The following is an 89,907-nucleotide window of genomic DNA, read 5'->3' as shown; positions in this document are numbered from 1 at the left end:
TGCCGGGCGCCAGATCGCTGCCGTCCTTGTTGGTGTCCAGCGCGTTTTCGAACACCTTGGCCGCTGCGTCACTGGTGACCTTGAGCCCGCTGTCGGTCAGGTTGAAGGTGACCGTGGTGGTGCTTTGGTCGCCATCGGCATCGCGGATGGTGTAGGTAAAGGTGTCGGTCGCTGTCGCGCCCGTCACCAGGTTCGGGGTGCTTTTGTACACCGCCGTGCCGTCAGCTGACAGGGTCAAGGTGCCGTACAGGCCGCTGATTACGGTGCTGCTGTTGGTCGGTACGCTCTGTAATGGGTTGCCCGTGGTTTGCACGCCCACCACTGCACCGCCTGCAGCCCCGCCGTCGGCGCCCAACACGTCGTTGGTCAGCACGTTGAGGGTGATGGTGTCGCCTTCCACGCCGCTGCGCACGTCCGCCGTGGCGGTGGGGACGTCGTCGACGATATTCACATCCACCGAACCGCTGATGGTGCTGCCATCAACATCAGTAGCAATCACCTCAAAATGCTCGGTCAGGCTGTTAGCGCCATTACCGTTCGGGTGCTGCTCCGCACCATTGAGGGTATAGCTGTAAGTGACGGTGCCAGTCGCAGGATCGTAACTGTTGATTGTCAGTGTGTTGCCCAGCGGTGTGGTAGAAGCCAGTGGGCTGGTAATGCCCACGCCGCCGACAACCACACTCACCCCATTGACCGTTAACGTTTGCAAACCATCCAGTGAAGTGACGGTAAAGGTACCCGTCTGCGTCAACGGCCCCCCTCTGCTCTCAGCTCCCGCGGGGCTACCATTGGGCAGGTTGTACTCATACAGAGTTAGCTCACCACCCGACACATCTAAACCTTTCAGAACCACAGGGTCGTTGTTGTTGTGAATATTCAACACCAGATTCGCAGTGCTGGTGTCGCCGTCCGAATCGGTCAGCGTATAAGTAAAGGTTTCAGTGCCATTACCCCCGCCTTTAAGGGCAAGGAAGTCTGGATCGCTCGGGTTCAGCGTGTAGGTGTAAGTGCCATCAGTGGCCAGAACCAGAGTGCCGTAAGTGCCGGAGAAGCTTCCCGCCGTAATGGGACCTGTGGCGATACGATCCGCGCCTTGCGTATCGTTAGTCAGCACATTGCCAGTCAGGTGCAGGTTGCTTTCAGACGCAACCCCATCGTTGCTGTCATTGACAGCGGTCGGCACGTCGTCACGCACAGTGGCCGTAATGGTGCTCGTTCCCGTGCTGCCGTTGGTGTCTGTGGCGATGATGCTGAACTGCTCACCCAGCACGTTCGTACCATTACCCGGCGCATGGACATCGTTGCCATTGAGGGTGTAGCTGTAACTTACGACACCAGTGGCTGAGTTGTACCCGGTAATCGTCAGTGTATTGCCCAAACCCGTGGTAATGGACTGACCAACACCACTAACCACGCCACCACTGATAACGGTGATGCCACCCACCGACAAGCTTTGCAAACCGTCGGGAGCGTTAACAGTGAAGGTATTACTTTGGGTCAACGCCGCCGCATTGGGAGCAGACCCCTGTGACAAATTGGCTTCATTGACAGCCTGCAAATTGCCATTGATGCCAGCAACGATGTCCACATTGTTGTCGTTGTTATGAACGTTGAGCACTAGGTTTGCAGTGCTGCTGTCACCATCTGAATCGGTGAGTGTGTAGGCAAAGGTTTCAGTGCCATTGCCTCCGCCTTTAAGGGCAATAAAGTCAGGGTCACTGGTGTTGAGTGTGTAGGTGTAAGTACCGTCAGCCGCCAGCACCAATGTGCCGTAAGTACCGGTAAACGTGCCCGCGGTAATCGGCCCCGTTGCGACCCGATCAGCACCTTGTGTGTCATTGGTCAGCACGCTGCCAGTTAAGGTCAGCAAGGTTTCAGAAGCTGTGGCTGAGTTAGAGTCATTAACCGCCGTAGGAACGTCGTCCACAACATTGACGTCCAGCGTATTGGTTGCGGTGCTGCCATCGGTATCGGTGGCAATAACCGAAAAATGTTCGCTCAGGCTGTTGGCGCCCTGCCCGGCAGGGTGCGCATCATTGCCGCTGAGGGTGTAGCTGTAACTCACAACGCCTGTAGCCGGGTTAAACCCGGTAATGGTGAGGGTATTGCCCAAGCCTGTCGTGATTGATTGGGGGAATCCACTCGCCGTCCCGCCGCTGACCACTGCAATGCCCCCGACGTTCAAGTTCAACAGGCCATCGGGTGCAGACACGCTGAACGTACCGCTCTGGGTCAGCGCACCAGGGTTGCTGGCCGAGCCTTGGGCCAGATTGGCCTCATTGACGGTTAATTCACCCCCCTCAACAGATAACCCCGCCAGGCTGACAGGGTTATCTGGGGGCACGATGACCGGCGTGTCGGTGTCGCCATCGTCGACCAAGCCGAGAACGCGCTCCTCGACAAATTCAGGAACACCATTGAAGCCTGCGGTCGGAAAACCAATCACAGGATCAACCGCACCTCCCACCTCGCTCAGCATTACAAACGTGTGCCCACCGCCAATGCCGCCACCCGGTGCGCCGGTTGCTGCTGGGCCTGCAGCGGTGGCTTCAGCTGTTTGAGTCGGGTCATCGCCCGCCGCGATTGCGGCTTGAAGTTTTTCGACGTCGGTAAGCTGCGCTTCACTCGGCGTGACCGATTCAGGGGTCTGAACATGAGGTGCCTGATTGTGGCTCAGTAAGTTCGGCGACAAGCTCATGCTGCTGTCGCGACCCATGGTCAACTCGTTGCCATCTTGCAGCTGAACGGCAACGGCACCGGCCGCACCGGTTTCCAGCTGCTCACCGGCAAACACACGATCACCTTCGACCAACGCGCGTCGCGAACCATCGCTGGCCACCGCGAAAACCTGACCGATCACTTTGCTGACGACGCCGATCAAACTAGCCATGTGTATCCCCTTTGCTGCCGACCACTGTCGGCACCTGTTTTCACGGGAAACATGCAAGTGTGAAGAGTCGCAACACGTCTTGAGTCATCGCAGTTTGAAAACAACAAGTGCTGAAAAACTGAACACAATCAATCGTGTCCGGTATCACACAGCACGTCTTCATAAGGGCGACAACACAGCAATCAAATCGCCATCAAGTCAACAAATTGACGATTTCACCACTCAAACGTTCTGTCCTCTGCGCGTGACTCTCACATGTTTCGCGAAATTAAAATTGAACTTCCATGAGCCCGTAAACACGCTGCATAACGCGAAAAACGAGCTTTACAGAACGAACAATGTCCCGAATTTCAAAGAACACATAAGTTTTTTTTGGACTAACTGTTATGAGAAATTCTTCTTAGCTCGGCCTTAGGATGTTCTTAGCTCTGTGTTACAAGCCTGAAACGGTTTCATCTAAAAAGCGGATCGTCATTTTATTGACGACAAAAAAATAAGCACTATCGAGACAGGGAGAAGTACCTCATGCGCGTTTTCAATCCTCTTAGCAGCGCACTTTTGCTAGCTATGGCTTGCAGCCAAGCTCAGGCAATGTCTATCACTGAGGCGATCCAAAGCACTATCGATACCCATCCAGAACTGCAAGCCACTGAAAACAATCGCCTGTCTGCCAATGAGGATGTGAAAGTTGCAAAAGGGGGGTACTACCCAAGCGTTGATCTGAATGCCAGTTATGGCCGGGGTTACAGCGACAACCCCAACACCCGGGGACTGGGCAATCACAACACCGAAACCCTGAACTACACCCAGTCAGAGCTGCGCCTGCGGCAGATGCTGTTTGATGGTTTCAACACCGCCAACGAAGTGGGCCGCACCCAAGCGGTAGTCAACTCGCGCGCGTATTACGTGCAAGGCACCGCTGAAAGTTTGGCATTGCGCACCATCGAGGTTTACCTCGAAGTGCTCAAGCGTCGCGAACTCCTGACGCTGGCCAAAAACAACTTGCAAGCGCACATGCGGGTGAACGATCAAATCGGCATGCGCAGCCAGCGCGGCATTGGCAGCATCGCCGACCAGGATCAGTCCGTGGCCCGTCGCGCCTTGGCCGAGAACAACTTCCAAACCGCTGAAGTCGATTTAGCTGATGCCGAGTCGAATTTTTTTAGTGTTGTGGGCCGCATGCCCGACCAATTGGAAGCGCCTCCCTCGATCAAAGGCGAGCTGCCCGGCGCTTTCAGCGAAGCTCAGCAAAGCATGCTCGTCAACAACCCGTACCTCAAATCAGCGCAGGCCGATGTGCATGCGGCAGAGAAGCAATACGAAGTTGCCAAGTCGCCCTTCTACCCTCGTTTTGATGGCGAACTGGCCGTCGGCGCCAACAACGACGTGCAAGGCCAAGTCGGCCACGACAACGAATGGCGGGCGGGCGTGGTGATGAATTACAACCTGTTCAAGGGCGGCAGCGACAAAGCTCGCCTGCAATCAGACGCGCACAAAATCAACCAAGCCATGGACATTCGCAACAATGCGCTGCGCATGCTCAACGAAAACCTGAATCTGGCCTGGCACGCGATGAACAATGCGCGCATACAAACCCCGACGGCTCGTCAATACGCCGAAACCTCGGCCAAGGTACGTGTGGCTTATCAGGACCAATTCGGGCTCGGCCAACGCACCCTGCTGGACTTGCTGGACAGTGAAAACGAGCTGTACAACGCCAATCGCCGCTACACCGAAGTACGCTACACCGAAGAGTTTTCGATGTACCGCGTGCTGGCCAACATGGGGGAATTACTGCGCAAGGAAAAAGTCGTCATGCCTGCTGAGGCAATCGCCCAGACCGAAATCAAAAGTGATGCCCGCTTGCCGGAAATGAAATAAGCGCCTGGAGTAAGCCTCTTGACCACCTTGCAAGATGTTGGGCAAGGCGTTGATCCACGCCTGAGCTTTGATGACCCGCTGTTAGATGGCTTGTTGATCCTTTGTAACTTGCATGGTTGTACGGTCAGTCGATCCAGCCTGACCGCGGGGCTGCCGCTGCCAGACCAGCGCCTGAGCCTTGACCTGATGACCCGAGCAGCCGCTCGCGCAGGGTTACAGGCCCGGGTGCTGCGCCGTGAGTTGAGTGCAATTTCTGGACTCAACTTGCCTGTGCTGTTGCTGCTCAAAGACGGTCGATGCGCTGTGCTCAGGCGCTGGAACGAAGACGGCAAGGCGTTGATTTTGCCGAGCGAAGCCGAAGGCGGCGAGCAGTGGGTCACGCGTGAAGAACTCGAACAGGACTACAGCGGTCAAGCCTTGTTTGCGCGCCCACGCCATGAACTCGAAGACCTGCGTGCGCCGTTAGTGCCACGCGTAAATGCCTGGTTTCGCGACACGCTGAAACTGTCACGTTGGCTCTATAGCGACGCCATTCTGGCCAGCTTTTTAATCAACCTGCTGGGCTTGATGGTGCCGCTGTTCGTGATGCAAACCTACGACCGCGTGGTGCCCAATCAGGCCACCGCAACCTTGTGGGTGCTGGCGATCGGGCTGATGATTGGCACCGGCTTTGAAATGGTTTTACGACTGGTTCGTGCTCACTTGCTGGACCAAGCCGGTAAACGCACGGACTTAATCCTGTCGGCCACGCTGTTTGAACGCATCACCGGAATGTCGATAAAAGCTCGCCCCGCCACCATTGGCGGTTTTGCCCAAAGCATTCATGACTTTCAAGGGCTGCGCGAGTTTTTGACAGCCGTCACCCTCACCAGCTTGATCGACCTGCCGTTTGCCGTGCTGATGCTGGTGGTGATTGGTCTGCTGGGCGGCTGGCTGGTATTGATCCCGTTAATCGCCTTCCCGGTGACCATCATTTTTGCGCTGATGATTCAAGTGCGCCTGCGTGACACCGTGCAAAAAAGTCTGGCGTTGGGAGCAGAGCGTCAGGCCTTGTTGATCGAGACCTTGAGCGGCCTTGAAACCCTCAAAGCGTGCAGCGCAGAAAGTGAGCGCCAGCACAAATGGGAGAGCACCCACGGCGCCCTCACCCGGCTGGACAGCCATGCGCGCGATCTCTCGGCGCTGGTCACCAACGGCACACTGTTTATTCAGCAGTTGTGTGGCATGGCGACTATTGTCGCGGGGGTTTACAGCATCATTGCGGGCAACCTCAGTGTGGGCGCCCTGGTGGCCACGTACATGCTCGGTGGCCGGGTACTTGCTCCGCTGGGGCAAATTGCGGGGTTGATTACGCGTTACCAGCAAGCCCAACTGACCATGCGCAGCACCGATTCACTGATGGGCCTGCCCCAAGAGCGTGACGCCAAACAGCGGCCACTGGAACGCACTCAACTGAGCGGCGCCATTGAGGCCAGCCGAGTAACGTTCCGCTATCCGGGGCAGATAAACCCGGCATTGGCGGACATCAGTTTCAACATCAAGCCGGGTGAGCGAATCGGCATTATTGGCCGCAGTGGCTCAGGGAAAAGCACCTTAGGGCGGTTAGTGATGGGGTTTTTCACCCCCGATGAAGGCCAGATCCTGCTTGACGGCCTGGACCTGCGGCAACTGGATGTCGCCGACCTGCGCCAGCAAGTTGGCTACGTCGCCCACGACTTGCCGCTATTGGCCGGTAGCCTGCGCGACAACCTGACCTTGGGCGCACGCTACATCAGTGACGCTCGCATGCTCGAAGTGGCCGAGTTAACTGGCGTCAGTGAGCTCGCCCGGCAACACCCCCAAGGCTTTGATCGCCCCGTGGGTGAGCGCGGACAATTGTTGTCCGGTGGGCAGCGCCAAGCGGTGCTGTTGGCCCGCGCCCTGCTGCTCAACCCGCCCATCATGATGCTCGACGAACCCACCAGCGCGATGGACAACGCCAGCGAAGACGCCCTGCGTCAGCGCTTGCAAACGTGGATGGCAGGCAAAACCTTACTGCTGGTTACCCACCGTACGGCGATGCTCAGCCTGGTTGATCGCCTGATCGTGCTGGACAACGGTCGAATTGTGGCCGACGGCCCAAAAGAAGCGGTCATCGATGCCTTGCGCAAGGGCCGTGTTGGCTCTGCCGCCGTTTAGGAGAGATTTATGTCAGCACGCTCCGGCCTGCGCAGTTATTTCAAAAGCTTCAAAAAAACCGGCGAAAGCGACTACATGCCTGAGGTGGCCGGGGCTTCAAGTGAAGATTCACCACGCCGTTCACGCCTGACCGTCTGGATAGCCGCAGCACTGATTATTACCGCGCTGCTGTGGGCCAAGTTCGCGGTACTGGATGAAGTCACGGTGGGCGATGGCAAGGCGATTCCATCGAGCAAAGTGCAAGTCATCCAAAACCTTGAGGGCGGCATTGTCACTGAAATTTTGGTTCGCGAAGGGCAAATGGTGAACAAGGGCGACACCCTACTGCGCCTGGATGACACGCGTTTTTTATCCAACCGCGGCGAAAGCGAAGCGGACCGCTACACCCTTACGGCACAAGTTGAACGTCTCTCGGCAGAAGCTGAAGGTAGGCCGTTTGAGTTGTCGCCCGAGGTGATCGCCAAAGCCCCACAAGTGGCCGAAGACGAGAAGTCACTTTACCTGCAACGCCAACGCAGGCTTAGCAGCGAACAACGCACGCTGAGTGAGCAACTGCGGCAAAAAACTCAGGAGCTTGCAGAGTTCCGCTCCAAACAGGAGCAGTTTCGCAGCAGTTTAGGGTTGCTCAACCAAGAGATGAACATGTCGGCACCGCTGGTGGGTACGGGCGCGGTTTCGCCCGTTGAAATCCTGCGTCTTAAACGCAGCGCCGTGGAGATTCGCGGCTCACTGGACTCCACCACTTTGGCCATTCCCCGCGCTGAAGCGGCCATGAACGAGATCAAAAGCAAAATTGATGAATCGGTGCAGACCTTTCGTTCCGAGGCCGCAAAAGACCTCAACCAAAAACGCACCGAGTTGTCGAAAATCACCGCCACCCGCATTGCCATCGACGACCGCGTGAAACGCACCACCGTGCAATCGCCGGTGCGTGGCATCGTCAAACTGCTGAAGGTCAATACCATTGGCGGCGTGGTGCAGCCTGGCAGCGATATGGTGGAAATCGTGCCACTCGAAGACAACTTGCTGATCGAAGCCAAAGTTCGTCCGCAGGACGTTGCGTTTTTACATCCGGGTCAAAAGGCGATGGTTAAATTCAGCGCTTACGACTACACGATCTACGGCGGGCTCAGCGCCAAGTTGGAGCTGATTGGGGCTGACACTATCACCGATGACAAGGGCAACAGTTTTTACTTGATTCAGGTGCGCACCGATAAAAACCATTTGGGCGGCGATCATAAACCCTTGCTGATCATCCCCGGCATGACAGCTGCCGTGGACATCATTACCGGGCAAAAAAGCGTGCTGGATTACTTGCTCAAGCCGGTACTCAAAGCCAGAACCGAATCCCTGCGCGAAAGGTAAGGAGTCAACGCTACACGGGGCAGGCCTGATTCAGTTCAGGTACGACCTATCGATCACCATGATTACGTTGATAGGTCTGTGCCCCCATTGCAGTAATCTGCCCTTCAATCAGCGCCTCAAACGGACGCAGCAGCGGGGCAAATGACATCGGCGCCTCAAGGATATCCAACGCGTGCACGATGGCTTCCAACGTCGACAATGCGCCAGGCTCCGGCGCTTTTCGCAGCCGGTAACGCGACACCGAACCACCTGGCAAAGTGACACGCGGCAACTGCGCCAACAAGGGATTGAGGTGCAGCAGCTTGCGTGCCTTGCGCCATGTCCCATCGGGCACCACTAACAGCAGCGGCAGGTTTTCACCGGATGGTTCGTGGGCTTGAATCAACTGCGCGTCGTCCCCCATAAACAAAAGCCGCGCCTGATACCCTGGTGGATTGAGCAAAGTGGCCAAATCGTCAAAAACTTCGCCGACCCGCAGCTCAGCGTTCATCAAACCCAGTGCCGCCAGCCGCGCGGTGTTCAAGGCATGATTGACTTCACTGGGGTGCTGTAACAGCAAGACCCGGGTGCGGCTGTCCAGTTGTGGGATCAATGCACACAAGCAGTGCGTTTGCGGGCGCAAGCAACGAGGGCATTGGGCTCGGGACATAGGAATGAAATCTCGTTGAGGTTGGTTCACTGGGATCGGGCAGACGGGCAGACGGGCAGACGGGCAGACGGGCAGACGGGCAGCAGGCTAGCACCCTTGATCTGGGCAAGCACTGGCAGGTTTGGGCTTTATACAGCGGGCACGACTATGCAGGTCGTACCCGTTATTTGCGCACAACCGCTTGGCACCCTCACTGCCAAGGGACGTTGCATCGTCATGATCTGCGCGCAGCGCAATCGTTACCTTAGCGGCGACGTTGCGGGCGGCGACGAGGCTCATCAACTGGAATCGGCACAGGTTGCAGCGGAGGCTCTATCAGCCCCAAAGCAACACCGAGGTCGTGCAGCCAAGTTTGCAGTTTGTCTTTCATATTTCCCCCTTGGGGTAACACCGCGACATAAATTCTGTAGTCGCTTCGTACAGATGATAGTCCCAACTCCTACGCAATGCTTGCCTGAAATCAATGAACTTTAGGCTAACTTCGCAAGAATCAACATCACGTCAACGCCCAACGCGGTGCAAACGGCTTACTGTGCTGTGAGCGAGCGGCGCGAGCCATTACTGGCAGCGCACAGTCGTCATGTTAATACCCCCACAGCTTGCGCAAACTGCGACGCACCCACTGCTCGGCACTGACAAAAGTGATGCCGAACAACACAAAAACCGCGCCGACTACAAAGTTGAAACTCAAGGGCTCGTTAAGCACTATCACGCCGAAGGTCACACCGAACATCGGCGTCATAAACGAAAATACGGCTAAATTGGATGCCAAATAGCGCTTGAGCATCCAGAACCACACCAAATAGCTGAAAAACGACACCACCAACCCTTGGAACAGCACACTGGCCACTGCAACGCTGGTCAGCCTGACATGAGTGATTTGCCCACTGACGACGGCAATCAACAACAAGCCCACAAAGCCGACGATCAGTTGGTAGAACAAGGTCAGCGTGACGGGCGCCTCAGACAAACGTGAGCCGCGCACCACCACAGTGGTCGCCCCCCAAGCCATGCCTGCGAGAATCCCAAAGGCATCCCCCAGCAACATGTTGCGGTCCATGTCTGCAAACGAAACCCCGCCCGCAAAGGCGAAGGCGATGCCCACAAACGCGAGAAAAATTCCCAGCCACTGCAAGGGGCGCAAACGCTCGCTGGGCAACAGCCAGTTAACGCCCAGCGCTGTAAAAATGGGAGCGGTGTAGAGAAACACCGACATGTGCGCCGCACTGGTGAGCTGTAAACCTTCGGCGATGAAGAAAAACTCCAGCGCAAACAGTCCGCCAGCCAACAACCCACCCCGCCACGTACTGCTGACTTGATCCCAACCGCCCTTCCAACAAATCAACAGCCCCACCAAAAGAGCGGCTATACCGGAACGTCCCGCTGCCTGCATGACGGGCGCGATGTCTACGGCAGCGGTTTTGATCACCACTTGCTGTACACCCCAAATCAGGCATAGCCCCAGCATGACTTGCAGTGCAAAAGCATCCGTTGCCTGGCGCGTAACACTCATATCTACACCTGAGAAAAATCAAGGACTGCGCAGTCATCGACGCATCAGTCAGGTAAGCATTAAGCCGCGAGCTTGCGCGCCGTCCAATAGCCCGACAACGAGGCCAGGCAGGTCAGTAACGCGCCCCACGCCATGTCCATCAATGCCAATTGGGCCGACCAGCCTTGCAGCGTGGTCCAGTTGATCAGGTCGTAAGTGCCATAGGCGACCAGCCCGAAGAACGCGCCACTGGCCGCAGCTCGGCGCGCACTGCCACGAGCCAGTGCAGGCAGCACCACAAAAAACACCATGCCCGACACATACAACAGGTAAAAGCTGATCGCTGCCCCCCATGTGGGTTGCGCACGCATCAACGAGCCCAGTAACTCTCTGTAGGTAGAGTTCATGAGCACGCCTAACCAAAGGCCATCAAGCAACAGAAAAGCCAGTAACGCACCGATATACGCCCACCCTACTTTTCTCATGCCGATCGCCCTCTTGGCCGTTGGATCAGATCAATTCAATGCGGTCTGCGTGGATCGCAATCTTGCCTTCTTTGTACAGCGCGCCAATTGCCTTTTTGAAGTTACCCTTGCTGACACCAAACAGGCTGCTGATCAGCTCCGGGGCACTTTTGTCGCTGACCGGCAATACGCCATTGTTGTCGCGCAATTTGCTGAGAATTTTCGAGTTCAGGCTGCTGGCTGCTTCTTGACCAACAGGTTGTAGGCTCAGGCTGATTTTGCCGTCCGCGCGCACTTCTTTGATGAAGCCTTTTTCTTGCTTGCCCGGGCGCAGGAACTTGAACACTTCGTTCTTGTGAATCAGCCCCCAGTGCTTGTTATTGATCACAGCCTTGAAGCCCATATCGGTAGCTTCGGCCACCAACAGATCGACTTCCTGCCCAACCTGATAGTTGGCCGGCGTCTTGTCCAGATAACGGTCAAGGCGCGCAGTGGCTGTGATGCGACGGGTGTGCTTGTCCAGATAGACATGAACCACAACGTATTCACCAGCGGTCATCTGGCGTTTTTCTTCGGAATACGGAAGCAGCAAATCTTTTGGCAGCCCCCAATCGAGGAATACGCCGATGCTATTAACTTCAACCACTTTAAGACTGGCAAACTCACCGACCTGAACTTTTGGTTTTTCAGTGGTGGCAATTAATTTGTCCGCACTGTCCAAATAAACAAATACGTTGAGCCAGTCTTCATCTTCACTGGGAATATCTTTTGGAATATAACGATTGGGCAACAGGATTTCACCGTCTGCCCCGCCATCTAAATACAAACCAAAGTTAGTGTGTTTAACCACTTGCAAACTGTTGTAGCGACCGATTAAAGCCATGTCCAATACCCTCATTACGTGGGCGGCATTCTACCCGAGTTTAGGTGTACGAATCGGAGCGGCGCAGCCCTGCTTTCAAAATTTGTGCGAAAGGCCTGATTTATCAGGATTTTCTTCCCAAGGACGGGCACCATTCGTCAGCTCATGGTGCGCCCGGCACTGACCTAATGGCTAAAAATCCTATTACCAACGGCTCCCTGTTGTGAGTTAAAACAGCCAGTTAGGTGATTATCACGCGACAAAATATATACATTCATTCACCCGCCATTTTATTTTAGGAAGATATTTAACAAGCAATTGTCAAGTATTTCAGTTACTATCGCTGGCCAAGTTATTTTCTACAGGTCAATAGCCGCCATGCGTGTAAAAGCATCCGCCAGCAAAGCCAAGCCAGCTCCCGCTGTTGAAACCAGTGATTCAATCAATGCACAAATTGCTGCATTCTTGAAATCTGGTGGCGAGATCCAACAAATTGACAAAGGCGTGAGCGGCCAAACGTTCGGCCCGTCCAAGCAAATCACGCTGGGCAAAAAGTAATACCCCTCGCGTCATCTGGTCCTCATGCGCTTTGCCATTCAAAGCGCTAGGACTCTCGCTACAACCCCATTGTTCCCGACACAAGCCCTACCATACGACGACTGATCAATCGACGAACGGCACCCTGTCGCCGATATTCCTACGTATGCTCTAAAGCCTCTAGATCAAGCCTTCCAGCCTCATGGCTCAGGATGCTGTCATAGGGAGTGAACAATGCTCACACGAGCGTTACTGCTGGCCGGCACCTTGCTGGGCAGCTCAATTGTAAATGCACAGGTGTTCTCTCGAGAACTGGGCGATTTCGACCTGAAGCTGGCAACCCAGCCAAGTCGCAGCATGGCCCAGGGCTTGGTCAAACCTACCAGCGCGGGCTCAACTTTTCATGGTGGCCTGGATTTAAGTCACGACAGCGGTTGGTACGCAGGGCAATGGGCACCGACGATGGGCCTCAAGCCTGGCAGCAACCTCGAAGTGGACTCCTACTTGGGCTACAAGCACCCTTTCGACCAAACCCTAAGCTATGAACTGGGAATGATCCATTACAGCTACCCCAAACTCAGCCCGCTCGACAGTCAGCAGTTTTACGCTGGGCTAACCATTTTGGGCACGCGCTTTGGCGCCGCATTCAGCAACGATCCCAAGCGACAAGACAGCACATTATTTGCTGATCTGGGCATGAACCAGCCATTAGGGATTGGCGTAAGCATGAAATACACCACCCACCAACTGAGTACACCCGTCACTCTTTCCAATGGCGCAAGCGTGGGCGCGTTCAATGACTGGTCGGTAAAATTCTCCCGCCCGTGGATGGGCATCGACCTCAACCTGATCTACAGCGACTCCAGCCTCAGTGGCGATGACTGTTCGGCCTACTCCGGGCAAAACAGTCAATGCGATGGCTTGGTGACGCTTAAAGCTGAACGCGCTTTTTACTGATACGCCACAGCGTCAGGCAATTTGCGGCCTGGCTGCCAAGGCGTCAAAGGTTATTGGATCTAGCGCGTCCACTTGCTTATCCAACTCGAACAACGGGTGGTCATTGCCCGGAATGCTGCTGTCAATCATGCTCAGCAAGCTGGCACCACGCGCGGTAAGGATGAAATTCTCCCCATTACCGCCCTCTTCTTCGGGTCGAGGCTCGATAAATCCTCGCTTGAGCAGTAAGGCTTCGTACTCTTCGGCAAGGGTTTTCAACTTATCAACATCTCCGACCGGCTGCCCTGCATCAGCCATCGCTTTCGCTACCTCTTCAGCATAAACCCGCGGTTTGAAAGGCTCGCCCGCGCCATTTTGAACTTCGTGGAGCAATCGTTCGATCAATACCCAGTTGTAAGTAACCATCAGCTTGACGCTCCCAACAATGTTGATGAAATGAGCTACACCAGTAGTGACCCATCACCAAGGAAGACGTTCAGCCAGAAATGTTTCTTCGCGGCGGTCAGCAGGCTTTGAATGCCGATTTTCGGGCACAAAAAAACCGGCGCGAGCCGGCTTTTTGTGGGTCACACCAGCGCTTTACTCAGCAGCCGGGGCTTCTGGCTTGCGGCGCTTGAGCGGCGCCATACCATCCTTGCTGACCAGTGACAGAGCATCGGTCTTTGGGCGGTTAGCAATTTTGCGCTTGGTCGGAGCCTTGGCGCCTGTCTTCTTCTTGACGCCCTTGGCGTCAGTCTTTTTCTTCTTCACACCAACGGCTTTACCCGACGCCTTGACGTTTTTCGGCCCGCCGTAGGTGCCTTTAACTTCCTTGATGGTGCGGCGCTCGAAGCTTTGCTTCAAGTAGCGCTCAACGCTGGACATCAGGTTCCAGTCGCCGTGGCAGATCAGCGAGATTGCCAGTCCATCATTGCCAGCGCGACCCGTACGACCAATACGGTGTACGTATTCGTCGCCGCTGCGTGGCATGTCGAAGTTGATCACCAAATCCAGACCTTCAACGTCCAGACCACGGGCCGCCACATCAGTTGCAACCAGAATTTTCACACCGCCCTGCTTCAAACGGTCGATTGCCAGCTTGCGGTCCTTCTGGTCTTTCTCACCGTGCAAGACAAACGCCTTGTACTCCTGAGCCACCAAGCGGCCGTAGATACGGTCTGCCATAGCGCGGGTATTGGTGAAAATAATCGCCTTTTGATAAGTCTCGTTAGCCAGCAACCAGTTAACGATTTGTTCTTTATGCTGGTTATGGTCAGCGGTGATGATTTGCTGACGGGTAGTGGCATTCAGCTGGCTGACTTGGTTGAGCTGCAAGTGCTCGGCATTGTTCAAAACCTTGCCGATCATCTCGCGCAGACCCGAACCACCGGTAGTTGCCGAGAACAACATGGTCTGCTGGCGATTTGGACACTCGTCTACCAGACGCTGGACGTCCTCAGAGAAGCCCATGTCGAGCATGCGGTCAGCTTCGTCGAGCACCAGCACTTCAACTTCTTTGAGGTCGAGGTTGCCAGCGTTCAGTTGCTCCAGCAAACGGCCTGGGGTGCCGATCAAGATGTCAGGCACCTTGCGCAGCATCGCGGCTTGAACCTTAAAGTCTTCACCGCCAGTGATCAGGCCGGACTTGATGAACGTAAACTGCGAAAAACGCTCAACTTCTTTGAGCGTTTGCTGTGCCAGCTCACGGGTCGGCAGCAAGATCAGCGCTTTGATGCTCACGCGGATTTTTGCCGGGCCAATCAGACGGTTCAGAATTGGCAGTACGAAAGCGGCGGTTTTACCACTCCCGGTTTGAGCTGTAACCCGCAGGTCACGCCCTTCGAGCGCGAGCGGGATGGCCGCTGCTTGCACAGGCGTAGGCTCGACAAATTTAAGCTCGGCCACAGCTTTAAGCAGGCGTTCGTGCAGGGCGAAATCGGAAAACACGGGTGCTACCTCGAAGAAATGCAAAAATTCAGCGCCATAGGGTAACGGTTTCGAGCGCTCAGGCCGAGTTTCTTTGCATGAACGGCGTGAAACAAATGCTTTTTTAGGGTCTTTAGTCCAACTAAGGCCCCTAAAGCGCTCTTAAATGCTCTAATCCCAGAGCCATTTATCACTGGGGTAACGTTTTAGCTTATGGATATTCAACACATCTGGGTCCAAATCCAGACGCTTTGGGCCAATCTGGATCAGCATCCTTGGGTCTCAGCTTTACTCGGGCTAATTGTGCTCGTTGCTATTGCCCTGTTGGCCGGACACGTTGCGCGCATTGCCATTTTACGCGTAACCAAAATGCTGGGCCGCCAACCCGCACTGCACTGGATCAATGACCTGCGCGAACACAAAGTGTTTCACCGCCTGGCGCAAATGACCCCCTCTTTGATTGTGCAGTTCGGGCGCAACCTGGTGCCCGACATGAGCGACAACGGTCGCCACTTTCTGGGCAACCTGGCGCTGGCCATCACCATCTTCTTCCTGACGCGGGTGATTAGCTCGCTGCTCGATGCCCTGCTCGATATTTATTCGCGCACTAATTACGCCAAAACCCGACCTATCAAAGGCTACATCCAGCTGACCAAAATGCTGCTGTATGTATTTGCTGCGATTATCATCGTCGCCACTTTGATCGACCGCTCGCCCATGCTGTTGTTGTCGGGCTTGGGCGCGATGTCAGCAGTCATTTTGCTGGTCTACAAAGACACGCTCCTGTCATTCGTCGCCAGCGTGCAGTTGACCAGCAATGACTTGCTGCGCGTCGGCGACTGGATCGAAATGCCGCAAGTGGGCGCCGACGGCGACGTCATCGATATCACGCTGCACACCGTCAAGGTGCAGAACTTCGATAAAACGATCGTATCGATCCCGACCTGGCGTTTGATGTCCGAATCGTTCAAGAACTGGCGCGGTATGCAGCAGTCTGGCGGGCGCCGAATCAAGCGCAGCCTGTTTATTGATACCGGTGGCATTGGTTTTTTAACCGATGCTCAGGAGCAGCGCTTAGAGAAAATACGCCTGCTAACCGACTACATGACTCGTAAACAGGCTGAACTCAAGAGCTGGAACGAGGCTCAAGGCAATGTGGCTGCATTGGCCGCCAACCGACGTCGCATGACCAATATCGGCACGTTCAGGGCTTATGCGCTGGCTTACCTGAAAAGCCACGCCGAAATCCAGCCCAACATGACCTGCATGGTTCGCCAATTGCAAACCACTGCCCAGGGCGTTCCGCTGGAAGTGTATTGCTTTACTCGCACAACCGTGTGGGACGAGTACGAGCAAATTCAGGGCGACATTTTTGACTATCTGTTATCCGTGTTGCCGGAATTCGGTTTGAGCGTGTACCAACAACCGAGCGGCAATGACTTGCGTGACGGGTTGTCGACCAAGCTCAATGACCCGCTGCTGATCCCACAAGGTGTGGGCAACGAAGACTAACGGTGCTTACGGTTCAGGTCCTTGTCTGAGCACTCGCTCGCAAGGACCTGAAATCTATTAGGGCTAAACGCGCTTAAACTGCGTATCGCCCGTCAACTTGAACAGCAAATCAACCCCTTGTGGCCAAAGGCCAAGGTCGCTTTCGCCGTTGATATGGCCTGCGTTCTGCAACCAGACCAACTCACTGCCCCAGGCTGCACTGAACGCCTGTGCCCGTTCAACGCTGACATAAGGGTCATCAGTGCTGGCCACAGTGATCGCTTCAAAAGGCAAATGCCCCAGCGGCATGGGTGTAAAGCCAGTCGTGCCCGGCGGGTAGGTGTGCGCTTCAGTATCACTGGGGGCCACCAACAGGGCACCGCGAACACGTTTGGCAACATCAGGATATTGCTGCGCCCAACGAGCGATCAACGTGCAAGCCAGACTATGCCCCACCAGTACCACTGGGCGTTGGCTGTCCATCACCTTTTTATGTAATCGCTGCACCCAATCCTCACAGGCTGGCGTTTCCCAGTCCTGCTGCTTGACGCGATGCAGCCCGCTGTAGCGCTGCTCCCATTGCGATTGCCAATGTTCAGGCCCTGAATTGAACAAGCCCGGCAAGATCAACACCCTGACTGTCATCCCTGCTCTCCCTTAAGGGTTAGATAGCGTGCCAAAGACGTTAGTCCCTCACAGCCCTGCGGTCTAGGCGACTGATCCAGACGGCGAGCAAAATCACCAATGCCCCAAAGAACAAACGCCCTAGTGGCTCATGCTGGTTCCAGATCAATAGATTGAGCAACAAGCCGACCGGTACGTGCAGATTGTTCATCACCGCCAAAGTGCCACCACTGACCAGACACGCACCTTTGTTCCACCAGTACATCCCCAACGCCGTCGAGACCAGGCCAAGAAACAACAGCACACCCCATTGCAAAGGTGCATCAGGCAAAAAGTGCGCTTTGCCAAACATCAAAAAGGCGGGCAACACCACCGCCAACGCGCCGAGGTAAAAGAAGCCAAAACGCCGGTAATGTGGCAACTCACTGGGATAGCGCGCAACCAAGTGCTTGTACAACACCTGACCCGCTGCGTAAGTAAAGTTGGCCAATTGCAGCAACAGGAAGCCCTTAAAAAAGTCCGGGCTGATGCTGTCGAAGCGAATCACCCCAGCGCCTGTCACCGCCACCAGCGCCGCTACCAACGCCCACGGATTGAACCGTCGGTTAATCGCGTCTTCGATCAAGGTCACGTGTAATGGGGTCAATATCGTGAACAACAGCACTTCGGGCACGGTCAGCACCCGGAAGCTCAAGTACAGGCACACGTAAGTGATACCAAACTGCAACGCCCCAATGAGCAACATGCCGCGCATGAACCCGGGCTCCACTTGGCGCCAGCGCGTCAACGGAATAAACACCAGCCCTGCCAGCAAAACCCGCACCAGCACAGCAAAGTAACTGTCGACGTGCCCTGCCAGATACTCGCCAATGAGGCTGAAGGAAAACGCCTGAATCAGCGTCACAAATAACAAATAGCCCATGAATCACTCGCCCAAAAAATCGTGGTCGCTTACCCGGCATCGGTGCCGAACAGTTCAATTGAATGGGCGCGACCTTAGCGGGTTTCTATCAAAGTGCGCCATTAACCTGTGAAACGCGGGCAAAAAAAACCCGATTCAACATAAAGGTTGATCGGGCAGGAGCACTCAGGAGCAAAGTACAAAGGGAGGTTCGATGCGCGAACCGCATGCTTGAAGGAGCAATGAACCGATTAAGCCATCAATCGATTATCTGTTGATTAACAGCTCATGCCAGTTCAGATAACTGTGCCTTGGCTTGGTTCAAACCTTTTTCTTGGAAGTCACCTCCCAGATTCATACCCTCGGCATGAATAAAGGTGACCTCGTGAATTCCAATAAAAGCCATTACCTGACGCAGGTAAGGTTCTTGATGGTCGGCCGCACTGCCCGCGTAAATCCCGCCGCGCGCCGTCAACACGTAGGCTTTCTTACCCACCAGCAACCCTTGTGGGCCGTTTTCGGTGTATTTGAAGGTCACACCTGCGCGCAATACATGGTCAAGCCAAGCCTTGAGCGTGCTTGGAATGGCAAAGTTGTACATCGGCGCCGCCATCACCAGCACGTCAGCAGCCAACAGTTCATCGGTCAATTCATTAGAGCGCCGCAAGGAGGCCTGCTCATCAATGCTGCGCTGGGCCTCGGGCTTCATCCAGCCACCCAGCAGGTTGGCATCCAGATGCGGCACCGGATTAAGTGCCAAATCACGAACAGTGATCGTGTCGGCAGGATGCGCGTCATGCCATTGCTTGATGAATTGCTGTGTCAACTGACGGGAAAATGAGTCTTGCTGACGGGCGCTGCTTTCAATGATCAGAACGTGCGACATGCTGTGTAGGCTCCATCTTTCAATGCTGTAAGTTTATGACGAGAAGATTAGAGGCCATTTCATCGATAAAAAAGCGCAAATTCCTGCTACAACCTATCTATAAAGCTGTTTATTTATTGGCCCGAGAATGCGAGGATTCGCCCAGTGGCTTACTGTCAACTCCCGCTCATGGGCTCGCAATAACGTTCATTTAAGAGCGCCAAAAAGAGCGAGCTTGCTCGCCGAAGGTCTCAAGGCCATCGCGATCATTGAGCAAACACACGCTATCGTTGACGTTGTTCACAGCAGCACGTTTTGCTTGCGTGAACAGCGTTACGCCGGCACCCGGGTTTCATTAAAAACAGCAGCGATATGCCGCCCCTTTACCCTCAGAGGAATTCATCGTGAAAGCGCCCCGCGTGACCCTTGATCAATGGCGCACCTTGCAAGCCGTGGTCGACCAGGGTGGTTTCGCCCAGGCCGCCGAAGTGCTCCATCGCTCGCAATCGTCTGTCAGTTACACCGTGGCCCGCATGCAGGATCAGTTGGGCGTGCCCTTGCTGCGCATCGACGGGCGCAAAGCCGTTCTGACCGAAGCCGGCGGCGTGTTGTTGCGGCGCTCGCGACAACTGGTCAAACAGGCCAGTCAACTTGAAGATCTCGCCCATCACATGGAGCAAGGCTGGGAGGCCGAAGTGCGGCTGGTGGTCGATGCCGCTTACCCCAATGCTCGGCTGGTACGGGCGTTGACGGCCTTCATGCCGCAAAGCCGCGGTTGCCGCGTGCGCTTGCGCGAAGAGGTGTTGTCTGGCGTCGAAGAAGTCTTGCTCGAAGGCGTGGCGGATCTGGCCATTAGCAGCTTCAATATCCCGGGCTACTTGGGCACAGAACTGAGCGCGGTAGAGTTTGTGGCCGTGGCTCATCCCGATCACCCGTTGCACCGACTACAACGCGAACTGCACTTTCAGGACCTTGAAAGCCAGCTGCAAGTGGTGATTCGTGATTCAGGGCGCCAGCAGCCACGGGATATGGGCTGGCTCGGCGCTGAGCAGCGCTGGACCGTCGGCAGCTTGGCCACTGCCGCAGCATTTGTGGGCAGCGGCTTGGGTTTTGCCTGGCTGCCACGCCACATGATTGAGCGCGAGTTAAAAGAAGGTGTGCTCAAACCACTGCCTTTGCATCAAGGCGGCGATCGTCACCCGTTGTTTTACCTGTACTCCAACAAAGACAAGCCCTTAGGCCCGGCCACACAAATTTTGGTCGAACTGCTACGCACCTTTGATACCGCACCACTGGATGCCCCGTTTGCAGCACCCTTGCAGGCCTGACAGGCGCTGCGCATTTATGACAACGGTGGGCAGGAACATCGTTCACGAATATCCTGTCCTACGTTCGCGACACAACCCTATGTGCCGCCTTTCATCCGTGATTATCTCTTCTCAGGATTTTTGACCCATGCTGAAAAAAATTGCTCTGGCCGCTGGTGCCCTGTTCTTTGCTGCCAACGTGATGGCGGCCCAAACGGCGCCCGCAAAAGCACCCCATGTGATGCTGGACACCAGCTTTGGCAAGATCGAAATCGAACTGGACCCGGTCAAGGCCCCGATCAGTAGCAAAAACTTTCTGGAATATGTCGACAGCGGCTTTTACAACAACACCATCTTCCATCGTGTGATTCCAGGCTTCATGGTGCAAGGCGGGGGTTTTACTGCACAGATGTCGCAAAAAAATACCCGTGACCCGATCAAAAACGAAGCCAGCAACGGCCTGCACAATGTGCGTGGCACCTTGTCGATGGCTCGCACCTCCAACCCGAACTCAGCAACCAGCCAGTTCTTCATCAACGTGGCTGACAACGCGTTTCTCGACCCGGGCCGCGATGCCGGTTATGCCGTCTTCGCCAAGGTGGTAAATGGCATGGACGTGGTTGATCAAATCGTCAACTCGCAAACCACCACTAAACAGGGCATGCAAAATGTGCCGATTGATCCAGTGATGATCAAGTCCGCCAAACGCGTGGACTAATCTGCTGCATCAAGCAAGGAGCGGTGACCGGCCAAGGTCGGTCACACCACTAAAGGAGAGCCCGCATAGCGGGCGTCAGTGCCCATGCTTTTTCGTCGTTTTGAACAACTGATCGATATTTTCCGCGAGGCGCCAACCCAGGCTCCTCCCAGCACAGTCTGGGCTTTTTACCTCTATTACTTGCGTCAGGTCTGGCCTATCTTTGCCGCCTTGCTGGTGGTGGGTTTGGTGGCGGCCTTGATTGAAGTCTCACTGTTCAGCTACCTGAGCACGCTGATCGACTTGGCCCAAGGCACACCCAACACTGAGTTTTTTAAAATCCACAGCGCCGAGCTGATTTGGATGGCCGTGGTCGCGCTGATCATACGGCCGGTGTTCTTCGGCTTGCATGACCTGCTGGTGCACCAAACCCTAAGCCCGAGCATGACCAGCATGATTCGCTGGCAAAACCATAGCTATGTGCTCAAACAAAGCCTCAACTTCTTCCAGAACGACTTCGCCGGGCGTATTGCTCAACGCATCATGCAAACCGGCAACTCCTTGCGTGATTCAGCCGTACAAGCGGTCGATGCGCTCTGGCATGTGCTGATCTACGCCATCAGTTCGCTGGTGCTGTTTGCCCAAGCTGATTGGCGGTTGATGATTCCACTGCTCACCTGGATCGTCTGTTACATCGGTGCGTTGTATTACTTTGTGCCACGGGTCAAGGCGCGCTCAGTTGTGTCTTCCGATGCCCGCTCAAAACTGATGGGCCGTATTGTCGACGGCTATACCAACATCACCACCCTCAAACTGTTTGCTCACACCAACTTTGAACAACAGTACGCCCGCGAAGCCATCGTCGAGCAAACCGAAAAAACCCAATTGGCCAGCCGTGTTGTCACCAGCATGGACGTGACCATCACCAGCATGGACGGCCTGCTGATCGTCAGCACCAGCGGCCTGGCCTTATGGCTATGGAGCCAATCGCTGATCAGCGTGGGCGCCATCGCGCTGGCCACAGGCTTGGTGATTCGTATCGTCAACATGTCCGGCTGGATCATGTGGGTGGTCAACGGTATTTTCGAAAACATCGGCATGGTGCAAGACGGCTTGCAAACCATCGCCCAGCCGGTCGCTGTTAACGATCGCGCCAACGCGCCACGCCTTAAGGTCGAGCGCGGCGAAGTACGCTTTGAGCACGTGGATTTCCACTACGGCAAACACAGCGGGATCATCAGCGACCTCAATTTACATATCAAACCCGGTGAAAAAATCGGCTTGATTGGCCCATCGGGCGCAGGAAAATCGACGCTGGTGAACTTGCTGTTGCGCCTTTATGACCTTCAAGGCGGGAGAATTCTGATCGACGGTCAGAATATTGCCGAAGTCACGCAAGAAAGCCTGCGCGAGCAGATCGGCATGATCACCCAAGACACGTCATTGCTGCATCGCTCAATTCGCGACAACTTGCTGTATGGCAAGCCCGATGCAACCGATGACGAGCTTTGGGAAGCAGTCCGCAAGGCTCGCGCCGATGAGTTCATCCCACACTTGTCTGACGCTCAAGGCCGTACCGGGTTTGACGCCCACGTGGGTGAGCGTGGGGTCAAGTTGTCGGGAGGCCAGCGCCAGCGCATCGCCATTGCCCGAGTGCTACTCAAAAATGCACCCATTTTGATCATGGACGAAGCCACTTCGGCGCTGGACTCCGAGGTCGAAGCGGCCATTCAAGAAAGCCTTGAAACCTTGATGCAAGGCAAAACCGTGATCGCCATTGCCCACCGCCTCTCCACTATCGCCCGCATGGACCGCTTGGTTGTGCTCGAAAAAGGCCAGATAGCTGAAAGCGGTACTCATAGCGAACTGCTCGCACACCAAGGTTTGTATGCGCGTCTCTGGCACCATCAAACGGGTGGTTTTGTTGGCATCGACTGATCCAAAAAACCCCCTCCTGTAAAGCGCCTGAAACACATCGCCAGCCCCCGTTTTTAAAGGGCTCTGGCGTTTTTATACCTTCTGGAAAATCCTCGATCGCCTGCTGTAATGAAGTAAGGATTCGGATGAATTCTGTGGTCAATTGCAGGATGCACAACCGCGTGACTTGATCGATGGATTTATCTATCCAGGACCTTTAAATGAACTTGCTCAAACGTTCAGCAACTGAATTGGTAGGTACTTTTTGGCTGGTGCTTGGCGGATGTGGCAGCGCTGTATTGGCTGCCGCTTTCCCACATGTCGGCATTGGGCTGCTGGGGGTGGCGCTGGCCTTTGGCCTGACCGTGTTGACCATGGCTTTTGCAATCGGACATATCTCTGGCTGTCATCTCAACCCCGCTGTGTCTTTCGGACTGTGGGTGGGTGGCCGGTTCCCCGCCAAAGAGTTGCCCGCCTACATCGTGGCCCAAGTGCTGGGAGGCATCGCGGCGGCGGCTCTGCTGTATTTCATTGCCAGTGGTAAACCCGGCTTTGATCTGGCCGCAAGCGGGCTGGCGGCCAACGGCTATGGCGACCACTCACCCGGGGGGTACTCAATGATCTCGGGGCTGGTATGTGAAGTGGTGATGAGCGCCATGTTTATTCTGATCATTATGGGAGCCACCGATAAACGCGCCCCACCAGGTTTGGCGCCGATTGCTATTGGCCTGGCACTGACGTTGATCCATCTGATATCGATCCCGGTCACCAACACCTCAGTCAACCCGGCGCGCAGCACGGGCCCGGCGGTGATCGTGGGCAGTTGGGCCATTGAACAGCTTTGGATGTTCTGGCTCGCACCACTGGTGGGGGCGGCCATTGGTGCGCTGACCTATCGCTGGCTGGGTAAAGAGCCGAGTTGAGCCGCGATCTGGCGAGGATCAGGCCTGCCGATAAGGCAGCGCCGACCTCGCCTCTTCGGCATAGGCCAAAACGCCCACACGCTCGCGCTCTAAAAAATCGCTGACAGCGGCTTTTAATCCTTGATGACGCAAGTAGTGCCAAGAGCGCGTAATCACCGGCGCAAATCCCCGTATCAGCTTGTGCTCCCCTTGCGCGCCCGCGTCAAAACGCTGAACCCCGTGAGCAATGGCGTAATCCATACCTTGATACAAACACGTCTCGAAATGCAAACGGTCGTACTCGGCCAAACAGCCCCAGTAACGACCATACAAACTGTCGCCAGTCATCAGACTAAACGCCATAGCCACCGGAGTAGAGCCCTGCTTGGCCAACACCACGCGAATCGACTCAGGCATTCGTTGTGCCAGCACGCTGAAAAATGCACGGGTCAGGTAAGGGGTTCGCTGACGCACCGTGTAGGTGTTGGCATAGCACGCATAAACAAAGTCCCATTGCGCCTCACTGACCTGCTGACCTTCGAGCCACTCAAACTCAATACCTTGCCCCGCCACTTGCTCGCGCTCTTTGCGCATCTGCTTACGCTTGCGCGAACTGAGTGAATCGATAAAGTCCTGAAAATCGCGGTAGTTGCGGTTCTGCCAATGAAACTGACAACCAATACGTTGCAACCAACCGGGCTGTGCCGCCAAAGCACTATCGGCCAGGCCATCGGTAAAGTTGATGTGCGCACTGGACAGCCCTTGCTCCTCTAAATAGCCGGGCAATGCGGCCAGCAGCTCAAGGCCATCTTCAGCACGAGCCGCCAATAAACGCGGGCCAACCACCGGGCTAAAAGGCACGGCTGTCAGCAACTTGGGGTAATACTCAACTGCGGCCCGCTCGCAGGCATTCGCCCACTCGTGGTCGAACACATACTCGCCGTAAGAGTGCCACTTTCGATAGCTGGGCAATGCCGCCAGCAACTGACCGTTCTCGTAATGCAATAAATGCTCGGGCTGCCAGCCTGAATGCGTGCCCAGACTGCCGCTGTCTTCCAGTGCGCTGAGGAAAGCATGACGCAAGAAGGGTTGCGCTTCGGGCACCAGCGCATCCCATTGCTGAGCAGAGATGGCGGACAGGCTGTCCAGTCGTTGTAACGGCATCGAAAGTCCCCGAAGTACGGCGTAGAGCGGGCGATGGTATCACCCGCCTTCCACAGAGGCACTGTGCCCCGCTTTGAAGGCGCTTACTCGCGAACGTTTCGCCCACGGGCGAGCCTTGCGCATCCCCCCCTGACAGGTCGACTTAAGAGGCCGCTCGGTGATCGGGCTCACTGTCACAGACTTGCTATCACTCTGCCACTTTTCTGTCATATCCAACCGCGATACTGGCGCCGCTTCTTAGAAGACAAGGTTATGAGTGGCTTGTATGCCAACACGCAACGACACACTCAAACCGCCTTATTAGCGAGCCCATAAGGGCCGATTTTTCCTGGGGTGGCTAGGGCCATCTCACCACTGGGAGATTCATATGCGTCTTGTATCTACACGGGTTGCAGCGGGACTGTGTGGCGGGCTTGTTTTGGCCATGAGTGTTCCAGCCAGCGCTGGCGTCGATTCAAAACTGCTTGAAATGCTCAAAGCCAACGGTTCCATTTCCCCGTCTCAATACGCCGAATTGCAAACCGAGCTGACCAGCGAGAAGCAGGCCCAGCAGGAAGCCGCAGCCAATCAGGTGAAAAAATCCGACCTGAGCGCTTTCGAACAGAAAGTCGCGTGGGCAGCCAAAACCGAGTTCAAGGGTGACGTGCGGGTTCGCCACGAAAACATCAAGATCGACGGTGAATCCAGCGGCAACGGCAAGAACAAAGATCGTCAGCGTATTCGAGCCCGCTTGGGCGCGTACAGCGTGATCAACCCACAAGTTGACACGGGTATTCGTATCGCGACAGGCGGTGGCGATGATGCTCGTTCCACCAACCAAGACCTGAACAACTACTTCGACAAGAAGCAAATTTGGCTGGATCAGGCGTACATCGACTTCCACCCCAAGGCCATTCCTAACCTTCACTTGATCGGCGGCAAAATGCCTCAGCCGTGGGTAAGCATGGGTGATGTGATCTGGGATAGCGATATCAACCCGGAAGGTCTGGCTACCACCTACAAGCACGCACTGGGCAACACGGGCGCTGAGATTTTCGGTAGCGCGGGTTATTACACCCTTAAGGACAACGTTGACGGCGAAGGCGTGCAATTTCGCCACGACCTGCGTCTGTATGCAGGCCAGCTGGGTACACGTTTCGCACCGACCGACAGCCTGAAAGTCACCTTGGGCGGCAGTGTTTATAGCTACGACAACGACAAGGACAGCACCTGCGCCGGCTCAACCAGCACCCCATGCGCCTTGTCGATTAACGGCAACAACACAGATGAGTTCCGTCTGTACGAAGGCTTTGGTCAGATCGACATCGCCAACCTGCCTGTTCCACTGTCGCTTTACGGCCAGTACGTGGTTAACCAGGCAACAGACAGCGATGAAGACACCGCTTGGCTGGTGGGTTTCAAGAGCAAACTGGACGCTTTCAGCCTGGACTACAACTACCGCGATATTCAACGTAACGCCGTGGTGGGTGCCTTCACAGACTCCGACTTTGCCAACGGCACTACCGGTTCACGCGGCCACAAGTTCAAAGTGGGTTACGAAATCGACAAAAACTTTGGTGTCGGCGTGACGTACTTCCTGACCAAAGCAGACTACGCAACCTCCTGGCAGAAAGATGCCAACGCCAACACGCTGCAACTGGATCTAGAAGCCAAGTTCTAAACGCAACACGCTGGGTGTTAGCGTCGTCGATCCCCCCACATCCGCCGACGACGCTAACATTCACGCCGCCTTCTCTCGCTTTGCCCCTGTGAAGCTCTTTCAACGCAGCCCCACCCACTCTGGTTAGCAATTAGCGCTTGCGCACAATCACGCTGCCAATCGAGTAACCCGCACCAAACGAACTGAGAATCGCCAACGAACCGCTGGCCAGATCATCCTGATACTTATGAAATGCAATCACCGAACCCGCCGAGCTGGTGTTGGCATAAGTGTCGAGAATCACCGGCGCTTCTTCGACCGAAGCCTCGCGCCCCAGCAAACGTTTGACGATCAGGTGGTTCATGCTCAAGTTAGCCTGGTGTAGCCAGAAACGTTTTACGTGCGCTACATCCAACTGGTTTTCTTCCAAATGCTGACCGATCAGTTCCGCCACCATCGGGCATACATCACGGAACACCTTACGGCCTTCCTGCACAAAAAGTTTGTCCGGGCTGTTAGACGGCTCGTCTGAAGCGCTGTTCAGGAAGCCAAAGTTGTTGCGGATGTTGTTCGAGAACGTGGTCAGCAATTTGGTGCTAACGATATCGAACTGATGCTTGGAGGTGGCCAAATCAGCACGCTCAACAATCACCGCCGTAGCCGCATCGCCGAAAATAAAGTGGCTGTCACGGTCACGGAAGTTCAAGTGGCCCGTGCAAACTTCAGGGCTAATCAGCAACACAGCGCGGGCCTGACCCAATTGGACGCTGTTGCTGGCGGTCTGAATGCCGAACGTTGCTGAAGAACAGGCCACGTTCATGTCAAAACCAAACCCCTGAATGCCCAGCGCATGTTGCACTTCGATGGCAATTGCAGGGTACGGGCGTTGCAGGTTGGAGCATGCGACGATCACGCCGTCGATATCGGCAGCGGTTTTACCTGCACGCTCCAATGCCTGTTTGGCAGCGCCGACAGCCATTTCGCAGAGCACTGACATCTCATCGTTGGAGCGCGCAGCCAGATGTGGACGCATGCGTTGTGGGTCAAGAATGCCTTCTTTGTCCATCACAAAGCGGCTCTTGATACCTGAAGCTTTTTCAATGAACGCAGCGCTGGACTCAGCCAGAGGCTGGATTTCGCCCGCTTCGATGGCGCCAGCATTGGCTGCGTTGAACTGTTGCACGTAGGTATTGAAGGACTGCACCAGCTCTTCGTTTGAGATGCTGTTGGCCGGGGTGTACAGGCCGGTGCCGCTGATGACGACGTTATGCACGGTCGTTCCTCTATTCTGTTCAGGCAGAAAGTACTGGCACCTTCGTGCCAAATCATAAAGAGGCTGATCCCTAATCGTTGAAGGAAAAGCCTCGGATCAAATTCGTATCAGGTATTTATAGCGGCGAAGTTTGCCATAAACGCTAGCATTTGGCGTTACTTGCACACCAAGCTTGCCCGCTACCAGAAACCACGTGTGAGGGGCCGCCAAACAGGTGTTTAAAGCTTGGCTGGGCTGCGCGGGGTTTTGCCTTTGGTTTGCAATAAATGAGAGAACACCGCATGCAGGTCATCCGAGGCGCTTTCTTCATCCAGGTTGAGCTTGCTGTCAATGTGATCCATGTGGTGCATCATCAGGCTCACCGCCAAGTCGAGGTTGCGGGCCTCAATGGCATCAATCAACTGCATGTGCTCATCGTAGGAACAATGAGAGCGGTTGCCACTTTCGTATTGAGCGATGATCAATGAGGTTTGCGACACAAGGCTGCGCTGGAAGCTAATCAGGGGCGCATTCTTCGCAGCCTCGGCCAGCTTTAAGTGAAACTCACCCGAGAGGCGAATACCCGCACCACGATCGCCACGGGAAAAACTGTCGCGCTCATCTTCAACCATCTTGCGCAACTGGGCCAAATCGTCAGCCGTCGCATGGCTGACGGCCAGCTCCGTGATAGCCTTTTCAACCAGACGTCTGGCGAGAAACACCTGGCGCGCTTCTTCTACGCTAGGGCTTGCGACGACGGCACCACGGTTAGGGCGCAACAACACAACCCCTTCATGAGCCAAACGCGACAAGGCACGACGAATGATCGTGCGGCTAACCCCAAAAATCTCACCCAGTGCTTCCTCGCTCAACTTGGTGCCCGGCGCCAGACGCTGCTCGAGGATAGCCTCAAAAATATGCGCGTAAACGATATCGTCCTGGGTGCCACTACGGCCGGCCTTGCCAGCGCGGGAGGTTTTTTTGAGGGGCTGCAACTGTTCGTTCATGGGCACTCGAATGGGAAACGTCGGCGAAATAGGCGCTACGTTAAGACGTAAACGGGCGGCGCCGGCAATGAATTAATGCAAAAAACAGCGCGCATTGTACACAAGCCGAAGTTCCAGCACGACTGTATGGCTGTTTGCACGGGTGTCTGTATAGCAATGAATTGTAACTTTTGCGTTTAGGCTTAGCTGGCCTTTACTCAATAACAAGGAATACCGCTTCATGACCGACGCCACCTATCCGCGCCTGCGCCCATTGGCTGACACCTCACCTTCAGCCGTAGTCGCAGGGTTTATCGCGATGATGACCGGCTACACCAGCTCACTGGTACTGATGTTTCAGGCGGGCCAGGCAGCCGGTTTAACCAGCGGGCAAATCTCATCATGGATTTGGGCACTGTCCATTGGCATGGCCGTGTGCAGCATTGGCTTGTCTTTGCGTTATCGCACACCCATCACCATTGCCTGGTCGACTCCTGGTGCTGCACTACTGATCACCAGCCTGGGCGGCGTTAGCTATGGCGAAGCCATTGGCGCATATATCACCTGCGCAGTGCTGGTGATTATTTGCGGCATGACGGGCAGCTTCGAGCGCTTGGTCAAACGGATTCCCGCATCGCTGGCAGCCGCATTGCTGGCTGGGATTTTGTTTAAAATCGGCAGCGAAATTTTCGTCGCTGCCCAGCATCGCACGGGGCTGGTGCTGGCGATGTTCTTCACGTACTTGATCATCAAACGCCTGTCCCCCCGCTACGCCGTGTTGGCTGCCCTGTTAATTGGCACGCTGATCTCAGGCTTGCTAGGGTTGCTGGACTTCAGCGGGTTTAGCCTTGAAGTCGCCGTTCCGGTGTGGACCACACCCTCGTTTTCACTGGCGGCCACTATCAGCATCGGGATTCCGCTGTTCGTAGTCGCCATGACTTCACAGAACATGCCCGGCATCGCCGTCCTGCGGGCTGATGGTTACAACGTTCCCGCATCGCCGCTGATCACCACCACAGGGGTAGCTTCACTGTTGCTGGCGCCATTTGGCTCACACGGGATCAACCTGGCCGCCATCAGTGCCGCTATTTGCACAGGCCCGCACGCCCACGAAGACCCGAAAAAACGCTACACGGCTGCCATGTGGTGCGGGATTTTCTATGGCATCGCCGGGGTTTTCGGGGCAACCCTCGCGGCCCTGTTCGCCGCCCTGCCCAAAGAGCTGGTGCTATCAATTGCAGCTCTAGCGTTATTTGGCTCAATCATTAACGGCCTGAGCATCGCCATGAGCGAACCCAAAGAGCGTGAAGCCGCACTGGTGACGTTTATGGTCACCGCATCAGGCTTGACGCTGTTCTCGGTAGGGTCAGCATTTTGGGGCATTGTCGCAGGCGTGTTAACGCTGATGATCCTGAACTGGAAGGCCCGATAACGTGCACACAACCTGCTGAACCGGAGGGGCGTGTAAAAGGTATTAAATCGCCAGCGCCCCACCGTCCACGGCCAACGCATGACCTGTGGTAAAGGCCGCACCGTCCGAGCACAAATAAAGAACGGCACTGGCCACCTCTTCAACGGTGCCGATACGTCCTACTGGATGAACTGCTGCTGCGTACTCGGCTTTACGCGGGTCAGCCTCATAAGCGCGGCGGAACATATCAGTGTCGATGACCGCCGGGCACACCGCGTTCACCCGAATCCCCTTCTTCGCATACTCAATGGCCGCCGACTTGGTCAGGCCAATGACCGCATGTTTGGACGCCGAGTAAATGCTCATCTTCGGCGCCGCGCCCAACCCGGCCACGGACGCCGTGTTAACGATCGCCCCACCGCCCTGAGCCAGCATCAATGGCAACTGATATTTCATGCACAGCCACACACCCTTTACGTTCACCCCCATGATTGCGTCGAACTCATCCTGCGTGCCGTCAGCCAAACGCCCGTGCTCAATCTCAATGCCCGCGTTGTTAAAGGCATAATCGAGGCGCCCGTAGTGGTTGATTGTTTGCGCCATCAAACCTTCAACCTCGGCCTCAAGCGTTACATTGCATCGCACAAACACTGCGATTCCGCCGGCGGCTTTGATGCGCTCAACCGTGGCCTCGCCACCTGCAACATCCAAGTCAGCCACCACTACGTTCAACCCTTCGGCTGCAAACGCCAATGCAGTGGCTCGCCCGATGCCTGCCCCGGCACCCGTGACCACCGCCACCTGACCAGAAAACTTCATGCTCATTATTTTTGTCCTCAATAGGTAAACGTTACGCCGTGTAAACACGAACAGGCCCGCTTCCTATTTAGCGAAGTGATAAAGGGCCGCCTACCACAATCACTTCAACTGATAAAAAACCATTCGCGAACGCACATTCACTTGCTGCGCATGCCAAGAAGGTCTATCAACAGCCTTTGTATTTTTGAAGAGTGCCTAACGATGACCGCCGAGACCAATCGCCAGTTTCTGCTCGCCAAACGCCTCGTCGGCGCGGCAACCCGCGACACCTTCACCTACCAACACACCCCTGTCGCACACCCACAAGACGGCCAAATCGTGGTCAAAAATGAATACCTGTCGCTTGACCCGGCCATGCGCGGCTGGATGAACGAAGGGAAGTCCTACATCCCGCCAGTCGGCCTGGGCGAAGTCATGCGTGCTTTAGGTGTGGGCAAAGTCATCGCCTCAAAACACCCAAAATTTGCAGTGGGCGATTACGTCAACGGCGCCTTGGGCGTACAGGATTACTTCGTGGGTGAGCCGCGAGGCTTTTATAAAGTAGATCCCACACTTGCCCCCTTGCCGGTGTACTTGTCGGCGCTGGGCATGACCGGCATGACCGCCTACTTCGCGCTGCTGGAAGTAGGCGCGCCAAAAGCAGGCGATACCGTGGTGATCTCTGGGGCGGCCGGGGCAGTGGGCAGCATTGCCGGGCAGATTGCCAAACTCAAGGGCTGCCGGGTAGTCGGTATCGCAGGGGGCAAACAAAAATGTCAGTTCTTGATCGACGAACTCGGGTTTGATGGCGCAATTGACTACAAACACGAGGATGTCATCGCAGGCCTGAAACGCGAGTGCCCTAAAGGCGTCGACGTGTATTTCGACAATGTGGGCGGCGATATTCTGGACGCGGTACTGAGCCGTCTGAACTTCAAGGCTCGAGTCATCATTTGCGGGGCCATCAGCCAATACAACAACAAGGAAGCCGTAAAAGGCCCGGCCAACTACCTGTCACTGTTGGTTAATCGCGCAAAAATGGAAGGCTTTGTCGTGATGGACTATGCCGACCGCTATGCCGTAGCGGGGCAAGAAATGGCGGGATGGCTGGCCAAAGGCCAACTGAAAAGCAAAGAGGATATTGTCGACGGGCTAGAAACGTTCCCAGAAACACTGATGACACTCTTCAGCGGGGAAAACTTCGGAAAGCTGATTCTGAAGGTGTAAGGGCTACTCAAACCCTTGCAGGCGCCGCGAAAGGCAACGACTGCAAGGGCTTGTGCTTTAAGCCAGCTCAGCCACTACCGCCGCCAGCGCTTTAGCCGGGTCAGCGGCCTGGCTGATAGGACGGCCAATTACCAAGTAATCAGAGCCCGCATCCAGAGCCTGACGTGGCGTCAGAATACGGCGCTGATCATCCAAAGCACTGCCCGCAGGACGAATCCCCGGAGTGACCAGTTGCAGCGACGGGTGCGCTGTCTTCAGGGCTTGCGCTTCGAGAGCGGAACACACTAAACCATCCATGCCAGCCTTCTGGGCCAAGGCTGCCAGACGCAGCACTTGCTCTTGGGGCTCAATGTCCAGACCGATCCCGGCAAGGTCTTCGCGCTCCATACTGGTCAGCACGGTGACGCCAATCAGCAGCGGCTGAGGCCCAGTGCGCTTGTCGAGCACTTCACGGCACGCAGCCATCATGCGCATCCCGCCCGAACAGTGAACATTGACCATCCACACACCCATTTCAGCGGCGGCTTTAACAGCCATCGCAGTGGTGTTGGGAATGTCATGGAATTTAAGGTCCAAAAACACCTCAAACCCTTTGTCACGCAAGGTGCCGACAATTTCCGAAGCACAGCTGGTAAACAACTCTTTGCCCACCTTGACGCGGCACAGCTTTGGGTCCAACTGATCAGCCAATTTCAATGCGGCGTCACGCGTTGGGAAATCCAGGGCGACGATGATAGGAGTCTGGCAGTCGGACATTAGCGGGTTCTCAGGCTGGTCGAAATCGGCGCGCATTGTAGCGGAAGCAGGCGCCCATCGGCACCCGATGATCGTATTTTCACAACTTTTAGTCATCACACAGGTTATAGAACAGCACAGCGCAAGAAGCGGCCTACAATTGAACCACTGATACACCCAACGACTCAGATCGATAAGCGGCACACAGCACTGCGCAAAATTCTTGCCCAGTGGATTGCCCATCAAGGAGAACGCTATGCCCTGGTATGCCTGGTTAATTCTGATTGTCGCCATTGGCGCAATCGTTGGCGGCTTGATGACCCTGCGCGACACGGCGAACAAAGTCGAGCTGACCGATGAACAGCGTAAGCGCGTGGCAGAACGCAACGCAGAAATGGACGCAAAAGAATCTAAAGACCTTTAAACGCGTTCATAGCTAAATGCCTACACGCCGTCGAATAAAAACGGCACTGCGTACACATACAGTGCGGAGCTATGATGGCAGATTGCATATAACGAGATATCTGCCATGCGATACTCACACGGCCACAAGGCTAAAACGCACCAACGCATCATCGAAGAAGCCTCTGTGCGCTTTCGTCGAGATGGCATTGGTGCTACAGGCCTGCAACCGCTCATGAAGTCACTTGGCCTGACACATGGCGGCTTTTACGCCCACTTCGCTTCAAAAGATGAACTGGTCGAAAAAGCACTGCAACATGCCGCCAACGAAGTTGAAGGCCGTTGTGCGGAGCTGTTTAACCGCCCGCAGCCTTTAACAGCATTCATCGACACCTACCTCTCCGAATGGCACCTCCAATCCCCTCACGAAGGCTGCCCACTGCCGACCATGTCATTGGAAATGGCTCAGCAAGGCAAGTGCAGTACAACCACTGACACTGTAATCAATGCAAGGCTCAAGCAGATTCAAGAAACCCTGCAAGGCCCTGACGCGCAAGACCAAAGCATCGTGATATTTGCCACCTTAGTGGGTGCGTTGGTTCTGTCCCGAGGTGCTGAGAGCGGCGAGTTCAAGAACAAAATTCTGGACGTTACGCGTGAGGCGTTGAAAGGGGCGAGCCTCTCCCCTGCAATGACATAAGCCCGTAAATATCAACAGTCCTTAGAACAAGCTTTTATAGCCAATACGAATAAGCACTAAATATAAAAATATTTGTAAAAAGCAAACGGCGAAACTTATGACTTCGCCGTTTACGACACATCAGCGTTATTTCGATGCGAACTCAGCCACCCATGCCGCAACAGCGGCCTCAGGATAGCCTCTATGGAAATGCCGTCTCCAAGGATATGCACTTTCACCAGAGCCATCTTTTAGTTTAATTGCGCGGGTATCACATATGTACTTCGCGGGGCTTCCTGCAACAACCGTATCAGGAGCAACCGTTTTACTGACAGAACTGTGAGCTCCGACCAGAGCCCCCGCTTTCACTGTGACACCCGGCAAAATGATCGACATTGTCGCAATCGCGACAAAATCTTCGATCGTTACACCCATCATCACATCGCTGGGTGGATGAGGATCATTGGTGAGTACAACATAAGGAAAGATCCACACATAGCTGCCAATTTTAGAGTGCTGCCCGATATGAACATTGCTATGAAACTTAACATAGTCACCGATTTCGCAATGACCTTGAATATCGCTCAAGGTTCCTACTTGCAATGCTTCACCAGCTTTTGTTTTCTCTCTGACAGTGACGCGATGGCCTGTTGACAGGCGATCTCCAAACACAGAGCCCTCATAGAAAACACTATGTGAGCGAATAAGTGCTGACTTACCAATAATTAATGCAAGGCCACCCGACAAGGCCGAAGGCACACCGATCTCACAGTGAGAGCCAATTACCGTATCATCACCAATTACCACATTCCCATGAATAATCGTATATGGGCCGACACTGACATTACTGCCAATGACTGCATTAACATCAATTAGTGCTGTTGGATGGATCATGCAACACCCTCTTCTAATATTTTTACTACAAAGCCCAGCACCCGATAAACAATCACATTACTTAAACAGTAATGCAGCCAGGTTCGAACAGCTTAATACTTATAAAAACCCTGGCCCGTTTTACGACCCAAATGATTCGCCCGAACCATTTTCCTCAACAACGCATGCGCCCTATATTTAGGGTCGCCCGTTTCATTGTGAAGTGTTTCCATAATTGAAAGATTGACATCATTGCCAATTAAATCAGCAAGTGCCAGAGGGCCTATCGGGTGATTAGCACCAAAGCGCATAGCCTTATCAATTTCATCAGCGGTGGCTACGCCTTCAGCAAGAATACCAATTGCCTCATTAATCATCGGTATTAGCATTCTGTTGACAATAAAGCCAGGCGCTTCATTAACAAGAACAGGTTCCTTGCCCAGTAATTTAGCGAAACCCATTACCCAGTCCAATGTCTCTTTCGATGTTGCAAGACCGGCAATAACTTCCGCCAATTTCATAACCGGCGCGGGATTGAAAAAATGCAGACCTATGACATTGGAGGGGAAAGGGCACAATGCTCCGAGCTGGGTTATGGAGAGCGAAGAAGTGTTGGAAGCTAAAATCATATCTTCGCTAGCAAACTCTGCCACCTGTTTAAAGAGGGCCAGTTTAGCTTCCATATTCTCAGCAATGGCTTCAATAACAAGTTTGGATCCGACAATAGCACTATAACTATCAGACACCTTTACTTTGTTAGAATACTCAGCGGCTTGACACTCACTAAGGCGATTTTTTTTGACCTGTCTATTCCACTGTTCTTGCAACAAACCAAGAGCGTTGTCGGCAGTTGCTATGTTTCTACCGACCCATAGGACAGAATCGACCTGATCGGATTGAGCCATAATCTGGACAATTCCTTTACCCATGACCCCAGTTCCAATAACTGTTACCGAGTACAAATGTCGAGGCGTATCCATTTTGTGCATCTCGCTTCAGTGCAAAAAAAGATCCATCATAACGAATCATGAATGTATCGGGATAGATACTTTAAAGAGAATTTTAGAATCTATGTTATTTCAACCGTCTTTAACTGTCTGGCACGGTCGAAAACACAGGAATATACAGGCGCCCAAAAACCAATAGACGGCTCCCCAGGGTCTGTACGAGATGATTTCCAGCGAAGGTTAGACAAGGCAAGAACAGGTGAGCAACGACTGAGGTCGCGCACGACTTTACGTGTTGTAAATGAGCATCCTGAGCCTTTTTTCAACGCCATCTAACCGAGCGCAGATAGATTTCGTACAGAGCCCAACAGATAACTTCAGCCACTTTTGAGCTCGCGCCCTAAGTAAAAGGCCAGTCAATGACTGGCCTTAAACGCTCTACCACTCGTATTAGTTAACAGCGACCTTGTCACGATTCTTCTCGAAAATGGCCTTGCCAATGCCTTTCACTTCCAGCAGCTCATCCGTCGACGTAAATTCACCATTCGCCTCACGGTACGCCACAATCGCCCGAGCTTTAGCTGCACCCACTCCTGATAGCTCACGCTGAAGCGTCGCCTCATCAGCTGTGTTGAGGTTAATCGTCATTGCAGGCGCTTGAGGTGAGGCTTGAGCCTCAACGGCCACTGCAACAGGCTGCGCGGCCGTAGAGCTCGCATGAACCAAGCCCGAAACACTGACTAACAAAGCCATGACTAACGAAGAAACATAGGCAATCCGCATAAGTGACACTCCAATACATCGTTAAGTGGAAACAGCTTTCCTGAGCTGTACTCCAACCGTAGGCGATGTATGGAAAGTGTCAAAAATCAGTCAGTTACAGAGTGTGTAGTCACATTAACTCGGAACGTTGCTGCTGGTAAATCCAGTCAACAATTTCGCCATCGGGTGCATACCCACTGACCGTATCACGCAATAACTGCCGAACCCGCGCATAGTCATCGTGCTCAACGGCTTCAAGTAATGTAGAGAGACGGCTTTTAAGCTCTTCCCACGACAACATGTCTTCGTTGGCGCTCATGATCATCGGATGCTGAGTGGCAACTACGTTGTCACCGATCAGTAACTCTTCGTAAAGCTTCTCGCCAGGGCGAAGACCGGTAAATTCGATCTCGATATCACCATGCAGGTTTTTGTCCGAGCGCACACTAAGGCCAGAAAGGTGAATCATCTTCTCAGCCAATTCAACGATGCGCACAGGCTCGCCCATATCCAGAACAAAAACGTCGCCGCCCTGCCCCATGGAACCTGCCTGAATCACCAATTGCGCAGCCTCGGGGATAGTCATGAAATAGCGCGTGATCTTAGGGTGGGTGACTGTGAGCGGCCCACCGGCTTTAATTTGCTTGTGGAAGAGCGGAATGACCGACCCCGAGGAGCCCAGTACATTGCCAAAACGAACCATGGTGAAGCGCGTTTTATTAACCCGCGATACATTGGCTTTGTCGCCAAACAACACTGGCGCTTGCTCACGACTGAGTGCTTGCAGCGTCATCTCAGCCAAGCGCTTGGTACTGCCCATCACATTGGTGGGGCGTACTGCCTTGTCGGTGGAGATCAGTACAAAATTCTCCACGCCTGCTTGCAGAGCAGCTTGGGCCGTATTCAGCGTGCCTATCACGTTATTGAGCACACCTTCGGCGATGTTGTGCTCAACCATCGGCACGTGCTTATACGCAGCGGCGTGATACACCGTATCGACATTCCAGGTTTTCATGACATCCAGCAGCTTCTGCTGATTGCGCACCGAACCCAAAATAGGCAACACCTTGACCGAAAGAGACTCTCGATTAACCCGCTGTTCAAGCTCAGAAAGAATGCTGTAGAGGTTGAACTCACTGTGTTCAAACAGCAGCAAAGTCGTTGGTCGCAATGCCAAAATTTGCCGACAAAGCTCGGAACCAATCGACCCGCCCGCCCCTGTTACCAGCACCGACTGGCCTTTAATGCAATGCTCCAACAAATCGCCCTGTGCGGGCACAGCATCGCGACCTAGCAAGTCAGCGATGTCCACTTCCTGAATGTCATCAACCTTAACCCTGCCGCTGGCCAAATCCATAAACCCTGGAACGCTGCGAACATGGAGCGGAAAGCCTTCGAGCAACCCCAAAATTTCGCGGCGTCGCCCACGAGATGAAGACGGAATGGCAAGCAAAAGCTCTTGAGCGCCTGTGCGGTCGATCATCTGTTGGATGTGTTCAGGCTTGAATACCTGCAAGCCGGAAATCACACGGTCTGCGATGCCTTCATCATCATCGATAAAAGCCACAGGGCGCATCATTCTACCCATGCGAAGTGCAGCCACTAACTGATTACCTGCTGCACCCGCACCGTAAATGGCGACTCGTGATAAGCCATCGTCACGACTGGTGAACGGCACATGTTGGGCCGCCGCAAACCAATCACCTAAAAAGTACTGACGCATGGCGAGACGCAAGCCACCCAGCATGATCAGACTCAACCACCAATAGTTGAAGATAATCGAACGCGGAACAACGCTACTGTGGCCACTTGACCAATACACAACCACAGCCAAAATCAACGCTGAAAGGCTGACAGCTTTAATGATGGCAACCAGTGCATCGTTGCCGAAGTAACGCATCACTGCTCGATACATACCGAAACGGATGAACAAAGGGATGGCTATGACCGGGGCGCAGATGAACAACCACGAATGCAGCTTGACTGGGTTGATCATATCGTCGATGCCCAAACGCACCACAAACGCGAGCCACAAGGCCAACCAGACCAATACAACGTCTGTTGTCACTTGAAGAAATCGCTTTTGTCGACGCGACAGGTTTAGCAAATGCGCACGAATTCTATCCATAACCCCTTTGAACACCTTTAACACTCCAGACACGACCAGCAGTTTACAGCGCTATGCAATCAAACAGCATTGCAAAGTTAAATCGGACTCAATGAAGCCTCTGCAATCACCTCGGCGATCACCTTGCAGGTCAGATCAATTTCTTGTGCGGTCAGCGTGGGATGGACCAAAAACATCATGCTGGTCTCGCCCAGTTCTTGGGCGTTGGCCAGCCTCTGCGCCGGGCGCCAGCCTGTACCGTCAAACGCTTTTTCCAGATAGACCTCAGAGCAAGAACCTGAGAATGCAGGCACACCACGTGCGGCTATTTCACCCAGAATTCGATCACGAGACCACTCAGCCTTCAAACACTCTGGACGCACAAACACATAGCATTTATAGGCAGCATGTACATCGCCAGCAGGTAGCACTGGAACACGCAAGGCTGGTAATTGCTGAGCTGTATTCCAGATTCTAGTGGCATTGTTCAAGCGGCTCTCATGCCATTGCGGCATACGGCGCAACTGAATACGACCAATAACAGCCTGCACTTCTAACATGCGCCAGTTGGTGCCAAAACTTTCATGCAACCAGCGGAAACCTGGAGCATGTTCACGCTCGTAAACAGCTTCCCAGCTTTTACCATGATCCTTATAAGCCCACATATCAGCCCAAAGCTGACGATCATTAGTGGTAACCATGCCACCTTCACCGCCAGTTGTCATGATCTTGTCCTGACAAAAAGACCAAGCACCGATATGACCGATGGAACCGACCGGGCGGCCTTTGTAATAGGCTCCGTGGGCCTGCGCACAATCCTCGATGACTTTGAGGCCATGCTCATTGGCCAGCGCCATGATCGGGTCCATATCGCATGGCCAACCTGCCAAATGCACACAGACGAGCGCTTTGGTCCGGGGCGTAAGCACAGCGCGAATGGTCTCAGCCGTGCAGTTCTGAGAGTCCAGATCAACATCCGCGAACACAGGCACCGCACCTGCGTTCACAATGCTGGAAACAGAGGCAAGAAAAGTGCGCGACGTAACAATGACTTCATCACCGGCACCAATGCCGAGTGCTTTTAACGCGAGGTCCAGTGCAACCGTGCCATTGGCCAGTGCCACCGCATACTCTGTACCCGACCAGGCAGCGAATTCTTTTTCGAAAGTGCGTGTTTCTTGCCCCGTCCAGTAGTTGACCTTGTTGGACAGAATTACAGCACGGGCAGCATCGGCTTCTTCTTCGGTGAAGGAAGGCCAAGGGGAGAAATTAGTATTAAGCATAAAAAATACTCAAAAATAACGAAAAGAATAAAAGTTACGAACGGGAATATACCTTTGCAGGGTTCCCCAACACCATCGAATCCTGCTCGACATTCCTAATTACCACGGCCCCTGCACCTACCATTGCATTGGCACCAATACATATTAATTGTCGAACTGATACGCCAATACCAACCCAGGCTAGAGCCTCAACCTTAACGCCTCCGGCTAATCTTGCACCGGGGCTGATATGCACGCCTTCACCGATCACACAATCATGATCAACACTGCACGAAGTATTAAGTATTACACCCATACCGATGGACGCATTGGCATTCACAACAGACCCGGCCATAACAACAACACCGCTATTGATATGTGCGTATTGGCTGATACTTGTAAACGGGTGTATAAGGCTTGGCACATGAGCACCTAACGACAATAGCTGATTCAACTTATCCAAACGAACCCTGTTATTGCCGATAGCCACGAAGACGCCATCAAACTCATGGAGCTTTTCCAAAAGATGTGCCGTGTCGCCTACTACCTGCCACCCATTACAGATTTTCAATGTTGGCCAGGCATCATCAAAAAAAGATATCGAGTTCCATCCGCAACATTCTGCCGTATCAGCAACTACTTTCCCATGCCCACTGGCGCCAAGAATAGCGAGCCTGTTCATTACTTCTGCCCCGTAAACTTACTCATAGTCGCTTCTCCGTCAGCACTGATGCCTTCTTTTACGACGACTTTCTTCAACGTAAGAAATATTATTTTTATATCCAGAATCATGGTTCTATTGTCTACATACCACGTATCGAGTTTGAATTTATCTTCCCAACTCAATGAGTTCCTACCATTTATCTGGGCCCAGCCCGTGATACCTGGACGGACATCGTGACGCCGGTACTGCTCGGGTGTATACAGCGGTAAATACTCCATGAGCAAAGGCCGCGGCCCTACCAAACTCATTTCACCTTTAAGCACGTTCCATAATTCAGGAAGCTCGTCCAAGCTACTTGAGCGTAAAAAGCTTCCAAAAGAAGTCATTCTTTCGCTATCCGGTAGCGGTCGCCCCTCATCATCCTTGGCATCGCGCATAGTCCGAAACTTGACCATCTCGAACGGCTTGCCATTCAAACCGGGTCTTATTTGTTTAAACAACACTGGGCTGCCCAGTTTTTTACGTATTTTCCAAGCTAGAAAAGCCATAACAGGTGACAGAATTATCAAACCCAAAGATGCTGCAACAACATCAAACGTCCGCTTGAGCATTATAGATACCAATGATTAGAAGATAATAGCCGGCGCAGATCAATGATCTGTAGGCCCAACACCCATCTCTTGCAACATGAAAGCATTCACTTTGTGAACGTCATATTTATATTCAGCAAGTTCACGCGATGCTTTACCCATCTGAATAATTTGGTCTGGGTTTTCGATAAATGAAACCATTGCCCGGGCAATTTCAGCAGCGTTTTTTACAGGCACTAAGAAGCCATTCACCCCCTCAATCACAGTTTCACGGCAACCTGGGGCATCAGTTGTAATGACCGGCCTTCCCATAGCCATTGCTTCAAGCACAGTGCGTGGCGTCCCCTCGCGGTAAGAAGGCAGAACATAAACACTGCATGCAGTTATTGCGGGGCGTACATCCATCAAGCGCCCTAGGTAGTGCACTGCCCCCTCACTTATCCAAGTGTCCAACTCGGTTTGAGTGATTGCATCAGGATTATCGTCGATCCAGCCCACAAGGCTGAATATAACTTCAGGATATAGGGCCCGCACCTGGCGGGCTGCTTGCACATACTCTCGAACCCCTTTATCTCCGAGAAGTCGTGCAATTAGTAAAAACTCAATATGTTGAGGAAAGGGTTCTACTTGAAACTGAGAGACATCCACCCCCGAACCATTAACCGTGACTGAAGGTGTTGTAGGACCAAGCAGTCCCAAATCTTTGAACAATGTTTGATCATCGGGGTTTTGAAAAAAAACTTTACTAGCACCACGCAAAGCCAGCCTGTAAAGCCCTTGGACCAAAGAGCGAATAAACTTGCGCTTGTTGTTGCCTTCCTCTTGTCCTTGAAAGGCATAACCCAAGCCGGTGATAAGAGCATATCTATGGGGCACACGCGCCATACGAGCCGCAAGCAAGCCATAAATAACAGGTTTTACTGTGTAGCTGAGAAAAAATTGAGGACGAACACGAAGCAAAAGTTGCCAAATATTCAGCAGTGCAACGAGGTCCAATAAAGGATTCATACCAACACGACTTAGCTTAAGGTCATGTACCTTTAACCCCATCGCCTCCAAACGCAATCGCATAGGATTGTCTATAGGAAGCCCAGGTGCGGCAACATGTACATCTAAACCTTTTTCTTTTAACGCTACTAAAAGCGGACCTCTAAAATTTATGAGTGAATCTGCATAGCTTGCGATTAAAAGAAAACGATTAGCATCACTGATCACATACCCACCCTAAGCTTCACATAAGTCGAAACGGAAAAACTAAAAAAGCACCAAAAAACTAGTTACATAACTGCTCGTAGAGGCGCTTAAATTTTGATTTTGTTACATCCATTGTGAACTCATCAATAATACGTTGCTTTGACTTAGCCCCCAATTCCACTCTTTTATCTTGGCCAATATCAACCAAACTAATTACCCCTTCAGAAAGTTGATTTGGATTTCCAGAAGGGACTACACACCCTGTCGTACCAATGAGAAATGAAGCATCACCTACGTCAGTCGTTACGCAAGGCAGCCCCATTGACATCGCCTCACCTAAAACATTAGGAAATCCTTCCGTCACAGAGTGCAAACAGAAAATATCCATAGCTTTAAGGCAAGCGGGAATATCAGCGCGCTCCCCTAAAAGAATAAATCGCTCTGAAAAACCGGTGTCCGCAAGCAAACTCATTAACACGCTATTGTCATTAGTTAGCTCACGACCCACTAGTAAAAATTTAACATTTTTATATCGTGAAGCAACAATTCCTGCTGCTTTAACGAAGTTAGGGTGATCCTTAACAACATTGAATCTTCCCACAGACCCAATCAATATTTCCTGATCAGTGATACCGTTTTCTAAACGAATAGACAGGCGTTCTTCTGCAGTAGCATTCAAGGCGGTCAAGTCAAAGCCATTAGATATCACTAGCATTTTATTTTCATCATAACCAACATCAACATGCGCCTTGCGCGATGCCTCAGCCGCACACACTATAACACTCGGTATAAAAAATGATAAACGAGCGCAGACACCCCTAATAAATGCGGTACTTTTATTGCCACCAGCCTTAACATCAGTTGTGCGAACACCCCATATAATATTTTTTACTCCTGCACAACGTGCAGCAAGTCCGCCAAGTAAATCCGCATGATACATCCACGTCTGCACGATATCAGGACGATGTAACCTTAAGAGTCGAACCAACTTAAAGAGAACAATCGGCGCTGTTACAATCGAAGACAAATTAAGTGCAACTACCTCAACCCCTTTTGACTGGAGCAGCACGCCAATTTTCCCGATACTAGTAAGGGAAATAACAATATGCTTATCATCTTGGGTATTTAGTGATTCACACAGTCGCTGAAGCATTAATTCAGCGCCACCGATATTTAAACCGACTATAACGTGAGCCACCAACATTATTCTTGAACCTCTAGCCAAGCCTGGAACATCAAAATACTCCAAAGCTTAGTCGAATAATCATCCGCTCCCGATAAATGTCTTTTCCAGGTTTCACGGATAGGTGAAACATTGAAATAGCCATCCTTAATTATTCTCTCCTCAGAGAGAAGTGTTTCGGCCCACTCGCGTAGAGGCCCTCTCAGCCATTCGCCCAAGGGAATAGAAAACCCTTTTTTAGGGCGTTCAATCATCTCCTGAGGCACATGACGATATAATACTTGGCGCAGAATCCACTTCCCCTTCCCTTCACGAATTTTCATAGCTTGAGGTATACGCCAAGCCAGCTCTACTACTCGGTGATCGAGGAAAGGAACGCGTGTTTCAAGGCTATTAGCCATTGATGCGCGGTCGACCTTAACTAAGATATCGTCGACCATATAGCACTGAGCATCCATCGCCATCATCCAACTCTGAAAATCTACAGACTCGGGCCAGCTATGTAAGGACGTCAATAATGTAACCGGCTCCTTAGCGCCAATAACGACACTTTCGGGAGAGTACCAATGGCTTTGCAAACGATGGTAAAAATCTTCTCTGCCTTTTGCAGGCAAGACATTTAACAACTTTTTAACTTTGGCAGGTAATGGAATAGACTTTGATGCAGCAGCAGCAAATTGCCTAACAGAAAGAGGCACTCTATTAAGCTGCCCCCACATCTTAGGAGCAAACTTATATTGGTTGTAACCACCGAATAACTCATCACCGGCATCACCACTTAGCGCCACTGTTACATGCTGCCTAGCCAGTTGACTGACTAAGTAAGTTGGAATCTGTGAACTGTCTGCGAAGGGTTCGCAATAAGTATGTGGCAGCTTAGGGATAACACTTAAAGCATCATTAGCGCCAACATAAATCTCAGTATGGTCTGTACCCAAGTGCTTGGACACTGCTAACGCATGCTCAGCCTCGTTAAAACCAGCCGCGTCGAAGCCAATAGTGAAAGTTTTGACAGGTATAGCACTTTGATTTTGCATCAATGCTACAACTGTACTGCTATCCACGCCACCGCTTAGAAAAGCACCTAAAGGAACATCAGAGAGCATCTGATCACCAATGCTTTTTACCATTTGGCTTTCCAAGATAGATGCAACTTCAACTTCGGAGCCTGGTAATTGATTACTGAGCCCTTCTTCGACTACTTTGTTAAGGTGCCAATAAGCAATTGGTTTAACATCACTGCGCACATCACCAAGAGCGACTTGCACATAATGACCAGGCAACAATTTCTCTACGCCTGAATAAATGCTATGAGGTGCAGGAATGTAGTTATAGCGTAGCAGCAATGCAAGAGCATCTCTGTCTATACCTGCATTGAATGCAGGATGGGCTTTTAATGCTTTAAGCTCTGAACCAAAAATTAAAACTCCATTTTGCCACCCCCAATAGAGTGGCTTTTCTCCCATCCTATCGCGTGCAAGGGTGAGCACTTGTTCTTGACGATCCCAAACGGCTATTGCAAACATACCAACTAAAAGCTTTAGTGTTTTGCTCACCCCCCAATAAGATAAAGAGTACAAGAGTGTTTCAGTGTCAGAATGTCCGTTCCAAATGTGTTTAAGACCATCGCCCTCTAACTTGGATCGTAACTCTAGATGATTGTAAATTTCACCATTAAAAACTAAAACGTACCTTTGTGATTCACACTGCATTGGCTGATGGCCGGCCTCAGACAGCTCAACGATTGCTAGCCGCCTATGGCAAAGACCAACATTTCCTGCTTCATCCAACCAAACTCCTACCCCATCTGGGCCTCTGTGTTGTATTCGAGCAGCCATCGCCTGCAGAACATCAGAAGGAGTCTCCGATAACCGATGAAGCGCAACAAATCCACCAAATCCACACATTGAGCTGTTTCCAAATATTATATTTTTTCAAACATAGGATGTGTCTCTTTACTTGCTTTCAAGCAAAACAAAAGGACAAAGTACTCAAATGAAAAAAATGTCCATGTCGACACCATTCCCATGGAGCAAAAAATCAATAGGAAAACCAATAAGGAAAATCGGTCAGAACGCGATAAATGCGAAGTCAGAATACTGTTGCAGATATATATAATAAAGCAAAAAAACAGTACAGAACCCACAAGCCCAAACTGAAAAAACACAGAAAGGAACTTATTGTGTATACGACCGATACCTTCCTCCGCATCCGCCCCTATCCCAAGACCAAAAAGAACTTGCCAGACAGAGACAATCTTAGTAGATACTACCTCCAGAATGTAAACTCTGCTTTCGAGCGAATTAGCATTATTCATCCTGTAGCTTAAAAAATCCAAAACCCATACTAAAAAAATAAAAGAAAAAGAAGCACCAAAAAACATATAAAACAATTTCTTTATATTATTTCTACCAAGTAAAAACCTCAATATAAATAGAGCGGACATCAAGAAAACCGTTTTGGAAAATGTTAGCATAGCGGTCAAAACGCATATCAATGCTATTACTCTCTTCCCCCACATAAGCGCCAACCAGAATGCCATAACAGAGAATGCCGCCAACGTATTAGGATTATATAATAGTCCTGTACTTCGAATAAAATCGTAACCGGGCAAAGGAGATGACTTATAAATTGCAAAATTAAAAATCTCTACATGAGGATAAATATTTTGCAACACCGCAACAATGAAATTAGGAACGACTCCCATCATCCAGTAATACATGGATCTTTTTATATCAAAAAAACCAGAATCCAAGAGCCACCAGCAACTTAATAGAACCATCAAAAACGTTATCCATTGCAAAAGTTGGAGCGTTTCGAAAGGCTGAGCCGAAAATATGCAAGTTAAAATAGTTGAAATAAAAACAAGCAACATATAAAAAAATGATTGGATGCCAACTTTTAGGCGACCGGACAATAGAAGGAAGCATGCTGCGCTTAAGATATAAACATCGAATATTGAAAAAAAGAACCCAGTGAGTGCTGGCATAGCTGCAAACACAAAAAAGAACTCTTTAGGCAAAATAGATCCATTAACGCCTTTCAAGAAACTTCCCCTTCCATATCAATTTCCGCCTCAGCTCCTGTGATTTGAAATATACCCACGGAACGATAGCTTTTATATCATCCGATCTCAGACAACTATTATTCACAGACGATAATATCAGTGATAGATTTCGAGACATAGAATGATATGCAGCAACATGATTATAACAACGATCAGCTATATCGGAATACCCTGCGGACAGATCATCCAGAACCTGACTCAAGCTAACACCTTCAGTTAAACGCAAACTATTTATAGAGGCATCTAGATCTAATCCTAAACAGCCAGGTTCTACTTCATGCAACCATTTATATTTATAATTCTTTGGAAAACTATTATTCGAAACATCAGCCAGCAGAGTCGGGCACCTAAATCGTGCAAATTCTAGCGCTGATGTTCCCATAGCGAAACCGAAATCACTTTCTTCAAGGATGATTTTTTCTAGCGCTTCAGAACTCAAATTCTCATACAAGCATATTAGCATTCCAGTATCTGACAGCTTACAACCTAATTCTTTTTCTAATATATCTACCCCCATAGAAATATTAGAAAAAACTATATTTAAAATAATCTTCTCTGACAAACCTTCACTTAACACATCTTTAATGAATTTCACTAATGGTCGAATTTTCCAAGCTTCACTTCGGCCAACATAGGTAACCCTCATCTTATTTGATTTTTCGTAAATTTTTGTCTGTGCAGACGGAATATCGATTGCTATTGGAATTACAGGTATAGAATCAAATGTAGTCCCAGGGAAGCGGGCTCTCAACATTCTCAAACTAACTGGCTCCATTACAGCAATACCATTTAAAAAAATACCTGAGTTGATATAACGAGCTGAACTCAATATATCTAACCATTTAAAAGAGCGGCCTTTCGGTCTAAGAAAATTCGCCCAAAACAATGGATACACATCATAAAAAAACAGCCGTGGGTTATTCTCAAAAATAAAGGGGTACGTGTAAATGTCATTATTAAACCCAAAAACCACGTCTTGGGATAAGATACGAGAACTCCAATCTTTGCACTCCAAGTCAACAAAATCAAAATCAACTGCTGATTGGTCCAACAAGCTTTTTAACAAACCACTCTTAAAGTCAATAATCTTTACGCTTTCCCCGCGCTCGACTAGACCACATATAAATCTGTACGCCAACATTAAAGCGCCACTTCTAACTCCATTCAGAACCGGAAATGCAAAACATATCGAACCTTGAACTTTATTCATACTAAGCCTTTAACTAAGAGTCTTGCAATAAAAACTTTAACCCAGGCTATCTCGCCATTCGCCTAGAATAAAAATATAAACATATCAGGATACAAAAATCATACACAACATAATTCAAAGCATGCGCCATAGAGGCACCTTCAACACCATACTTGCTGAATAATATGGTGTATCCATAAAACGATGTCGCACCTATAATTTCAAATATAATATATGTTTTCCACCACGCTTTAGCTATCAATATATAGCCCAACACCCACGCAATTGTTCTAAAAAAGTCGCCTACCAACTGCCAGGCAAAAAGCTCTCGCATGGGTGTAAAGTCTTTGGTGAAAAGTAATTGAATAATAACATCCCGGAACAAATAGATACCCATGCACGATATCGCTACGAATGGCAATATAACTTTAAATCCTGCAACAACTTCTGACCTAACATCACTCAGCTTCTCTAAACTTGCTATTTTTGGAAGCAAATACAAACTTAATGTTGTACTGATAAACAGCAAGTATGCAGAGCTCAACCGCCACATGGCCTCCCAATACCCCGCGGCATCCCAGCCAAAACTGGCTCCCAATTTGTCGCGTATTAGAATATGACAAATAGGCACGCAGATTGCCGAGCATATGGCCATCGCTGCAAATTTTAATAAATTTTTAAATACTGTCGCGTCAAACGCGCCAAAGAAAAATGACCATCTGAACCATGGAGTTTTGGCACAAATGAAAACTGTAGCTAAACAAGCAGCTGACTGATATAAGGAGAGTGAAATTAAAGCCCCATACAGACCAAACTCTATGGCCAACCACCCTGTAAGTATCAGCGCTCCCAAACTACCGACTATATTAGCAACTATGTAACGTGCTACTTCCTTTTTTCCATTAAGAACAGCCAAGAAAAAAGTATTAGCTGTAAAAAAAATCAAACTCACAGAAAGCCAGATAAAAACACTTGCTAAATCATAACCTTTCAAAAACACAAGCGCTAAATTTTTATGGAATAAAAAAACCAGAATAGCAGCGCTTATAGTGCCTATGGCAATTACTGTACCTGCGGTTTTCCAAAGTACATGTTGCTTTTTTTCATCCCCCTCATACTCAGCAGTATATTTAGTTATTCCTGAATTTATTGCGCCACTCGCAAATGTTGTAATCATCTGCACAGCATTTTGGAACTGTCCAAGTGCCGCGTATCCTGCAGGACCTACATAGACAGCGAGAATTTTGTTTATCCCTAAAAGGGTAAGCATCTTTATTGCTACTGCGATAGCATTCAGCAAACTTGTTTTTATTAAAGTCATTCTAATTATCGTTCTGCCGCGAAGTTATTGCAGGCGACAACTACCAATCTAGCTTCATCTAAGGACATCATAGGGCTTATAGGTAAACTTAGAACTTGTTCATGCAACTCCTCGGTCAACGGATAAGACCTAGCATTCCACTCCTGGTAAGCTTTTTGTTTGTGTGGCGGAATCGGATAATGAATAAGGGTTTGAATTCCCGACACGGCGAGATGTTTCTGTAACTCATCTCTGAACTTAGTTCTCACTACAAAAAGGTGCCAAACATGTGTTGCGCTATCATATTCTAGGGCTGATGCATTTAATGGTAACGTTAATAATGGATTATTTATGCCTTCTAGATAAAGCTTTGCAATTCTTGCTCTACATTCCGTTTGCTCATCCAAATATTTAAGTTTTATACCCAGAATAGCGGCCTGCATTTCATCAAGACGGCTATTTACACCAGTGAAAATGTTTTTATATTTTTCGTGAGAACCATAGTTCCTTAATGCACGCAGCGTATCATTCAGCTCATCATCATTTGTTGTGATTGCACCGCCATCACCCAATGCTCCAAGATTTTTGCCTGGGTAAAAACTAAACCCTGATGCATCTCCCCACGCACCGGCCTTTCGACCATTAATGGATGCGCCATGAGATTGGGCTGAGTCCTCAAGTATCAGCAGTCCGTGACGTTTAGCCAATGACTCGATTGCTGGCATATCACATATCTGACCATACAAATGCACAGGCAGTATGACACGGGTTCTTTTAGTCACTAACGCCTCTGCATTTACAGGGCATAAGTTAAATGTATGTTCGTCTGGCTCCACAAGAACTGGTACAAGCCCATTTTCAGTAATCGCGAGAATACTTGCTATATAGGTATTAGCAGGAACGAGTACCTCATCACCTTCTCGTAGCTTACCTAACTCCTTCCACGCCCGAAGAGTAAGCGTCAGCGCATCAAGACCATTCGCTACACCAATACAATGTTTAACGCCACAATAACTAGCAAACTCACCTTCAAACTTAACAAGCTCTTTACCTAAAATATACCAACCTGAATCAATAACCCGCGCGCACGCTTCGATCAATTCACTTCTTAATGTTGCATTTATAGACTTTAGATCCAAAAAATTAATCATTCTGGGCATACCAAATATATTTTAAATAGATATGAAATTGGAGTTTGTACGAATTTTTTCGAGCGAAGGTTAGGCGCGGCGAACACAGGCTAGAAAGCGAATTCTACTTGTTGTAGATGAGCCATCTGAGCCTATTTTTAACGCCGTAACCGACTGCAGATACATTACGTACAGGGTTTAGGCATCACGTAGATGTTTTACCCTGTGACGCCATATTAATTTCGGTTCTAAATCTGCAAACTCAACAATAAAACGCTACGCACAAAATCAAATAAAAAAACAACCGAACTATAATACTCTTATCACAAATCATTAATTTACATATTGCTTGATTTGGGGCATTTAAAACACTCTAATCACTTATAACTTCTAGCAAGAAATTTGAATAGTCACGGATATAGTCAGCCTCATCATAATAATCACTTGCCATTACCAGCAAAACGCAGTCCGCGCTAAAGTGATGCATTTCGTGCCAAACCATACGGTCAATTTTTATAGCCTTCAATGGAGAGTCGAGCCACACCTCCTCTTTGGCTTGTCCATCATCTAAAATCATTAAACATTTACCAGACACACACACGGCAACTTGCTCAAGTTTCTTGTGGGCATGAAAGCCACGTGAGACGCCCTCAGTCGTGTTTGTTAAATAGTACACTCGCTTAATATCGAACGGCACATTGCGTGTGCTTTCACAAACAAGCAACTGACCTCGTGCATCACCCAGAGGTTTAATATTTAAAAATTCTACAAGGCTCACAGCTCCGCCCCCTGAACTAACGACAACAGATATTGCCCATAACTATTTTTACTCAATGACTGGCCAATACTCTGTAGCGATGCAGCATCCAACCAGCCATTATTAAAAGCAATTTCTTCAAGGCAGGCAATTTTATAGCCTTGCCTTTTTTCAATGGTTTCGACAAAAAGCCCTGCCTCAAGCAGACTTTCGTGAGTGCCCGTATCCAACCACGCAAAACCACGGCCCAACACTTCAACATTCAAGTCGCCACGTTCAAGATAGGCGCTGTTGATGCACGAAATCTCTAGTTCGCCTCGCTCTGAAGGTTTGACATTTTTTGCAATTTCTATGACTTCGTTGTCATAGAAGTACAGGCCTGTTACCGCGAAGTGAGACTTTGGTTTTTTCGGTTTTTCTTCTATGGATATGGCGCGCTTATGCTGATCGAACTCCACCACACCAAAACGCTCAGGATCTTTTACCTGATAACCGAAAACAGTTGCACCTTTGGCGCGCGATGCAGCAGCACGTAGCATCGGGCTAAAACCTTGACCATAAAAAATATTGTCCCCCAGTACTAAACATACCGAGTCCTTGCCAATAAATTCTTCGCCAATAATAAACGCTTGGGCCAGGCCATCTGGACTCGGTTGTACCGCGTACTGAAGATTTATACCAAATTCGCTACCATCACCTAACAACCGCTTAAAACCTGCAATATCATCAGGTGTGCTGATCAGCAAAATGTCGCGAATACCCGCCAGCATTAATACTGACAACGGGTAGTAAACCATTGGCTTATCGTAGATGGGCAGAAGTTGCTTGGACACCCCCTTGGTAATGGGATAGAGGCGTGTGCCCGAACCGCCAGCAAGAATAATCCCTTTCATTGATTATTTACCTGCTTCAATGCGTGCACGTACCAAGGCATTGCTTTAGCAATACCTTGTTCAATATTGAACTCTGGGGCGTATCCTAATAGCGTTTGGATTTTGCTTATATCGGCTTGCGAGTGCCGAACATCACCCGCACGAAACTCGCGATACACCGGGGCTTTAGCATAGTCGATACCATTGACCTTCAGCTCATTTTGCAGGGCTGCGTATAACTGATTGAGGTCTGTACGCCCACTGACCGCCACGTTATATACCTGATTTCTGGCGGCTGCATCTGTGGTGGTTGCGGCCAATAAATTCGCTTGAACCGTATTCTCAATGAAGCAGAAATCCCGGCTGGTCTCACCGTCACCATTGATATAAACATCTTCATTGTTAAACATGCCAGCAATCCACTTTGGGATCACCGCTGCATATGCGCCATCTGGGTCCTGACGTTTACCAAACACATTAAAGTAACGTAGGCCGATAGTATTCAGACCATAGCACTTGAAAAATACGTCGGCATATAACTCATTCACGTACTTGGTGACGGCATACGGGGACAGGGGCTTACCTATCACGTCTTCAACTTTAGGCAAGCCAGGGTGGTCACCATAGGTTGAACTGCTTGCCGCGTAAGTGAAGCTTGTGACTTTGGCGTCACGTGCCGCCACGAGCATATTGAGGAAGCCGTCAATATTTGTGCTGTTAGTCGTGATCGGATCATTCAGCGAGCGCGGCACGGACCCCAATGCAGCCTGATGAAGTACATAATCTACGCCCTGACAAGCTGATTGGCAGTCATCCAGTACGCGTATATCACCCTTGATCAGCTTGAAGCTAGCCCATTGGGCTGGGCTGACTTGTTGCTGGACTTCATTCAAGTTGGACTGATGGCCCGTCGAGAAGTCATCCAGGCCCACCACTGTCTGATCAAGCTTTAACAGGGTTTCCAGCAGATTTGAGCCAATAAAACCCGCAACACCCGTTACCAGCCACACTTTAGGTTGGTTCAATAGCGATTTTTTCAGTGTCTCGTAACCAGTCATACATACCTGCTTATTCAGTAAGGGTTATCAACCAATAACTTAATCTATCCATCGATTAGGCTTTATAGGCGAATGTCAGACTCTTCACTGCTTAGCAGGTATTTGAGGTCATACAGAATGTGTTCTGACTTGCCGTATTGACGGATATGAGCCGCCCCCATATTGCGGAACTGATCATGTGCCACTGCCAGCACAATTGCGTCATAGGCATTGATGGCCGGCTCGGAGACAGGAGTGATGCCGTATTCATGCTGCGCTTCACTGCTGCTCACCCACGGGTCATAGACATCTACGGCTATGTTGTATTCAGCCAGTTCGCGCACGATGTCTACGATGCGAGTGTTACGCAGGTCTGGGCAGTTTTCCTTGAAGGTCAGGCCCATGATAAGAACCCGCGCACCGTCAACATGAATGCGCTGTTTAAGCATCGCCTTCACCAATTGCGATACCACGTAGGCCCCCATACCGTCATTCAAGCGGCGACCCGCCAGAATAATTTCTGGGTGATAACCAATCGACTGTGCTTTGTGCGTTAAGTAGTACGGATCTACACCAATGCAATGCCCTCCTACCAAACCTGGACGGAACGGTAGAAAGTTCCATTTGGTGCCTGCTGCTTGCAGCACAGCTTCGGTATCAATGCCCATCTTGTTGAAAATGATCGCTAACTCATTAATCAACGCGATATTAAGGTCGCGCTGAGTGTTCTCGATCACTTTAGCGGCTTCTGCAACTTTGATACTGCTGGCTTTGTGCGTACCAGCTGTAATGATCTGGTTATACAGTGCATCAACTAAATCAGCGATTTCAGGTGTGGAACCCGATGTGACTTTTTTGATGGTTGTGACTCGGTGCTCTTTGTCGCCCGGGTTAATACGCTCTGGGCTATAGCCTGCAAAGAAGTCAACATTGAATGTGAGCCCAGATACGCGCTCAAGTACTGGCACACAATCTTCTTCAGTGGCACCGGGATAAACCGTAGATTCGTAAATTACGATATCGCCTTTTTTCAGCACTTTACCGATGCTCTCGGAGGCTTTGATTAAAGGCGTCAAGTCGGGTTGATTGTATTCATCTATCGGCGTCGGAACAGTCACGATAAAAGTATTGCATGCCGCTAATTCACTCAGATCTGCACTGTAGCTCAAGTGGGCTGATTGCTTCAGCTCTTCATCGCTTACTTCAAGCGTGGAATCGTGACCGGATCGCAGGGCATTAATACGGGGTTGGTTGATATCAAAGCCGACCACCGATCTATGTTTACCAAACTCAACAGCCAGCGGTAAACCTACGTAACCCAGGCCAATAATCGCTAGGTTAAGATCTTTAAGTTGAAGCATGATTGGACGCCTACGTAATTTGGTGAGTTGAGCTATTAATTGAATTCGTGGCAAAAGAGTTTGAACACGCTACCGCCCCAGGATTTATCGTCGATTTCCTGAGAACGGGGTTCATTATCATTGCCCAGGCGATTGCCTGAGTACTGCTTAGCGATTGACGATACTGGCCAATGGCAAATTTATCTGTTGTTGACGGTTCATCAGGTTAATCAGCAAGATCACGCGCTCTTCGCCATCCATTGTCATGAATATGGAATCTATGCCTGCAAAACCCCCATCCAGAATGGTGACTTTATCACCGGGGTTGAACGTGGGAATGACGTATGACACAGCCCGGGCCTGTAGTTGAGCAACCAGTTCATGGGTAACAGACAAGGGCCGGCCGCCAAACGCAACAATACGCGCCACACCGCGAGTTGAGCGCAAGGGCGCCCAATTCGCGCCCTCTGGCATATGTATGAACAAATAACTTGGGAAAAGGGACTCTTGAACATATTGAAGCTGGCCGCGCACAATGCGCTCGCGACGACACGTTGGGCGTGAGCACTCATAGCCTTGGCGCATGAGGTTTTCCTCGGCACGCTCGTCCTGTCGGGGCTTACATTGCACCAAATACCAGTCACCTTGCGCCGAAACCACGGGCGCGCGCTGTATTGGTGAGCGGGTTATGTCCATAAATAGTTCATTAGAGCCTCTTCCCTGGTTTGCCATCGTGCTGTGCATGACTAATGACAAGCCGCTTGGTTCTTATCGTCACTGTGAACCTAAATCACAGGTGTAAACATCAGGCAGGGATTTGCAAATCCACAGTCCGGCCCTGAGCTTGGTACAGTTTGTTCAACGCTCGGGCCAATGCCTTTTTTGCAGGCATTTCGCCATGCACTAAACGTACTTGTTTCGGCCACTGCTCCATGCCTGTTACAAAACGGAGCAGATCCCGCTGGTCAGCGTGCGCAGAATAGCCGCTTAGCGTCAGGATGCCTGCGCGAATAATACAGCGCTCACCTTCCAATTCAACAAATCCACCCTCAGGGCCATACTTCTGTATTTGCGCTCCAGGAGTGCCGCTCGCTTGGTAGCCTATAAACAGCACATTATGCCTCGGGTCTGACAACATGGCTTTTAGGTAATTCACTATACGACCACTGGCGCACATTCCACTGGCAGCAATAACGATCGCTGGTCGACCAGAATGGGCCAAGTAGTTAACGGTCTGTATGTGTTTGGCGTGACTGTCAATGGTGATCAGTTGGTTAAAATCCAGCGGGTTACGTCCAGCCTCAAGACGCTGTTGCGCTGGCAAGTCCCAATAATCTTCCAGCGTTTGGTACACGCTTGTTAATCGACTGGCCAAGGGGGAATCTACAATCACCGGTAATTGCGGCCAATGGACAGGAAGGGATTTATCCTCACTGTCTATACCGGTCGTAATACCCATTAACCCTTTGCGATGGAGTATGGCTTCTAGCTCATAGAGCAACTCTTGAGTTCGACCAATGCTGAATGCAGGAATCAACAACGTACCGTGATCAACCAAGGCTTTATCAATCGCTTGTTCCAGGAGCACTTGACGCATCTGTCGATCTTCATGCGTGCGATCACCGTAAGTACTTTCTAGCACCAGCACATCAGCACGCTCAGGAGATTTAGGTGATGGTAAAAAGGCCGTTTGAGGAGCGCCCAAGTCACCTGAGAAAACGATACGACGGTTTACATTCATTTGCGGATAGTTGAGGTCACACTCAACATAAGCAGAGCCCAGTATGTGCCCTGCCCTTTGTAAACGTAGGCGGCCATGAAGCGTTGGCGTTTGCGCAACAGTAAACCAATGATCAAAGGGCAGCGCGATGAGTTGCTGCTTCAACCTCTTAACGAAGCGCTCAACGAGCTTGGGCTCCCGACTGAACTCAAGCTTGAAAGCATCTTCGAGCACTAATGGCAGGAGCTTGGCCGAAGGCTCACTGCACAGAATAGGCCCTTGAAAGCCCGCTGCGAGCAAATAAGGGATACGCCCCACATGATCCGCATGCACGTGGGTGACAACGAGTGCTTTGATACCGTCCAGAGGAAAGTTGATCTGCGAAGGCGTGACATCTCGCAGGCCCTGCTCTGAGTAGTCTGCCCCCTGAAACAAGCCACAGTCGATTAACAGGCTGGCGTCGGCATCCATCTGCAGTTGATGACACGAACCCGTGACGCCGCTAACGGCGCCATGATGAATAATGTGCGGATAAGGCATAGCTTGCTCTCGGTACAACTCCATGAAGAGGCAATTAGCCCATAAAACGGGGTAAGGAATCACCCTACCCTAGGCCCGATCAGTGCCGATCGTTTTTCAAAACTTTTCCGTTGTTGACAGGGTTCGTCAATGTAGCCGAGAGCGAGGGCGAAATTACCTGCTGGAGTTGCTGGCGACGTATTTCACCAAAATGTCTAACCAAGGCAATTAATACGCCCAGTAGACCGCCAAGAATCAGCCCCAATACCACGATCAACGCTTTTTTTGGCTTGATTGGGCTTAAAGGCTCCAGCGCTTTGCGGTCGATGGAAACCAGTTTCATGCTACTGATATCGAGGTTATTCAAATTTTCTAAACGCACGATTTCTGCGCGTAACGGCTGCACGCCACTCAAGAACAAATGTTCATTTTGGCGCTGCTTAAGCACTTCTACTTCACGGTTGATTTTCAACAATTGCAGTTCACGAGCAATTTGAGCAATTCTTCGTTCTGTGAAGTCATCCGATTTACGTTGCTGCAAGGCTTTACGCTCAGCTTCAAGCGCCTCAACCCCCATGAAATAGAGCGGGATTTGCTGATTATTGATTTCAGTGCGCATCACACTGGCGTCGCCAGCTCGGCCTGTCTCACCTAATGCAGACGGCGTGGTGGGCTTTTGAATGCCCAAGCTTCTGGCAATGCTGATGGCTTCGCTCAGTTGCTCCATACGATTGGTACGACCTGCCTTGAGTTGTTCGCGTAGCGCCTTGAGCTCATCTTGCAGAAGAGCACGCTTCAGAAAGTCGCCCTCTTGAAGCACAGCGATACGTGACTCTTTATCAGACTCATAACTGGAGCGGGCAGCATCAATTTGTCCTTGGAGCTCAACCAGACGATTGTTGACGATCACTTTCATATCAGCAGCAATTTGCTCACGCTCAGCATTAACCGCGTAATCGACAAATCCATTAAGAATTTGTACACCATCAACATCTTGGGGGTAGTTGAGTTCAAGACCGATGAAAGCACTCAGAGCGTCAGCTTTTTTCGGGTCTGGTAGCACCAGCTTCAGAGAGTCGCGATTGAAGGCTTCAAAGCTCTGCTCCAGCGTGCGTCCTGGCCGTTTGAACTGGCTAAATAGCTCTTGGTTCTCACGAAAGAAACCCAACCGGGTGTCATAAGACTCAAGGGATGCGCCTACTTTTAACAAGGCCTCACTGGGTGGCAGCGTGTACACACCCGACCGGTTAAGCGCATCAAGTTCGTTGATTGCAGCAGGCCGTAGCACACTGCTCACCTGGTATTCAGGGGTAACCCAATAGGCGTAACCCATTGCTGCCAGTCCGCACACGGCAGCAGCAGCAATGATAATTTTTTTTTGCTTCCAGATTGCGTGAAACAAGGCGAACAAATCGATCTCGTCGGACGATGCGCCATTGGGGAGACGGTGAACACTACTCAAAACAAGGCCTGCCTTCAAAAAGAAACTGCGGGCTCGTCATGCAGAAATTTTCTTATGTGCTTATTATTGTTTATTAGTTTCCACTAGGTATCGGCATCACTGCACACCTGGTGGAGCACAAAAATAGCTGGCAATCGAGAACAACGCGCATTTTGCCAGCATTACAAAACAATACAAGCCTTGACACCGACCAAGAATTTTCCCGCAACGACAACCCGTATTCAAAATCCAACGGCTATCTTTTGATAAGTAATTGTCAGGGCTTTAGCAGGCTGCGCTTCAATCTAGCCGCTCTACGCTCATAAGCAATAAAGCCAATAACTGGGCCAATTGCCATCCCCACCAGCAGTGCCCCTAAAAAGAATAAGGATGCCGGCAACTCAGGCGAATGCCAGCCAAGAAAAACCAGTGAAGTAGGCTGTTTGTTCTCCAGAACAAACAGCACTATCGCCAAGATGACTATCAGAGCACATACAACCAGCACTGCGCGCTTAAAGGCTCGCATCAACACACCCCGCACCTTTAGGATTCAACGCCTTCTTCCTCATCTTCATTAACTCGATCCCGAAGCTCCTTGCCCGGCTTGAAGTGAGGAACAAATTTGCCGTCAAGACTGACGGACTGACCCGTTTTTGGGTTGCGTCCCACACGCGGTGCACGGTAGTGCAATGAGAAGCTGCCAAAGCCACGGATCTCGATTCGATCCCCTGTCGCTAGGCATTGAGACATTTGCTCAAGCATGGTCTTGATGGCCAGCTCTACATCCTTGGATGAAAGCAGCCCTTGATGGGTGACAATTCGTTCGATCAACTCCGACTTCGTCATATTTTTCCCTTCTTTTTCAAGCAGCTAGATCAGCGCTTCAAAGGTTTTAGCATGATCGAATGATTTTGAACAGCCCAGTAATTGACTTCCACCTTCACGCTGCGCAACAAGCGAAAGCTTCAAGCCTCCCCTATAGGCTAACCCTGTAGGCATACCGCTTTGAAGGCGAAGACAAGGCTGCACCCATCAGGCCTAAAAACACGAATTACGGGCACAAAAAAGGGCGACCTAAGTCGCCCTTTTTTTATGGTCAATCAGAACTTAGTTCTGTTTTTCCATTTGTGCACGCAGCAGGTCGCCCAAAGTGGTCGGACCAGCAGCAATGTCAGAGGTAGCTGGCTTGTCGCGCAGGCTCTGGATTGCTTCTTTCTCTTCAGCATCATCTTTCGACTTGATGGAGAGTTGGATTACGCGGCTTTTGCGATCAACGCTGATGATCTTGGCTTCTACTTCTTCGCCTTCTTTCAGAACGTTACGTGCATCTTCGATGCGGTCACGGCTGATTTCGGAGGCTTTCAGAGTTGCTTCGATATCGTTGGCCAGAGTGATGATGGCGCCTTTAGCGTCAACTTCTTTCACGATGCCCTTAACGATTGCGCCTTTGTCGTTCTCTTGTACGTACTCGGAGAACGGATCGCTTTCCAGCTGCTTGATACCCAGGGAGATGCGCTCACGCTCTGGATCAACAGACAGGATAACGGTGTCAAGCTCGTCGCCCTTCTTGAAACGACGTACGGCTTCTTCGCCCACTTCGTTCCAGGAGATGTCGGACAGGTGAACCAGGCCGTCGATGCCGCCGTCCAGACCAATGAAGATACCGAAATCGGTGATCGACTTGATGGTGCCGGAGATTTTATCGCCCTTGTTGAACTGGCCAGAGAAATCTTCCCACGGGTTAGATTTGCACTGCTTGATGCCCAGGGAGATACGACGACGCTCTTCGTCGATGTCCAGAACCATAACTTCCACTTCGTCGCCGACTTGTACGACTTTCGAAGGGTGGATGTTCTTGTTGGTCCAGTCCATTTCCGAAACGTGTACCAGACCTTCAACGCCTTCTTCCAGCTCAGCGAAGCAGCCGTAGTCGGTCAGGTTGGTTACACGAGCGGTAACGCGAGTGCTTTCTGGGTAACGGGCTTTGATAGCAACCCATGGATCTTCGCCCAGTTGCTTGAGGCCCAGGGAAACACGATTGCGTTCGCGATCGTACTTCAGAACCTTGACATCGATCTCGTCGCCAACGTTGACGATTTCGGAAGGATGCTTGATACGCTTCCAAGCCATGTCGGTAATGTGCAGCAGGCCATCGACGCCACCCAGATCGACGAATGCGCCGTAATCGGTGAGGTTTTTGACGATACCTTTGACTTGCTGGCCTTCTTGCAGGGATTCCAGCAGAGCTTCACGCTCAGCCGAGTTCTCTGCTTCAAGAACGCTGCGACGCGAAACAACAACGTTGTTGCGCTTCTGGTCAAGTTTGATGACCTTGAATTCCAGCTCTTTGCCTTCCAGGTGCGTGGTGTCGCGCACTGGACGAACGTCAACCAGAGAACCTGGCAGGAACGCACGGATGCCGTTAACGTCGACAGTGAAGCCGCCTTTAACCTTACCGTTGATAACGCCCTTAACCACTTCTTCTGCTGCGAAGGCTGCTTCCAGAACAATCCAGCATTCAGCGCGCTTGGCTTTTTCACGGGACAGCTTGGTTTCGCCAAAGCCGTCTTCGACCGCGTCCAGCGCAACGTGAACTTCATCACCAATGTTGATGTTCAGTTCGCCAGCGTCGTTGTGGAACTGCTCCAGCGGGATGAGGCCTTCAGACTTCAAACCAGCGTGAACGGTTACCCAACCAGCTTGGTAATCGATATCAACGATGATAGCGGTGATGATCGAGCCAGCCTGAAGATTCAGGGTTTTTAGGCTTTCTTCAAAGAGTTCTGCAAAGCTTTCGCTCATTTTAATTCCTGTTGAATAAGGGCGAAGGAATACGCCCATCTGCCACATTCCAGACAATGTGGGTTACGTTCATATAAAAGAAGGCATGCAGGACTATTTCTGGTCTCCTGCACGCTTTCTTGGTCATCCAGTGATATCGCGAAGTGCGATTTCACTCATGATGCGTTGTAGCACCTGCTCAATGGATAGCTCCGTGGAGTCCAGCTGTATGGCATCAGCCGCCGGTTTGAGCGGGGCTATTGCACGCTGCGTGTCACGCTCATCGCGGGCACGTATCTCATCTAACAGACGCGGGAGACTAACATCATCCCCCTTGGCCTTCAACTGCAAGTAGCGGCGGCGGGCCCGCTCCTCGGCACTGGCAGTCAAAAACACCTTCAATGGAGCGTCCGGAAAAACAACAGTCCCCATGTCGCGCCCATCGGCAACCAGGCCTGGAAATTCTTGGAATGCACGCTGACGCTGCAGCAAAGCCTCACGCACAGCGGGTAGCGCCGCAACCTTGGAGGCACCGGCAGCAACATCCTCACCCCGAATGGCGTGCGTTACATCATCACCTTCCAGAATAATGCGTGCAGGATTACCTTCCGTCGCCCCGACGAACTGCACATCAAGATGCGCAGCCAACGTGCTCAGCAAGGCTTCGTTATCCAAGGCGACGCCATGATTGCCAGCAGCAAATGCCAACAAACGGTACAAGGCGCCGGAGTCGAGCAAGTTCCAACCCAAGCTCTTGGCCAACTGCCCCGCCACAGTGCCCTTACCCGAACCGCTTGGGCCATCAATGGTGATGACGGGCGCCGACAGAATCACGACTGCGCCTCTTGCGCCACACGAATGCCCACTTGCTTGCACAGGGCAAGGAAGTTCGGAAACGAGGTCGCCACGTTGGCGCAATCATGAATACGGATCGGCGCAGTCGCCCGCAACGATGCGATGCTGAATGCCATTGAGATACGGTGATCGCCATGACCATGCACTTCACCACCACCGATTGAGCCGCCATCAATAATGATGCCGTCGGGTGTTGGCTCGCATTTGACACCCAAGCTCAATAAGCCATCTGCCATGACCTGAATCCGGTCGGACTCTTTGACTCGCAGCTCTTCAGCACCCCGCAAGACAGTGCGACCTTCGGCAACTGCCGCAGCCACAAATAACACTGGGAACTCATCAATCGCCAATGGCACCAGCGCTTCAGGGATTTCAATACCCTTAAGCTTGGCGGCACGAACGTGCAAATCTGCCACAGGCTCGCCACCCACTTCACGCTCGTTTTCAAGGGTAATGTCCGCCCCCATTAGGCGCAGGATATCGATAACACCCGTGCGAGTCGGGTTAATCCCGACGTGTTCAAGCACCAGATCCGAACCTTCAGCAATCGAGGCCGCCACCAGGAAGAACGCTGAGGAGGAGATATCGCCCGGCACTTCAATGTGCGTTGCAGTGAGCTTGTGACCCGATTCAACGGACGCAGTAGGCCCCGCCACGGTCACCGGGTAGCCAAAACCTCGCAGCATGCGCTCGGTATGATCGCGTGTCGGCGCAGGCTCTGTGACCGAAGTTTTACCCTCGGCATACAACCCCGCCAGCAACAAGCAGGATTTGACCTGAGCGCTGGCCATCGGCAGGGTGTAATCCATGCCCTTGAGTGCATGACCGCCGCGAATAGTCATCGGCGGACGACCCTCAGCAGCCGTTTCGATCACTGCGCCCATTTCACGTAAAGGATTGGCGACACGATTCATCGGTCGTTTGGTCAGCGAGGCATCGCCGGTCAGCGTGGTATCAAAGCTTTGTGCCGCCAGTAAACCTGACAACAGGCGCATCGACGTGCCCGAGTTACCCAAATAGATGGGGCCTGGCGGCGCTTTCAATCCATGCAAACCAACGCCATGAATGGTGACGCGCCCTTGATTTGGGCCCTCAATCACCACACCCATGTCACGAAACGCTTGCAGGGTCGCCAGGGCATCTTCGCCCTCAAGAAAACCTTCAACCTCGGTCGTGCCTTCAGCCAAAGAGCCAAGCATGATCGAACGGTGAGAAATGGACTTGTCACCCGGTACACGGATCCGGCCAGTTACTTGACCACCAGGTTCAGCCAGGAAAATCAGATCATTTGATGTCATAGGGTCCACATATGCCCGGCGGGCCAGGATTTTGCCAAAATGCTCGCGAGCAACCCGGGCGCGCGTGAACACGCCCAACAATTGGTGCCCATCCCCCGCATCAACCGCGTCGCGCAAGGCGTCGAGGTCGCTGCGAAATGTATCCAGTGTGCGCAACACTGCTTCGCGATTAGCGAGAAAAATGTCGTGCCACATTACCGGGTCGCTTCCGGCGATTCTTGTGAAATCGCGAAAACCACCCGCTGCGTAACGAAAGATATCAAGGTTCTCATTGCGCTTGGCAAGAGAGTCCACCAGACCAAACGCCAATAAATGTGGCAAATGACTGGTCGCCGCCAAAACCTCATCATGACGCTCGACCTGCATATGCTCAACGTCCGCCCCAAGGGCGCGCCACAGCACATCAACCAAAGCCAGCGCATCAGGATCGGTTTCAGGCACTGGCGTCAAAATGACTTTGTGCCGCTCAAACAGGCTTGAGTTAGACGCCTCAACGCCACTTTGCTCAGAACCCGCAATTGGATGTCCCGGTACAAAACGCGACGGCATGCCTCCAAAGGCCTGAGCGGCAGCACGCACCACATTGCCCTTGGCACTGCCAACATCGGTTAACACCGCATGCCCAATATTCATGCCGGCCAGCAAACCGAGCATTTTTTCCATCGCCAAAATGGGTACGGCCAACTGAATGACATCCGCACCCACACAGGCTGTCGCCAGATCAGCCTCACAGCGATCAACCACGCCCAACTCAACGGCGCGAGCGCGCGAGGCAGCATCCAGATCAACGCCTACGACTTCACGGCACAGCCCGCTTTCACGCACGCCCTTGGCGAACGAGCCACCGATCAAGCCCAATCCAACAACGACCAGGCGGCCCACAATAGGTTTTACAGATTGCACCGACATGACATCAACCACGAACAAGAACCTTGGCCAGCGCCTCAAGCAACCGGGAATTTTCAGCCGCTAGGCCGACCGTGATGCGCAAATGGTTCGGCATGCCGTAGTTGGCAACCGGACGCACAATCACGCCTTCGCGCAACAAGCCTTCATAAATGGGGGCTGCAACCTGCCCAAGATCAACCGCTATAAAGTTGCCTTTGGACGGTATCCAACCCAACCCCAACTCGGCAAACCCGCACTCCAACTGCTGCATACCTGCCGTATTCAGCTCGCGACTTTGCGTCAAGTAGGCCTCATCCTGAAACGCAGCACACGCTGCCGCCAAGGCAAGGCTATTGACATTGAAAGGCTGGCGAACACGATTCAACACGTCTGCAACGACTGCCGTGGACAAACCATAGCCCACGCGCAAGGCTGCCAAACCGTATGCCTTGGAGAAGGTTCGCGATACCAACAAATTGGGATAAGCCGCCAGAAAGTCCAAACCATCGGGCAACTCACTGCCTTCGGCGTATTCGATGTAGGCCTCATCGAGCACAACCAGCACACGTTCAGGCACGTCCTGCAAGAACTCGTTCAGCGCATCAACACCAAACCAGGTCCCTGTCGGGTTATTCGGATTGGCAATAAAGATCACACGGGTGTTGCTGTCTATGGCTTGCAGCATGGCAGGCAGGTCATGCCCCCAGTCTTTGGCTGGCACCACACGCGCCTGCGCACCAACCGCCTGAGTGACAATTGGATACACCGCAAAGGCATGCTCACTGAAGACCGCATTCAAGCCCGGCGCCAGATAAGCACGCGCCACCAGCTCCAGAATATCGTTAGAGCCATTACCCAGCGTTACTTGATCCAACTGCACCCCACATCGCTCAGCCAGCAAGCTTTTGAGTGCATAGCCATTACCATCGGGATAACGCGTCAGCTCAGCCAGTTCTGCCTTGATGGCCGCCAAAACCTTCGGGCTTGCGCCCAATGGATTTTCGTTACTGGCCAATTTGACGATCGTAGCCGGATCGATATTCAACTCTCGCGCCAGTTCGTCCACTGGCTTACCAGGGACGTAAGGCGAAAGCTTTTGCACGCCCGGCTGCGCCAGGGCGAGGAAATCACCACTCATTTAATACCGCCTCAGAGAACCGCTTTCGGGTAAGAGCCCAGCACTTTAAGTGCGACGGCTTCCTGACTGATCTGCTCAAGCACGCTTTTAACCAGCGGATCGCGGTGATGCCCGGCAAAATCAATGAAGAACACGTAGGTCCACTTGCCACTGCGCGATGGACGCGTTTCGATTCGCGTCAGATCGATCCCATTTTCATGGAATGGCACCAACAATTCATGCAGCGCCCCCGGACGGTTGCTCATCGACACAATAATCGAGGTTTTGTCATCGCCGGTCGGCGGCACTTCCTGATTACCGATCATCAAAAAGCGCGTCGAGTTATCTGGACGGTCTTCGATTTTTTCAGCCAGACGGGTCAAGCCGTAAAGGCCAGCCGCCATGTCGCCAGCAATGGCTGCGGAGTTCCACTCACCCTTGACCCGCTTGGCGGCCTCAGCATTGCTCGACACAGCAATGCGTTCAACATTTGGATAGTGAGCGTCCAGCCATTTGCGGCATTGAGCCAGCGACTGCGCATGGGAGTAAATGCGGCTGATGCTGTCGGTTTTAGTGTTTTCACCCACCAACAGATGGTGGTGAATACGCAACTCGACTTCGCCACAGATGACCATGTCGTGCTCAAGAAAGCTGTCCAGCGTATGGTTCACAGCGCCTTCGGTGGAGTTTTCGACCGGCACCACACCAAAGTTCACCGCGCCCGCAGCCACTTCACGGAACACTTCATCAATCGCCGCCATCGGCTTGCTGATAACGGCGTGACCAAAGTGTTTCATCGCTGCCGCTTGAGTAAAGGTGCCTTCAGGGCCCAAGTAAGCCACTTTCAGCGGCTGCTCCAGCGCCAGACAAGAAGACATGATTTCGCGGAACAAGCGCGCCATCTCTTCATTGCCCAACGGCCCCTTGTTGCGCTCCATCACGCGCTTGAGCACCTGAGCTTCACGCTCAGGGCGATAAAACACCGGCACCTCGCCCTCAGCCAGCGAAGCCATTTTCACGCGCGCCACTTCTTGTGCGCAGCGGGCACGCTCACTGATCAGTTCCAGAACCTTCTCATCCAGACTGTCGATACGCACGCGCAACGCTTTGAGTTCTTGCTCGGACATCAACCGTGCTCCTTCTCGAACTCAGCCATGTAAGCCACCAACGCATTGACTGCATGAATGTCCACAGCGTTATAGATGGAAGCTCGCATGCCGCCCACCGAGCGGTGCCCTTTGAGGTTCAACAGGCCACGCGCTTCAGCGCCTACCAAAAATGGCTTATCGAGACGATCGTCAGCCAAGCGGAACGGCACGTTCATCCAGGAGCGGTCAGATTTGTTGATCGGGTTGCTGTACAGGCCGCTGGCATCAATGAAGTCGTACAAGGTACGTTTTTTGACTTCGTTAAGCTTGCCGATCGCCTCAACACCGCCCTGCTCTTTGAGCCACTCAAACACCAGACCAGACAAGTACCAGGCCAGCGTTGGTGGCGTGTTGTACATCGAACCGTTGTCGGCCGCGACCTTGTAATCGAGCATGGTCGGGCAGATCGAGCGAGCGCGCCCCAGCAAGTCTTCACGAATGATGTTGACCACAATGCCACTTGGTCCGATGTTTTTCTGCGCGCCAGCGTAAATCATGCCGAAACGCGAAACATCCACAGGACGCGACAGAATGTCTGAAGACATGTCGGCAATCAGCGGAACATCATCCGTTTGCGGTATCCAGTCGAACTCCAGACCACCGATGGTTTCGTTGGGCGCGTAGTGAACATAAGCCGCGTCTTTTGACAGGTTCCACTCGTTTTGGCCGGGAATCGCAAAGTAATCGTAAGGCTTGGCCGTTGCTGCCACATTGACGCTGCCGAAACGCGAAGCTTCTTCGATGGCTTTTTGCGACCAGATGCCGGTATCGATGTAATCGGCCTTGCCGTTTTCAGGCAGCAAATTCAGCGGGATCTGAGCAAATTGCTGGCTTGCGCCACCCTGCAGAAACAGGACTTTGTAGTTCGAGGGAATAGACAGCAGATCACGTAGATCCTGCTCAGCCTTGGTCGCAATGGACACGAACTCATCACTACGATGGCTCATTTCCATAACCGAGAGGCCCTTGCCATGCCAGTCGAGCAACTCTGACTGGGCACGCAACAGGACAGCTTCAGGAAGCGCAGCAGGACCTGCGCAGAAGTTATAGGCTCGTTTGCTCACATCCACTCTCGCTCTGATTTGGTGGGTCACGCAATAAATCAACAATCAGCACCTTGCTCACAGTACATGCGCAGTTGCTTGCGCCTACAAGGTGTCGATACTTTCATACGGGACAAACAACAAGGGGGCGAATTCTCATCCGCCCCCTGTGTGGTCCGCTTATTCCTGCGGTTGCTCTTCGTCAGCGCCAGCGTCTAGTGGTTGCTCGTCGTCGGCATCTGCGATGACCTGACCGTCGAGTTCAACATCACCTTCGCCTTCACCCTCAAGCTCTTCACCTTCAACTTCCGAAGGCTCCTGAACCCGTTCAAGCCCAACCAGCGTTTCATCGCTGGCCAACTTGATCAAGGTGACACCCTGAGTGTTACGCCCCAGGCTCGACACTTCGTCAACGCGGGTACGCACCAGAGTGCCCTGATCCGAAATCAGCATGATTTCTTCACCATCCTGCACCTGAACGGCACCGACCAGACGGCCGTTACGCTCGTTGCTAACCATGGCAATAACGCCCTGACCGCCACGTTTGTATTCAGGGAACTCGCTGATTGCGGTGCGCTTGCCATAACCACGCGCCGAAGCGGTGAGGATCTGGCTGCCTTCTTCAGGAATCAGCATCGAAATCAGCTTCTGACCTTCTGGCAGACGCATGCCACGCACACCGCGAGCCGTACGGCCCATTGCACGCACGTCAGACTCTTTAAAGCGTGTCACCTTGCCGCCATCGGAGAAGAGCATGACTTCACGCTCGCCATCGGTGATGGCCGCACTGATCAGCACGTCACCTTCGTCCAGCTCAAGAGCGATCAAACCGACGCTACGCTGACGGCTGAAGGACTCCAGAGGGGTCTTCTTCACGGTGCCGTTGGCGGTCGCCATGAAGATGAAGTGACCTTCGGTGTATTCCTCGACCGGCAACATGGTGGTGATGTACTCACCCTCACCCAGCGGCAACAGGTTTACCAGCGGACGACCACGGGCAGCGCGGGAGGCTTCCGGGATTTCGTAGGTTTTGAGCCAGTACACCTTGCCTTTGCTGGAGAACAGCAACAGCGTGGTGTGACTGTTAGCAACCAACAGGTGAGCGATGTAGTCCTCATCCTTGACGCCAGTAGCCGACTTGCCTTTACCGCCACGGCGTTGTGCCTGATACGCAGCCAGAGGCTGGGTCTTGGCATAACCACCGTGGGAAATGGTCACAACGCGCTCTTCTTCCGGGATCATGTCGCCCAGCGTCAGGTCGAGACGATGATCCAGAATCTCAGTACGACGCACGTCGCCATATTCGGCACGAATGACTTCCAGTTCTTCGCGGATCACTTCCATCAGGCGCACTGCGCTGTTGAGGATGCGGATCAGCTCACCGATCTGGTTGAGGATTTCTTGGTATTCGGCCAGCAGTTTTTCGTGCTCAAGACCGGTCAAACGGTGCAAGCGCAACTCAAGAATGGCCTGGGCCTGCTCTGGCGACAGGAAGTATTTACCTTCGCGCAGACCGTATTGCGGGTCGAGGTTGTCCGGGCGGCACGAGTCAGCGCCAGCACGCTCAACCATTGCCACTACCGCGCTGGACTCCCAAGGCGTGCTAATCAGCGCTTCCTTGGCTTCAGACGGGGTTGGCGAGGCTTTAATCAGGGCGATGACCGGATCAATGTTGGACAAGGCAACGGCCTGACCTTCAAGGATATGGCCCCGTTCACGGGCTTTACGCAGCTCGAAAACAGTACGGCGCGTAACCACTTCTCGGCGGTGACGCACGAAGGCTTCAAGCAGATCCTTAAGGTTCAGGATGCGCGGGCGGCCATCAATCAACGCAACGATGTTGATACCGAACACTGCTTGCAACTGAGTCTGTGCGTACAGGTTATTGAGAATAACCTCCGGCACTTCACCCCTGCGCAGCTCGATGACAACGCGCATACCGTCTTTGTCGGACTCGTCACGCAGTTCGGTAATGCCTTCGAGCTTCTTCTCTTTAACCAGCTCGGCGATCTTCTCGATCAAACGCGCCTTGTTCAACTGGTAAGGAAGTTCGGTGATCACGATCTGCTGACGACCACCGACCTTGTCGATGTCTTCAATGATCGAGCGGGCACGCATGTAAATACGGCCACGGCCCGTGCGATAGGCTTCGATGATGCCTGCACGACCGTTGATGATCGCCGCTGTCGGGAAGTCCGGGCCAGGGATGAACTGCATGAGTTCATCAATGCTCAGCTCAGGGTTATCGATCAGCGCCAGGCAGCCGTCAATGACCTCACCGAGGTTGTGCGGGGGAATATTGGTGGCCATGCCCACAGCGATACCGCTGGAGCCGTTGACCAACAAGTTGGGAATGCGTGTCGGCATGACGGCCGGGATCATTTCAGTGCCGTCGTAGTTCGGCACCCAGTCCACGGTTTCTTTGTGCAAGTCGGCCAGCAGCTCGTGGGCCAACTTGGTCATGCGCACTTCGGTGTATCGCATGGCCGCAGCGTTGTCGCCGTCGACCGAACCGAAGTTACCCTGACCGTCTACCAGCAGGTAACGCAAGGAGAATGGCTGAGCCATTCGAACGATAGTGTCGTAAACAGCGGTATCACCATGCGGGTGATACTTACCGATTACGTCACCGACCACACGGGCAGATTTCTTGTACGGCTTGTTCCAGTCGTTGTTCAGTTCGCTCATCGCAAACAGCACACGCCGGTGCACGGGCTTCAAGCCATCGCGTGCATCAGGCAGTGCCCGCCCGACAATTACGCTCATTGCGTAGTCGAGATAGGACTGTTTCAGCTCGTCTTCGATATTGACCGGGAGGATTTCTTTGGCCAGTTCGCCCATGAGAAGCCTGATTCCTTTTTCGGGTGAAACTTCGCCACATCCATTCGGGACGAACGAAGCTCGCCGCTGCTGACCAAGTGCCATGCAACGACTTACGACAAATCAACGAGTTAAGTTACGGATTTGCGCAGTAAGGGCAACCCCTTGGGCCACCCTGGAAACCGCCGGATGTTATCACAATCGCCGCCACGCACCTATCCCTCAGATGCGCATGGATCACAGTAAGTGCGCCAGTTATCGGCTTAAACGCGCCATGAGGCGGCCTGGGCACACAATGAGCGCCGCATTGACGGTAAAAAACCCACCATGCTAGGCACAATGGCGCAAATACAGATGCCCGGCACAGGCACTCAATGCAGCCGCTTACGACACATCAACTGAGCCATTTTTGCCGCATCGGGGCGCTCGACAATGCCCTTCTCGGTCACGATGACATCAATCAGGTCGGCGGGGGTCACGTCAAACACCGGGTTAAACGCTTGCACATCAGCACCAACCCGCTTGCCACCGACATCCAGCAGTTCACTGCCATCACGCTCTTCGATAGGGATGTCCTCGCCGCTGGCCAGCTCCATATCAATGGTCGAACTTGGTGCGACCACCATAAAGCGCACGCCGTGGTGCATCGCGTTGACCGCTAACTGATAGGTGCCGATCTTGTTCGCAACATCGCCATTGGCCGTAATGCGGTCGGCACCCACAATCACCCACGTCACACCTTTGGTTTTCATGATGTGCGCCGCTGCCGAGTCGGCATTGAGCACCACCGGAATACCTTCATTGGCCAGCTCCCACGCGGTCAGGCGCGAACCCTGCAACCAGGGCCGGGTTTCATCGGCGTACACCTGCTCAATCATGCCTTCAAGCCAAGCTGCACGAATAACGCCCAACGCAGTACCGAAGCCTCCCGTCGCCAACGCGCCCGTATTGCAGTGGGTCAACACCGCCTGAGCATTGCCTTGATGACGACGAATCAGGTCAACCCCCAACTGCGCCATCGTCAAATTGGCCTCACGATCACTTTCATGAATGGCGATGGCTTCTGCTTCGAGCACTTTCAACACATCGGCATTACCTTGAACACGGCCCAGCCGTTCACGCATGCGGTTGAGCGCCCAGAACAAATTAACAGCGGTAGGTCGCGAGTTGGCCAGCAAGGCGAAATCTTCTTCCAACGCAGCCAGCCAATCGCCCCCCGCCGCCTTTCGCTGACGCGCCGCAAGCACTACACCATAGGCTGCGGCAATACCAATCGCAGGTGCGCCGCGCACAATCATGTCGCCAATAGCCTGAGCAACACCTTGAGCACTGCTGTAGGCCAGCCAGTTTTCTTCAAAGGGCAGACTGCGCTGATCCAGCAGATACAGGGCCTCACCCCGCCAATCGATGGCCTTTACCTTTTCCGCCGCCAACAGTCGATCGCGCATGCCTTCCCCCCAAAACCAGAAACAAAGCCGCAGATTATAGCGAGCCCACCTTTAAGACGCTCGGGTATACTTCGCCTCCTTTTATAAAGCACTGGAAGCAGTTCTCGATGCCGACCCCGACCACGCCCCTCGACTTATTGCTGTTACCAACCTGGTTGGTGCCTGTCGAACCTGCCGGGGTCGTACTCAAAGACCATGCCGTCGGCATCCGTGACGGGCGCATTGCATTCATCGGCACGCGGCATGACGCCTTGAAGTTTAACGCTCTGCAAACCCGCGAACTGCCCGACGTGCTGCTCAGTCCGGGGCTGATCAACGCTCACGGGCACGCCGCAATGACGTTGTTTCGCGGCATGGCCGACGACTTGCCGCTGATGACATGGCTGGAGCAACACATATGGCCCGCCGAAGCCAAGTGGGTCGATGAAGCCTTTGTACGTGACGGCACCGATTTGGCCATTGCGGAGCAGCTTAAAGGCGGCATCACGTGTTTCAGTGACATGTATTTTTTCCCGAAAATCGCCAGCGAACGCGTCCACAACAGCGGTATTCGTGCGCAAATTGCCATCCCCATCCTGGATTTCCCGATTCCTGGCGCCAGCACCGCCGATGAGTCCTTGCGCCAAGCGGTCGAATTGTTCGGTGATTTGAAGTACCACCCGCGCATCAAAATTGCGTTCGGCCCGCATGCGCCTTACACCGTGGGCGATGAAAATCTGGAAAAGATCCGAGTCATTGCTGACGAGCTGGACGCCGCCATTCATATGCACGTCCATGAAACAGCGTTTGAGGTTCAGCAAGCCTTTGAGCAAAACGGCGAACGCCCGGTTGCCCGCCTCGCTCGCCTCGGCTTGCTTGGGCCGCGCTTTCAGGCCGTTCACATGACCCAGATCAGCGATGACGACCTCGCGATGCTGGTAGAAAGCAACTCCAGCGTCGTCCACTGCCCCGAATCTAACCTCAAACTTGCCAGTGGCTTCTGCCCGGTTGAGCGCTTGTGGCAAGCCGGGGTCAATGTCGCCATCGGCACGGATGGCGCGGCCAGCAACAATGATCTGGATTTACTGGGCGAAACCCGCACCGCCGCCTTGTTGGCCAAAGCCGTCGCGGGTTCGGCCACCGCGCTGGACGCCCATCGCGCACTGCGCATGGCCACCCTCAATGGCGCTCGCGCCTTGGGGCTAGAAAGCGAAACCGGCTCGATTGAAGTCGGCAAGGCAGCTGATCTGGTGGCGTTCGATCTTTCGGGGCTTGCCCAACAACCGGTCTACGACCCCGTGTCGCAGCTAATCTATGCCAGCAGCCGCGAATGCGTAAAACATGTTTGGGTGGCAGGCAAACACCTGCTTGATGATCGACGCCTCACGCGCTTGGATGAACAACAGCTCTGCGCCACAGCCAAAGCCTGGGGCGAGCGCATCAGCGGCCACACCTATTGATTAAGACCCTTCGGGCCTGCGCCCGAAGCACTACCAAGATTTTTCAGCTTTAGAGGAAAACCCCATGAGCAACGTTGACCACGCAGAGATCGCTAAATTCGAAGCGCTAGCCCATCGCTGGTGGGACCGCGAAAGCGAGTTCAAGCCCCTGCACGACATCAACCCATTGCGTGTTAACTGGATTGATGAGCGTGTGCAACTGGCCGGTAAAAAGGTGCTCGACGTCGGTTGCGGCGGCGGCATCCTCAGTGAGTCGATGGCTCAGCGCGGCGCAACTGTTATGGGCATCGACATGGGCGAAGCCCCGTTGGCCGTGGCACGCTTGCATCAACTTGAGTCCGGCGTAAACGTTGAGTACCGCCAGATCACAGCCGAAGAGCTGGCCGAAGAAATGCCAGAGCAGTTTGACGTGGTCACTTGCCTGGAAATGCTCGAGCACGTGCCAGACCCGTCTTCGGTGATTCGCGCCTGCTATCGCATGGTCAAACCCGGCGGCCAGGTCTTTTTCTCGACCATCAACCGCAATCCAAAATCCTACCTGTTCGCCATCATCGGCGCGGAATACATCATGAAGCTGATCCCTCGCGGGACTCACGACTTCAAAAAATTCATCCGCCCGTCCGAACTGGGCGCCTGGAGCCGTCAAGCGGGCCTGAGCGTCAAAGACATCATCGGCCTGACGTACAACCCGCTGACCAAACACTACAAGCTGGCCAACGATGTTGACGTCAATTACATGATTCAGACCCTTCGCGAGGAATAACGCATGCGTTTAAGAGCAGTTCTTTTTGACATGGACGGCACCCTGCTCGACACCGCGCCGGACTTTATCGCCATCTGCCAAGCCATGCGCGCTGAGCGCGGCCTTGCACCGATCGCCGACAAATTGATCCGCGATGAAATTTCGGGGGGCGCACGCGCGATGGTTGCCGCTACCTTCAGCATGGACCCAGAGTCTCCGGGCTTTGAAGCACTGCGACTGGAGTTTCTTGAGCGTTATCAGCGCGATTGCGCTGTGCATAGCAAGCTGTTTGACGGCATGGCCGAGTTGCTGGCTGATATCGAAAAGGCTCACCTTGTATGGGGCGTGGTCACCAACAAGCCCGTGCGCTTTGCCCAGCCCATCATGGAGCAACTAGGCCTGGCTGAGCGCTCTGCCCTGCTGATCTGCCCAGATCACGTGACCAAGAGCAAGCCAGACCCTGAACCGCTGACCCTGGCCTGCAAAATGCTGAATCTGGACCCGGCCAGCGTGTTGTTTGTGGGTGACGATTTGCGCGATATCGAATCTGGCCGCGATGCGGGCACCAAAACGGCAGCCGTACGCTATGGCTACATCCACCCGGACGACAACCCAGATCATTGGGGCGCGGATGTAGTGGTCGACCACCCGGCCGAACTGCGCAAGGTGCTGGATAACGCGATGTGCAGCTGCTGATAAATGGGCACAGCGTACGATCTTTGATTTTTGTTGAGGTTTTTTATGTTTGATTACTCCGCCCGCCCCGAGCTGCTTAAGGGCCGTGTCATTCTGGTTACAGGGGCTGGCCGTGGCATCGGTGCCGCCGCGGCTAAAACTTACGCAGCCCACGGCGCAACAGTTTTGCTGTTGGGCAAAACTGAAGCCAACCTGAGTCAGGTTTACGACGAAATCGAAGCGGCGGGCCACCCTCAACCTGCGGTCATCCCCTTCAATCTCGAAACCGCACAGCCGCATCAGTACGATGAGCTGGCCGCGATGATCGAAGCCGAGTTCGGCCACCTGGATGGCCTGCTGCATAACGCCTCAATCATTGGCCCGCGCACACCGATAGAGCAACTGTCGGGCGAGAATTTCATGCGCGTGATGCAGGTGAACGTCAACGCAACGTTCATGCTAACCAGCACCTTGCTGCCTCTGCTCAAGCTGTCGCAAGATGCCTCGGTGATTTTCACCTCCAGCAGCGTGGGCCGTAAGGGCCGCGCCTATTGGGGCGCTTATGGTGTATCGAAGTTCGCGACCGAAGGCTTGATGCAAACCTTGGCAGATGAAGTGGACAGCATTGCACCTGTGCGCTCCAACAGCATTAACCCCGGCGCAACCCGTACCAGCATGCGTGCTTTGGCCTACCCCGGCGAAAACCCGGAGAACAACCCGGAGCCGCACGCCATCATGCCGGTGTACCTGTTCCTGATGGGGCCAGACAGCACAGGCATCAATGGTCAGGCGTTCGACGCGCAATAAATGCACTGCCCATAAAAAACCGGGGCAGCGTGCGAGCGCTGACTCCGGTTTTTTTTGCCTTTAACGGATTGATGATCAACTCTCGACCAACACCCGACGTTCACGCTGCTCAGGCGTTTTTTCGTACTGAAGGCAACTTTGTAGAAACAGATATTTGTAGTCGTAACTCTTGCAGATGGCCTTGCGCAACTCAGCCAACAACGCCGGGTCAGGGTTCATGCCCACCAAGGTACAGACAATCTCGAGCGCTTCCCACGGGTGCTCATCGTCATACTGGGCATGCATTTTCAACCACTTCATGGTGCGCTTGCGCCCTTCTTCCGGGAATGACTCTTCGTACACATTCGTCGAGCAAACCACGGCTGACCACTCTCCAACGGCGCCTTCAATGGCGTAATTGGTTGCCGCCATCGCTACCGCTAGCGAGTCCGTCGTGCAGGTGTGCCAGCACCAGTCATTAAGCGCCTGAAACTCTGCCGGAATGTCCTGAGCAATCAAGTCTTCAAGGCTCACGCCATGAGCACGCGCCCAATGCACCCAGTAGTCTGCGTGATTGAGCTCAACACGAATATTGCGAATCAACCAACGCCGCGCCATGTCTTCGCCAGGGTGACGCCCGTAACGGGTTTTACCCAGATTACGGCCCATGTACAGCGAGAACTGCTCAACTGTCGACCACCCCCCGATCAGGTAGGTGCGCATGGTTTTGGGGCTAAGCGTGTTATCGCGCATACGTTGATAGATTTCATGCTCAACCACTCGGCGCTTGCTCTCGTTGCACTCTTTGATCAGTTGCTGCGCCCACTGCGGATAACTGCTGGCAGCCATGAGCGGCCCGGTACGATTGAAGGTGTCGATCACTATCAAGTTCCTTCTGAAAGGTGATTTAAAAACACACAAAAAATCAACGAAAAGTACCCGGAGACCTCAAGACAACAGGTAATGAGCGCTTAGGTCGATACAACAAGCTGTCACAGGTGAACAACTGCGGGCGTTCAATGACATAGCCTTGAGCAAAGTCGACACCAATCTCGATCAGTGCCTGCTCAATTTGCGGTGTTTCCACAAACTCGGCGATCGTACGTTTACCCATCACATGACCAATGTGATTGATCACTTCCACCATAGCTCGATTAATAGGGTCGTCCAGCATGTCACGAACAAAACTGCCATCAATTTTCAGAAAGTCGACGGGCAAATGTTTGAGATAGGCGAACGATGACATCCCGGCGCAAAAATCATCCAGCGAAAAGTGGCAACCCAATCCCTTAAGGTCATTGATAAAACGAATGGCACTGCCCAGGTTTGAAATAGCGCTAGTCTCGGTAATCTCAAAGCAAATCAACTCCGGCGCTACGCCATAACATTCAAACTGCTCATGCAAGAAGCTTAAAAATTCATCATCACCAATGGTTGAACCCGACAAGTTAATTGCACATATCGCCATTGGCCGTTCAGAGCCTTTGGCCGAACACTCCGCAATCAACTTGAATACGTTTTCGACCACCCAGCGGTCGATAGAAGTCATCAGGCCATAGCGCTCGGCCGCCGGAATAAAACTGTCAGGCATGATGATGCTACCGTTCTCATCGTGTAGACGTAGCAAAATCTCCAGATGCCCGCCCCCATGCGCGCCCTGTGCCAGCGGGGTGATTTCTTGGGAGTAGAGACAAAACCGGTTTTCTTCCAGGGCAACATGCAAACGCTGCACCCACGCCATTTCACCAAAGCGCAATGACAACTCAGAGTCGTCGGCATGGTAAACCTGCACCCGATTACGGCCCTTTTCCTTAGCCATGTAGCACGCCATGTCGGCGGCGCGAAGCAAGGACTCCAAGGTGGCCGGCGTTTGCTGGATGTTCACCAAACCAATACTGATGGTGCTCAGAAACGGGCGCCCCTTCCAGGCAAAATGCAGGCTTTGCACGGTTTGACGCAAACCTTCTGCAATTTTTTGTGCCATATCCGCAGGGCAGTTTTCCAGCAGAATGCCGAACTCATCGCCACCTAATCGCGCCAGAGTGTCGCCTTCGCGCAAGCCGGATTGCAGCAACGCACAAATATGGCGCAACAATTCATCACCTGCCGCGTGGCCGCAGGTGTCGTTGACCAGCTTGAATTGATCAAGATCGAGAAACATCAGCGCATGCCGACCTTGCTGACGCCCCAAGTTCTGCAGCACCAGCTCCAGCCGGTATTCAAATTCACGGCGATTAGCCAGCCCCGTCAGCGCATCATGGGTCGCCTGCCAAGAAAGATTGGCGATGTATTGGCGCTCTTGGGTCATGTCGTGCAGCACCAGTACTGCGCCACTGACCTTGCCGGCGCTATGAATCGGCGCCCCCATTAGCGTGACTGACACCGTGCTGCCATCCGTACGCTGCATGATTTTGGAATGATCGCCGTTGTTGTCCAACCGACCACTGAGTAGCTGATCAATCAGCTTAAAGCCGTCATCCTGCGCTTTGTCATCCAGCATCTTGAACAAAGCAGTTAATGGCACGCCCTGAGCCTGTTCTGACTTCCAATGGGTGAGCATTTCAGCCGCAGGGTTCATGTAAGCAATCGCTCCGCTCACATCGGTGGTAATCACCCCATCACCAATCGACTCCAGCGTTACCTGCGCCCGCTCCTTCTCTAGTTGCAGCGCCTCGGCAAAATCTCGGCGCTGAGCCAGAATTTTGTGTGTACGCAAGAGCGCCAAAAGAATCAGACCAAGTGCCGTGGCCAAGTTAACGACCACCAGCAGTTTCAGAATAAAGCGTGACCCCTCACCCAACGCATCACTGAAGGCTTTGGCGGCCGGCGTTACGCCTTCGTTCACGGCCAATATCTGCGATTTCCAACGGGCTACATCCGCAGGGGTGACTTGATTGGCCTGGATCGCGGCGTGCATTTGCTGAGCAAGCCTATCGAGCTCAATCAGGTAGTTATCGCCCACCGCCCACTTTTTGATCGCAGTGTCCAGATAACTGAAATGACGGAAGTAACGGTAGAGCCAGATGATGCTCGACATGTCTTCGGGGCTATTGCCGCCCTCAAGAATGCCTCGGCGAGCGGCAGCCAAGTCTGGCGGGGACTGATCCATTGCAATGCGCAGGTCATGCCCACCCTGAGGAACCTTGATGGCTTGCCGGTATTTGTCGAAAGTCCCTTGATCACGGTTATCGGCATACAGGCTGAGGTAGTAAATGGCGTCTTTTTGGCCTTTGGACCATAAACTCTCACCCGCCACATAACTTCTCACCGCAGACAACATGTAAAGGCTGACGCAGCCCAAAAGCGCCTGAAACAACACAACGGCAATAAAGGGCCAAACAATACCCAACAGCCTTGGGGTTGCGAGTGTGCGCGTATGTTTCATGGCTTCCTTATGATTCAGGCGGCAAGTTAACAACCAGAGACTGCTTTTTAATATCTGGAGACTAGGCTACTTTCCGACAAACCAAACCCTCAGCCCTCTGACTTACTTTAGTAAGACCTTGGCCGAACATCCCACCGCATGAAAGAATTTTTATCGCGCCACGACACACGACGTAACCCGCACGCACAACATGTGATGCTGTTCACAGATAAGCCGCTTTAGGAGCTCGCTACTAAGGCCGGTTTCGTGGTTTTAGCTGAATAGTTTGAATACAAGGCGAGCGTTAAGACTGCTGCAAGTGGCCGTACAGCTTGGCGTAAAGACCACCGTCAGCAATCAATTGCTGATGATCACCCTCTTCAGCAATACGTCCGCCATCAAACACCAGCACTCTGTCTGCCTGTTTTACAGCAGATAAGCGGTGAGCAATGATCAATGTGGTGCGGCCACTCAAGAATTTTGCTAAAGCGTGATGCAGGTTGTATTCCGTGGCAGCATCCAGAGCGCTGGTGGCCTCATCGAGTATCACCACTTTGGGCTCGGCCAAGACCATGCGCGCAATCGCCAGCCGCTGACGCTGGCCACCCGACAAACGCACGCCGGAGCGCCCGACGATGCTGTCCAACCCCTGCGGTAGAGCAAGAATAGTGCCGTCGAGCTGAGCGATGTGCAGCGCCTGCCAGCACGCTTCATCAGTGCGTTCACGGCCCATCGTCAAATTGGCCCGCACAGTGTCATTGAACAATGCCGGGTGTTGCAGCACCACCGACACGTGCTCGCGAATAGTGTGCAAACCGATATCGGGCTGGCTGGCGCCCGCAAAGTAGATGCTCCCCGATTGCGGCGTATAAAGCCCCAGCAGCAACTGCACCAAGGTACTTTTACCGCCGCCACTGGTGCCGACGATGGCCACCTTTTCACCTGCAGCGATGGTCAGATTCAGGCCATCCAGAACCTTTTCTTCGCCATAGCTGAAACTCAGGTCGCGCACTTCGATGCCCACGGTTTCTCGCCCCGCAAACGGGTTAATCCCCTCCGGGTATTGCGGCTCATCGGCCCGCGCCAGCAGTTGGTTGATTCGAGTGACCGCGCCACCCGCCGCATAGAAGGCGTACTGCAAATTCAGCAACTGCTCAACCGGCCCGATCATGAACCACAGGTAGCTGAACACTGCGAGCATCTGGCCAATCGACAGGTCAGAGAACAGCACTGTCAGCATGGCTGCCGCGCGGAAAATATCGATACCAAACTGAAACAACAACCCGCTGGCCCGGTTCGAGGCGTCGCTTTTCCATTGCGAGGCGACGGCAAAATCCCGTACCTCACGTGCGCGCAACCCCAAACGCCCCAGAAAAAAACCTTGCCGATTGCCAGCACGCACTTCCTGAATGGCATCCAGGGTTTCGGTCAGGGCTTGGGTAAAACGCGCCGTGCTGTCGTTTTCGAGCTTTTTCAGGTGTTTAACCCGCTTGCCCAATTGCACCGTTGCGTAAATCACCAAGGGGTTGAACAGCAGAATCAGCAACGCCAGCTGCCAGTGCATCCACAGCAAAATCGCAGACGTTCCGACCAGCGTCAGCATCGCCACCAAAAATCGGCTCAGGGTTTCACCGACAAACTTGTCCAGAGTGTCCAAGTCCGTGACCAAGTGTGTGGTCACGGTGCCACTGCCCAAGCTTTCATACTCGGCCAGCGAGATCCGCTTCAAACGCTCGATCAAGCGCAGGCGAATCCGAAACACGATGTCTTTGGCCAAACGCGAAAAAAGCCGCGCTTGCAGCACGTTAAACACCAGCGCACCACAACGCAGTATCAGAGTCATGACCAACATCAAGCCGATGTAGCCCACCGACGTCTGCCAAGCGCTTGGCAACCAATGATTCATGACCTTCAGCGCCGCGTCGCCATTACCCAGCAACACTTCGTCGACCAACAACGGCAACAGCAAGGGGATGGGCACACTGCACAGCGTGGCGAGCACCGCCACGCCGTTGGCGATCCACAAGGCTTTTTTATGACGCAGGGCCAAGCGACGAATTTCGCCCCAGCTCAAACGATCCGTAACGGAGGACGACTGCTTAGACGCGTCACACACGTGTGGCACGCTCAAGCCAGCGGCTGAGCAGATCAGACAGGGGTTCAATTGGCTGATAGCCGTTAGTCAGCAATGCCAGTTGGCCATTACGCTCGGCCAACAAGGTGGGAAACCCGGCAATGCCCAAGTCTTGCACCCAGGTAAAGTCGCTTGCGGTCGCGGCATACTGCTCAGCGCTGTCAAACGCGGCGGCAAACTCAATACGCGGCAGGCCTGCTTTTTCAGCCAGCTCAACCAAAACGCTGGCTTGCGTCACGTCGCGCCCTTGCACATAAAACGCCTGTTGGATGAGTTTGAGCAGCTCCCACGCGCAATCCGGCGCCAAGCTGCGTGCTGCCACCACTGCCCGGCAAGCAGGCTCGCAGTCGTAAACAAAACCGTCTGGTAACGCACCTTCGAAGGTGAAAGGCTGGCCAGTGGTTTGAGCCACGGCCTGCCAATGCTCAAGAATGTAGCGGCGCGCAGCAGGCTCCAACGCAGCGCCTGCGCCAGTGCGCAAACCGCCCACAACCAAATGCAGCTCCACTCCCGCCGCTTGCGCCTGCTCAACCAGTGCCTGAGCAATGGGCGAAAACCCCCAACACCAAGAACACATAGGGTCCATCACATAGAGCAGGCGCGCAGACATATCAGGCCTCAGCAGGTTTGCGGTAGTTGTGACCAATGGGGTGCGGCTGATTACGCGCTTTAGCCAATTCGATCTGCTTTTGGCGGTCAATCGCGCTGCGACGGGTTTTTTCGCTCAGCTTGTCCCAGCAATGCGGGCAACTGACGCCCGGCTGATAGTGCTCAGACGCACGATCTTCAATGCTGATCGGGGTGCGGCACGCATGGCACTGATCGTACTCGCCTTCGCTCAGGTCATGGCGCACCGTGACACGGTTGTCAAACACGAAGCAGTCGCCCTGCCACTTGGTTTGTTCCTGAGGGACCTCTTCGAGGTACTTCAGAATCCCGCCTTTAAGGTGATACACCTCATCAAAGCCTTGGCTGAGCATGTAGCTCGACGCTTTTTCGCAACGAATGCCGCCGGTGCAAAACATCGCGACTTTTTTGTGCTTGGCCGGGTCGAAATTGGCTTTGATGTAATCAGGAAACTCGCGAAAGCTTGTCGTTTTTGGGTCGATAGCGCCTTCAAACGTGCCAATCGACACTTCGTAGTCGTTACGCGTGTCAATCAGCAGCACTTCTGGATCGCTGATCAGCGCGTTCCAGTTCTCGGGGTCAACATAGGTTCCGACTTTTTTGTTCGGGTCTACGCCTTCTACGCCGAGGGTTACGATTTCTTTTTTCAGCTTGACCTTAGTCCGATAGAACGGCTGGTCATCGCAGTAGGATTCTTTGTGGTCAATATCGACCATGCGCGGGTCGTTCTTGAGCCAGGCCATCAGCCCGTCAATGCCTTCGCGGCTGCCCGAAACCGTGCCGTTAATGCCTTCTTCGGCAATCAGTAAGGTGCCCTTGATACCGTTGTCGACCATCGCTTTAAGCAAGGGCTCGCGCAGTTGGACGTAGTCTTCAAGGGTGACGAATTTGTACAGTGCAGCGACAACGATTGGCGCAGTCATGGGGCTCTCTCCAGGTGGCTACCCTCGTAAGGGGTGAACCGGATGCAAAAAAAACGCGCCGGCGAAGCGGCGCGTTGCGGATTCTAGCAAAAAGCCGGCGTGTTAAGCCAACTAGTGCCCACCGCCAGCACAGGTCGGCGAAGCCGGGGCTGTGCCGATTTTCGCCCATTCTTCAGGCGTGTACGTGTGCAAGGCCAACGCATGGAACTCGCCCATCAAGTCACCCAAGGTGGCGTAAACCTTTTGGTGGCGTTTGACGCTGTTGAGCCCGGCGAACTGCTCGCTGACCACCACTGCTTTGAAGTGGGTCTGCAACCCGCGACTGTGCATGTGGCTTTCATCCAGCACGTTCAAATGCTCGGGTTGCAACGCGCTCAGCGTCGATTCGATACGTTGTTGCATGTTCATTCAGACTCCGCTTACTTCTTTTTAGCCGCAGGAGCTTGTGGCTCCAGCTCTGCGGTCATGTCAGCCAGCAGTTTGTTGACCACAGGCACCGCGCTTTCCAGCTTGGCCTGAGTCAGTTGTGCCGATTGCTGAGTCAGCTGCGGCATTTTTTCCAACACTTTTTTGCCCAGCGGCGACTGGTAGAACGCAACCAGCTCTTTAAGCTCAGGCTCGCTGAAGTTGGCGGTGTACAGCTTGATCATGTCTGGTTTGAGCTTGTTCCAGCCAATGGCTTGGTCCAGCGCAGTGTTGGCTTTGGCCTGATAGGTTTCGAGCAGTGCTTTCTTGGACGCTGGCGCTTTGGTTTGCTCAAAACGTTGAGCAAACATTTGCTGCACTTGCATGTACACCGGGGTGCCCAGCTTGTCGGCATGTGCCAGTTTGAGGAACGTTTCAGCACTGGCAGCGTGACTGGCGGTATCGGCGAAAACCTGGCCGCTGGCGCAAACCAGAGCAACCGCAGTACAGAGGGCGCGAAGACGGGTCATCGAGTTTCCTTTTCTAGCAAGCGAGGTCGAACCCCAAGGGCGCCCATTCTGCGCCTAACAAAGTGCGTCACTCAACCCCGAAACTGATAGTCGTTCTCAACGTTCAGACGAACGCCTCTAAAACTAAAGATTGAACCCCCCTGGCTAATCAGCGCCTAAGCTGCATGATCAAACCCTTGGGAGAAAGAGCCTGATGAGCCGTATCGAAACCGACAGCCTGGGCGAAGTGAACGTACCGGATGAGGCCTATTGGGGGGCTCAGACTCAGCGCTCGCTGATCAACTTCGCCATCGGCAACGAGAAAATGCCGTTGGCCGTGCTGCACGCGCTGGTGCTAATTAAAAAAGCCGCCGCACGCGTCAACGATCGCAATGGCGACTTGCCTGCTGATATCGCCCGCCTGATCGAGCAGGCCGCTGATGAAGTGCTTGAGGGCCAGTACGACGATCAATTCCCGCTGGTGGTGTGGCAAACCGGCAGCGGCACCCAAAGCAACATGAACGCGAACGAGGTGATTGCCGGGCGTGCCAATGAGCTGGCGGGCAAAGGCCGCGGCGGCAAGTCACCCGTACACCCGAACGATCACGTCAATCGCTCGCAAAGCTCCAACGACTGTTTCCCGACCGCCATGCACATTGCTGCCGCCAAAGCCGTGAACGAACACCTGCTGCCCGCCATCAGCGAGTTGTCAGGCGGGCTGGCGGAATTGTCTGCACGCCACATGAAACTGGTCAAAACAGGCCGTACCCACATGATGGATGCGACGCCCATTACGTTTGGCCAAGAGCTTTCGGCGTACATTGCCCAACTCGATTACGCTGAGCAGGCCATACGTGCGGCATTGCCTGCCGTATGCGAACTGGCTCAGGGCGGCACGGCAGTCGGCACGGGGCTCAACGCCCCCCACGGTTTTGCCGAAGCGATTGCGGCTGAACTGGCGGCGTTGTCCGGGTTGCCATTTGTTAGCGCACCTAACAAGTTTGCGGCTTTGGCCGGGCATGAACCACTGACCACCCTGTCGGGCGCCCTTAAAACGCTGGCTGTAACGCTCATGAAACTGGCCAACGACTTTCGCCTGCTGGGTTCCGGCCCTCGCGCCGGCCTTGCGGAAATCAAACTCCCCGCCAATGAGCCGGGCAGCTCAATCATGCCGGGCAAGGTCAACCCAACCCAATGCGAAGCGCTGTCGATGCTGGCCTGTCAGGTCATGGGCAACGACGTGGCCATTGGCTTTGCTGCCAGCCAAGGTCATTTGCAGCTCAATGTGTATAAGCCGGTGATCATCCACAATCTGCTGCAATCCATTCAATTGCTGGGCGATGGCTGCACCAACTTCCAAAAACACTGCGTGACAGGCCTTGAGCCAGACGCAGAGAAAATGGCAGAGCATCTGGAGCGCGGGCTGATGCTGGTGACGGCACTTAACCCACACATTGGCTACGACAAATCAGCTGAAATTGCCAAAAAGGCCTACGCCGAAGGTTTGACCTTGCGTGAGGCCGCATTGGCGCTGGGTTATCTGACCGATGACGAGTTCAACCAATGGGTTCGCCCCGAAAACATGCTGGGGCCTGGCAAGCATTAAGCGCCCAGTGTGAAGCGCGGCCTGCGATCTTGTGATGCAGATCAAAAGATCGCAGGCGGCTACCACAAGCATTGCCTGCGGGGCTTACTTCTTGTGCTTTTTGTCGTGCTTGTCGCGTTTTTCAAAAGCAGCTTCGAGTGCGTCGTTAATGGTGCGTAGCACTTTAACCCGCGCCCAGCGCTTGTCATTGGCCTCGACCAGCGTCCAAGGGGAGATTTCGGTACTGGTGCGATCCACCATGTCGCACACGGCATTGCGGTAAACATCCCACTTCTCACGATTACGCCAATCTTCTTCCGTGATTTTGAAGCGTTTAAAGGGGATGGCTGCTCGCTCCTCAAAACGCTCGAGCTGAGTTTGCTTATCAATCGCCAGCCAGAATTTCACGACGATCACGCCCGCATTGCTGAGCTGCTCTTCAAAATCATTGATTTCGCCATAGGCGCGCATCCAGTCAGCCTGGGTGCAAAAACCCTCGACCCGCTCCACCAGCACCCGGCCATACCAAGAGCGGTCGAAAATCGTAAATTTGCCCCGTGCAGGAATGTGACGCCAAAACCGCCAGAGATAAGGCTGCGCACGCTCATCTTCAGAAGGCGCAGCAATCGGCACGATGCTGTATTGACGCGGATCGAGCGCCGCAGCTACTCGCCGAATCGACCCGCCTTTACCCGCCGCATCGTTGCCTTCAAACACAGCGACCAAGGCATGACGACGCATGCGCTTATCTCGCATCAGGCCCGACAGCCTTGCCTGCTCGGTAATCAGTTGTTCCTGATAATCGTCCTTATCAAGGTGCAAGGTCATGTCCAGACAATCGAGCAGGCTCAAGCCGTCACGGTTTTCCGGCAGAGGCGGCACGTTGGTCGAGCGGACTTTGGTCTTGGGGGTATTGAGCGCCGCCTGCAAGCCTTCTAGCAAAATTTTGCCTACCGTCAAACTGCGGTAATACGGGTCTACGCCTTCAACAATGTGCCACGGCGCATAGTCGCGGCTGGTGCGGCGTATCACTCGTTCACCGAAACGTACAAATCGGTCGTAGGTTTCTGACTGTTGCCAATCCAGAGGGCTGATGCGCCAGCTGTGCAGCGGGTCGTCCTTAAGGGCTTTGAGGCGAGCTTTCATTTGTTTTTTGGACAAGTGAAACCAAAATTTGAAAATCACCGCGCCTTCATCACAGAGCATTTTTTCCAGCCGCTCTGCGCCGTTAATGGCTTGATCAAGCACAGCGTCCTTGAACACCCCATGCACCCGGCCTTGCAACATTTGGCTGTACCAGTTGCCAAAGAACACGCCCATGCGGCCTTTGGCCGGCAGCTGACGCCAGTAGCGCCAGGCCGGCGGGTGGGCAAGCTCTTCATCCGTTTGCTGGTCGAAGGTGCGCACTTCAATCAAGCGTGGGTCCATCCACTCACTCAGCAGTTTGACCGTCTCGCCTTTACCGGCCCCTTCAATGCCGTTGATCAGCACGATGACCGAGTTTCGCTTTTGCTGCTGGAGTTCGAATTGAGCTTCAAGCAAGGCTTCGCGTAAGGCGGGAGCTTCGTTGTCGTAGGTTTCTTTGTCGATGAAATGACCGATTTCGGCGGATTCGAACATGGAAAGCTCCCTGGCAAGATGCGACAAGACTAGCGGATTGCTCGCCATTGCGTAGGAACAAACCGCGCAAAACTGTCATGGGTCAAGCACGCGCTGCCCGATCAGCTAGAATGGCCGCCTTGCCGTTGCCGAGCCGCACATGACTACTGAAATGCCCAATGCCCAGATTGACTGGGATGAACAAGGTCGCCCACTTTCTCGGGTGTTTGATGACGTGTATTTTTCTGACAAATCGGGGCTCGAAGAAACCCGTTATGTCTTCATCGAACAAAACGCCCTAAGCGAGCGCTTTGCTGCCCTGCCCGCCCAGGGCCAGTTGGTCATCGGTGAGACCGGATTCGGCACCGGGCTCAATTTTTTGTGCGCTTGGCAATTGTTTGAGCAGACGGCCCGAGCCGATGCGCAGTTGCATTTCATCAGCGTTGAAAAATACCCGCTGACCCGCGCCGACTTGCAGCGCGCCCTAGCCTTGTGGCCAGAGCTTGCCAGCTACAGCGAACAATTGCTGGCCGCCTATTTCGCCATTCATCCGGGCTTTCAAACCCTGACTCTGGCCAATGGCCGAGTGACGTTGACGCTGTTAATCGGCGACGCACTTGAGCAGCTGCCGCATTTGGATGCGCAGATCGACGCCTGGTTTCTGGATGGGTTTGCCCCGGCGAAAAACCCGGACATGTGGACGCCAGCGCTCTTTACACAATTGGCGCGTCTGGCAGCGCCCGGTTCAACGATCAGCACCTTCACCAGCACTGGCTGGGTGCGGCGCTCACTTAACGAAGCGGGCTTCAAGATGCGGCGTACGCCCGGCATCGGCCACAAGTGGGAAATTTTGCGCGGCAGCTTTATTGGCGTGCCAGAACTGGCTGCATCCGAGCCCGGTGTAAAGCCGTGGTTCGCCCGCCCGCCTCACCACACGGGTGAGCGCAAAGCATTGGTGATCGGTGGCGGGCTCTCGGGTTGCGCCAGCGCCAACAGTCTGGCCCGTCGCGGCTGGCAGGTGTGTCTGCTGGAGCGCCACGAGCGCTTGGCCAAAGAAGCCTCAGGCAACCCGCAAGGCGTGCTGTATCTGAAACTCTCGGCTCACGGCACAGCCTTGTCGCAGCTGATTGTCAGCGGTTTCGGTTACACCCGTCGCTTATTGGAACAACTGCAACGCGGGCGTGATTGGGATGACTGTGGCGTGTTACAGCTAGGTTTCAATGCCAAAGAAGCTGAGCGGCAAGCGCAGTTGGCCGGGGCCTTTCCTTTTGCCTTGGTGCATCTGCTCGACCAGCCACAGGCGCAAGCGCTGGCGGGGGTTGAACTGGCACACGGCGGGTTGTTTTACCCCGAAGGAGGCTGGGTGCATCCGCCTGCGCTGTGTCAGTACCAAGCCATGCACCCCAATGTTCAAGTGCTGACCCACCACGATGTGTTGCAACTGAACAAAGTCGACGACCAATGGCAAGCCTCTCAGGACGGAAAACCACTGGCCAGCGCGCCGGTGGTGATTCTGGCCGGGGCTGCCGAGGTTAAGCGGTTTGCCCCGGCCAGCGGTTTACCGCTCAAACGCATTCGTGGGCAAATCACCCAACTGTGCGAGACCGAGGGCAGCGCAGCATTGAAAACCGTGGTGTGTGCTGAAGGCTATATCGCTCCGGGACGGCTGGGTGAGCACACCTTGGGCGCCAGCTTCGATTTTCATAACGAAGACCTGACCACCACGCCTGAAGGTCATCAGGGCAATCTGGATTTATTGCAGGAAATATCCCCACCGCTTGCTCAGCAACTGGGCGACGAGCAATTGAACCCAGAGACCCTCAGAGGCTGGGCAGCTTTTCGCTGCACCAGCCCCGATTACCTGCCGATTGTCGGGCCACTGGCTGACCCACAACTGTTTGCCCAAGCCTATGCGGTATTGCGCAAAGACGCCCGCCAAGTGCCGCAGGTTATTTGCCCTTGGCTTGAGGGTTTGTACGTCAACAGTGGTCACGGTTCTCGCGGCCTGATAACGGCACCATTGTCCGGTGAAATACTGGCGGCCTGGATCAATCATGAGCCCTTGCCCGTACCTCGTAGCATCGCCGAAGCGTGTCACCCCAATCGCTTTGCCTTACGGGCATTGATCAAAGGGCTTTAGCGCCACGACACTCAAAGGAGCCCTTAATCTGAGCTTTCACTGGATACGGGAGTTGAAGCAACTGAAGGCAAAATGATTTTTGTCTTTTCAAAGCTCCAGGCCTCAATGACCCGATCCAGTTCATTACGGATCTCGGTGACTTTGCGTAAGTAGCGTAGGCTGCTCATTTCCGGCGATTCTTTCAAAACTGCAGCCAGCTTGCTGAAGTACGGTTCGGTCAGTAATGTGTACTCGGTCACGTTTTGATCGATCAAATGCTCTCTCCAAAAATCACGCGTACTGACAAACTCCACCAGCGCAGCAGTTCCCTCGGCACGAATGACTTCGGCATGAGCCCTATTAAGATCCTCTTGAGTTACACCCGCAATTTCTTTGAACAACATACTTTGAGGCTGGCTGGGAAGTTTAAGCACCTTAGCCAAGCCAAGACGATAGGCCAAGTGCACTTCAAGCTCATCGGGGGCAGGCCCAGCAATGTGCAAACGGGAGTTGTAGTCTTCAGAAGCGACCCGGCTCACTTGTTCAAGCCTGAATAGACGCTTGGCAAATGATAGTAAATCTGCCTCCCGGGTCTGTGAGTTCAGCGAAATATTGGACAACTGCATTTGCTGCTCAAGAAAGCTAAAACTCATTGCCACACTGTCACTGCAACTGCGCGGTGAGGCGGCTATTTCCAGTAACTCACGGCGCAGCGGCTCACTCTTATTCGCCGCCTCGATCATTTCCCATACCCGGCGGGTCATGTCATAACGAATGCTCTGCGCATCGGCGGTAGTCACCAAACGGCTTATCACGACGAAAAAATCTTCCGAAGCAGGGTCAGCACGCAAACTGCTCCACAGCCCCAAGCGTCGAGTAAGCTCCGAGTTGGTAATACCCAATGTCCAAAAATCAAACGCTGACGTCTCGTCGACCAAGTGTTCACTACGAACCCCCATATTGCTGCCACCATTGGCAACAAAGCGGGATAAACGCAAACGGCTGCTGGCCGATAACGGGTTACCCGCCAAAGAGGTATTGCCTGAAGCACTCGCAGGAGCCTGAAACACCTCTTCGGGTATGTCAGTGATCTGGTTTTCACGCAAATCAGCCACCTCAAGCAGCGGACGCGTAATCAGCCCTTGGGGCCACTCACGTATCTCTGTTTTGCGAAGATAAACATTTCGCAAGCGCGGCATGTCATCCAAATCGAGGCCATTACCTAGCGGGTTGTAATTGAGGTTGAGACTTTCCAACTTGGTCAACGAGCTCAATATTGTAATATTTCTAGTCGTTAATTCGATCCGGTTACGCGCCATGGACAACGTTGTGAGGTATGGCAATTGCTCAAGCTGGGTCGGAATATGAACCAGGCCGTTATTGTCCATATCAAGTGTTGTGATATTTGGAAAACAGACAAGAAACTCATTAATTCCACGCGTGACGCTCATGTTGCTCAACTTTAAGATGC

At 52.9% G+C, this 89,907-nt stretch carries 77 protein-coding genes (1 of these 77 only partly in view); 21 read left to right on the top strand and 56 right to left on the bottom strand.

The genetic code is table 11. The features are described from left to right. Positions 1 to 2,890 (bottom strand): retention module-containing protein (locus ACZRJQ_RS08885; RefSeq protein ID WP_463977988.1); only part of this gene is annotated, 2,890 nt, incomplete at its 3' end. A gap of 525 nt (positions 2,891 to 3,415) precedes the next feature. Between ACZRJQ_RS08885 and ACZRJQ_RS08880 the strand changes: the two genes are divergently transcribed. The 3 genes from ACZRJQ_RS08880 to ACZRJQ_RS08870 are packed head-to-tail and all read left to right on the top strand — an operon-like array spanning position 3,416 to position 8,314. After that, complete coding sequence (locus ACZRJQ_RS08880) at positions 3,416 to 4,771, top strand: TolC family outer membrane protein (protein WP_463977987.1); 1,356 nt, start codon at positions 3,416 to 3,418, stop codon at positions 4,769 to 4,771. Positions 4,772 to 4,789: 18 nt separating this feature from the next. After that, positions 4,790 to 6,949 (top strand): type I secretion system permease/ATPase, encoded by a 2,160-nt coding sequence (locus ACZRJQ_RS08875; protein ID WP_463977986.1) that lies wholly within the window; start codon positions 4,790 to 4,792, stop codon positions 6,947 to 6,949. 9 nt (positions 6,950 to 6,958) lie between these two features. Continuing rightward, a complete protein-coding gene (locus tag ACZRJQ_RS08870; protein ID WP_463977985.1) occupies positions 6,959 to 8,314 on the top strand; it encodes an HlyD family type I secretion periplasmic adaptor subunit in 1,356 nt (451 codons plus the stop codon). Positions 8,315 to 8,360: 46 nt separating this feature from the next. On the opposite strand, the gene ACZRJQ_RS08865 is transcribed toward ACZRJQ_RS08870, so the two are convergent. From ACZRJQ_RS08865 to ACZRJQ_RS08845, 5 genes are all read right to left on the bottom strand, one after another. Next, the gene (locus ACZRJQ_RS08865) at positions 8,361 to 8,963 is read right to left on the bottom strand and encodes a tRNA-uridine aminocarboxypropyltransferase (protein WP_463977984.1); all 603 of its coding nucleotides are present in this window, start codon (positions 8,961 to 8,963) and stop codon (positions 8,361 to 8,363) included. Positions 8,964 to 9,207: 244 nt separating this feature from the next. Next, the gene (locus tag ACZRJQ_RS08860) at positions 9,208 to 9,333 is read right to left on the bottom strand and encodes a PA1414 family protein (RefSeq protein ID WP_463977983.1); all 126 of its coding nucleotides are present in this window, start codon (positions 9,331 to 9,333) and stop codon (positions 9,208 to 9,210) included. A gap of 213 nt (positions 9,334 to 9,546) precedes the next feature. Then, on the bottom strand, positions 9,547 to 10,476 hold the full coding sequence (locus tag ACZRJQ_RS08855; RefSeq protein WP_463977982.1) for a DMT family transporter: 930 nt from the start codon (positions 10,474 to 10,476) through the stop codon (positions 9,547 to 9,549). Between the two features lie 59 nt (positions 10,477 to 10,535). Continuing rightward, positions 10,536 to 10,940, bottom strand: coding sequence for a DUF2177 family protein (locus ACZRJQ_RS08850; RefSeq protein ID WP_463977981.1), 405 nt, complete (start codon positions 10,938 to 10,940; stop codon positions 10,536 to 10,538). A gap of 25 nt (positions 10,941 to 10,965) precedes the next feature. After that, positions 10,966 to 11,802, bottom strand: coding sequence for a CvfB family protein (locus ACZRJQ_RS08845; protein ID WP_463977980.1), 837 nt, complete (start codon positions 11,800 to 11,802; stop codon positions 10,966 to 10,968). Positions 11,803 to 12,159: 357 nt separating this feature from the next. Between ACZRJQ_RS08845 and ACZRJQ_RS08840 the strand changes: the two genes are divergently transcribed. Then, positions 12,160 to 12,339, top strand: coding sequence for a hypothetical protein (locus ACZRJQ_RS08840; protein ID WP_019410559.1), 180 nt, complete (start codon positions 12,160 to 12,162; stop codon positions 12,337 to 12,339). Positions 12,340 to 12,552: 213 nt separating this feature from the next. Continuing rightward, on the top strand, positions 12,553 to 13,275 hold the full coding sequence (locus ACZRJQ_RS08835; protein ID WP_463977979.1) for a TorF family putative porin: 723 nt from the start codon (positions 12,553 to 12,555) through the stop codon (positions 13,273 to 13,275). A gap of 12 nt (positions 13,276 to 13,287) precedes the next feature. Here ACZRJQ_RS08835 and ACZRJQ_RS08830 read toward each other — a convergent pair whose 3' ends face one another. Both ACZRJQ_RS08830 and ACZRJQ_RS08825 read right to left on the bottom strand, forming a co-directional pair. Then, positions 13,288 to 13,680 carry a transcriptional regulator gene (locus ACZRJQ_RS08830; protein WP_463977978.1) on the bottom strand — a complete coding sequence of 131 codons (393 nt, stop codon included), beginning with the start codon at positions 13,678 to 13,680 and terminating at the stop codon, positions 13,288 to 13,290. 174 nt (positions 13,681 to 13,854) lie between these two features. Next, positions 13,855 to 15,201 (bottom strand): DEAD/DEAH box helicase, encoded by a 1,347-nt coding sequence (locus ACZRJQ_RS08825; RefSeq protein ID WP_463977977.1) that lies wholly within the window; start codon positions 15,199 to 15,201, stop codon positions 13,855 to 13,857. Positions 15,202 to 15,393: 192 nt separating this feature from the next. Here ACZRJQ_RS08825 and ACZRJQ_RS08820 point away from each other — a divergent pair, with 192 nt between their 5' ends. After that, on the top strand, positions 15,394 to 16,692 hold the full coding sequence (locus ACZRJQ_RS08820; RefSeq protein ID WP_463977976.1) for a mechanosensitive ion channel family protein: 1,299 nt from the start codon (positions 15,394 to 15,396) through the stop codon (positions 16,690 to 16,692). Between the two features lie 63 nt (positions 16,693 to 16,755). On the opposite strand, the gene ACZRJQ_RS08815 is transcribed toward ACZRJQ_RS08820, so the two are convergent. From ACZRJQ_RS08815 to ACZRJQ_RS08805, 3 genes are all read right to left on the bottom strand, one after another. Further along, positions 16,756 to 17,316, bottom strand: coding sequence for an RBBP9/YdeN family alpha/beta hydrolase (locus ACZRJQ_RS08815; protein WP_463977975.1), 561 nt, complete (start codon positions 17,314 to 17,316; stop codon positions 16,756 to 16,758). Positions 17,317 to 17,356: 40 nt separating this feature from the next. After that, positions 17,357 to 18,217, bottom strand: coding sequence for a carboxylate/amino acid/amine transporter (locus tag ACZRJQ_RS08810; RefSeq protein ID WP_463977974.1), 861 nt, complete (start codon positions 18,215 to 18,217; stop codon positions 17,357 to 17,359). 265 nt (positions 18,218 to 18,482) lie between these two features. Further along, positions 18,483 to 19,082, bottom strand: coding sequence for an FMN-dependent NADH-azoreductase (locus tag ACZRJQ_RS08805; RefSeq protein ID WP_463977973.1), 600 nt, complete (start codon positions 19,080 to 19,082; stop codon positions 18,483 to 18,485). Positions 19,083 to 19,465: 383 nt separating this feature from the next. Here ACZRJQ_RS08805 and ACZRJQ_RS08800 point away from each other — a divergent pair, with 383 nt between their 5' ends. From ACZRJQ_RS08800 to aqpZ, 4 genes are all read left to right on the top strand, one after another. Continuing rightward, entirely contained in the window at positions 19,466 to 20,389 is a 924-nt protein-coding gene (locus ACZRJQ_RS08800; protein WP_463977972.1) for a LysR family transcriptional regulator, read from the top strand. Positions 20,390 to 20,516: 127 nt separating this feature from the next. After that, entirely contained in the window at positions 20,517 to 21,086 is a 570-nt protein-coding gene (locus tag ACZRJQ_RS08795; protein WP_463977971.1) for a peptidylprolyl isomerase, read from the top strand. A gap of 84 nt (positions 21,087 to 21,170) precedes the next feature. Continuing rightward, a complete protein-coding gene (locus ACZRJQ_RS08790; RefSeq protein WP_463977970.1) occupies positions 21,171 to 23,003 on the top strand; it encodes an ABC transporter ATP-binding protein in 1,833 nt (610 codons plus the stop codon). 200 nt (positions 23,004 to 23,203) lie between these two features. Then, on the top strand, positions 23,204 to 23,905 hold the full coding sequence (gene aqpZ, locus ACZRJQ_RS08785) for an aquaporin Z (RefSeq protein ID WP_463977969.1): 702 nt from the start codon (positions 23,204 to 23,206) through the stop codon (positions 23,903 to 23,905). Positions 23,906 to 23,923: 18 nt separating this feature from the next. Here aqpZ and ACZRJQ_RS08780 read toward each other — a convergent pair whose 3' ends face one another. Further along, on the bottom strand, positions 23,924 to 25,048 hold the full coding sequence (locus ACZRJQ_RS08780; protein WP_463977968.1) for a GNAT family N-acetyltransferase: 1,125 nt from the start codon (positions 25,046 to 25,048) through the stop codon (positions 23,924 to 23,926). 367 nt (positions 25,049 to 25,415) lie between these two features. On the opposite strand from ACZRJQ_RS08780, the gene ACZRJQ_RS08775 reads away from it, so the two are divergent. Continuing rightward, positions 25,416 to 26,708, top strand: coding sequence for a putative porin (locus ACZRJQ_RS08775; protein WP_463977967.1), 1,293 nt, complete (start codon positions 25,416 to 25,418; stop codon positions 26,706 to 26,708). Between the two features lie 130 nt (positions 26,709 to 26,838). Here the strand turns inward: ACZRJQ_RS08775 and ACZRJQ_RS08770 are convergent, their stop codons facing one another. Both ACZRJQ_RS08770 and ACZRJQ_RS08765 read right to left on the bottom strand, forming a co-directional pair. Beyond that, complete coding sequence (locus tag ACZRJQ_RS08770; RefSeq protein ID WP_463977966.1) at positions 26,839 to 27,960, bottom strand: beta-ketoacyl-ACP synthase III; 1,122 nt, start codon at positions 27,958 to 27,960, stop codon at positions 26,839 to 26,841. 218 nt (positions 27,961 to 28,178) lie between these two features. After that, the gene (locus ACZRJQ_RS08765; RefSeq protein WP_463977965.1) at positions 28,179 to 28,946 is read right to left on the bottom strand and encodes a GntR family transcriptional regulator; all 768 of its coding nucleotides are present in this window, start codon (positions 28,944 to 28,946) and stop codon (positions 28,179 to 28,181) included. A gap of 220 nt (positions 28,947 to 29,166) precedes the next feature. Here ACZRJQ_RS08765 and ACZRJQ_RS08760 point away from each other — a divergent pair, with 220 nt between their 5' ends. Continuing rightward, positions 29,167 to 30,357, top strand: a complete 1,191-nt coding sequence (locus tag ACZRJQ_RS08760; protein WP_463977964.1) for a benzoate/H(+) symporter BenE family transporter — start codon at positions 29,167 to 29,169, stop codon at positions 30,355 to 30,357. A 42-nt stretch (positions 30,358 to 30,399) separates the two neighbouring features. On the opposite strand, the gene ACZRJQ_RS08755 is transcribed toward ACZRJQ_RS08760, so the two are convergent. Then, positions 30,400 to 31,161 carry an SDR family oxidoreductase gene (locus ACZRJQ_RS08755; protein ID WP_463977963.1) on the bottom strand — a complete coding sequence of 254 codons (762 nt, stop codon included), beginning with the start codon at positions 31,159 to 31,161 and terminating at the stop codon, positions 30,400 to 30,402. Positions 31,162 to 31,356: 195 nt separating this feature from the next. Here ACZRJQ_RS08755 and ACZRJQ_RS08750 point away from each other — a divergent pair, with 195 nt between their 5' ends. Then, positions 31,357 to 32,361 carry an NADP-dependent oxidoreductase gene (locus ACZRJQ_RS08750; RefSeq protein ID WP_463977962.1) on the top strand — a complete coding sequence of 335 codons (1,005 nt, stop codon included), beginning with the start codon at positions 31,357 to 31,359 and terminating at the stop codon, positions 32,359 to 32,361. 57 nt (positions 32,362 to 32,418) lie between these two features. Here ACZRJQ_RS08750 and pyrF read toward each other — a convergent pair whose 3' ends face one another. Continuing rightward, complete coding sequence (gene pyrF / locus ACZRJQ_RS08745) at positions 32,419 to 33,117, bottom strand: orotidine-5'-phosphate decarboxylase (protein WP_463977961.1); 699 nt, start codon at positions 33,115 to 33,117, stop codon at positions 32,419 to 32,421. Between the two features lie 235 nt (positions 33,118 to 33,352). Between pyrF and ACZRJQ_RS08740 the strand changes: the two genes are divergently transcribed. After that, positions 33,353 to 33,520, top strand: coding sequence for a DUF2897 family protein (locus tag ACZRJQ_RS08740; protein ID WP_463977960.1), 168 nt, complete (start codon positions 33,353 to 33,355; stop codon positions 33,518 to 33,520). 105 nt (positions 33,521 to 33,625) lie between these two features. Next, positions 33,626 to 34,198 (top strand): TetR/AcrR family transcriptional regulator, encoded by a 573-nt coding sequence (locus ACZRJQ_RS08735; protein WP_463977959.1) that lies wholly within the window; start codon positions 33,626 to 33,628, stop codon positions 34,196 to 34,198. A 126-nt stretch (positions 34,199 to 34,324) separates the two neighbouring features. On the opposite strand, the gene ACZRJQ_RS08730 is transcribed toward ACZRJQ_RS08735, so the two are convergent. The 31 genes from ACZRJQ_RS08730 to mtnA form a co-directional block, all read right to left on the bottom strand. Beyond that, positions 34,325 to 35,071: an acyltransferase gene (locus ACZRJQ_RS08730; RefSeq protein ID WP_463977958.1), complete on the bottom strand. Its 747-nt coding sequence runs from the start codon at positions 35,069 to 35,071 to the stop codon at positions 34,325 to 34,327. Between the two features lie 92 nt (positions 35,072 to 35,163). Then, complete coding sequence (locus ACZRJQ_RS08725) at positions 35,164 to 36,030, bottom strand: 3-hydroxyacyl-CoA dehydrogenase family protein (RefSeq protein ID WP_463977957.1); 867 nt, start codon at positions 36,028 to 36,030, stop codon at positions 35,164 to 35,166. Between the two features lie 417 nt (positions 36,031 to 36,447). Next, on the bottom strand, positions 36,448 to 36,780 hold the full coding sequence (locus ACZRJQ_RS08720) for a ComEA family DNA-binding protein (protein WP_463977956.1): 333 nt from the start codon (positions 36,778 to 36,780) through the stop codon (positions 36,448 to 36,450). A 109-nt stretch (positions 36,781 to 36,889) separates the two neighbouring features. Beyond that, on the bottom strand, positions 36,890 to 38,887 hold the full coding sequence (locus tag ACZRJQ_RS08715) for a polysaccharide biosynthesis protein (RefSeq protein WP_463977955.1): 1,998 nt from the start codon (positions 38,885 to 38,887) through the stop codon (positions 36,890 to 36,892). Positions 38,888 to 38,964: 77 nt separating this feature from the next. Then, entirely contained in the window at positions 38,965 to 40,149 is a 1,185-nt protein-coding gene (locus ACZRJQ_RS08710) for a DegT/DnrJ/EryC1/StrS family aminotransferase (protein ID WP_463977954.1), read from the bottom strand. Positions 40,150 to 40,183: 34 nt separating this feature from the next. Continuing rightward, positions 40,184 to 40,810 carry an acetyltransferase gene (locus ACZRJQ_RS08705; protein ID WP_463977953.1) on the bottom strand — a complete coding sequence of 209 codons (627 nt, stop codon included), beginning with the start codon at positions 40,808 to 40,810 and terminating at the stop codon, positions 40,184 to 40,186. Then, on the bottom strand, positions 40,810 to 41,403 hold the full coding sequence (locus ACZRJQ_RS08700) for a sugar transferase (protein WP_463977952.1): 594 nt from the start codon (positions 41,401 to 41,403) through the stop codon (positions 40,810 to 40,812). Before ACZRJQ_RS08700 ends, ACZRJQ_RS08705 begins: the two co-directional genes overlap by 1 nt. A gap of 39 nt (positions 41,404 to 41,442) precedes the next feature. Then, positions 41,443 to 42,597 carry a glycosyltransferase family 4 protein gene (locus tag ACZRJQ_RS08695; protein ID WP_463977951.1) on the bottom strand — a complete coding sequence of 385 codons (1,155 nt, stop codon included), beginning with the start codon at positions 42,595 to 42,597 and terminating at the stop codon, positions 41,443 to 41,445. A gap of 58 nt (positions 42,598 to 42,655) precedes the next feature. Continuing rightward, entirely contained in the window at positions 42,656 to 43,780 is a 1,125-nt protein-coding gene (locus ACZRJQ_RS08690; RefSeq protein ID WP_463977950.1) for a glycosyltransferase family 4 protein, read from the bottom strand. Next, on the bottom strand, positions 43,780 to 45,666 hold the full coding sequence (gene asnB, locus ACZRJQ_RS08685; RefSeq protein ID WP_463977949.1) for an asparagine synthase (glutamine-hydrolyzing): 1,887 nt from the start codon (positions 45,664 to 45,666) through the stop codon (positions 43,780 to 43,782). The genes ACZRJQ_RS08690 and asnB overlap by 1 nt, the downstream gene beginning before the upstream one ends. Before the next feature lie 17 nt (positions 45,667 to 45,683). Then, the gene (locus tag ACZRJQ_RS08680) at positions 45,684 to 46,805 is read right to left on the bottom strand and encodes a hypothetical protein (RefSeq protein ID WP_463977948.1); all 1,122 of its coding nucleotides are present in this window, start codon (positions 46,803 to 46,805) and stop codon (positions 45,684 to 45,686) included. Next, complete coding sequence (locus ACZRJQ_RS08675; RefSeq protein ID WP_463977947.1) at positions 46,792 to 48,036, bottom strand: hypothetical protein; 1,245 nt, start codon at positions 48,034 to 48,036, stop codon at positions 46,792 to 46,794. The genes ACZRJQ_RS08680 and ACZRJQ_RS08675 overlap by 14 nt, the downstream gene beginning before the upstream one ends. Positions 48,037 to 48,082: 46 nt before the next feature. Then, positions 48,083 to 49,336 (bottom strand): O-antigen translocase, encoded by a 1,254-nt coding sequence (locus ACZRJQ_RS08670; protein WP_463977946.1) that lies wholly within the window; start codon positions 49,334 to 49,336, stop codon positions 48,083 to 48,085. Positions 49,337 to 49,341: 5 nt separating this feature from the next. Continuing rightward, positions 49,342 to 50,466, bottom strand: a complete 1,125-nt coding sequence (locus tag ACZRJQ_RS08665) for a DegT/DnrJ/EryC1/StrS family aminotransferase (protein WP_463977945.1) — start codon at positions 50,464 to 50,466, stop codon at positions 49,342 to 49,344. 352 nt (positions 50,467 to 50,818) lie between these two features. Then, positions 50,819 to 51,223 carry a sugar 3,4-ketoisomerase gene (locus ACZRJQ_RS08660; protein ID WP_463977944.1) on the bottom strand — a complete coding sequence of 135 codons (405 nt, stop codon included), beginning with the start codon at positions 51,221 to 51,223 and terminating at the stop codon, positions 50,819 to 50,821. Next, on the bottom strand, positions 51,220 to 52,095 hold the full coding sequence (rfbA, locus tag ACZRJQ_RS08655; RefSeq protein ID WP_463977943.1) for a glucose-1-phosphate thymidylyltransferase RfbA: 876 nt from the start codon (positions 52,093 to 52,095) through the stop codon (positions 51,220 to 51,222). Before rfbA ends, ACZRJQ_RS08660 begins: the two co-directional genes overlap by 4 nt. Continuing rightward, on the bottom strand, positions 52,092 to 53,132 hold the full coding sequence (locus ACZRJQ_RS08650) for an NAD-dependent epimerase/dehydratase family protein (RefSeq protein WP_463977942.1): 1,041 nt from the start codon (positions 53,130 to 53,132) through the stop codon (positions 52,092 to 52,094). The genes rfbA and ACZRJQ_RS08650 overlap by 4 nt, the downstream gene beginning before the upstream one ends. Positions 53,133 to 53,194: 62 nt before the next feature. Then, positions 53,195 to 54,472, bottom strand: coding sequence for a Vi polysaccharide biosynthesis UDP-N-acetylglucosamine C-6 dehydrogenase TviB (gene tviB / locus ACZRJQ_RS08645; protein ID WP_463977941.1), 1,278 nt, complete (start codon positions 54,470 to 54,472; stop codon positions 53,195 to 53,197). A 147-nt stretch (positions 54,473 to 54,619) separates the two neighbouring features. Continuing rightward, positions 54,620 to 55,147 (bottom strand): transcription/translation regulatory transformer protein RfaH, encoded by a 528-nt coding sequence (gene rfaH / locus ACZRJQ_RS08640; RefSeq protein ID WP_463977940.1) that lies wholly within the window; start codon positions 55,145 to 55,147, stop codon positions 54,620 to 54,622. Positions 55,148 to 55,256: 109 nt separating this feature from the next. Continuing rightward, positions 55,257 to 56,711 carry an MBL fold metallo-hydrolase RNA specificity domain-containing protein gene (locus ACZRJQ_RS08635; RefSeq protein WP_463977999.1) on the bottom strand — a complete coding sequence of 485 codons (1,455 nt, stop codon included), beginning with the start codon at positions 56,709 to 56,711 and terminating at the stop codon, positions 55,257 to 55,259. A gap of 79 nt (positions 56,712 to 56,790) precedes the next feature. Further along, a complete protein-coding gene (locus ACZRJQ_RS08630) occupies positions 56,791 to 58,152 on the bottom strand; it encodes a Wzz/FepE/Etk N-terminal domain-containing protein (RefSeq protein ID WP_463977939.1) in 1,362 nt (453 codons plus the stop codon). A 256-nt stretch (positions 58,153 to 58,408) separates the two neighbouring features. Further along, positions 58,409 to 58,657, bottom strand: a complete 249-nt coding sequence (locus ACZRJQ_RS08625) for a lipopolysaccharide assembly protein LapA domain-containing protein (protein ID WP_463977998.1) — start codon at positions 58,655 to 58,657, stop codon at positions 58,409 to 58,411. 17 nt (positions 58,658 to 58,674) lie between these two features. Then, on the bottom strand, positions 58,675 to 58,977 hold the full coding sequence (ihfB, locus tag ACZRJQ_RS08620; protein WP_463977938.1) for an integration host factor subunit beta: 303 nt from the start codon (positions 58,975 to 58,977) through the stop codon (positions 58,675 to 58,677). 261 nt (positions 58,978 to 59,238) lie between these two features. After that, entirely contained in the window at positions 59,239 to 60,933 is a 1,695-nt protein-coding gene (gene rpsA / locus ACZRJQ_RS08615; protein WP_463977937.1) for a 30S ribosomal protein S1, read from the bottom strand. 123 nt (positions 60,934 to 61,056) lie between these two features. Continuing rightward, positions 61,057 to 61,746, bottom strand: coding sequence for a (d)CMP kinase (gene cmk / locus ACZRJQ_RS08610; protein ID WP_463977936.1), 690 nt, complete (start codon positions 61,744 to 61,746; stop codon positions 61,057 to 61,059). After that, positions 61,743 to 63,950 carry a bifunctional prephenate dehydrogenase/3-phosphoshikimate 1-carboxyvinyltransferase gene (locus tag ACZRJQ_RS08605; RefSeq protein WP_463977997.1) on the bottom strand — a complete coding sequence of 736 codons (2,208 nt, stop codon included), beginning with the start codon at positions 63,948 to 63,950 and terminating at the stop codon, positions 61,743 to 61,745. The genes cmk and ACZRJQ_RS08605 overlap by 4 nt, the downstream gene beginning before the upstream one ends. 28 nt (positions 63,951 to 63,978) lie before the next feature. Beyond that, positions 63,979 to 65,091 carry a histidinol-phosphate transaminase gene (hisC, locus tag ACZRJQ_RS08600; protein WP_463977935.1) on the bottom strand — a complete coding sequence of 371 codons (1,113 nt, stop codon included), beginning with the start codon at positions 65,089 to 65,091 and terminating at the stop codon, positions 63,979 to 63,981. A gap of 11 nt (positions 65,092 to 65,102) precedes the next feature. Further along, positions 65,103 to 66,197 carry a prephenate dehydratase gene (gene pheA, locus ACZRJQ_RS08595; protein WP_122783292.1) on the bottom strand — a complete coding sequence of 365 codons (1,095 nt, stop codon included), beginning with the start codon at positions 66,195 to 66,197 and terminating at the stop codon, positions 65,103 to 65,105. Continuing rightward, positions 66,197 to 67,282: a 3-phosphoserine/phosphohydroxythreonine transaminase gene (serC, locus tag ACZRJQ_RS08590; RefSeq protein WP_463977934.1), complete on the bottom strand. Its 1,086-nt coding sequence runs from the start codon at positions 67,280 to 67,282 to the stop codon at positions 66,197 to 66,199. Before serC ends, pheA begins: the two co-directional genes overlap by 1 nt. Positions 67,283 to 67,441: 159 nt before the next feature. Beyond that, on the bottom strand, positions 67,442 to 70,102 hold the full coding sequence (gyrA, locus tag ACZRJQ_RS08585) for a DNA gyrase subunit A (protein ID WP_463977933.1): 2,661 nt from the start codon (positions 70,100 to 70,102) through the stop codon (positions 67,442 to 67,444). A gap of 350 nt (positions 70,103 to 70,452) precedes the next feature. Further along, positions 70,453 to 71,529 carry an S-methyl-5-thioribose-1-phosphate isomerase gene (mtnA, locus tag ACZRJQ_RS08580; RefSeq protein WP_463977932.1) on the bottom strand — a complete coding sequence of 359 codons (1,077 nt, stop codon included), beginning with the start codon at positions 71,527 to 71,529 and terminating at the stop codon, positions 70,453 to 70,455. Between the two features lie 107 nt (positions 71,530 to 71,636). Here mtnA and ACZRJQ_RS08575 point away from each other — a divergent pair, with 107 nt between their 5' ends. The 4 genes from ACZRJQ_RS08575 to ACZRJQ_RS08560 all read left to right on the top strand — a co-directional run bounded on the left by ACZRJQ_RS08575 (position 71,637) and on the right by ACZRJQ_RS08560 (position 75,192). Then, the gene (locus ACZRJQ_RS08575; protein ID WP_463977931.1) at positions 71,637 to 72,968 is read left to right on the top strand and encodes a TRZ/ATZ family hydrolase; all 1,332 of its coding nucleotides are present in this window, start codon (positions 71,637 to 71,639) and stop codon (positions 72,966 to 72,968) included. A 64-nt stretch (positions 72,969 to 73,032) separates the two neighbouring features. Beyond that, positions 73,033 to 73,731, top strand: coding sequence for a bifunctional 2-polyprenyl-6-hydroxyphenol methylase/3-demethylubiquinol 3-O-methyltransferase UbiG (gene ubiG / locus ACZRJQ_RS08570; protein WP_463977930.1), 699 nt, complete (start codon positions 73,033 to 73,035; stop codon positions 73,729 to 73,731). 3 nt (positions 73,732 to 73,734) lie between these two features. After that, a complete protein-coding gene (gene mupP, locus ACZRJQ_RS08565) occupies positions 73,735 to 74,406 on the top strand; it encodes an N-acetylmuramic acid 6-phosphate phosphatase MupP (RefSeq protein ID WP_463977929.1) in 672 nt (223 codons plus the stop codon). Positions 74,407 to 74,451: 45 nt separating this feature from the next. Continuing rightward, entirely contained in the window at positions 74,452 to 75,192 is a 741-nt protein-coding gene (locus tag ACZRJQ_RS08560) for a YciK family oxidoreductase (RefSeq protein WP_463977928.1), read from the top strand. Between the two features lie 75 nt (positions 75,193 to 75,267). Here the strand turns inward: ACZRJQ_RS08560 and ACZRJQ_RS08555 are convergent, their stop codons facing one another. From ACZRJQ_RS08555 to ACZRJQ_RS08525, 7 genes are all read right to left on the bottom strand, one after another. After that, positions 75,268 to 76,053: a TenA family transcriptional regulator gene (locus tag ACZRJQ_RS08555; RefSeq protein ID WP_463977927.1), complete on the bottom strand. Its 786-nt coding sequence runs from the start codon at positions 76,051 to 76,053 to the stop codon at positions 75,268 to 75,270. Positions 76,054 to 76,096: 43 nt separating this feature from the next. Beyond that, positions 76,097 to 78,556, bottom strand: a complete 2,460-nt coding sequence (locus ACZRJQ_RS08550) for an EAL domain-containing protein (protein ID WP_463977926.1) — start codon at positions 78,554 to 78,556, stop codon at positions 76,097 to 76,099. A gap of 283 nt (positions 78,557 to 78,839) precedes the next feature. Further along, entirely contained in the window at positions 78,840 to 80,651 is a 1,812-nt protein-coding gene (locus ACZRJQ_RS08545; protein ID WP_463977925.1) for an ABC transporter ATP-binding protein, read from the bottom strand. After that, entirely contained in the window at positions 80,644 to 81,279 is a 636-nt protein-coding gene (locus ACZRJQ_RS08540) for a DsbA family protein (protein WP_463977924.1), read from the bottom strand. The genes ACZRJQ_RS08545 and ACZRJQ_RS08540 overlap by 8 nt, the downstream gene beginning before the upstream one ends. A 1-nt stretch (position 81,280) precedes the next feature. After that, positions 81,281 to 82,219, bottom strand: coding sequence for an oxygen-dependent tRNA uridine(34) hydroxylase TrhO (trhO, locus tag ACZRJQ_RS08535; RefSeq protein WP_463977923.1), 939 nt, complete (start codon positions 82,217 to 82,219; stop codon positions 81,281 to 81,283). 111 nt (positions 82,220 to 82,330) lie between these two features. After that, positions 82,331 to 82,627 carry a BolA family protein gene (locus tag ACZRJQ_RS08530; RefSeq protein ID WP_463977922.1) on the bottom strand — a complete coding sequence of 99 codons (297 nt, stop codon included), beginning with the start codon at positions 82,625 to 82,627 and terminating at the stop codon, positions 82,331 to 82,333. An 11-nt stretch (positions 82,628 to 82,638) separates the two neighbouring features. Further along, entirely contained in the window at positions 82,639 to 83,154 is a 516-nt protein-coding gene (locus tag ACZRJQ_RS08525; protein WP_463977921.1) for a DUF2059 domain-containing protein, read from the bottom strand. A gap of 193 nt (positions 83,155 to 83,347) precedes the next feature. Between ACZRJQ_RS08525 and ACZRJQ_RS08520 the strand changes: the two genes are divergently transcribed. Continuing rightward, on the top strand, positions 83,348 to 84,739 hold the full coding sequence (locus ACZRJQ_RS08520) for a class II fumarate hydratase (protein ID WP_463977920.1): 1,392 nt from the start codon (positions 83,348 to 83,350) through the stop codon (positions 84,737 to 84,739). A gap of 84 nt (positions 84,740 to 84,823) precedes the next feature. Here the strand turns inward: ACZRJQ_RS08520 and pap are convergent, their stop codons facing one another. Next, the gene (pap, locus tag ACZRJQ_RS08515; RefSeq protein ID WP_463977919.1) at positions 84,824 to 86,338 is read right to left on the bottom strand and encodes a polyphosphate:AMP phosphotransferase; all 1,515 of its coding nucleotides are present in this window, start codon (positions 86,336 to 86,338) and stop codon (positions 84,824 to 84,826) included. A gap of 139 nt (positions 86,339 to 86,477) precedes the next feature. Between pap and mnmC the strand changes: the two genes are divergently transcribed. Next, entirely contained in the window at positions 86,478 to 88,457 is a 1,980-nt protein-coding gene (gene mnmC / locus ACZRJQ_RS08510; protein ID WP_463977918.1) for a bifunctional tRNA (5-methylaminomethyl-2-thiouridine)(34)-methyltransferase MnmC2/FAD-dependent 5-carboxymethylaminomethyl-2-thiouridine(34) oxidoreductase MnmC1, read from the top strand. Positions 88,458 to 88,480: 23 nt separating this feature from the next. Here the strand turns inward: mnmC and ACZRJQ_RS08505 are convergent, their stop codons facing one another. Beyond that, positions 88,481 to 89,907 carry the final stretch of an NEL-type E3 ubiquitin ligase domain-containing protein gene (locus tag ACZRJQ_RS08505; RefSeq protein ID WP_463977917.1) on the bottom strand. 3,403 nt of this gene lie beyond the right edge of the window, so 1,427 of the gene's 4,830 nt are visible here — the last part of the coding sequence; the start codon falls outside the window, past its right edge — the gene reads right to left on this strand; it ends in the stop codon at positions 88,481 to 88,483.

This window comes from Pseudomonas sp. E315, assembly GCF_055406205.1.
The sequence above is the reverse complement of the archived record's forward strand: the minus strand, read 5'-3'. Positions and strand labels throughout refer to the sequence as shown.

Excerpts from the sequence above, each read along its gene's own strand:
- ACZRJQ_RS08720 (WP_463977956.1), bottom strand. The coding sequence starts at position 36,780 with ATGCGGATTGCCTATGTTTCTTCGTTAGTCATGGCTTTGTTAGTCAGT.
- mupP (WP_463977929.1), top strand. The coding sequence starts at position 73,735 with ATGCGTTTAAGAGCAGTTCTTTTTGACATGGACGGCACCCTGCTCGAC.
- ACZRJQ_RS08840 (WP_019410559.1), top strand. The coding sequence starts at position 12,160 with ATGCGTGTAAAAGCATCCGCCAGCAAAGCCAAGCCAGCTCCCGCTGTT.
- rpsA (WP_463977937.1), bottom strand. The coding sequence starts at position 60,933 with ATGAGCGAAAGCTTTGCAGAACTCTTTGAAGAAAGCCTAAAAACCCTG.
- ACZRJQ_RS08650 (WP_463977942.1), bottom strand. The coding sequence starts at position 53,132 with ATGACTGGTTACGAGACACTGAAAAAATCGCTATTGAACCAACCTAAA.
- ACZRJQ_RS08665 (WP_463977945.1), bottom strand. The coding sequence starts at position 50,466 with ATGATTAATTTTTTGGATCTAAAGTCTATAAATGCAACATTAAGAAGT.
- ACZRJQ_RS08700 (WP_463977952.1), bottom strand. The coding sequence starts at position 41,403 with ATGCTCAAGCGGACGTTTGATGTTGTTGCAGCATCTTTGGGTTTGATA.
- ACZRJQ_RS08865 (WP_463977984.1), bottom strand. The coding sequence starts at position 8,963 with ATGTCCCGAGCCCAATGCCCTCGTTGCTTGCGCCCGCAAACGCACTGC.
- ACZRJQ_RS08835 (WP_463977979.1), top strand. The coding sequence starts at position 12,553 with ATGCTCACACGAGCGTTACTGCTGGCCGGCACCTTGCTGGGCAGCTCA.
- ACZRJQ_RS08820 (WP_463977976.1), top strand. The coding sequence starts at position 15,394 with ATGGATATTCAACACATCTGGGTCCAAATCCAGACGCTTTGGGCCAAT.
- ACZRJQ_RS08790 (WP_463977970.1), top strand. The coding sequence starts at position 21,171 with ATGCTTTTTCGTCGTTTTGAACAACTGATCGATATTTTCCGCGAGGCG.
- ACZRJQ_RS08550 (WP_463977926.1), bottom strand. The coding sequence starts at position 78,556 with ATGAAACATACGCGCACACTCGCAACCCCAAGGCTGTTGGGTATTGTT.
- rfaH (WP_463977940.1), bottom strand. The coding sequence starts at position 55,147 with ATGGACATAACCCGCTCACCAATACAGCGCGCGCCCGTGGTTTCGGCG.
- ubiG (WP_463977930.1), top strand. The coding sequence starts at position 73,033 with ATGAGCAACGTTGACCACGCAGAGATCGCTAAATTCGAAGCGCTAGCC.
- ACZRJQ_RS08815 (WP_463977975.1), bottom strand. The coding sequence starts at position 17,316 with ATGACAGTCAGGGTGTTGATCTTGCCGGGCTTGTTCAATTCAGGGCCT.
- ACZRJQ_RS08765 (WP_463977965.1), bottom strand. The coding sequence starts at position 28,946 with ATGAACGAACAGTTGCAGCCCCTCAAAAAAACCTCCCGCGCTGGCAAG.
- ACZRJQ_RS08520 (WP_463977920.1), top strand. The coding sequence starts at position 83,348 with ATGAGCCGTATCGAAACCGACAGCCTGGGCGAAGTGAACGTACCGGAT.
- tviB (WP_463977941.1), bottom strand. The coding sequence starts at position 54,472 with ATGCTTCAACTTAAAGATCTTAACCTAGCGATTATTGGCCTGGGTTAC.
- ACZRJQ_RS08625 (WP_463977998.1), bottom strand. The coding sequence starts at position 58,657 with ATGCGAGCCTTTAAGCGCGCAGTGCTGGTTGTATGTGCTCTGATAGTC.
- hisC (WP_463977935.1), bottom strand. The coding sequence starts at position 65,091 with ATGAGTGGTGATTTCCTCGCCCTGGCGCAGCCGGGCGTGCAAAAGCTT.
- ihfB (WP_463977938.1), bottom strand. The coding sequence starts at position 58,977 with ATGACGAAGTCGGAGTTGATCGAACGAATTGTCACCCATCAAGGGCTG.
- ACZRJQ_RS08845 (WP_463977980.1), bottom strand. The coding sequence starts at position 11,802 with ATGGCTTTAATCGGTCGCTACAACAGTTTGCAAGTGGTTAAACACACT.
- pheA (WP_122783292.1), bottom strand. The coding sequence starts at position 66,197 with ATGTCCGAGCAAGAACTCAAAGCGTTGCGCGTGCGTATCGACAGTCTG.
- ACZRJQ_RS08635 (WP_463977999.1), bottom strand. The coding sequence starts at position 56,711 with ATGCCTTATCCGCACATTATTCATCATGGCGCCGTTAGCGGCGTCACG.
- ACZRJQ_RS08575 (WP_463977931.1), top strand. The coding sequence starts at position 71,637 with ATGCCGACCCCGACCACGCCCCTCGACTTATTGCTGTTACCAACCTGG.
- ACZRJQ_RS08795 (WP_463977971.1), top strand. The coding sequence starts at position 20,517 with ATGCTGAAAAAAATTGCTCTGGCCGCTGGTGCCCTGTTCTTTGCTGCC.
- ACZRJQ_RS08705 (WP_463977953.1), bottom strand. The coding sequence starts at position 40,810 with ATGAACAGGCTCGCTATTCTTGGCGCCAGTGGGCATGGGAAAGTAGTT.
- ACZRJQ_RS08760 (WP_463977964.1), top strand. The coding sequence starts at position 29,167 with ATGACCGACGCCACCTATCCGCGCCTGCGCCCATTGGCTGACACCTCA.
- ACZRJQ_RS08880 (WP_463977987.1), top strand. The coding sequence starts at position 3,416 with ATGCGCGTTTTCAATCCTCTTAGCAGCGCACTTTTGCTAGCTATGGCT.
- ACZRJQ_RS08850 (WP_463977981.1), bottom strand. The coding sequence starts at position 10,940 with ATGAGAAAAGTAGGGTGGGCGTATATCGGTGCGTTACTGGCTTTTCTG.
- ACZRJQ_RS08780 (WP_463977968.1), bottom strand. The coding sequence starts at position 25,048 with ATGCCGTTACAACGACTGGACAGCCTGTCCGCCATCTCTGCTCAGCAA.
- ACZRJQ_RS08735 (WP_463977959.1), top strand. The coding sequence starts at position 33,626 with ATGCGATACTCACACGGCCACAAGGCTAAAACGCACCAACGCATCATC.
- ACZRJQ_RS08690 (WP_463977950.1), bottom strand. The coding sequence starts at position 43,780 with ATGTTGGTGGCTCACGTTATAGTCGGTTTAAATATCGGTGGCGCTGAA.
- ACZRJQ_RS08855 (WP_463977982.1), bottom strand. The coding sequence starts at position 10,476 with ATGAGTGTTACGCGCCAGGCAACGGATGCTTTTGCACTGCAAGTCATG.
- ACZRJQ_RS08740 (WP_463977960.1), top strand. The coding sequence starts at position 33,353 with ATGCCCTGGTATGCCTGGTTAATTCTGATTGTCGCCATTGGCGCAATC.
- ACZRJQ_RS08830 (WP_463977978.1), bottom strand. The coding sequence starts at position 13,680 with ATGGTTACTTACAACTGGGTATTGATCGAACGATTGCTCCACGAAGTT.
- ACZRJQ_RS08725 (WP_463977957.1), bottom strand. The coding sequence starts at position 36,030 with ATGGATACGCCTCGACATTTGTACTCGGTAACAGTTATTGGAACTGGG.
- asnB (WP_463977949.1), bottom strand. The coding sequence starts at position 45,666 with ATGTGTGGATTTGGTGGATTTGTTGCGCTTCATCGGTTATCGGAGACT.
- ACZRJQ_RS08805 (WP_463977973.1), bottom strand. The coding sequence starts at position 19,082 with ATGTCGCACGTTCTGATCATTGAAAGCAGCGCCCGTCAGCAAGACTCA.
- pyrF (WP_463977961.1), bottom strand. The coding sequence starts at position 33,117 with ATGTCCGACTGCCAGACTCCTATCATCGTCGCCCTGGATTTCCCAACG.
- ACZRJQ_RS08715 (WP_463977955.1), bottom strand. The coding sequence starts at position 38,887 with ATGGATAGAATTCGTGCGCATTTGCTAAACCTGTCGCGTCGACAAAAG.
- ACZRJQ_RS08775 (WP_463977967.1), top strand. The coding sequence starts at position 25,416 with ATGCGTCTTGTATCTACACGGGTTGCAGCGGGACTGTGTGGCGGGCTT.
- gyrA (WP_463977933.1), bottom strand. The coding sequence starts at position 70,102 with ATGGGCGAACTGGCCAAAGAAATCCTCCCGGTCAATATCGAAGACGAG.
- ACZRJQ_RS08750 (WP_463977962.1), top strand. The coding sequence starts at position 31,357 with ATGACCGCCGAGACCAATCGCCAGTTTCTGCTCGCCAAACGCCTCGTC.
- ACZRJQ_RS08755 (WP_463977963.1), bottom strand. The coding sequence starts at position 31,161 with ATGAGCATGAAGTTTTCTGGTCAGGTGGCGGTGGTCACGGGTGCCGGG.
- trhO (WP_463977923.1), bottom strand. The coding sequence starts at position 82,219 with ATGACTGCGCCAATCGTTGTCGCTGCACTGTACAAATTCGTCACCCTT.
- ACZRJQ_RS08530 (WP_463977922.1), bottom strand. The coding sequence starts at position 82,627 with ATGAACATGCAACAACGTATCGAATCGACGCTGAGCGCGTTGCAACCC.
- ACZRJQ_RS08870 (WP_463977985.1), top strand. The coding sequence starts at position 6,959 with ATGTCAGCACGCTCCGGCCTGCGCAGTTATTTCAAAAGCTTCAAAAAA.
- mtnA (WP_463977932.1), bottom strand. The coding sequence starts at position 71,529 with ATGCGCGATCGACTGTTGGCGGCGGAAAAGGTAAAGGCCATCGATTGG.
- ACZRJQ_RS08670 (WP_463977946.1), bottom strand. The coding sequence starts at position 49,336 with ATGACTTTAATAAAAACAAGTTTGCTGAATGCTATCGCAGTAGCAATA.
- ACZRJQ_RS08560 (WP_463977928.1), top strand. The coding sequence starts at position 74,452 with ATGTTTGATTACTCCGCCCGCCCCGAGCTGCTTAAGGGCCGTGTCATT.
- rfbA (WP_463977943.1), bottom strand. The coding sequence starts at position 52,095 with ATGAAAGGGATTATTCTTGCTGGCGGTTCGGGCACACGCCTCTATCCC.
- ACZRJQ_RS08730 (WP_463977958.1), bottom strand. The coding sequence starts at position 35,071 with ATGATCCATCCAACAGCACTAATTGATGTTAATGCAGTCATTGGCAGT.
- pap (WP_463977919.1), bottom strand. The coding sequence starts at position 86,338 with ATGTTCGAATCCGCCGAAATCGGTCATTTCATCGACAAAGAAACCTAC.
- ACZRJQ_RS08810 (WP_463977974.1), bottom strand. The coding sequence starts at position 18,217 with ATGGGCTATTTGTTATTTGTGACGCTGATTCAGGCGTTTTCCTTCAGC.
- mnmC (WP_463977918.1), top strand. The coding sequence starts at position 86,478 with ATGACTACTGAAATGCCCAATGCCCAGATTGACTGGGATGAACAAGGT.
- ACZRJQ_RS08525 (WP_463977921.1), bottom strand. The coding sequence starts at position 83,154 with ATGACCCGTCTTCGCGCCCTCTGTACTGCGGTTGCTCTGGTTTGCGCC.
- ACZRJQ_RS08710 (WP_463977954.1), bottom strand. The coding sequence starts at position 40,149 with ATGCTTAATACTAATTTCTCCCCTTGGCCTTCCTTCACCGAAGAAGAA.
- ACZRJQ_RS08675 (WP_463977947.1), bottom strand. The coding sequence starts at position 48,036 with ATGAATAAAGTTCAAGGTTCGATATGTTTTGCATTTCCGGTTCTGAAT.
- ACZRJQ_RS08860 (WP_463977983.1), bottom strand. The coding sequence starts at position 9,333 with ATGAAAGACAAACTGCAAACTTGGCTGCACGACCTCGGTGTTGCTTTG.
- ACZRJQ_RS08540 (WP_463977924.1), bottom strand. The coding sequence starts at position 81,279 with ATGTCTGCGCGCCTGCTCTATGTGATGGACCCTATGTGTTCTTGGTGT.
- aqpZ (WP_463977969.1), top strand. The coding sequence starts at position 23,204 with ATGAACTTGCTCAAACGTTCAGCAACTGAATTGGTAGGTACTTTTTGG.